This window comes from Parvibaculum sp., from assembly GCF_019635935.1.
GTDB lineage: Bacteria > Pseudomonadota > Alphaproteobacteria > Parvibaculales > Parvibaculaceae > Parvibaculum.
This window is the reverse complement of record NZ_JAHBYN010000001.1, coordinates 2560320-2671520: the sequence shown is the minus strand read 5'-3', so window position 1 is coordinate 2671520 and position 111201 is coordinate 2560320. Positions and strand designations below refer to the sequence as shown.

The following is a 111201-nucleotide window of genomic DNA, read 5'->3' as shown; positions in this document are numbered from 1 at the left end:
CCCCAAACCAGAAACTTAACAGTCGGGCAAACGTAGATGAGGGTCGATGCCAGTCAATTGCACCAAGCTGCATAACAGCTAGAACGAAGCGTTCATGTCCACTGGGACGTGCGAAAATCGAAACATACCATCCACGCCGCTCTCCATATCAAAACGCGATAGAAGATAGCCGCCTTATGGCGCTTGTTTGCTGACCGGCCGTACACTTAAAGATGACGTGGCGAACATGTCTTGAATCGCGCCTCCCGCCCTCCGGGACCCTCCCCTCGGATGCGGCACTTGCCCCGATGCCGCCCTCGGCATCGGGGCACTTTCCAAAGATGGAAGCAAGAAAGCAAGAGGTCAGCATGACGCCGAACATGACCGACTATGCCGAAACCTATCGGAATTTTCAGTGGAACATACCGCCCGCCTTCAATTTTGGCGGCGACGTGGTCGACTATTTTGCGCGGCATGCTGATGGCCTCGCTCTCATCTGGGCCAACGATCAGGGATGTGAGGAGCGTTATAGTTTCTCCGACATGGCACGGCTGTCGTCTCGCTTTGCGTCAGCCTTGCAACAACGGGGCGTGTGCAAGGGCGACCGCGTCATCGTCATGACGCCACGTATCCCGCAATGGCAAGTTGCCATCGTCGGTTGCCTGAAGCTTGGCGCTGTTCCCATTCCCTGCATCGAGATGCTGACGGCCAAGGACATCGCCTATCGTGTGCAGCATGCTGGCGCAACCGCCGTTTTCGCCCGCGCTGAGCACGCACCCAAGTTCGAGGATCTTGCAGACAGCTTGAAAGTCCGCATCGCACTGGGCGAGGCACCGGGCTGGGAGACTTACGACAAAGCGATGGCCGACGGGCGAGACGATTTCGCGCCCGTGCGGGTCGAAGCCGACGATGCCGCCCTCCTCTATTACACGAGCGGATCGACCGGCCAGCCCAAGGGTGTGCTTCACGCCTCACGCGCGATCCACGCCTGGCGTGAATCCGCCATCAACTGGCTCGATCTGCGGCGCGATGACACCATCTGGTGTACGGCGGATGTTGGCTGGAGCAAGGCAGGCACGAGTATTCTGTTCGGCCCGTGGAGTTGCGGCGCCTGCGTCTTCTTCTATGAAGGCGCGTTCGATCCCGCCGAGCGGTTGCGCCTTCTCGAGAAATATCGCGTCACAGTTTATTGCGCGCCGGGTACCGAACTGTTTCGCATCGTCAATGAAGACGCGAGCGCCTGCGACCTGAGCCATCTGCGCCACACAGTGTCGGCCGGCGAGGCGTTAAACAACGTTGTCGGTCAGCGCTGGCATGCCATGACTGGCGTTCCCGTCCTGGAAGCCTACGGGCAAACCGAAACGCTGATGACCTTGCTCAATTATCCCTGCATGCCGATGAAGGAGGGCTCTATGGGCTTGCCCGCGCCTGGCTCCGTCCTCGATATCATCGACGCCGACGGCGAGCGCGTACCGGCGGGCGAAGAAGGCGACATCGCGATCCTCATGCCCAATCCGCAGATGATGCTCGGCTATTGGCGTGACGAGGCGCGCACGCAGGAAAGTTACATCGACGGCGTCGAAGGACGCTGGTTCATAACGGGCGATCGCGGCATCAGGGACGCCGAGGGATACTTCTTCCATCGCGGCCGCCGCGACGACATCATCAACTCTGCCGGCTACAGGATCGGGCCCTCGGAAATCGAGAACGTTCTTCTCGAGCACCCAGCCGTTCAGGAATGCGCGGTGATCGGCGCGCCGCATGAGGAACGCGGCGAGATCGTCAAGGCGGTCATCGTCTTGCGCAACGGCGTCTCGCCATCTGATGAACTGGCGCGCGAGCTGCAGGAGCATGTGAAACGCCAGACGGCTCCCTACAAATATCCCAGAGCCGTCGAATTTCTGGATGCGCTTCCAAAAACACAGACCGGCAAAATACAGCGCGCGGCGCTTCGCCAACGCGAGAAGCTGCAATACAGGTGATCTACCTCAATGCACCGGTGAAAGTTCCGGCCAGACGTCTCGGATTGTTCGCTTTCGGCATCGGCAGGCCTGGACAGCCTGCCTTTCTCAACCCGGTAAGATGTTCGGGTAAGTCGAGATCAAAGGCCAGTTCCGTATTGCCGAATATCATCACATTGAACCCCTTGGCTTTCGCTGCCTTGTGGTGAGCGGTGAAGCTGCGCTTCCCGAATTTGAATTTGAACTCCGGGGCGGCGTGTCTGTTGAGATAGAGCGCGTTAGTCCCGTCGAGATCGCGGTCTGGGACAATCGCCACATCGGCCTTCAATTGAGTCAATGCCATGAGGAGTTCCGGCGTCGCCATCGGAAGATCGATGGGCAGTACCAGCAGGTCGAACTGCGACGCCCTGGCGCCTATATACTTGCGTCCTGCCTGCAATGCATCGTTCAATCCACTTCCAGGGTCGACGATCGTCATCACTCCAAAGCGTATCGCCTTGTAAACGACTTCGCTGTCGCCCGTAACGACATGACACCGGGAAGCGGGAACGAGCGAGGTGGCGAGCGCCAGCGTCTTTTCGAGAAGGAACGTGGACAGTGCATGCCGCTCTTCTTCGTCGAGCACCGGCGCCAACCGCGACTTGCCGCCGCTCAATGACTTGCAGGGAACGAGAATCTGTAAACTCATGACTGGCCTTTGCGCGGCAGGCTTTCCGCAAATTCTATGCATCTCCGCGCCAGCTTGCTTCGATCATTGCGGTCGCGCATCAATGTCGGGGCGACGCAAACGGCAATTCCCATATTCCGGATTTCTTCTGCCTGATCCCCGTCCGCCTCATCAATGACAAATCCGTCGATCATGCCCCGATAGATCGCGGCGACGGCGGCGGCCGCGGGCGTCTGTCCAAGTTCCGTCATCATCTTGGCCGCCGGCCCCTTGACTGTCGCACCGGCGATGATCGGTGACACCGCGACGACGGGAGCGGACGAGGCGCGAAGCAAATCCTTCATGCCGGGAATATCGACAATCGGACCAATGCTGACATAGGGATTTGACGGACAGAAGATGACCGCGCCAAGAGACGGATCGCCGAGCGCTAGCGACACTTCCGGCGTCGGCCGCGCTATCTGCAGCCCCTCCAGCACGACACCGGATATTGCGACGTTGCAGTGCCGACCGACGAAGTATTCCTGAAAGGGCATCAACCCTTCCTCGGTCTTCACAAAGGAACGAACGGGTTGATTGCTCATCGGAAGGATATGCGCGGCGATGCCAAGCGCGCGGGTGAAGTCCTGCGTGACCCGCGTCAAACTTCTCCCGAGCCGCAACTCTTCAGATCGCAGTATATGCGTCGCGAGATCCTTGTCTCCGAGCCGGAACCAGACAGGTCCACCCAGTCTCTCAAGCTGGGCGAGGAAGTTCCACGTCTCGTTCGCCACGCCCCAGCCCGTTTCGGGATTGGCAATGCCGGCCAGCGTATAGGTCACCGTGTCGATATCGGGAGATATGCTGAGACCGATATGCTCGAAATCGTCGGCCGTGTTGACGATGACGGTGAGATTGCCGGACAGCAAGTCGGCAAGTCCGTCGGCGAGCTTTGCACCGCCGACACCTCCGGCCAATGCGACTACCTTTGTATCACGAAGATCGCTCATCGGAACATGTCCAGTTCCTTTGGCCTCAAGAGCTCGGCGGCGGTACCTTCGCGCGATGCGTATGGAAAACCGCGCGCATGAATGATGGGGCGGCTTTCGCTCGCCTGCCCCATGAGCAGGGACGCCGCCGCCGCCAATTCATCGGCGACGCCGATCTCGGTGACCTGCAGTACTCTGCCCGCGCGGTCCTTTTGCCCACGCATATCCACAAGGCCCGGCAGGCCCGCAACGCCGATCGCCGTGCCGGTCGTTCCGAGCCGCCAGGCGCGGCCGAAGCTGTCATTGATGACGACGCCAACCTCCGCGCCCGTTTCACGCAACAATTGGCGCCTGATCCGCTCGGCACTGGCATCGGGATTTTCCGGGAGCAACAGCACCGTTTCGTCCGACTTCTCCGCTTCCACATTGGAGGCGTCGATGCCGGCGTTGGCGAGAATGAATCCGAGCCGATGTTCGACCACCAGAACGCCGGACCGGCAGCGCACGACGCCTGTGGATTCCTTCAGGATCAGTTCAACGATGCGCGGATCCTTGTCGGCCCGAATGGCCAGATCGCACGCTTCCCTCGAAGGCCTGACGTCCGCGAGCCGGACAAGCCGCCCCTCGGCCTTGGAGACAATTTTTTGAGCAAGAATCAGGACATCGCCGGCTTGCAGGAAGATGCCTTGAGCCACAGCGCGGTTCAGGGCGATCTTTGCAAGATCATCGCCCGCGACAATCGTCGGAACCTCGTCGAGTGCCGTGAGCGTGAGCGAAGCCGGCATTCCGGTTATCCGGACAAGCCGGTAATGCGGATGCCGGCCTTCTTGAGCTTGTAAAAGCGATTGATGAAGATCAGAACCGATGTCAGCGCCTCGGCGGCAACCGAATTGGCCAGCGAGCCGCCATGCACACCGCGCATTCCCAAGGCATCGACCAGGTCGATCACCGCCGATCTCGCCTCCTGATCGTCTCCGCAAACCAGGACATCGCAATCTATTTCATCGCTGTCGTCTTCCAGAAGATGCGAAGAGACATTCTGAAACGCCGAAACAACCTTGACCGTTTCGCCGAGCAATGCCTGCGCGCCCATCACGGCGGAGTGTTCCGACGGCAGTTGCACGCGCGAGACTTTGGGCGGAACCAGCGGGACCGTCACGTCGACCAGAATCTTGCCCTGAAGCCCCGAACACACGCTTTCAAGCACTTTCAGCTGCGCCGCGTGCGGAACCGTCAACACCGCAATCGTGCAGTCGGCGGCGGTGCGACCGTTATCGGCGCCGAAGACGCTCGCTTGCGGCAGAGCCGCTGAAATGTCCCTCGCGACTTCTTTTGCCCGTTCGATGTCGCGCGAACCGATGATGACGGGATACCCGGCCCGTGCCCATCGGAATGCCAGCTTGCTGCCTTCGTGCCCCGTGCCGCCAAGCACTCCGATCGTCGGCTTCATTTGTCGTTACCTCTACTCATACTCAGACGTTCAGTTGCGCGCGCCATGCTGGCGAGAGATCGTGGACCGCCTGGCGGCGTCTGGACGACGGCGGCGAGAGGCGCCGCATCGACCGACGCTTGTCGCCGCTCGGATGAGACGGGACGATAAAGCGTGTCGCGCTGCGCCGGCATTCTACCGAGTGCCATGATGGCTTTTCTCATGTCCACCGGCGGCAATTCCTGCCCGTGCTCCGTGCCGGCGGCGCGCGAAATGCTTTCATTCATCAGCGTTCCGCCGGCGTCGTTCGCACCTGCGTCGAGGCAGAGCTTGAGGCCCTCGACACCCATCTTGACCCACGAGGCTTGAATATTCGGGATGAGAGGATTGAGAACGAGGCGTGCAACAGCATGCATCAACAATGCTTCGCGAAGCGTCGGCCCCTTGCGCGCCTTTCCGTGAAGATAAAGTGGCGCTTCCATCGGCACGAAAGGCAGGGGCACGAATTCGGTGAAACCACCCGTCTCGTCCTGAAGATCCCGGATTGCCAGCAAATGAAGCGCCCATGATAGAGGCCCGTCGACATGACCGAACATGATGGTCGAGGTGGTGTGCAACCCGACGTGATGCGCCGTCTCGACGATGTCCAGCCATTCCTGTGTCTTCAACTTGTCGGGACAGATGATGGCGCGAACGTTGTCGTCAAGAATTTCGGCGGCGGTCCCTGGCAGAGAGTCGAGACCGGCCTGCTTCAACTCGGTTAGGAATTCCTCCACACTTATCTTGAGCGTCGCCGCTCCTTGCTGGATTTCAAGAGGCGAGAAGGCGTGAATATGCATCTCGGGAACGGCGCGCTTGACCGCGCGACAAATATCCAAATAGGTCGCGCCCGTGTAAGCGGGATGAATCCCACCTTGCATGCAGACTTCGGTCGCGCCCCTATCCCAGGCCTCGCGGACGCGCCGCTCGATCTCTCCAAGGTCGAGATCATAGGCCGCGCCACGGAGCGCTTCATGCGTCTTGCCTTTTGAAAAGGCACAGAAACGGCAGCGGTAGGAGCATATGTTCGTATAATTGATGTTGCGGTTGACAACGTAGCGAACCACATCGCCAGCCTTTTCCCGGCGCAAGTCGTCCGCTGCTTCGAATAGATAATTCGCTTCCGGCCCCCGTGCTGCAAACAAGCGGGCGATCTCGCCGGCATCCAGTCTGGTGCCCGCATTCGCGCGCGAGACCATCGCCTTCAGATCGGCGCCAACGGGGGCTTCCGCCAGGTGATTGGGCACTTGTCGCGAAACGGCGAGGCCCGGCGACCACTTGCCGGTGCGCGCCAACCCCACCCCGTCGCTGGCGCGCAAAACGGCCTGATGCAAACCGGCGTCGATCCAATCGTTTCGCTGCTCGACATAGGCCGGATAGACTGTCAGGCGTTCCGTCAGCACCTTGCCTGCCAGCGCCGTTGCACGCCGCAGGTCGTCGAGCGACGGCCAAGGCGCTTCGGGATTGACATGGTCGACGGTGACGGGCGAGACGCCGCCCCAGTCGTTCAATCCGGCTCGGACGAGTTGAGCGTAGGTTCCGGGCGATAGGTTCGGTGGCGCCTGAATGCTCATGCCGGACCCGAGCACCATCCGCGTCACGGCGACGGTCCAGAGCATCTCCTCTAGATCGGGCTCTTCCGCATCGGCGGAGCGCGTGTCCGCCTTCGCCCGGAAATTCTGGATGATGACTTCTTGAATGTGACCATATTGGCGATGCAGGTTCCGAATCGCCACAAGCGACTGGATGCGTTCCAGCCGCGTCTCGCCGATGCCGATCAGGATGCCCGTTGTGAAAGGAACCTTGTGAACCCCGGCAAGCCGGATTGTTTCAAGGCGACGCACCGGATCCTTGTCGGGAGACCCATGATGAACTTGACCCGGCTCACAAAGCCGGGGCGACACCGTTTCCAGCATCAATCCCATCGACGCCGATACCGGCCGAAGCCGTTCGAAATCGGCACTCGTCAGCACACCGGCATTCACATGCGGCAGAAGGCCCGTCTCCGTGATGACGGCTCCGCACATGTCGGCGAGATAGGAGATCGTGCTCGCATGACCCAAAGCCCGCAGGGCGTCGATCGCTGCGCTGTAGCGCGCTTCCGGTTTGTCGCCAAGTGTGAACAGGGCTTCATGGCAGCCCGCCACGACGCCTTGGCGCGCAATGCCGATGATTTCCTCGCGTGAAAGATATGCGGCGGTACCCCGGCGCGGCGTCTCGGCAAACGTGCAGTAGTGGCAAACATTCCGGCAGAGCTTGGTCAGCGGAATGAAAACCTTCGGCGAATAGGTGACCAGAGAGCCGTGGGCGGAATCGCGCGCTTCCGCCGCCTCCGCGCAGAGTTCTCCGAGCGAAGAGCGCATTGCGCGCTGAATAATGCTCTCAGGCAGCTCCTCGGTCCAGCGGATTTCCATTCAACGCTCCTGTCTGCCCGCCACGCCGCTAGTCTTCCTTGAAATGAGGCATGACGAGTTCGGCGAAATCGCGGAGCACATCGCTCTGGTAATCGGCGGGAGGCAACAGAGATATTTCCGTGAGACCGGCACGCTCGAGGCCGCGCACCTGCTCGACGATCTCGTCGGGCTCACCGACAAGGCACGAGGCTTTAATGGCTTCCGGCGTCACGAACCGGCGCTCTCCTTCTTGCAGGAATGTCGCATGTCCGTCGTGAATCTGGCGGAAACGGGATTCCGGCGGCAGGCTGTAATTGGCGACGCGTTTGACGTAATCGTCCCAGATATTGGCGAAATGCGGCAGGATCAGTTCATCCTTGCGTCCCGAAAGCTCCCACACCTCGTAATTCAGATGCAGATTCGTCGTGACCATCGATCCCGTCTGGTTGACGACGCGGTCGTCGGTCAGCTTTTCTCCCCGACGCAGAACGCAGGCGCTGCTTGAACAGGCGGCCAGGAAATCGGCGGGAAGCGTCCGGCCGATTTTCGCCGCCGCGCTTCTGATCTGCGCGATGCCCTCCGTGGTCTCCTTCTCGGTGCGTCCGGCCAGCATCCAGCCGTCGCCGAGTTCGCCTGTCGCTGCAAGCGCCTTCGGACCGTTTGCGGCAATATAGATCGGGATCCGGTTATCGAGATTCACGTAGTAGCGATCGCGATGCATGAACTGGATTTCAGCCGTGCGTCCGCGATAGGTATAGTCCACCGCCTCGCCGTCCAGCAGCTTGCGGAGCACGCCCACATATTCACGAAGTTCGCTCGGTGAAATCGGCGGCTGACCGATCAGTCTCATTGAGGTGTGGCCGGTCGCGATGCCGAGAAACACACGGCCCGGTGCCAGCTGGTTGATGCTGCCGATGGAATGAGCGGTCACCGGCGCGATGCGCGTACCGGGTGTCGTCATGCCCGTACCGATCAGGATGCGCTTTGTGTTGACGGCTGCGAGGCCCATCGTCACATAGCAGTCGGCCCAGATCATCTGCGAGTCGGGAATCCATGCCCGGTGAAAGCCCAGCTCTTCCGCGTGCTGGATGAGCTTCCACTTATCAACATGGGTGTCGATCATTAACCCGAATTTCATCTGGCGCTCTCCCCGATTGGCTTCATACCGCTTTCCGCCGCCTCAGTTCGCGGCTGGATTGCGAATTTCGTCGGTTGCAAAACGTAAATGAGCGCCGAGGCCAGTCAATCTGACCCAACTGCATAACAGCTAGAACAAACGGGGACGGCGGGAGCCTGATGTTTCGACGTCTGCCGGGCGGTCCAGCCTGAAGATATCGCGGATGACGGCATATTCATCGTAGCCGAGACGGGCTATGGGCTCGACAAGCCCGATATCGACGCGGCCGTCGCGAATGACCTCATCGGCAATATGGACGCCGATGACGCGGCCGATCACCATGATGTTCGGCTCGCGCTCGGACCGGGGCGGCAGTTCCAGCAGCCGATCCAGCACGCATTCGAAGTGTATAGGTGATTCCTTGACGCGCGGCGGCCGCACCAGGTTTGAAGGCGCCGGCGTCAATCCCGCGAGCTTCATTTCGTCGATGTCACGCGCGACGGCCGCGGAGGTTATATTGACTTTCTCACGCAAGTCCCACGTCGCGATATTCGCGACGAATTCGCCCGTTTCCTCAACGTTCTTTATCGAGTCTTTTCGGCCGCCTTCGATATGCGAACCCGTCTGGCAATACATGACCATCGGCGGAAGGTCGGTGAGCATGTTGAAGAAGCTGAAGGGCGCAAGATTGACGGCACCTCGCCGGTCGACGCTGGTGATCCAGCCGATCGGCCTCGGCACGACACAGCCCTTGAGTGGATCATGCGGAAGTCCGTGATCTCTCTTCGCGGTTTCGTAAAACATCGACCCGTGGGTTCCCCAAAAGCTGGCAACGCGGCGGAGAGTATGACAATTCAGATGGCGCCCGAGCCTACGAAACCGTGATAACAGCTAGAGCGAATATCCAGATGGAAAAGTCAGTATGGGGTGTCTTCCACTGGCTCTCTCAGAGCGGGCTGAGCCACTTTCCTTGCGTGACCAGGTCACCCACTTCTTCATGGATGCAGCGGATCACTTCGCGCATGGCAGCGTTCGGCACGCGATGGGGCGATTCCGCCAATATCAATTCGCGGATCACGGCGGGATCGACGATGCGCGCCGCCGACAGAACCTTGTCCTCAACCTGACGATAGACGCCGCCGAAGGGCAATATCGTATAGGCGTCGCCATCGGCCACGAGATCCTTGATCAGCGCCAGAGCGTCGAGTTCCAGATGAAGGTTCAGTTCGAGCCCGTGGTGAGCCGCTACCGACTCGATCAGCAACCGAAGACCGTGCGGCCTTCCCGGCAGGATCAGCGGCAGCTTTACGGCATCCGCCATACGTATAGAGGGGTTATCGAGAATTCGCGTGCCCGCGCGCCCCACTAGGCACATGTCTTCGTTCAAAAGATGATGTCCAATCGCCCGCGCACTTCGGCCGGATTTGTACAGCACCGCCATATCGAGCCGGCCTTCGGTCAGCCAGTCATTCACGTCGCCGCTGAAGCCTTCGCTGATGCGAAGGTGGATTCCCGGAAACTCCCGGCTTACGCGGCGTACAAGCGATGGAACAAGCGCCAGGCTGACGGATGGCGGCATGCCGAGCGTGACAGAACCGACCGGCGCGCCCTTCGTCGCTTGCAGTTCCGATAAAAACTTGTCGGCTTCGTGCAGCAAAGCCTTGGCGCGGGGTAGAAAAAGCGCTCCCATTTCGGTCAGTTCCACGCCGCGTCCATTTCGCCGGAATAGCGCGCCGAGTTCGTCTTCAAGCTCGCGCACATGCCTGCTGAGCGCCGGCTGCGCGACGGCAAGCCTGCGTGCAGCCTGACTGAAACTGCCCGTCTCAGCGATCTGCACGAAATACTTCATCTTCTTCAAGTCCAGCATCACGCCACCGTCGCTATATCAAAACGCGATAGAAGATAGCCCAGTTATGGAGGTTGCGCGGCCGCTTGTCACCAACGACAAATTACGGGCAGAGCATGTGGGGCCAAAGTGATAACCGAAAAAATCGACGTGCGCGACGCCGATGATGTGCTGGAGAGCATTGGACAATCAGTTCAAGCGTTGTGTCTGAACTTTCCGGGAAGCTATTGGCGCGAGAAGGATCGTGAACGAAGCTATCCCACCGAATTCGTGGAGGCGCTTACGCAGGGTGGCTTTCTCGGCTGTCTTATTCCCACTCAGTATGGCGGGAGTGGGCTCGGGTTGAGAGCCGCCGCCCGCATCCTTCGGGAGATTCACCAAAGCGGCTGTAATGGCGCCGCCTGCCATGCGCAGATGTACGTCATGGGCACGCTGCTCCGGCACGGAAGCGATTCGCAGAAATCCACCTTCCTGCCGCAGATCGCCAAGGGCAAATTACGGCTGCAAGCCTTCGGCGTCACCGAACCGGACGCGGGAACAGATACGACCGCCATTCGCACGTCGGCAGTCCGGCAAGGCGACCGATACATTGTCAACGGACAAAAAATCTGGACCTCGCGTGCGGAGCATTCGGACCTGATGATCCTGCTCGTGCGAACCACGCCGCGCACGGACGCTTCAAAGAGAGCGGACGGAATTTCTGTCCTTCTCGTCGATCTGCGCGAGGCACGCGGACGTGGCCTTACCATTCGTCCGATCCGCACGATGCTCAATCATGCGACAACGGAGCTTTATTTCGACAATGTCGAAGTCCCCGCCGAGAATCTTATCGGACGCGAGGGAGATGGCTTCCGCTACATTCTCGACGGAATGAATGCGGAGCGCATTCTCATTGCTGCGGAATGTATCGGCGATGCGCACTGGTTTATATCCAGAGCGAGCGGCTATGCCCGGGAGCGTATTGTGTTCGGCCGGCCCATCGGAATGAATCAAGGCATCCAGTTTCCGATCGCGCGTGCATATGCCGCCACCGAAGCTGCCGCATTGATGGTCGAGAAAGCAATCTCTCTTTACGAATCCGGCGCTCCCTGCGGCGCCGAAGCCAATATGGCAAAACTTCTTGCCTCTGAAGCTTCGTGGGCGGCGGCCGAAGCCTGCTTGCAAACGCATGGCGGGTTTGGTTTTGCCGAAGAATTCGACGTCGAGCGCAAATTTCGCGAAGCGCGCCTTTATCAGGTCGCTCCCATCTCGACGAACCTGATCCTTGCCTATCTCGCCCAGCATGTCCTCGGGCTTCCAAGGTCTTACTGAGCATGAAAGCCCTTGATGGACTAGTCGTGGTGGCGCTGGAACAGGCCGTGGCCGCGCCTCTTTGTTCCTGCCGTCTGGCGGATGCTGGCGCGAGGGTCATTAAGATTGAACGTGCGGAGGGAGATTTCGCACGCGGGTATGACACGGCAGCGCAAGGGCAGAGCTCCTATTTTGTCTGGCTTAATCACGGCAAGGAGTCGATCGTTCTCGACTTCAAGCAACCGGACGACGCCCTCTTTCTTCACAGGCTCATCGACCGCGCCGACATCTTCATCGAGAATCTCGCACCCGGCGCAGCGGCGCGCGCTGGTTTCGGCGCCGCCGACCTTCGCCTGCGGAACCCGTCACTCATTACCTGTTCGATCAGCGGATTTGGCCAAAACGGACCAAGCCGTATGCGCAAGGCTTATGATCTCCTCATTCAGGCCGAGGCAGGGCTTGCCTCCGTCACCGGTCCTGCAGAAGCTGCCAGTCGCGTCGGCGTTTCCATCTCGGACATCACAGCGGGGTTGAACGCCTACTCCGCCATCCTTCTCGCCTTGCTGAAGAAAGACCGGACGGGCGAAGGATCGGAGATCGCCATTTCCCTTTTTGACTCTACCGCCGAGTTGATGACTGTTCCGCTCATTCACTTTGACTATGGTCCTGGCGCGCCCACCCGCGAGGGCATGCGTCATCCGTCCATCGCGCCTTATGGATTGTTCAAGGCGGCGGATGGAGGCGAAGTGCTGATCGCCATTCAGAACGAACGGGAATGGCAACGATTTTGTGTCGCCGTTCTTGAGGATGCTGGGCTCGCTACGGATGAACGATTTTCCCGAAACGACGACCGCGTCAGAAATCGTGAAATTCTGGAGCGCATAATCAGCGATGTGTTCGCTCGTCTCGACAAAGCGCATCTGGTCGAGACGTTGATGTCGGAGCAAATTGCCTTCGGCCTGCTCAATTCGCTGTCCGATCTCAGCGCGCATCCGCATCTGCGCCGCATATCCATATCGACGGAAACCGGTCAATTGGAAATTCCGGCGCCTCCGGCGATTTTTGCGGAGGAGTATTTTTCTCTCCGGCGCGTACCCGATATCGGCGAGCATACCGAGGCCATAAGGCGGGAATTCACTGATGACTGGCACAACGCCCAATCTTCAAGCCTGGATCGGCCGGTGCCGTGATGAGGTCGCGACGGCGGCTGTAGAGCCGTTGCGCGCGCTGAATGCGCTGCTCGATACCAATCGCGATCTCTCTCCGGGTGCGCCCCTGCCGCCCGCATGGCATTGGATGTATTTCGTGCCGTCGGTGCGGCAGAGTCGCCTCAACACAGACGGTCATCCGCTGGACGAAGAGTTCATGCCGCGGCTTGCGGGCACTCGCCGCATGTGGGCCGGAAGCCGCCTGCATTTTCGCGGGCATATCTCTATCGGCGAAAAGCTCAAGCGCCATTCCGAGATTGTTTCCATCGCGTCCAAGACGGGCCGGAGCGGCGCGTTCACGCTTGTTGCGCTCCGGCACCTGGTGACCGGCGACACAGGTGAAATCGATGAAAGACAGGACCTCGTCTTCAGATCACCGACGCATTCCGTCGCCAGCGAACCCGACGCCGCCGGTCTCACGGACGAAGAGAGAATTTGGGACGAGCGCCGCCTTCAGCCGGATCCGGCACTGCTGTTTCGCTTTTCGGCCGTGACCTTCAATGCTCACCGCATTCATTACGATTTGCCTTACGCGCGAAGCGAAGGATACCCTTCCCTTGTCGTTCAAGGCCCACTGATGGCGCTTCTCATGCTGGACCAGTTGTATCGTACAGATGCAGCTGCACCCATTGGCGGCTTCAACTTTCGTGCCAGGCAGCCGGCCTTCGTATCCGATGAGCTTCTCATTCAGAAATCACCTGCCGGAAGCGGCTTTCTCCTGCGCGTAACGACACCGCGGGGGGTGGCGAGCGAGATGGAGGTGGTCGTCTAGACAATTTTCGCAGCGAGACGAGATGCACGAAGGACATATCAAGGCTAGTATCCATCACGTTCCGATAGAACTGGTGGTGCGTAGTGCTTGAGTTGAAGAAGTTGAGATACTTCGTGGAGATAGCGGAAACGGGCAGTTTCAGTCAGGCAGCCCGGCGGCTGTCCATTGCGCAGCCCGCGCTCAGCCGGCATGTCCGCGAATTGGAGGAACAGCTGGGCGCGCTATTCCGGCGGAACGGGCGTGGCGTGGAGCTGACAGAAATCGGCGCTCTCGCCCTTCCGAGAGCCCAGGCCCTGCTTCGGGAGGCCGACAAGATTCTTGTCGATCTGCATTCGGTTAAAGGCAAGCCCGTCGGCGCTGTCATGATCGGCATGCCGCCCTCCGTCACCATGACGCTGGTGCCGCCGCTCGTACGCCGCATCAGGCGGGATTTTCCTGGCATTCATTTACGCATTAGCGAAGGATTCAGCGGCGACGTCACCGAATGGTTGACGGAGGGTCGGCTCGACATCGCCGTGCTCTACAAGGCCGGCCGTAGCGCTCATGCGATCGGCCAGCATCTGATGAACGAAGATCTGTTTCTCGTCGGTCGCGCCGACGCACCCATTCTCGCAAACCAGTCCGTGAGACTTGCCGACGTTCTCAAGCTTCCTCTGGTTCTGCCCGGGAAACCTCATGGCATCCGTCTGTTGGTCGAATCGGTTGCTGTCCATTATGGGCTCGACGTCAATGTTCATCTCGAACTCGACGCCATGGCGCTCATCAAGGAGCTTGTGCTGGATGAGGACGTCTACACGATCTTGCCCTTCGGCGGCGTCTATCATCAGGTAGAAGCGAAAGTCCTTGCCGCCTCCAGAATTGTTGATCCGTCGGTCACGCGTGAATTGATCCTGGCGGAAACACCGCACCACGTTCCGACCACCGCAATGAAGGAAGTTCTGCGCTGCACTCATCTCGAAGTCGAGGAACTGGTCCGGCAAGGTAAGTGGCTCCGGTCCAGATAGAGGCTTCGACGACGGGAAAGAAACCGGCCGGCCTCGTGAAAGGCCGGCCATCGAGTTTCGCAATGCCCTTCGACGTTCAGCGTCCCTCCTGCAGCGTTACCTTAATCGGCTTGCCGTCGGCACCGGGCGCTTCCCACGTATCGCCTACCTGGCGCTCTTCATTCTTCACGCAGATCGGCATGTCGGTCTCCGCGGGCGCGGGATCGGTCTGCGTGTAGCAAACCTCATCGCCCTGAACGGCCCAGCTGCCCTTCACGACCTTGCCATCCGGAAACGTGGTCGTATAGGAGTGGTCCTCGTTGACAAACGCCTTGCTTACGCCGGCCGCCGATGTGATGACGACCGTGTTGCTGTAAAGATTTGCCTGCGGATCGGCGAGTGCGACGCCCGCGAACGAAACTGACGCAATGAGTACACCAAAAATGAAACGCATGCTGTTTCTCCTTTTTACCGGCGCATTTGAAAGTCCGGCGCCGCTCGGTGTTTCGATATTCGCACGGCGTCGAGGCATCGAGAAGACGCGCTCTCGACCGGATCGATCCGTGTACGGGGACGTAACGTCATTTGGCGAGCAGTACCGAATTGTCGACGGCAATCCGGCGCCGGGACGCTAGAATCACCGTATCCAACAACGTGCCGCGATTGTTGTCGGCGAATTCATTCCCGTTCTCGACAATTCACGGAACAGGCACGATCAACGCATTCCCATTCACCCGAGCGTCCGAATTGGACCGAGTCATGACCTCCGGGAATGACCCGATCACGAATGGAGGCTTTCGAGCCGCGAACGACCTTGCCGACCACCTCGTGGCGGTGAAGCCTTTGGAGGTCTGGGTGATGATGGAGGCTGAGGGATCGTCCACGCCGTTCAATGCCGGGATATCCTTCTGGCCGAGTCGGAATTTTTCACAAGGGGCGAAAGCGAAATCCCCGCCGGGAAAACGGGCCGGGATTTCCGGAACAGGCACGCGGGGGAACTTGCCCCGCCCGGAAATCCCGTGCGCAGGGTCCAATCCGGCATCCTCCGCATGGGCCGCCGTCAGGCCGGTTGGCATAACAGATCTCAGCCGTGTTGCCGATCACGTCGTCGCCGCAACCCGTCATCTTCTTTTGCAAAGCGAAGGCATGAGGAATGCTCACTGAAGGTTCATCGCGCGAGCATTTTCGATTTTCGGATATTCTGCACCACGACAATGAAACCGAGAAAACCGAAGATCATAAAGACGAAGCCAAGGCCAACGCCGCGCATCAGATAAGACAGATAGATCAGCATGACCGCGATCACCAGGCCGAAAGCGCTGTGCGGCGAGAGACCATAGCCTTTGAGAGAGACGAGAACCGGGACGGTGACGTTCCGTGCACGCGTCTTGTCCTCAAACCAAATGAGCAGAATCGGGCCGCAGGCAAGAGCCATCCCCATGAGGAGGATCATCCAATGGTCGCTTGTCATGAGGCCGCTCTCCTGAACGCTTTGGTGAACTCACCTCACCATATATCAATGACCCACCCCGCCGCGTCTAGATTCTGCCTATCCGCTTCCAGCGAGGTGGCGGGTTTTCTTTCAATCCCTTGTGCCATCGGGCGGTCTTGGCCACTTCGGCAGCGGTCGCCTCGATACGGGGAAAGAGTGTCCGCACCTGGTCCACGGCGAATTCCGCCGACACATGGCCATAGGTCTTGATGATCTGCGTGCAGTCCGCGTGTCCCAGCTGATCCGCCACGACAAAGGGCGAAACCCCCGACATGATCAGCCGGCTTGCATAGGTATGGCGCAGCTCATGGAAAATGACAGGCGGTTCGATGTTCGCTTCAATGGAGATTTTTCGCATCAAATGACAGTATCCACGGTGTCCCCAGGGCTCACCATTGCTCCTGTGGAAAATGGGATGCTTCTCTCCGAGCGTATGCGTCAACCGCTCGAAATAGGAGATCGCTTCGTAGGGGAGAACAATGTTGCGGCTGCGGCAGGTCTTTGTCGCATGGACAAAAAGTGTCCCGGTCTCGTAGTTGAAGTTAGATGGCCGAAGCGCCATCAACTCACCGGACCGGCATCCCGTGAAGAGACCGCCGAGGATCAGTTTGCGAAGATCCGGTGGGGCCGCCTTCAGCAAGGCCTCAATCTCGTTGCTACTCAGAATGCGCCTTCTCGCCTTCCGCACGCTTCGATAAGGCAGCAGCCTGCGCCATTGGGTGTCCGTTTCGATCCGACCATCGCGCCATGCAAGGTTGAGAGCCGCCTTCAATGTAATAAGCACGCAGTTCGCTCTCACCTTCGCCTTCCGGTCCGCCTCACCATCGTTATAGACAATGGGTTGATTGTTCGAACGGCGAACGAAGTTCGACGCCTCCAACGGTCTTGTCCCGAGCGACCGGAACCACTCCTTGAGAAACTTGATGTCGAGGTCTGCACAGGGGATGGAGGAGAGATCCCCGACGATATAGGCGTTCGCGTCGGCGACGGCGGTCCTGTATCCTTGCGGACTGCCGTTGTTTCGCTTTTCTTCTAGGTAATCGCGCAATGCATGACCAACGGTGTAGACTTCTCCGATGGGACAGACACGAAGCGTGTGAGGAAGAAACTCCATCCGGCGCGGTGCGAAGAAACTCCTTTTGTCTCCCGACAGAATGCTTCGGCCCTTTTCCAGGGCCTGTGCATAGGAAAGCACGCTCTCACCATCTGCAGGTTCGAGATCGTCGGCTCTTGCAATGAGGCGCGCCAGATAGCGCCCGTCGACGCGCGCCTTGATGAACCAGACACCGCCTCTGAGGCGAGGCCGGTAAGCCAGAGCGTCACCTTCAATGAACTTGACCAGATGGAAATAAGTCGTGGGTCGCAGCTTGGCTCTCTCGGCACGCTGTGAGAGCAAGTCGGAAATTGCGACAGATTCGGCGGCGATCTGAAGCGCCTTATCAATCTTCTTTGTACGGGGCACAGTATCCTCCTCCACATCCGATGTTGGCTATGCTGCATCTCGACGCATCGGCACTCGACGGAGGCGTTCCGGTCTGGAAACTTATCCGTCCCTTTCGACTTGGCATTCCGTATCACTGAAAATATCCAGCGCCGGGTGGCCGCTGCGTTCCCACAATTCCCCGCGGACCCGTCTTGCCCTGTCTTGCCTGCCTGCCGGCAGACTCAAATCTGCGACTGCCTTGAACAGGAACATCGCGCCACGGCCGGCTTCGTTCGAGAGAGTGGACATCATATTGTCTTTCCGGGTCTCCGACGACGTGACCGTCAAGATGAGAAGGTTCGGAATCCCCAGCCTGGATTTGTGTACATCCCTCTCCGCTATATCGCGGTAGGCGCGGAGTTTCGCGCTGAAGGAAGACTGAAGGGCGTTCGAACGATGAATGGGCATGGTGCCGCGGTCAATTTCGAGCGCGAAGAATCGGTAGCTCCTCTCGCCCGTCATACGATATTCGAGTCCGAAAAGACCGTCCGGAACGACATACTCTCTGCTTAGGACAATGGTCTTGTCCAGGCGGGCGGACACGGGCAGCCGCATCGGATGGGCGTCGTTGCGCGTCGCCTTGGGCGCCTTGGCCAGGATTTCGGGCCAGGCAATAAAGCGCAAATTGGGATCGGACACTGTTGCAAGTTCGATCGCGGCGAGCACCTCGCATATCATCAGCGAATGCACGAATTGCCGTCCCGCGCCCGCCCCGTATGGCATATGCGGACAGGGTTCGGCGAGTTTCCCATGCGCGGCCAGCACTTCCCGGGCTCGATTGCTGTTCTCATAGATGGCCGGCAGGTAGCGGGAATGCGCCGTCTCCCACTGCTGCTCGGGCCGGTTCAGATATCCTCCCTCGTGATAGAGATCGCCGAGGCGCTCCTTGAAGCGCGTTTCCGACGCGCCGCCGACAAAGGCATGGATGAAAGTCGAACGCAGATAGCGATACCGCTCCAGCAGCTCGAAGATCGCGAGGTCGCGCGCTGTCAGCGCGAGGCGCTTATCCGTCTTCTGACGCTTCATGCGGGATCGACGCTTCCGGTGTTCCATGCCTGAAGCGATAGCATCGTGCCGGAGCGCAGAAAACGTGCGCCACATTCCGCGATATGCCGCAATGCTCGCCGCCGGAAGGCGCCGTTCAGCCCGCAAATTTTCAGGTGCCTTACCCTTTTTTGGCGACCTGGGGTCTCTTCGGCTGTCAGGGTCCAATTGATCGGGCGCCTTGAAATTCGTCATGACAATGTCCGACAGAAATGCTATATGAAGGACCTCTCTGTCAGGAGACCCCGTCATGGCCGCGACAACAGCTACCCGCTCCGAAAAGCTCGATCTCAGGCTCAGCCGCGAGGCGAAACGGACCCTCCATGCGGCCGCCGCCGCCCAGAACCGTTCGGTGAGCGAGTTCGTCCTTGAAAGCGCACTCGCCAAGGCAGCCGAGACGCTGCCCGATCGTCAGCGCTTCGTGCTCGATGCTGAGGACTGGAAGGCCTTTCAGGCGGCGCTTGATGCCCCGCCCCGTCCCCTGCCCCGATTGAAGCGCCTGCTCGCCACACCGGGAGCGGCGCCCTCCCGCCGCAAATGACCGACGCCTTCAACGTCGAAAAACTCCGCCGCGACCATGCGGTGGACGGCTTCGACTGCGGCAAGGAACCGCTCAACCGCTTCCTCATCCGCAACGCACTGCAGAACCAGCAGGCCAATGCGTCGCAGACCTATGTTCTTGTCATGCAAGACCGTGTCGCCGGCTACCACACGCTGGTCGTCGGCGAGGTCGCCTATGAGGATGCGCCGGAGCGCCTGAAGAAAGGCCTTGCCCGCCATCCTGTGCCGGTGATGCTGCTCGCGCGTCTCGCGGTCGCAAGCGATTGCCAGGGCCGGGGCATTGGCCCTGCGCTGCTCAGGGACGCTCTCCTTCGAACGCTACAGGCCGCCGACATTGCCGGCATCCGCGCCTTCATGGTGCATGCGAAGGATGACGAAGCACGCTCTTTCTATGAGCATTTCGATTTTGTCGCCTCGCCCTCCGACCCCATGCATCTCTACGTCCTCCTGAAAGACGTCAAGGCGCTTCTCGGCTAACGCCGGGATAGATGGCGCGTCACCAGTCGTCCGACGGCGCGGTGTCGATCGGAGCGGGTCGGATTGCGGGCATCACCGGTTCAGCACTCGTCTTAGAGGTTTCCTTCTCTTCCCTCTCCCGCTCGACCTCCTGCCAATGAACGGCATAGCGCGCCCGCATCTCGCCGCGGACGGCATCCGCCTCTTCCGCAGTCATGCGGGGCAGGGTTTCAAGATGGCCGAAGGGAAAGCCGAGCGAGATCGCGCCCTGGGTCATGTTGCGGATCGAGACCGCGAACTGCCCCTTGCCCTGCGCGCCGATGAACTCCGGTGTTGTCCGGAGCATGTGAGCGAGCGCACGGGCGTCCTTCTCCGAGACGCCGCCCGCGAATTTGATGCTGGTATTCGCGGCAAAGCTCTCCTGCAGTTTCGGCGACAACTGCCCGATATACTGGTGCGCCAAAACCATCCCGACATTGAACTTCCGTGCCTGTTCGAGGATCACCGAGACATTCTGGTCGAGATAGTCAGCGCATTCGTCGACATAGACGAAGGTGGGCAGCCGGCCGCCCCGGGCGAGCGTCGCGCGCTCCTGCGCGGCTTGCGCAATGAGCGCGATGAAGAAGCGGCCGAAGATTTCGGTGCCGTTCTGTTTCAGGAGATCCTTCGCCGTGTTGATCAGGATCACCTTGCCTTCATTCATCTCGCTGAAGAGATCGAGCTTGTTCCTTGGATGCGAGAACATGCGCTCGAAGGTGCGGTTCTCGAGAATGCCCCAGAGCCGGCGGACCACCTGCCGTTTCGTCTCCTCGAACTGCTTGCTGTTGAATTCCGTCTCGAAAAAGGCACGCGCCGTGCCGTCGAGCTTTTCGATATGGCCCTGATACTTTTCGTAGCCGTTGGGTTCCATGAGTTCCCGGAAGGTGTGGATGGTCGCGTCCGGGATATGGAGCATCAGCCGCGTGATGTAGCGGAAGATGACGCTCTGCTTCTGGGTGAGTTCCGCCGAGAGTAGCGACCCCAGCACGAAATCATAGAGCTCCAGGATGCCGTTGATGAGGCGCTCCCGCTCAAGGGGCGGATAGGACCCGATCCGCTCCATGCCGGAATCGAAGAGGTTCAAGGCAAGCGGATATTCGATATCGGTCGGATCGATCAGGCAGAGCTTGCCGGCAAGCGGCCCGCCCGGTGCGAATATCTTCAAACCCGCAATGTTGCGGATGAGATCGCCTTGGGAATCGATCACGACGACACTCCCCTCCCCTCGCGCGACGCGGTCGAGATCGTGCGCGATCAGGTACTGGAGCGTCTGGCTCTTGCCGTGGCCCGACCCCGCCACGATCCAGTGATGCTCGAAACGGGCGCTGTCCGGAATCTCCAAGGGGATGCCGGCCGAGAAGAGCCCCTCGAAAGGTGTCTCCTTCAGATAGGCATGGACGATCTCGTGAGGGCTGCCCTCATGGTCCGAGGGGTTCACGAGCTTCGGGGAATCGTAGAACCGGGGCTCATAGGGAAGGCCGGAGGCGCCATGCTGGTTGCGCGACAGCCGCTCCCGGAGCCCGGCAAAGAGCCCGGCGTCGATTGCATCCCGCCGATAGAACGGAAACGCCAGCGCCTCGACCGCCTCGCCCGTTTTCGGCAGAGCCTCCATCAGCCGGATCGCGAAGGGACCGGTCATGCGGCCATCTTCGGCCGCTTCCAGAAGCTCGTCATGGCTCTGGAGCGCGTTCGGCGGCAACTGCCGGCAAAAATCCCAGAGCGCAAGCAGCAACGTCTCATAGGCCCGCTCGATCACCTCCGGCCGCCCGAACTTCGCGGTCAGCGCCCCGATCCGGTCGCGGTAGCGCGCAAGTTCGATCTCCCCCACCTCTTGGGGTGGCTTCGGAATCTCGCCGGTGAAGCCCTCCGCCCGATAGAGCGCCTCGATGAGCGTCACCATTTCCGCCGCGATACCAAGCGAGGGATAGCGCTCGTCGAGAAGCGCGTAGAGCTGGCCCCAGACGCGGGAGCGAAACGCCTCCGCCTCCGGGAAACCCTTCGCCTTCTGGAGCGCGAGCGCGGCCTCGTAAAGCCGCTCGGCGTCCGCGCGGCCCCGCGCCATGCGGGCTGCCGGCCGGTTATAGATCGCGGTTACGAGCCAGTAGCCAAGGCCTGCCACCGCAATCAGGATCGCGAAAGGCGCCAGAAAGATCAGCGCGAAAAGCCAGAATGCCGCGACGACGGCGCCGAGAACGACATTCTCCGGCTTCGTGAAATCGAGGCCGCTCACCCCTCAGATCTCGAAGACTTGCGGCTCGGCAAGGCTCGCGCAATTCGCGAGATAGGATTTGAGGGTCTTGAGACCCTCCACCAGCTGTTCCTGGTAGACCTTGGCGTCATGCGGGGTGTCGAAGAGGTAGCGGTCAGGCCCTTGGGTCAGTTGCCCGATCCGCAGATGCTCGTAAGGCGCCTGGGCGCTGTACTGATCGCCCTTGTACTTGGCGGCCCGCTGGCCATCCATCTGCCGCTCGACGACGGTCACGTCGCCGAGATTCCAGCTGTCGATGATCGCCCGCTCCTCTTCCGAGAACTGGACCACCGTCGTCACCTCGACCTGAAGCACTTTCTTGATGAGACCCGATACCGCTTCCTTATGCTCGATCGCCACGCGCATGGGCGCTCCCCACTGTTTGTCTGAAGAGATCACTCGACGTCGCACTGTCACGGATACGGAAGAGATCGAAGCGGAAGGAGCGGTGGGGAGTCAAGGAGATTGGGTGGCAGGGGTGGGTTATTAGGCTGGATACGGAGTAATAAGTCGGACTGCGGATAAAGGGCAGCAGCAGGCACAACGGATTGATTCTGTTTGGATATTTGGAAGAATTCCGTGGGCGGAAGGGCGATACGGTATCGCCCTCTGTATCCCCCAGCCTATCGCCCAGGGTGGCGGGGCTTCGGGCGCCCTAAAAAGATGGGGACCGGGAGCGACCCGGTCCCCAAGGACCCTTCAGAAGGAAGTGTCAGCGGTAGGTTCACGCGTCTCGCAAGGCGATCCGCGCGTCCAGCCATGCCTCGACTTCCGACAGCAACCACACAACACGATTCTGGCCGAGTCTGATCCGTTTGGGGAACGCCCCGGCCGCTTCGAGCCGCGCAATATGCTGGCCGGAATACGGGATGCCACAGACAGTCTTCAGCTCCTTTTTGGATACGACCTGCTTTTGGTACTGAGCCATCGAACAACTCCCTTTGGAAAGGGAGCGTCGACGCCCCAGGTTGGCGAAGCCGCACCAGTGGGCAGGAGGAGATTAGGGAGGGAGGGGTTGGGAGTCGAGGTAGTGAATGAGGTTCGACATCGGGCGTTCGTTCCGAAGTCGGAACAAATGTCCTCAATTCGGGAGAAGTGCTGGATTACTTGACGGCTTAACGATACACTTGAACAAATCATGAACGTCTCTCAACGTCCAATGGAGCGCAAAGTGGAATTCAATCCGGGTGATGTCGTCCGACTGAAGTCTGGCGGCCCAAATATGACGGTCGAAAGTGTGGGAGAACGCGCCATGATGGGCGGTGAGGCTGTTTTCTGCATTTGGTTTGAGAAGGTAGGCAACAAGCAGGTCGTGAAGCGTGACGCATTTCCGCCAGTGACGCTTCAGGTCGCGCCGAAGCCTGGCACCAGCACAGCGTACCTGTCGCGAGCCTAAACCATGATCCGAGCCGCATTCATTGGCATCGACCGCTATGCCGATCCCGCTGTAGGCGATCTCAATGGAGCGGTCCGTGACGCGAAGTCTCTCTGGGCCGTAATGTCGGACTCGATTGAGGGTCTGACCGCATCACTACTCGTTGATGCTGACGCCAACCTTGATGCAGTGACACGGGTTCTCGACGAGACACTCGGTGCCGCGGAAGCGGATGACGTCGTTGTATTGAGCTTTGCGGGCCACGGGACGCCTGACCATCATCTTGTTGTGGCCGATACGCGCGCGGAAGATATTCCCGCAACGACCATCAGCATGGCCGATCTTGCTGAGCGTTTTCGGCAAAGTCGGGCACGGGCAATTCTGCTGCTCCTCGATTGCTGTTTCAGCGGTGGAGCTCCAGCGCGTGTTTTGAATCTTGGAGTCGCGCCACGCGCAGTCGGCATGCCTCTTGCTGACGTTGTCGCCGGCCAAGGTCGCATTCTCTTTGCTGCATCAGCACCCGACGAGCCAGCTCTTGAAGACCCACAAACGCGGCATGGCCTCTTTACCAAGGCCGTTCTGGATTGCTTGCTGAATAGCGATGGGCCGGTAAGTGTTGTCGGGATGGTCGATGAAGTGGTGCGGATCGTCCGTGCAAATGCCGGGCGCTTTGGCTACGTGCAAACCCCGGTGATGTTTGGACATGTCGAAGGCGAGCTGTCTTTGCCGGCCGGTCAGCGTGGCGCGAATTATTTTGCGGCCTTCCCGGAACTTGTACCGATCCGAACCACGGGAGATTTCACAGAGCTGGAGGGCTATGGAATTCCGACCTCAGTTCTTCAAGCATGGCGTGAACGTTATCCCGACGGGCTCAACGCACTCCAGATCGCAGCGATAAACGATCACAACGTACTTGGCGGCAATTCGCTTTTGACCGTTGCGCCAACAAGCGCCGGCAAAACCTTCATCGGAGAAATGGCCGCCATCAAGGCAATCGTCGAAGGGCGAAAGGCGGTCTTTCTGTTGCCGTACAAGGCCCTGGTAAACGAGAAGTTTGAAGACTTCTCAGCAATCTATGGCAGGCAACTGAGTCTACGTGTCGCTCGGTGCAGTGGCGACTACCAGGATCAAGTCAGCGAGGTCTTGCGCGGCAAATATGACATTGCTTTCTTCACCTACGAGAAATTTCTCGGCATGGCGCTCGCTGCGCCTCACATTCTGAATCAAATTGGGCTTGTTGTTCTCGATGAAGCGCAGTTCATCACCGAGCCTGGGCGAGGAATGACGGTCGAGTTGTTGCTTACCAATCTTATCGCCGCACGTGGACGAGGAATTGCACCGCAATTGATTGCCCTGAGCGCCGTGATTGGTAACGTGAACGGCTTCGAGCGCTGGCTAGGCTGTCGACTCCTTCTCACGACAGAACGACCCGTCCCGCTCGTTGAGGGTGTGCTTGATCGCACCGGGGGCTGGCAATTCAAAAACCCTGATGCCACGATCCAAGAAGCGCAACTAATTGATCGCCGCACCGTTCAACAAAGAGGCGCGAAGCCCTCATCGCAAGATATGATCGTTCCGCTCGTTCGCCACCTTGTTGACCAAGGCGACAAGGTGATCATCTTTCGTAATATGCGAGGCTCAACGGCTGGGTGTGCAAACTACTTGGCCAACGAACTCGGCTTACCGGCTGCTGACCGCATCATCGCAGCGCTACCTGATGGCGACCAGTCCGTCATGTCGGAACGTTTGCGCGGGGCGCTCGCCGGCGGCGTTGCCTTTCATCATGGAGATTTGAACCGGGACGAACGTGTTGCGATTGAACAAGGTTTCCGCGATGCAGACGGCGGGATTCATGTCTTGGTCGCAACAAGTACGGTCGCCGCTGGCGTAAATACGCCAGCGTCGACAGTTATTATCGTAGAAACAGAATTCTTCGGACGCGACGGAGCGACGCCCTACACGGTTGCTCAGTTTAAGAATATGGCAGGTCGTGCCGGACGGCTTGGGTTCGAGAATGAGGGTAAAGCAATTTTGCTGGCGGACACGCCTATGGAACGCGCCCGCTTGTTTCGCGCTTATGTCGAAGGCTTCCCCGAAGCCATTACCTCTTCCTTCGATGCAAGAAATCCCGGAACATGGGTCATCCGGCTGCTCGCCCAAGCGAAGGAGATCGAGCGAGTGGCTGTGGTAGATCTCGTAGCTAACACCTATGGCGGCTATCTCGCCATGTTGCGTGACCCGCGTTGGCGTGAACGTATGAGCGCAGATCTTGAGCTGCTGCTTGATCGGATGGTAGGCGACGGACTAATAGAACAGGAAGGCGAACGGCTGCATCTGACAATGCTCGGCCAGGCGTGTGGGCAATCACCGCTTAGTTTGGAATCCGCTCTCCGTCTTGTCGAAATGGTTCGGCAGCTTACACCTGCGGACGCTACACCCGAGACACTTTTGGTTCTGTTGGAAGCCCTGCCCGAGCGCGACGACGATTTTACTCCTCAGAACCGAAGCGGTGAATCTCGTTGGCAGCAGAATGCCGGACACCGTTTCGGTTCAGATCTGATACGCCTCTTGAGGCGCGCCGCGACCAGCGATCGCGCCTATTACGCGCGGTGCAAGCGGGCGCTCATCGTTGCCGACTGGATCGATGGCATACCGGTGCGAGACATCGAAGACGAATACTCACTCAATCCCTTTAACCGCGTCGGTTTTGGCGACATTCGTGGTTTTGCCGACGGCAGCAGGTTCCTCTTAGAGTCCGCGATCCGTATCGCAAGCATCATCTTCGAGCAACCGATGGATGAGGAGCGTACGGAGGCCCTATTCCGGCGCCTTGATCTAGGCGTACCCGCTGAAATGCTTTCGATCGTTGATTTGAAGGCTGGCCTCGAACGCGGCGAACTATTGACCCTGTGGCGAGCGGGGGTTGATACACCGACGAAGATTGCGGCGATGTCGATTGAAGCCTTGGAACATCTTATTGGGCGTCGGGCGGCCCAGCTTCGTACCCTGGCAGTGAAATCCACTGAGATCATGGCAGCAAGTTAGGGGCAATTCCGTCTATCGAGAGCCACATCCACCTGATCCCCAGTGTCGATTCAAATCCGAACGCCTAATGACTTACCAAGCTAACGAGCAATCGTCGGAGTACCCCTATTGGATTCGATGCTCATTTTTTCTCTGCCCTAAGTATATGGGCGACCGTCGTCAAATACTGAAGTATCTCTCCCTTTGTATTATTGAGCAGATATCGTAGCGTGACGAAAGGGTGAGATTTCGCGGGGAGGGCCTGGGCAACTTAGATCGCCCTTAATATGAGTGATATGCTTACGTCGGCCGAAGGCGCACAAGGGGGTGCAATTTTTGCATCACAAATTGGGATATCGACAAGCCGTCGTCATCGAATCCGCGTTGTTGACATAAGCGAATATCCGCTAGTTGGACCGCCATTCTCCGAACCTCGTCAATGAAGAAGCGAATCTCCCACACCGAAATTCACTCTGACTAGGAGCATGCCTTGGCATTCAAACGTATAGCAAAGAATGACGCTCGAGGCACAACCCTCGCATGACCAAAACTTCAACTTCCAAGCGTCAAAACTTGACCGCCGCTGAAACTATCCGCGATGCCAAGGCGTTTCGAAGAGCTCTACACTCCAAAGGCAACTTGCTGAAGGGTCTCGGAGACGCAAGATTGCTGCTATCTCCTGCCGCTGTCCCCGAAATAGTAAACGTGATTGCACAAACCAGCCTGTATAGAAAAGTTATTGCCCGAGAACCTTTCCCTGCAGCATTCGAAAATTTGAAGCTGAAGCGACCTTTACCACCAGCGTCTGACAAGGTCGAGGCATTGTGGAACGCTGCAATACTTAATCTGTATACTGACCAACTTGCACAATACGTATCTGAGAGAAACGATTTTTTCCGAGCAATATGCGCGGGAGATTACGATTTAGCTACCCACAAACTCGACTCTATCGAGAATGCTTTCGGCATGTCACTTTGGCTCTTGTCCAACCGAATCACACTGTTACAGATCGCTCAAGGGACTTCCGCGCAAAAAGCATTCCTCCAATCAATCATTAATCGCAAGGGCATACATCCTCTCATCGCGTACCTCGCGTACCTTTTTAGCTACACAGCGGAGGAGAATGTCTCGCTTGCAGAGTTGTCGCGAGAGTGGAATAGACAGGAAACTGCGAAGCTGTCGGATGGATCCATTCAATTCATCCGGTACCACATAAATCCTTTTGATCTGTCCGGCATAACGGAACCCTGGCGATGCGTAGCACATGAAGAGAATTCTTCCGCCATAGATCGGTTTGAAACTTTTGTGGAGATGGCTCAACTTGCGCTGATTAGAGCGGATGATCTATCTGATCTAGGTTATCTGGGTACGGCCATTGAGGGACTGAGCGGTATCGGCGACATCAGAATAAGCAATTTGCTAACGCTGCTCCGCAGATCTGACAGCGCCTTTCAGGCGCCGGCGGCCTACCTCTCGTGCAGCGACATCCTTGTTACCCCAAATGACGCAGCTCTTGCGGCAGATCTTCAATCTAATTTGGATATGCACCCCGAAAAGGCGCCGCTGTATGAAATTGCAGCGCGAGCAAGCCTAAAGGCCGGTCACATATTTCGAATTTCAGGAGACGGCGCAGCGGCAAACGGAATTATTGAGAACTTGCAGGAAGTCTTCGGGCTAACTGAGAAGTATCATCAGAGTCGGTTCTCTTTGCAGAAGTCTGCCCTACTTCTGAGAAAGCAGCCAATCTCTAGGTTTATCCTGTCTTTCCTCGAAAAGTCCGATGACCGAGACATTTCCGAGAGAGCGCACGAAAGCGAAGCGGTTTGGGCCCTGTCTCACGAAATTCGGGATCCCGCTGAATTCCCAATTCTAAAGAGAATAGCCGGTGATGCAATTCTTCCGGCTGCTGACAGCATGGCCACTTGCTCCGCCTACGCTACTTTGACAAAAGCCGTCGCGTTTCCCAGCAACAATTCTGCACACGCCATTGAAACCTCAGCAGCTAGCGTTGAGTACAAGGAGCTCTATCTCGGCCATCTAGCTTACAACAATGAGAACTATCACGTCGCGTTAGCACACTACAAAGCTTTCCAGAGTCGATCTGGTGGCGCAGAAGCCGCCAGGACTGCGAGGGCTATTTATAAGGCCGCTCGTGCACTTGAGGAATTAGACCAGTTCTTGAACATATTTACAGAAGCCTATTTGCAGAACGAAGCCGTGCATCTCGCATTCCCTCTAGATGACATTGTGAGTTGGGCAACCGAGAATGCGGCAGCCGATTGTACGGCGTTGAATCGTTCTATTTTGCTGACTGCTTATTCTCTGCACATATCGACAAAATTTGATGGAGAACTCTCGGACGCGTTTGAGGACGTTCTAGATTTCTTTGGGGTGTTGCGGCCGGCGGAATTGCTCGAGTTACTTGGCAATGGTGGTGCTTTAGAGAGTCGAATCATCTTTTTTCTCCAGCATGTTTGCACGATCCGACGAATGGAGGATTGTACCCGATTTAATGCTTACGAGGAGATCGAGGCCGAACGGCTTAGCATTCTTACAAACCTCTGCGAGAAGTTTCCTGAACTCTCGTCGGCGTTGTCAGCGGAGATTGTCGAGGTTACCAAAGAGCGGGAAGTTGCTCAGCTAACGGAGCAATTTGACCGAAGCCGAATATACGTGAATGAAACCGGTGTGAAGCGATTCATTGACGTGGAACTTGCAGACGCGGTTGCGCGGTATCGGAGATTGCTAGATCTGCCTGATCTTGAATTTCAGGTCATAGGTTTGGAGGAATTGATCAGAAAGATTCTGAAGGCGGCGGGTGGAGACTATGGCGATATTTCTCCCCCGGCGACCGAAAGAAATGGACTACTTCTGGGCATCCACGATCTGGTCATGGACGCGTTTGTCTTGAATCCCGACCACGGGCTAGAGACGTATTTGCGTACCCGCATTCTTCACGGATCAATTGAAGGCGAACTGAGATCCAGCTTCACCAAACATCGAATATTATTTTCAACTGATGGGGACGACTTTGACGGAGCATGGCGTCAGAAACTAGCAATAAACGCGCACGATCTTGCTACCATCAAGGCCTTGCTCGCAAGGTTTTCGAAGAGAGTAAGCGACTCTATAACTGAGTTGAAAGACCAGAGGGTTCGAGTGAAGAGTTCACGAACACCCAAGGGCCTTCTCGATTTCGAGCCAACGCCGGAGGAATTGTGGAATCTCCAAGCGGAGGTTAACCAGCTCACGACATCAGACGAAGTGGCTGACGCCGTCATCAGACATCTCTGGCGCAAGGTAGAGCAATCTCTTGGAGCTATCCGTAAAGAAGTCGACCTGACCTTTCGCAAAAGAGTCACCAGCGCGATGGAATCCCTGAAGACTGGGTTAGTCCCGCTTAGCGCTAGAGGTGATTTGAATCTGTTGGGAGATGCCATAACACAGGCGTCAACCGAGTTTCAGCAGTCGCTGGAGAAGGTGGCATCCTGGTTTCAAAGAACCGGCTCAGCAGCAATTAAACCATTCTCGGTGGCAACGGCTGTTCAGGTTGCCGTCAAAATTACAAATAGCAGGTTTCCAACCAAACCGATTGCTCCTGAAGTGATGTCCGAACATTCAGGCAGTATCCGGGGTTCGGCATTTATGCCCTTGGTTGATATCCTAACAAACTGCTTTCAGAACGCGATCGAGCACGCAAGGTTCGATGGACGGGCACCAGCAACTAAGGTGACCTGTGGCAGCACGGACGGGTTCATAACCATCACGGTCGAGAACGAGTTGCGGGATGACTGCGACATTGCCAGCTTGAGAACGGCAGTGGAGAGGCATCTTGATCGCGGACATGCCGCCGCCAGTAAAATTACGGAGGGGCGCGGGACGGGACTCAAGGAAATCATTCGAATCTTATCTCGGGAAGCCAAAGGCGCGGGCATGTCGGCGGCTGTTTTAGAAGAAAGAAAATTTGTGGTGAAATTTTCTCTTCCCGAGGAGCAGCGGTAATGAAAATTCTGGTGATAGAGGATGATCGGGTCAAGAGCGGACGGTTGCGGTCGTTTTTGAAACAAATCTATCCAGAAATAATCCCGACGATCGAACGTTCCTATCAGACCGGTTTGGCTAGGGTGGAAACGGAGCCTTTCGACCTCGTTTTACTCGACATGACCTTGCCAACGTTCAATGCAACGCCGGCGCGAAGGATCGGTCGTCCGCGACCGTTGGGCGGTTACGAAATCCTCCGGAAAATGCGGAGAAAAAATATCGTCTCCAAAGTTATTGTCGTGAGCGCTTTGGGAGGATTCGGCACAGGTGACTCGAGCTTCACCTTTGAAGAATTGGCACAGAAATGCGAAGCGGAGTTTCCGGAAATCTTCGTTGGTGCAGTTTTCTTCAGCCAAACGAATTCCAAATGGGAGCGTCAATTGCACAGCCTTGTTCGGTCAGTTCTGGAGCCCAAGAATGATTAGCATTCTCCTTGTTGAAGATGACGCTCACAAGCGGACGGTATTGGCGGATGCAATTTATGGCGCAGGTGAAATCTCGGAGGAGTGCGTTGATATCGCGGTCGATGTAGCAGACGCAAAGCGAAAGCTGGAGTGCAAAGGCTATGATCTTCTGTTGTTGGATATTCACTTACCCAGGCGGGCCGACAAGGAACCTGATCCAGGCGGCGGACTTGAGGTTTTACGATGGCTGAAGACACGTGGGAAAATGCATAGACCCCCATACATCATTGGCACGACCGTCCATGGAGCGTCATTTGAACTCGCTCAGTCCGAGTTCGATAATCTGATTTGGACGGTAATAGCGTTTAGTTTTTCCGACAACGCGTGGAAGGTAAAGCTCCGCTCAACGCTAATGACGATCTGTGACCAGATAACTCCCCCGTATTCGAGCGATGGAGTCACACACAAGACCGACCTTGTGATAGTCACGGCGTTGGAGAGTCCTGAGTTGAGAGCCGTGCTCGCATTCCCGCTAGACTGGAAACCGGTCAAGGTAAGATTCGATGACGCCCGCTACTTTGGAGCTACGTTTTCCTCGGAACAGAAGAAGTATAGTATCGTGGCCGTTGCGGCCTCTGACAAAGGTCTCTCAGGCGCTGCCATCATAACGACCAAAGCTGTGCAGGCATTCAGACCAAAGTACGTTGCAATGGTTGGCATATGCGCGGGCGTTAAGGAACGCATCGAGATGGGAGACGTGATAGTCGCTGACCCTTCCTGGGATTGGGGGAGCGGTAAGACTAAGCTAGGAACAGACGGATCGGAGTTCTTCCACCCGGCTCAGTATCAGATGCGTTTGGATGAGACACTGCGCTCGAAGGCATCAGCGCTACGTGCAGATCCGTCGTCGCTCCATGCGGCCGTTAAAGATTTTGAAGGCGCAATGCCGCCCAACTTACCCCAGGTCCACATAGGTGCTGTGGCATCAGGCGCCGCGGTGCTTCAGAGCACGGAAGCGGTGAGGCGAATACTTGAACATCATAAAGACTTGGCCGCCGTGGATATGGAGATTTACTCCGTAATGTACGCTTGCCATGTTGCTGGCCTTCCAAGGCCGGACTGCATTGCCATCAAGGCGGTTAGTGATTTTGGTGACAGTGAAAAGGGGGATAGTTATCAATCTTATGCATCGTTTGTTGCTGTAGAAGCGCTGTTCGCACTGCTACCGTCAATGCTCGATTGAGCAACCCATCCGCGTTTGCGGATGCCTGCAGTCTGTCAGCCCGCGCCTATGTCTGAGCCGCTGTATTTAGCCAATGCCAGATCACGCATTGATAACACCTATTAAGAGACGCTCCTTTGTGAGGTCCGAACTTTATAGTGTTATTGTAATATAGATTGAACAGAATGAGCAATTCTGTTCACTTAATAGTAATCAGGTCAACCCCTTTCTTACGCTTTGTTGCGTACAGAAGATGACCCACAAAATATGATTTACGACAATAGGGGACGAAGGAAGTACCTCACAATTAAAGAACGTGAGGCATTCATTGGTGCTGTGTGTCGATTGCGGCCGGAAGCGGAGACGTTTTGCCTGGCACTCGCCTATACAGGTGCCCGCATATCAGAAATTCTCGCGCTGACGTCGGAACATGTCGATACGGAGGCTGGAGTTATAGTTATTGAAAGCTTGAAAAAGCGTCGGCGCGGCGTCTTTCGGGCGGTACCCGTGCCAACGCATTTCCTTGCGCGGCTTGAAGCGGTCCACAATCTTCGTGACGCTCAATTAGATCCCGGACAACGGGCCGCGCGCATATGGACTTGGGGACGAACAACTGCATGGACGCAGGTTAAGCTGGTCATGCAAGTGATTGGAGCTGGTCCAAGCCAGTCGATGCCCAAGGCACTCCGACACGCCTTCGGAGTGGGCGCCACTCAAAAAAATGTACCGCTTAACATCGTCCAAAAGTGGATGGGGCACTCCCGCATTGCCACTACTGCGATTTACGCCGACGCGGTTGGAGATGAAGAACGCACCTTAGCTTCGAAGATGTGGCTTTAGAAGTTTGGAAAAAGTACAAGCAAATCTGTATCAAGTGCCGATGCCAAGGCGGAGAAGGCAGCCATCACATAGATTTGGACCGGAATCTCCCTCTAAAGCATATGTGGAGCGAAGCTACAATGTGCTATGCATGGCTAAGATACTCCGTATACGACATTGATTCTTCAAATCACTTGACTGAAAAGTAGAAGTCCTGCTGAAGTTCTCAAAGGGTTCTCAACTAACACCAAAATCTGAGCCTTGCGGCCCAATCGACGGCATTCCGGACGCAAGGTTAGTGGTCACTTCTGTAAGCGTGTTTTCATGCCACCTATTCAACGAGCTAACCATCTAGAGCCGGAGAAATCCTTTGGCAAATATGATAGTAGCGTTGGTTGGAATGCCGGCTGCCGGCAAGAGTACGGTCGCGAGCCATTTGCAATCTAAGTTTGGATACAAGTGGGTGCGAACCCGTGACATTGTTCGGGATTTGGGTGCTAGTGGGAATATAGACAGCTTGCAATCGATGGGGGCGTATTTGTCCACGGGAGCAGGTGCCGCTGTCTTTTGCCAAGCGTTGTTCGATCAGATCGATCCGAATTGTGTCAATGTAATCGATGCAATTCGTCCAGTTGACCATTGGCAGAAACTTCAAAAGAAATACGGCGCGCGCGCAGTTTTGGTTGCGGTGACAGCCTCTCACGCTCTGCGTAACAAGCGGATGATTGATAGTGGTCGCGGGGAGTCACTGCAAATGCGAGACACACATCAGGTGGAAGCTGATATTCCAGCCCTGATTGACGAGTGCTCTTTCACCATAGTGAACTGCAATCATTTAGAATTTCGGGCTCGCCAACTTGTCAGCTTCTTAGATTACTTGGAAGCCAATTGAGTAATTCTCATAGAGAAACTTGAAACATTGATGGCTTTGCCGAGGAAATTAGAATGCCAATTACGGTTATTGTCGGCGGTCAATATGGAAGTGAAGGAAAAGGCAAGATAGCCGCGCATCTTGCACCGAAATTTCAACATTCAGTGCGAACCGGGGGCCCGAATGCCGGACACACGGTAAAAAGTGAAGATAAGATTATTGTACTTCGGCACCTGCCCTGCGCCGTAGTAGTGCCCGGCGTGAAATTGTATCTCGGCGCCGGCGCAATTATTGACCTAGGAATCCTTCTTGAGGAGATTGCTTCAAACGAAGTCTCAGCGGAACGACTGTTCATTGATCCGCAAGCGGTTGTGATATTGGACAAATATTTTGGTTCGGAGAAGAGCTTGGTGTCGCGGATAGGCTCTACCGGCAAAGGTGTAGGTGCGGCGGTTGCTTCAAAAGTTCTCCGCGAAGAGGATGTGCTGTTGGCGCGTGATGTTAAATCCCTAAACCCCTACATCGCCGATGTATCGACGTTGCTGCATTCCGCATTGGGGAAACGGGAAGAGATTTTGCTTGAAGGGACACAGGGCGTTGGGTTGAGCTTGCATCATGGGCAGTATCCTTATGTAACCAGCCGCGATGTCACCGCAGGCAGTTTATGTGGTGAAGCTGGGCTAGGGCCAATCCATGTTTCTAGCGTTGTAATGGTTGTTCGCAGCTATCCGATACGTGTGGCCGGTACATCTGGCCCATTGCGAGATGAGATTACTTGGCAAGCTGTTACCAAAGAGTCGGGCTACCCAGTTCCACTCGTTGAACTTACAACTGTCACCCAGAAAGTGAGGCGAGTAGGTCGGTTTGATTCCAATTCGGTTCGTAGGGCAGCCCAATTGACATCGGCCACTGAGTTGGCACTTACCTTCGTCGATTACATCGACGCCAGTGCCATTGATTGCAAAGACTTTGATGGGTTACCGCAGAAAGTTAAAGACTTCGTCGACTATGTGGAACAGGAGGTTCAAGTGCCGGTAAGACTGATTGGAACCGGTGCTAGCACTTCAAGTGTTATCGAGCGTTACGAAAACCCCTGAGATCGTCAACGTTCAAGAATTTACTGGAGTGGGGTGAAGTTGCTATGTCTCGGGTTGCTTTCGGAATCACCGCATTCCAAATAAGTCTGACGCCCACGTCCGTCACTTCGTGGCAAACAATGCAGGGGTTCTTTCGTGAATCCAAAAGGTAGGGCAACAACAGATCAAAATTTGGCACCAATTTAAGTGAGGAACCGTCAAGGAGTAAGTCTAAGTGAATCCATGCTGTGACACCCTCATCTAGCATCGCGAACTGGCGCGTTTCAGCATCTGTTGTCCTACACCTGTAGAGAAACAGATACATCCCCAGATAGTGAAATTGCATTCCTGCGATTGGCCATAGAGCAATGCCTCGAAACTGCACCCTTCTGCGAAGGGTTGTGGTTTGACCCGCCTCCTCATTTAGCTCCCGAATTGCGGCGGAGGAGGGAGATTCACCTGCTTCGATTTTCCCTCCGATAAAGTTCCAACATCCTGCGAACGGAGCTTTTGTCCGCTGAACCATCAGAAGTTCATCGTACTGATTGACGCATGCAATCAATGTGTACGGTATATTCGCGAGTTCCGGCGCAGAAGTCGGATTCTGCATAGCACGCTCATTGAATATTTTTCGCTGAATTCCGCCACTCATACGTCGATTACCCGAATTCGTTGCTCTTCTATCATCCTGTATCCAAGGGAGCGCTTCCAGCGCGGCTCGCCGACAAGTTGTGCGTTTCCGTTTGTAGCTTCTACAAACACTTGGTAGCCAGAGCGAACACACTTGTCGGCATAACCTCGTCCAATGCATGCATGCCGACCGTGACCAAAGGTCATCGGTAGACCGCTCGGAGAGTTAGTCGCCTGAATTTGGTTTGCCGCACCTATGCACGCCACTACACGTTGCCCTGCCTCAATCCGAACATCTTTCCAACTCGTCTGACAATTCGCTACCCGAGCTGCGAATTGAAAAGGCGCTTGTTGATGAAACGCTAGTTCGTTTGGAAGGATGTCGGCTTTAAAACCCGACAGCATCCTAATATAAATCTCCGATCCCAAGGCGGCGATTGTTGGGTGTATGCCATCTCCAATCACGTTTATCACGAGATTGAACAGCACCACCTCATCAGATACCTCGCCAATTTCTCGCTTTAAATTGGACAAAAGGAAACAGGGGGTTGATCTCAAATAGTTTTGTATTTCTAAAAGACTCGTCTCTGCAGCGTTCGCTTCCGCGGGTCCGGCGTTTTCCATACCAGGCAACGCAACGAGTATGGCAATGCGCGGTTGCCAAAATTCACTTTCTTCTCGACTGAGCCCCAAGATTCTCGGCAATACACGCCAAACGTACGGCTCACAAAAATCTTTGATCAACTCGAATTGTGACGTGGTCGCAAATTCTACTTTTTCAACTTCTGTTTCGGCATCGTCTCTTTTGAGTGCACGGACGACGGCGTTTCTAAAGTGGCGATGCTCGTCTCCGTCGGTATACATAAGCCACTGACGGAAAAACCGTCCAAGGGACGGAAAGCCCATCTGTTCAACGCGATCAGCTAAGCCTGTGCGACGCGAAGACAAAGCTTCAGACTCAAGCAATCCCCTGCAATCTGATGGTTCAAAGAACCATATCTCGTCTCTATCATCCCGCTTGGACCACGGTCTTTGTTGACTGTAAACGGCGAACCGATCTTCCAGTATCCTCTCCTCCGTGAACTCGTTCATAACGACAGCTCTTGCTGGGGAGAGATGAGTGCATTGGGTCGGGCAGACGCCGACTTGATTGTTCCATCTACCTGCACAGCACCTACATGAGGTGCCCAGTGCTCTACGATATTATCGATCGCCGGTTCAACGATATGAGAATGCTCGCTCTGAATGCATGCAAGAAAGGCGACGTGACTAGTTAAGAGTGCTGCTTCCCGCATATGCGGTAAAGCTGTTTTCAGTCGATTCAGTTGTTCCAGGACATAAGGAATTCGCTGCACACGCGGGTAGTGCTGATAAATGAGCAACGAATGGCCTGATGCCCAAAACATGGATAACTCGTCGAAGAAAACATACTTTGACGCGTTTCGGCTTTCTTTCCGCGCGGAACTAACTTCAAGACCATTGTCTGGGTCGAGAAACACAAGTGATCCCGTCGGCAGACGGTCTAGGAGGCTTTCAATGCTACGCATCCTCGCACTTGCGTTGCTCTCCCATTTGTCGAAGCAATGAATTGCATTTGGAATGAATTGCAGTTCATCGACCAGATGAAGTTTTCGTTCTCCGGCGTCGAGTCGCTCGACGAGAATGTCAAAGATCTCCGGATCATATTCGCGCCACTCTTTTGCTGATTTCAAATAGCGTGTTCGCGAACCGTCAGACGAACCGTCGTCGTCAGTTAACGTCCAGTGTATACCTAGCTTCGCTCCAAACTTGGAGAATGACCGGAGAATACCGTACTTGATGTAGTCGGTCTGATCTCCGAAATATTGATTCTTCATAGATTCTATTATCTCTGAGTTCTGATTCGACCTTATTGCTTTTTCGTCGGCTCTAGGCGATCCAGCCGTCTTGCCACGACACTTGCAACCGGGAAACTCGAAAACTCTCTATACTCACAGTAACGAGTAAGAACGGTGCCTCCGTCCACGAGTTTAACGCTCAACGCCTTTGGGAATCACAAAAATAGCTTATCACAATTCATATTATTTGCCCGTCACCGCGGTGTGACCAACCTCGCTGGTCCGGTCTGGCCAATATCGTGTATCGGGATCTCTAGCTGGGATTTCCCAACCAACCCAGTAGATGCCGACTGCAGTTGCGTCTTGCGTTTATGGGTGCTTGGACCTAGCGAGTCGGCATTCGGCGCTGAACAGAATTGCTCATTCTGTTCAGCGGGGGAATTTCGATGCGTGGATGGGTGGGCACCTGTGAGGATTCCGACACAGTTCGGGCCGATGGGACTGAAGAGTACCGGACAAGGGGAAGGCCGCTTCCCTCTCTTCTGATTGTGGTGGCGGCCTGCTTCCTTCTCAGCGGATGCGCCGCGGCTTTGATCCCGATGACAGTCGGCATGGCTGCCGTTAGCGGCTTCCAGGGATACAAAACCTTCCAGACAACCACCGGCGGCACAGCCCAAGTGGCGTTCGACACGGGCGGCTCCACAACGCCTCTCACGCCGGAGGTTCGACGGATCGCCGTCTGGCAGAATGGCGTTCGCGAGGTACGGCTGACCGAACGGCTACTCGGGACCGGGCGCTTCGATGTGCTCTCGCCGAACGCCACCGCTGAGGCTCTCAGCAAGACCGGACGGCAGCCGGTTGCCGGCCTCATGACCGCCCAGGAACAGGCAGCCTTCTACGGTTCGATCTGCAAGGCGACCAAAGCCGATCTCGTCCTCTTCGCCGCAGATCAGGGGATCAACTTCAACAAGAACATGTGGTCGCTGGAGCGCGCCAACAACACACGCGTCGTCGACCTCTCGGCCTTCTCCTGCAAGACGAACAGCATCACCTGGACGGATCGCATGAACGTCAAGGTAGAGGTCGCCGGCAGCGCGCCGCCCGAAGGCGAGATCGCGCGCATCGCGGGCGATGCCTGGGCGGACCGGCTACTCGGGAGCGTGCCTGCCGCAAGCAAGGCGTAGCGGAGCACCTGCTGGAAAAAGCCGCCGCCTTCTCTCTGAGACACCAACGGAGCGACTTGAACTGCCATGCCAGAACAACGACGATCGATCGCCAAAGCCCTTCGGATCGCCTTGCTGGTGGCGCTCAGCGGTATCGCGAGCGCTTGCGACAACCCGGTCGCCTCGGCAGCGGAGAACTGCCCGAAACGACCGGCCGATGAGAATGTCGCCCGTGCGCTCACCGAGATTGTGAGGAGAACCGTGACGGCGGACACCATATGGGGAGCTCACCGCGAGAGCTGCACTAAGTACATCGTCTATTTCAGCGACGATAAGCAGTACGATCTGCCGGCGCAGCTTTTTCTGGCTGATAACGGCCGCTGGATGGTCTATGCCTCACCCGGGGTGATGAGCGGTTTCTCCTCCAGATATGTCGAGACCTCGAATGCTTTGCCCGTCGCGCCCACCGGGAAAGACACGGTCTACGCACCCCGCAAGGAATCCAACTAGCAACAAAAGAACACCCCGCCGGTTGGCGGGGTGTTGGTTTCTCGCGGAGAATCAATATTCCTCGGCAAGCATGATCGTGAGGACACGGGTCGTGACGTCGGGGTCGCTCGGGTCGGGAGAGCCTGCCTCCATCGTCCGGTCGTAATAGTCGATCTTCCAGAAGACGAGCGTGCCGTCGACCTTCACCGATCCGAAATCGTGCTCGCCATGAGGGTCGTTGTCCGGCGTGAATGTATCGAACGCCTCGACCGCCGTGAGCACCTTCCGGATAAGGTCCTGGGGCAAGGAGAGGACCCCTTGCGTGATCAGGACTCGGCCGTCCCGGCACTTCTGTCTCAACTCGTCATTCAGCCGGCGAATGACCAGCACATCTTCCCGTGATGTCATGGGATGTTCCTTCTCTGTCGGCTGGGTCCCAGGATTGAGGCCCAGCCGCCAAAGGCGGAGTGCCGCCTAGTGGCTGCGGTTCTCATGGTGGCTCCTCCGCGCCGGCGAGCGTGTAATAGGTGATCGCGAGCGCTGCGGCCTGGAAGAGCCCCATGCGGGGATGCTCGGGGTCCCAGAGCCTGCGCCGTGCCGGCAACATGTGCCGGAGCGCATCGATATGGAGCGCGACCGCCTGCGCGATCTCATGGCGCGTCTTCGCGCCAACGGACCGGAAACAGGCGTTGACGGCCGCGCGCGGGTAGACGCGAACCTCTATCCCGCGATGTTCGGCGAGACGGAGCATGGCGCGACAGAGCCGCTTGATCCGGGCGCCTCGCCGCGCGGGCTTGTGCTCGAAGTCTTCGAGGATAAGGACGGAGGGGCTGTAGCGTTCGAGGAGCTTTCCGACACGCGCCAGCGCCCGCCGGTTCTTGTCTTCCTTGTAGTTCGAGACGTCGACGACGCCCCAGGTGGCGATAGCGCCGGGCGCTTCGAAGAGCACCCAGCCGAATCCTCGTGAGGTAGGATGAATAGCGATGACGAGTCCGCGAAGCGGACTGATGGCGGTTCTCATACATAATCGGTGTCGCCCTTTGCCCGCTCGATGATGAGCGAGAGCAGGACGAGTTTTTCACGTGACTTGGCGTCGGTCTTTCCCTCAAGCGCCTCGTAGAGCGCTTTCGCCTGCCGCATGACCGCGTCCTCGGCTTCTCGATAGAGGGCCGGAAAGAGGTCTTGCGGCGTCACGCCGAAGATCAGTTCGAGCTGAAGCGCGGTTGAAAGGTTCGGGGCGCGTTGCAGCGCTTCCCAGCGCGATACCGCGCTTGGCGAAGCCTGATCGAGCAGCGAGGCAAGCTCCGGCTGGGACAGTCCCCAGCGCCGGCGATGCGTTGCGAGGTAGCAATGAAGAAAAGGCGACATGGATAAAGATGCATCTCAGCGGCCAGAACAGTCGCTTTGCATCTTCACCCGGAGGGTCGGTCGTCAGTAGACGTGAAAATTTGTCATTCGGTCACAACTTGCAGCGCCGATGCTTTCGCATTGTAACGGAAATATGAAGAAATTCGGCTGTGTACTACGGCGTTGTCCCCAGCCTATCCACACCGAAGCGTTTCGCGAGCACATCGATCTTCGGCAGTTCGGATGCGGGGACGACATAGACGCCCCGGCTCTTCTGCGTCTGGAGCCGCAGCCGCTTCCTGAGTACCGTGCCGATAGCCTTGTTCGAGAGGAAGCGGTTGTAGTCGCTCGCATGACGCGCATTGAAGCCGTCAGCGATCTCGCGTAGCGGGATCGATACACCATCGCTCTTCTCAAGGGCCTCGATCGTCACCTGCAGCACCTGGGCGGCCAAGGTCTGGCTCCGTTCATTGATGAGGTCGGCTTGTTGCCGGATAAGGGCCTCGGTCATTTCCGCCCGGAGGGCCGGACTATCGACCAGGCTCAGAAGCGAGAGCGCCATCTGGTTGAGGCGCGGCTCGATTTCGGGTGTGACGACACTCGGATCGGTCGCGACCGCAAACCGGTTCACCAGCCGGAAATGCAGCAGCTTGTTGCGGAGCTCCAGCGCTTCCCTTTTGAGGCTATCCGGAAGATGGATCGGAATGCCGGCGCGGAGCGGCCGCTGACCGGTCTCCTCGGTCAGGAACCGGCTCTCAAGCGCCCGGTCCTCAAAGGATTCCCGCATGCCGATGATCTTCGGCCCATAGACATGGAAGGCATGCGGGTTGAACTCCTTGGCGCGGGTCACGACCGTGCGCAACACGGGCAGACCCCGGACATTGCCGTTGTTGAGGATCTTCACGATATCGGCCTTCGCATCCGAAAACCGCAAATCCGCCTCGTCGAAGACGAGCGTGCCGCCGAAGGTGTCGAGTGTGTGGAAGATCGGGGAGACCGTGGAGGCGCCGCTCGCGAAGAAGGGCTTGTAGCAGATCGAACCGATGGTCATGAGACCCCGGGTCTTGCCGGTTCCATAGTCGCCGCGGAAGCGGAGATAGGGCAGTTCGTTAAAGGCGTCATGGACCCAGGTGAGGAGCACATAGTAGGTCGCGAACTTCTCGAACTGAGGCGAGAGGTCCGCATAGCGATGGATGAAGGCGGCGATCTCCTCCAGAAGCCGTTCCTTGCTGCCGTGGTCGGTGACGGTCGAGGGCAGCAGAACGCATTCGTTCGCGATCAGGTTGTTCGACGGCGAGTATGGCACCAGCCGTTCGCCGGTCTCGGTACGAACTTCCTGCTCGACATTCCAGAGCCCGTTGTGGCGGGAGACAGCGAGGGCGGTCTTGCGCTCACCGGCGTCATAGACAAGTTCGATGATCGTCCCATCCTTGCAGGTACGGGAAATCGTCGGCACGCCACTTTTTGATCGTTGCTCAGACTTGGTAGCAGATGTTCGACGCTCGTTCATCGAACGATTGTATGCGCCGATGAGCGGTTTGAAACGGCGTGAGTTCGTGCTTCCCCGGCAAGACCGCATACCTTCGGCAAGAGCGTCGGAGGTATCAGAATGACGGCGTGACTATCGAGAAATCCACATCGCCGATTCGCGCGTTTCGCCCTCATGAGGTAGATTCGAGTCGACCGGACGACGTCATCCACTTTGAGCGCTACGCCTCAAGGAGATGTCGATACCTGCTTCGTCTCCAGCTACACCGCGGACATGGGGGACTTGGGGGACGTATCGGCGAGACGCACAAGGGCGCCACACTTTCCCGCATATGAAATATTTCGTCTATTGCCGCAAATCCTCTGAGGCCGAGGATCGCCAGGTGCTGTCCATCGACTCCCAGCGCGATGAATTGCTCGGGAAATTTCAGAGGCACGAAGGTGTCGAGATTGTCGATGTCCTTCTGGAGGCATTCAGTGCAAAGGCGCCCGGCCGGCCGGTGTTCGACGACATGCTCCGACGCATCGAGCGCGGCGAGGCGGAGGGCATCATCACCTGGCATCCGGATCGGCTCGCGCGCAACTCGATCGATGGCGGCCGCATCATCTATTTGCTCGACCGGCAAGCGCTCAAGGACCTCAAATTCGCAACCTTCACCTTCGAGAACAACTCGCAAGGGAAGTTCATGCTGTCGATCATCTTTGGATACTCGAAATACTATGTCGACAATCTGAGCGAGAACGTGAAGCGCGGAAATCGCGCCAAGGTCCAACGGGGTGGGCGGCCAAGCATGGCGCCGATCGGCTATCTGAATGACCGGACAACAAAGACGACGACCCCGGATCCTGACCGTTTCCCGTTGGTGCGACGCCTTTTTGAGTTGGCGCTCACGGGAAACTACTCGTTGCGGGCGCTAAGCGGCGAAACTCAGAAATGGGGTCTGCGAACGGTACAAAAGAAGCGTATCGGTGGCCGATACCTGACAGTCAGCGCCGTTCATCACATACTGCGAAACCCCTTTTACGCAGGCCTCATTGTCTGGGAGAGGCAAACCTATCCGGGCGCTCACACGCCGCTCGTAACCGTAGACGAGTTCCAACGGGTGCAGGATATCCTGAGCGGCAGAGCAAAACCCGTGATCCAAAAGCGCAGCTTCCCTTTTACCGGCCTCATTCGGTGTGGTGAGTGCGGCTTCATGGTCACCGCCGAGGAGCGAACCAACAGATATGGAAGCGCGTATTCCTACTATCACTGCACCAAGCGTCGACCGGACTACCGGTGCCGGCAACCCTTCGTGCCTGCGGACCATATCCAGACGATGATCGAAAATGAGATCGGTCGCTTGGCGCTGCCGGAGAAGTATGAGCGATGGGCAGATGCAGAACGCCAATCTGCCGTGGCTCGACGCGACCAGGAGAGGTCACTGCAGATAAAGGCAACGGAGGGAGAACTGGAAGAGGTCGAAAGGATGCTCTCAACGCTGCTCATGTTGCGCACGCGCGAGACAATCGATGACGCGGAGTTCATTACGGAGCGTCAACGGCTTCAGGTGCGAAAGTTGATCCTCAAGGAACGCTTGCATCATGCCGGTAGCGAAGGGGATCTGTTTGAACCCGACCGCTTGCTCATTTCGTTCAGCAACAGAGCTATTTTCTGGCTTCGAGAAGGTGACGACGAAATAAAACGGCGGATCGTCCGAGCGGTCGGTTTGAACCTTGTGCTAACAGACAGAAAACTGAGCTTTCGAGCCAGAAAACCGTTCTTCATCCTGTCGAATATCGTCTGTCGTTCAAGCCTGTGCGCGCGCTTGTACGAGGTTCGAACTTTATACGATGCACGAGACCCGGAAATGATTGAGACGATAGAGATCGTCAAAGAAGTTATTGAGATGGTGGAGCGGAAGAATCGGGAGAAGAAGGCGGCGTAGTCGTTCCCTCTCGTGCAGCACGTTCGCTCGGTAGTGGTTGTGCGAGAAGTGTAAAGAGTTCGACGAGGCGTGCGCCCATTTCGCTTGCTTCGTCTACCGTCAGCTCTTCGTCGTGTTCCTCTTTATGAATCTGAATCAGCTCTTGAATTCTCTCTGGTGAAAATTGCATGCCGGGCATCATAGCGCCGTTCTCAAAAGAAAGCTCGGAGGGGAACCTTTCCGTTCTGGCATAAGGAACGCAGAGATAGTCTCGGAGCGTGATATGTCGGCATGACTCTAAACAAAGTCCACTAAGTCCCCCACGTCCACCGATCACTAGAACGAGCGCGAATTTTCTTGAAAAAACTGTTGGAAATGATCAGACGCGATGAGTGAGGTGCTTTGAAACAAAGTCCACCAAGTCCCTCAAGTCCATCAATCTGCTCGAACGTTCATTTCTATGAGAATCCAAGTTCAGACGCCATCCCAAGCGTCATGCCAGTTCTCCTCGGGTACACCTACGAAGCCGGTACCAACCTGGTCGCCTCAACCACGTTGTTGATTGACTGAAGCAGACGCTCAATCCACTCCACGTCATCCACTACATCTTTATGTTTTATCTTATTGTATTTCGATTTGCGCGGCCGATGTGCGCGCACGAAGTCACCTTCATGAACCACTTGATTGCGTCGATGAACCAAGCGATTCAGACGTTCTCTGATTTCAGTCGCAGTGCTTCCCATTTCGGTAGCAGTTCGAGAAAGCCCTCTTTCAATTCCTGCAAGCGATAATGCATTCCCGATCTGTTCGTAGTTCTGGAAAGTTTCCTTAAGCAACTCTCTCTGAATCGCATTCTTAACTTGAACCCAAGGACGAATATTCCGGTCCGAGTGCCTTGCCGCAATAAGAGCGTCGGCAAGAGACGCAAGAGAGGAGAACGGTACATTGAGTTTGCTAAGGGACTTTGGAAGGTCACCCTCATAACGAACTTCGGACAACCTACGAAAAACTAGCCAGTGCATGTATGCGTCCACCGCCGTTACTGACATGACCAAGGCGGTGCGTCGAAGATCGTTTTTGATTTTCGTATCATCGAGCGCAGCATTCGCAAGAGAAAGGAAACGACGACTTCTTCTTATACAAGAGTTTGCTGCATCCATCGGCCCAAATGCCATGATTATACATCCTCGTCTTCTTGCTTCGGATTGAGCGGCGACATTATCTCATGCAACTTCTGTCAGGCAGATATTTCGTCAGCTAGTCATTCTCGCAAGAAAAGGACCGGGATTCCTCCCGGTCCTGAGTAGTTTTATTCCGCCGCCACATCAGCGACGGGCTCTGGTTTGATTTCCTCAAGCTCGCTCCGGAGCGGCACGGGCAGCCAGTGCTTGTCCTTCAGAAGCTCTTCCGCACGCGCCGCCATGTCAGCCTTCTTGAGCTCCGTGAGGTACTTCGCCGTTGAAGCCGAAGTCGCCTCACTAACCGCCTCGACAATCTGACCTTTTGTCAGGTGATCGAAGAAGTGGACACGTGTCGGTTGCCACCAATCGGTCATGTCGAGGGCAAGTGAGGTTGCGAGGTCTTTTGCCTCAATCATGCGCCAGCCCGGGTTCTCGTTCTTCCGATGCACGGCGTCGAGCGTGAGCGCGACGCTATAGGCGAGGAGATCGAGCAACATGTCCTGCTCGGCTTCGAGAAGCCAGGGCCAGAACTGGTCTGCCTCCGGAAGCCTCTCGCACCATTGCGTATGGCGCGCGAGCAGAGCGGCTGCCGCCGGACTCTCCCCCACCGTTTTCGAGAAGCTCCCGAGATCGATGAAGGCGGGCTGGAGATGGAGACAAGGCGAGGCATAGCGTTCGAAGAAGAGAGGTTTCGCCAGCCGGTAGACGAGGGCGGCCAGGGCCACCTTCGTGTTCCCTGCCAGCATCTCCCGAAGCGCCGCAGTGCGGTGCGCCGAGAGGTCTGTCAGCAGCGTGTCGGAATAGCGTTCGGGGCGTCCATTGCCCTTCTCCTTTCGCTCGGCGGAACGCGACGGCTCTTCGTCTTCTTCGTCCATCTCCTCGCGTTTCCGGTCTTCCGGCCGGATGAGACCCGCATTCACCTCGAGCTCGCCGTCAGGGGTGAGGCTCAGGATGACGCCGGCACCCTTCCGGTCCTCATCGGACCATTGGAGATGCTGCTCTTCGAGCGCGTCCATCTCCTCGACGATCCTGTCGAGTTCGGCGGACATGGCCTCGTCTTCCTGGTCTTCGAGCGCCGCGACGAGTTCGTCATAGCGCTCGGAGAGGGCGCGGAGCCGGGCCTCATCCTCGTCCGACAGGGCGACCTCGCCGGCCTTGACGCGGCCGAACTTTGCAAGCGCGCCATAATCGGTCTCGGGCATGACCTCGACCCAGGACCAGCCTTCGGCCCGGACCTTTCCGGCCTCGGCGTCGAGCTTCTCGGCCACAAGACGGTCGAGAAGCTGGCTATCCGCGAAGTAGCCCTCGGATTCCGGCTGGAAGAGATCCCGGATCACGGTGCCGCCGGCCGCTTCATAGGCATTGGCCCCGATGAAGAGCGCCCGACGGTCCCCACCCTCGACAAGGGCGATGGTGAGGTGACGCCGGATCGCCTGGGGCGAGCGGTGGCCATGGGGCGTGTCGAACCAGAAAGCTTCCTGGGCTGCATGGTCGTCGGTGATCGCGAAGGCCATGAGTTGGTCGAGCGTCAGCTCTTCCGCCCGGTAGGCCGCCATGAGGCGCGGCGAGACGGCACCGAGTTTCAGCCGCTGGGTAACGACTTTCGCCGGCAGTCCGAAGCGCGCCGCAATCTCCTCGGCCGTCAGGCCCTCCTTCTGCAGTTTCGCGAAGGCGTCGAACTGATCGGCCGGGTGCAGGGGCGACCGAACGATGTTCTCGGCAAGCGAGACTTCGACATAGGTCGCCACCTCTGTCTCGCCGAGTACCCGGCACGGGACCGGATAGTCCATCGCGATCTTGTGCTGCCTGGCGAGGAGCTTCAGCGCATCGTAGCGCCTGCCGCCCGCCACAACCTCATAGAGAGGTTCTGCTTCCTCGCTCCCGACCCGGACCAGCCGGACGACGAGATTTTCGAGGAGGCCGTGCGCTTCGATGCTCGCGGCCAGTTGCGCGATATCGGCCTTGCGGCCGGTCTTGCGCACATTGAGGGCTGCCCGCTTCAACTGACAAAGCGGGATCGTCATGAGGTTGTCGCTCATTGATATTCTCCGATGATGATGGAAATGAAGCGCGACGACGGCTCTCAGCCGCGCTATTCGCGCGAACCCGTCGAAAGAACAGGTCTCGCTCCATCGTCTCGAAGAGGGCGACGCTCACCTAGGCTTGCAAACTTGCCGATCCGGCAACGGCATGGGGATAACGCGGTCCATGCCAGAGTATGCTGTCACGTCATGCGGCACGTGCAAGATTGCACTCCTACTGGTGCCGCCGCCGATACCGGACAATGCGCTCATGAAGCGGTCGCCGGACATCTCGTATTTCGCGCAAACGAACTTCCGGAACGACCGGCGGGTTTTCGGCATCAAACAGGGCGACCGGCTTTCGCATGTCTATGCGATCGGCAAGACCGGGACCGGCAAGACGACCTTCCTGGAAACGCTGGCGCGCGGCGACATCGATGCCGGCCGCGGGTTCGCCCTGATCGATCCGCATGGAGACCTAGCCGAACGGGTTGCCGCCTATGCGGGCGAAGTCCGGCCCGGCGATCTCGTCTATCTCAATGTGCCCGATCCAGCGCAACCTTTCGGCTACAATCCACTGAAGCGTGTGCCGCTCGACCGGGTGCCGCTTGCGGTTTCAGGTCTCATGGAGGCGCTCAAGAAGCACTGGTCGGATGCCTGGGGCGTCCGCATGGAGCATGTGCTCCGCAATGTCCTCTTCGCGCTTCTGGAGCATGGGCACGCGAAGCTCGACGATGTCCTGCGCATGCTGAACGACAAAGACTACCGGCAGAGGATCGCAGACGCACTCGCCAATGAGCCGGTGCGTAATTTCTGGAAGAAGGAGTTCGAGCAGTATTCCTGGCGCTACCGGGCAGACGCCACCGCTCCGATCCAGAACAAGATCGGTGCGTTCCTGGCTGACCCGACGCTACGGCGTATCCTGACCGAGCCGAAAGAGATGCTCCGCTTCCGACGGCTTATGGATGAGGGCAAGATCGTCGTCGTCAATTTGGCGCGCGGCAAGATCGGCGACGACAGCGCCGCACTGCTCGGCAGCCTGCTCGTCACCACGATCGGGCTTGCTGCCTTCAGCCGCGCGGATATGCCGGAGGCGAAGCGGCTTCCCTTCTTCCTCTATATGGACGAGTTCCAGACTTTCACGACCCTGAGCATCGCCGGCATGATTTCGGAACTCAGGAAGTATCGGGTTGGGCTCGTGCTTGCGAACCAGCATCTCCACCAGCTCGATCCGGATGTCGCCCATGCGGTTCTCGGCAATGCCGGGACGCTGGTCTCGTTTCGGATCGGGCCGCACGACGCGGCTCTCCTCGCCCGCGAGTTCGCGCCGCGATTCGACATGCTCGACCTGATGAACCTCCCCAACCACCGCATCTATCTGAAGCTGATGATCGACGGCATGCCGTCGCAGCCGTTCAGCGCGACGACACTCTCACCGGGCGGCACGAAGGCAATCCGGAAACAAAGTTGGAATATCTAAGGAATGGGATGCGCTATAATTATTTGATGAGGCGCATGGCAACCAAATCCGGCAAACGTCCTACCAAGAGCTTCACCCTTGGGTGGCAGAATTTTGCGAAAATCAGCGAGGTCGAGGGCCAAAAAATGTCCCGGGCGATGGAGGCAGAGTTCCGGGAGTTCGACCGGAAAGACCTCACGCCTGAAGAGCGGCGCAAGGCCATCGCCGAAAAATTTGGCCGTTCCAACTGACTGCGTAACGACACATCACGTTGCAGGGAACAGACGGGGAAAGACTGTCTCAAGCGCGTCCGCAGGAAAGCAAAGAGAGACCGCACCTTTTTCGGTTTCGGATGCGAGCAACCCAGCTTTAACCACCTCACCGAGAACACGGCGCGCGGAACGTTCAGGAAGCCCGGTGATACGCGGCACATCGCCACGTTCAAAGCTTCCGCGGATCAATGCCTCTTCCAGAAGCCTGGTTGCCTCGGGTTTAAAATCTTTTTGTTCCGCGTATTTCTTCAGCCGCAACATCAATCCGTCGATCTCGATTAACCCTGACATAAACGTCACTTGATCAACACAGACCTTCAAGAACCACCGAATGAAATCGGTGAGTGCCCGAAGCGACAGATTCCCTCTTCCATCCAAATCGCCTTGGCGCGGCATATCCGCATGATCCATAAAACGCTTGTAGTCACCCCGACTCTCGAGTCCCCGTGCGAGACCGCGCGAGATCGACCACAGCCCATGCGCTCCGACTCCGGCCCGATGCGCCATCGCGTGGCTCATGAGGCGGCTGACGCGACCATTACCGTCCGGGAACGGATGAATATAGTTGAAACGGTGATGCGCGGCGGCAATGGCCATGATGCGACTTGAGGATCCCATCTGCTCAAACCGGTATCGCTTTTCGAAATAGGCCATGTAGTCCGCCACCCGCTCGCTTGATGGCGGCTCATGCCGGCCAACAGCGACATCATGCTCCGGCAGTCTTCTCCATTCCCCCGGTGCCATCAGAAACTCGCGCTCACGGCCCTTGATGCGAAGCATCTCATCAGGTGCGTCCTTATAGAACTCCCGATGAAGCCAGCGGACAAATTCCATCGAAGCAGGTTCAGGCGTCGTACCCGCCAAAATCATTTGATCAACTTTTCGCTGCACCCGAACATGGGCGGCGGCTTCAACTTGTAGATTCCTGCGCCCCTGATCCTTGTCAAATTTTCCCGCAAGCGCGCGCTCGATGTCGCGCGGGCGTGTGTCGTGACCTTCGATCAGATTGCTGTAGTAGGTGTTCATGATCCGCACGAGATCCGCGAGATTGGCCGCTGTGCGGGGATGAAGCGCACCGCCGAGCGCAGCCGAGGCTGACGACAAATTCGCGATCTCATCCGCTATGGCAGCAGGTATCTCCTCAAGATGTGCCGGTTCGATGCGCAGCACGCTCTCAAGAGGCAGGTCAGATTTGGCCGATTCTTTTTCTGTCATAAGCCATTATATAAACAAGAAAATTTCTTTCTTGGTATAAAAATTTGGCCGATCTTTTGGCCGATCTTTGGATCCCCACGCATTAGCACTTTGGCCGCAAAGGATGTCACTTAATCTATTGTTTTCAAACAGAAAATATCTCTTTCGCCAGAATTTTGGCCGATCTTTTGGCCGATCGGTTCTCGTTTCCCGGGCAACTACCGTCGGCGCTCCCTCAAGCGATCAAGCTCTTCGGCCCACCAAGCCATCATGCGAACGCGCTCGTCCCAGTGCTCGCCGCGCGCGTAGGCACGGCGGACATCGTTTCCTTCGACATGTCCCAATTGCCGCTCAATCGCATCGGGATTCCACTTCCCGCTCTCGTTGAGCAGTGTCGAAGCAGAGGCCCGGAAGCCATGTGCCGTCGCTTCGTCTTTCGAATATCCCATTCGGCGAAGAGCGGCATTGAGTGTGTTGTCCGAGATCGGACGCTCCGCCGACCGGACGCTCGGAAACAGCAACACTCCGCCACCCGTCATTTCCTTGAGCGCATTGAGATGAGAGAGCGCTTGCGATGAGAGCGGAACGCGATGGGCACGACGCATCTTTGTCTTCTCGGCCGGTATCGTCCAATGCGCTTCCTCGAAATCGAATTCTCGCCACCCGGCCGTACGAAGCTCGCCAGGGCGCGGGAAAAGCAGCGCCATGAGTTGCAGGGCGATCCGCGTCATCGGTTGTCCATCGAAGCCATCGATCGCGCGTAACAGGCCGCCGAACGCCTTGGCATCGGTGACCGCCGCACGCGGCGTCACCGTCGGTGTTGTCAGCGCGCCTTGCAAGCCGGCGGTGGGATCGGTCTCGGCGCGTGCCGTCGCGATTGCGTACCGGCAGACCGCTCCAATCGTCGATCGAAGCCGCCGAGCGGTCTCGTATCGCCCGCGCCGCTCGACGGCGCGCAGTACGGCGAGAACTTCAACCGGACGAATATCCCCTACCCGTTTTGGACCGAGAATGGGCTTGGCGAAATCGAGCAGCCATTCGGTTTTTTCCAGAGTGGCCTGAGCGCGCTTCTCGCGGCGCAGCTTCTCCAGGTATTCGTTCGCAACCGTCTCGAAACTGTCGTCTGGAAACTGGCTTTCCAGCTTCTCTACTTGTCTGACGTGCGAGGGATCCTCGCCGGCGGCGAGCAAGTCTTTCGCCCGTTCGCGCTCCGCCCTCGCCTGCACCAGAGTGACGTTCGGGTACTTGCCGATCGACAAACCTTTTTGCTTGCCACGATAGCGATAGGCAAAGCGCCAGAGACGCGACCCGTTTGGATAGACCCACAGTTGCAGGCCTCCCATGTCCGAGAGCTTGTAAAGCTTCTCGCGGGGCTTGGCCTTCCTGCATGCGAGGTCTGTCAGCGGCATTTTCAAAGAATAATGCCAAACGAATTCGATACCAACAGACCGAAGAATCTATACCAACAATTTGCCAACATTTTCGCTGCGTTGCGATGTTCAGCAATGTTTGGCTATGTTCATAAAATCAATTTATAATCAATGCCTTAGCACTGATTTTGTCGGTTCTGAGATTCGCTTGAAAAGGGGTAGTGGTGCCCAGGGGCGGAATCGAACCACCGACACTGCGATTTTCAGTCGCATGCTCTACCAACTGAGCTACCTGGGCGGAAGCTCCGAGGCAGGGCTGAAAGCGCCCGGCCGCGGCGAGGTTTGCGGGTTATAAGAGATCGAATCCGGACTGTCCAGCGGGACTGGAAAACAAATGGGGCCAATGGCTTAGCGGTCTTCGCCGTCGTCGCGCGCGGCCGCTTCGTCCCAGTCGTCCGGCGGCTCGACGGCCGGAATCGCATAGGCGCCTTTCAGCCAGCGGTTGAGATCGACGTCGGCGCAGTGCTTGGAGCAAAAGGGATGGAAGGCGGGCGCCGATTTTTTGGCGCAGACGGGGCATGGCCGCGGGCTGCGCAGCTTCACGACGTTGGACTTGTCCCCGGCCTCTGTCATCGATCTGTCAAAAATCTGTCACTGCACTGTCGCAACGTCGATCCGCTCGCGCGGAAAAGATCCCTCGCCGACCAGGCTGACCTCGACCGCAACCTTCCGGCGGAGCCGATCGATGAGGTAGGGATTGCCGCGCTCGAGCCAGTCGACGACTTCGGCGGCGGCGCGCGCGACAAGAGGACGGCCGGGCGTCACCTGCGCGACATGCGCGATGCGGCGGAGAAGATCGTTGGCGACCGTCGCGCAGGTCTTGCGGCGCGGGCGGCCGCAGGCATAGGCCGGCTCGGTCAATAATTTGTCGAGCGGTTCGCGGACGCGCTTGCGCGTCATTTCGACAAGGCCGAATTCCGACATGCCGGAAATCTGCGTCGGCACGCGATCCTTCGCGAAGCCCTCATTGAGCGCGTCGAGAACCTTCTGGATGTTTGCCGGGTCGTTCAGATGGATGAAGTCGATGACGACGATGCCGCCGGTGCCGCGCAGGCGGAGCTGGTAGACGATTTCATCGACCGCTTCGAGGTTGATCTTGACGCTGGTTTCCTCAAGGCCGGTCGCCGCCGTGTAGCGGCCCGAATTGACGTCAATGGCGGTGAGCGCCTCGGTCGTCTCAACGGTGATCCAGCCGCCCGACGGCAGCTCGGCGCGCGGCTCGAGCGCGGCCTCGATTTCTCCGTCCACGTCATATAACGAGAACAGAGAGCCCGGCCCATTGAACAGTTGCACGCGGTCGATCATTTCGGGCATGGCGCGGCGGCAATAGCGCTGCGCCTCGCCGAAGGCATCGGCATCGTCGATCAGCACGCGCGATGTGTCGGCGCTGACGCAATCGCGCAACGTCTTCGAGACGGGGTCGAGATCGTGGAAGACGACGCAGGGCGCCGTGGAACGCTTTTCGGTTTCGCGCACTTTGCGCCACTCCTCGGCGAGCTGGCGCGCATCGGCCGCGATGTCTTCCGTCGTCGCGCCGATGGCGGCGGTGCGGACGATGAAGCCCGCCGGTTCGCCGGTGACGCCCATCGGGTTGAAGCGCTCGACCATTTCCTCGACCAGCGCCGTCAGCCGCTCGCGTTCGGCCTCGTCCTCGATGCGGCGCGACAGCGCGACGCCGGACTGGTTGGGGACCAGCACCAGCAGGCGGCCCGGAATGGTGACGTTGGCCGAAAGCCGCGCGCCCTTGTCGCTGATCGGATCCTTGACGGCCTGAACGAGGATCGCCTGGCCTTCCTGCACGCAGGCGCTGATCGGCGGCAGCACGCCCTCGTCGAGCCCGGTCAGCTCGCAGAGGCAACGCGCCTCGCGGGCGCCGAGGAAGCCGGCGCGTTCGAGGCCGACATCGACGAAAGCCGCCTGCATGCCGGGCAGCACGCGCTGGACGCGGCCGAGAAAGATGTTGCCGATTAGCGAATGGCCGGCGCGGCCGGTCTTCGCCTTCAGGTCGTCTTCCATCGTGCGCTCCAGAAAGAGCTCGACGGGCCGACCGTCTTCGATGACCGCGACGCGCGTTTCGCCGGGGCCGACATTGATCAAGACTTCTTCGGACATCAAATTCCCGATTTGCACCGGCCGCACCCCCGCACGGCCGACGCCCCCAATTTCACCCTCGTTTCTGTGGAACCGATCCTAGCATTGTTGCGCGCAATGAGGCCAGACGGGGAAAGTGCCTGATTTTGTTGAAGTGTGGCCGATGTGGAGCTTCACTCCGCGCCCGCCCACAATAACGAGCGGCCGTCGCTCACGCCGCCTTCGCGTCGGCGCGCTGCGATTTCACCAGGGCGATTGCGTCGGGGGCGAGCCAGCGGGGGAGCGCGCGGCGGGCCCAGGCGGGGCCGTGGGCTTCGAGGCGCTTTTCGGCCAGCGCGCGGGCGAGCGGCAGATCGCCGCGATAGATGTAGATCATGTCGCGCAATGTCGAGGTCAGATAGAGATCGACATCGAAGCCCGGCTCCTCGAAGCACATTTCGGCGCGGCCGTCCTCGTTGACGAACCACCAGTCGCGGCGCGCACGCGGCATGTCGGTGAAGGTCAGTTGCACGACGCAGCGCCGGGCGCCGAAGGCGCTGGCCGTCACATGGGTTTCGAGGCCCCAGAGCAGCAGCGTCACGTCGGCTTCGTGTTTCGCCAGTTCGCGGCGCGTCCATTTCTGACCCCAGACGCCGAGCGCCTCGACGATGGGGGCGAATTCCTCGCCGGCCGGGGTCAGGTGATAGGTCCAGCTTCGTCCGGTTTCGGAACGGCGGCGCTCGACGATCCCTTCGGCTTCGAGCTGCTTCAGGCGGCGCGACAGAAGCGTGGGCGAGGCCAGCGGCACGCCGCGCCGCAACTGGGAAAAGCGCGTCGCGCCAAAGGTCAGATCGCGGATGATGAGCGCCGTCCAGCGCTCGCAAAAGAGCTCCGCCGCCTTGGCGACAGGACAGAACTGACCGTAGCTGCGCATGGTGCGTCCTCCTGAAATTTCCGGGAGCTTAGGAAATGCGGGCGCGCGCGAATAGTACATTCAATGGACTATTTCCGGCGGCCGGAACGCGCGAAAGATGCGCCCGCCGCGGCCAAGACTGGCGGCGCGACGGGCGGAAATGCGCCCAAAACCCTCACCGAAAGAGACCCTCCCATGAGCCTCAATACTCTCCTCAAGCGCCCGGACGCCGAAAAGCCCGACCTTGCGGCGCTGAAAGCGCGCCAGCAGGGCGCCTGGTCGTCCGGCGATTATTCCGTGGTCGGCACGACGCTGCAGATCGTCGGCGAAGACCTCTGCGAAGCGCTCGACATCCGCCCCGGCCAGAAGGTTCTCGACGTCGCTGCCGGCAACGGCAATGTGTCGCTCGCCGCGGCACGGCGCTGGTGCGATGTCGTTTCGACCGATTATGTGCCGGCGCTACTGGAACGCGGTCGCGAGCGCGCGGCGGCCGAGCGGCTGCCGATGAATTTTCAGGAGGCGGATGCGGAAGCGCTGCCCTTCGGCGATGCGAGCTTCGATTCGGTCGTTTCGACATTCGGCGTGATGTTCGCGCCCGATCACGACAAGTCAGCGGCCGAAATGATCCGCGTCTGCCGCTCAGGCGGCAAGATCGGCCTTGCCAACTGGACGCCGGAAGGCTTTATCGGCCAGCTTTTCAAGACCATCGGCAAGCACCTGCCGCCGCCCGCCGGCGCGAAATCGCCGGCGCTGTGGGGCACGCGGGCGCAGATCGAGGCGATGTTCGCATCGCAGGCTTCCGCCATCGACATCGAGGCGCGCCATTTCATCTTCCGTTATCGCTCGGCCGCGCATTGGCTCGACGTCTTCAAATCGTGGTACGGGCCGGTGCTGAAAGCCTTTGCGGCGCTCGAACCGGCGGCGCAGGCCGCACTTGCCGACGATCTGACGGCGCTTGCCGAAAAGTTCAACCGCTCCGGCGACGCGACGATGATCGTGCCGAGCGAATATCTCGAAATCGTCGTGACGCGGCGATAGGACAAGACAGTGCCCCGGCGATCAGCGCCGGGGCGACACTTCTTGTGCTGCGAGGTGTGCCGCCCGTCAGCGCTTCCAGAGCGGGTAGCCGGCGCCGGCGAGGAGGTTTGCGGTTTCGTGGAGCGGCAGACCGACGACGGCGGAGTGGGAACCGGTCAGGGTGCGGACGAAGATGGCGGCGCGGCCCTGGATCGCGTAGCCGCCGGCCTTGCCCTGCCATTCGCCGCAAGCGATGTAGCCGTCGATTTCAACTTGCGAGAGACGCTTGAAGGCGACGCGGGTTTCGACGGCGCGGGCGCTTTCGCCGTGCGGCCCCTTCAGATGGATTGCCGTCCAGACGCGGTGGGCGCGGCCCGAAAGCAGCGCCAGACAGGCGCGGGCTTCCGCTTCGGTTTCGGCTTTCGGGAGAATGCGGCGGCCGCAGGCGACCACCGTGTCGGCGGCGAGCACCAGGGCGCCCGGATGCAGGCGCGCAACGGCTTCGGCTTTTTCGCGCGCGAGGCGCTCGCCATGGGCGCGCGGCAACTCGCCCTTCAAGGGCGCTTCGTCGATTTCGGCGGGGACGATGAGGTCGGGTTCGATGCCGATGCGCGCCAGAAGATCGCGGCGGCGGGGCGAGGCGCTGGCCAGAACGAGGCGGGGCGCGGTCACTTGAACCGGTAGGTGATCCGGCCCTTGGTCAGATCGTAGGGCGTCATCTCGACGAGCACCTTGTCGCCCGCCAGCACGCGGATGCGGTTCTTGCGCATCTTGCCGGCCGTGTGGGCGATGATCTCGTGTTCGTTCTCGAGCTTGACCCGAAACGTCGCGTTGGGCAGCAGTTCCGTGACGGTGCCCGGAAACTCGAGCAGTTCTTCCTTCGACATTCAGCATCCTTTGGAGATTTGGCGGGAGAATGGTCAGAAAGCGCGCGGAAATCAAGTGGCGACGGCGCGGAATCGCGCCGCCGGGAGCCGCAAAGCGTTGATTCTTCGATATAATTTTTAAGAAATGAGCCAGCGACTGGATTTGGTCGTCAAAGGCCAAGCTGATCCGCCAATTCATAGGCGGCTTCGCGAGTTCGACGCTTGCGCAATTCCGTAGCCCTCCCTTGCGGGGTCAATACCCAGATGCCGCGGTGGGAATTGTCGATGTCACCTGAATCAACCAGTCGCCTTCGCGCAAATTGGACACGATTGTTCCACGCTGGTTCATCTCGATCCCGCCGACGCGCGGCACGTTGCACGGCGCTTAACCCAAATTGGTCCGCCAGCAATCCGTAGATCTCAGACGGTCTCATGGGCCGATCTGACATTCCCAAAGTATGCAAAAGGCGATCTTGAACCTCAGATTGACTGGGTAAGTCGACTGAGGCGAGCAACTTATTATTTCTCATCGTCCCTCCATCGCAACTTAAGGGCGGGAGCTCCAGTCGTATTGCGTCGATCAGTCGACCAGCAGGAAGTCGATGGTCGAGACGACGCGGACGGTCTTCATCACCTGCTCGGCTTCCTGGGCGCCGGGGGTGGCGTCGCGGGGCTGGATGTCGAACTGGCCCTGCCAGGCGCGGCGGATGCCGCCGAGGCGGGAGCCCGAATCGGCGGCGAAGGTTTCGGCCGCCTCGCGGGCGCGCTTCGTCGCCTCTTCCAGCATTTCAGGTTTCAGCGCGGCGATGCCGGTGAAGAGATAGGAGGGGCGGACGGGGCCGTATTCGTTGGAGAGGACGACGCCCGCATCGACCAGTACGCTGCTCTCGCTGTTGGCCGTCACCACGCGGTCGACATCGGTCGAGCGCAGCACGATCTGCTGGGCGATGATGAAGCGGCTTTCGATCTGGCCGCTGCCCCAGCTCTGCGCCAGCCGGTCCGTCACTTGCGGCGCCTGACGCTCGATGTCGCCTTCGTCGAAGCCGTGCGACTTCAGGAAGCGGGTCACGCTGTCGGCGTTGCGCCTGATCTCGGCCTGCGTTTCGCGGAGGTCGTTGCCGGTTGCGACGAAGCGCAGGCCCCACAGCGCGAGGTCCGCCTTCACTTCGCGTTCGGAAAGGCCCTTGACCGAAACCGAACGGTCGCCGAGGCGCGACTGGACGAGGCCCTGCCCGCCGAACCAGCCGCCCAGCGCAAGGCCAAGCGCAAGGATGACGGCGGAAACGATGGCGGCGACGGGATTCATGGGCGGCTCCCCCGGAAGGTGTTGTTGACCGGACTATAGCACAGGGATTGCGACGGAAAGAGGGCGACTTGTCCCCGGCGCGCGGCGGCGCGTACAGCTATCCCGCCGCTTTTTCGGCGCGGGGGAAGCGGGTTTCGATCAGGCGGCGAAGCTTGTTTCGCAACTCGCGATAGGCGGCGAGGCGGCGGTCGCGGTTGCCGCCGGTGGGGGATGCCAGCGGGTCGTCGATCGCCCAGAATTCGACATCGGTGGCGGAGGTGCGCGTCAGATCCTCGGCCTTGTCGCGGGCCTCGGGCGTCAAAGCGACGATGAGGTCGAAGCTCGTTTCCTCCAGATCGTCGAAACCTTTGGGGGCGCCGGCGGGCGGAACCATGCCGTCCTCGCGCAGCACTTCGGCGGTGAAGGGATCCGGCTCTTCGGCGGGGCGGACGCCGGCCGAATCCACGAAGATGCGGTTGCCGTGGAGCTTCTTCAGGATCGCCTCGGCCATGGTCGAGCGGATCGAATTCAGGTTGCAGGCGAAGAGCACCGAGGCGGGTAGCGATTTACGGTCGGCGGACAAGGCGCGCGTCATCCCTTGATGTGAAGAACACAGATCAATGTGAAGAGACGGCGCGCGGTGTCGAAATCCATGTCGATCTTGCCGGCGAGACGCTCTTTCAGAAGTTCCGAGCCTTCGTTGTGAAGACCGCGGCGGCCCATGTCGATCGCCTCGATCTGGGCGGGGGCGGCCGTCTTGATCGCGTCGTAGTAGCTTTCGCAGATCATGAAGTAGTCCTTCACGATGCGGCGGAACGGCGTCAGCGAGAGCAGGACCTTGCCATGCGGATCGGGCTCGCCGCCGCTCAGGACCGGCGCGAGTCGGATGTCGAAGACGAGGCGATTATCCTCGATGGCGAGGTGGAGGATGTAGGGGCCGCCGTCGCTGCCGACGGGCGCGAAGCTGTTCTCCTCCAGCAGATCGAAGATCGCGACCTTGCGCTCATGCTCGACATCGGGGCTGCGGCGCACGACCGTGTGTTCGTCGAGGACGAGGTCGACAATGCGGAACGCCGCGCCCGATGGCGCGGCACCCGCTTCCCTTCCCCCGCTTTCACTCTGATCGGCCATGCGGCGTACTTTACGCCGATTTGGCGCGGGGAAGCGAGCGGCGAGCGCGGGGCGCGTCAGAGATTAAGGCGGATCGAGACCGAGCGGGCATGGGCGTCGAGGCCTTCGGCCTCGGCAAGTGCGACGGCGGCGGGGCCGATGGCGCGCAGCGCATCGGCGTCGCAGCGGACGATCGAGGTGCGCTTCATGAAGTCGAGCACATTGAGACCGGAGGAGAAGCGGGCCGAGCGCGCGGTGGGCAGCACGTGGTTCGACCCCGCCACATAGTCGCCGATGGCTTCCGGCGTGTGGCGGCCCAAAAAGATCGCGCCGGCATTGGAGACGGCGGCGGCGAGCGGCTCGGGATCGTCGACCGCGATTTCGAGATGTTCGGGTGCGAGACGGTCGATGAGCGGCGCGGCGTCGGCGAGGCGCGCGACCGTGATGACGGCGCCGAAATCGGCCCAGCTTTTCGTGGCGGTGGTTTCGCGCGGCAGCGCCTGCAACTGGCGGGCGACGGCTTCCTCGACGCTTGTGGCGAAGGCCGCATCGTCGGTGATCAGGATTGACTGGGCGCTTTCGTCGTGTTCGGCCTGCGACAGGAGATCGGCGGCGATCCATTCCGGGTCGTTCTGCCCATCGGCCAGCACGAGAATTTCCGAGGGGCCGGCGATCATGTCGATGCCGACGGTGCCGAAGACCTGGCGTTTGGCTTCGGCGACCCAGGCATTGCCGGGGCCGACGATCTTGTCGACGGGGGCGATGGTGGCGGTGCCGAAGGCGAGCGCGGCAACGGCCTGTGCGCCGCCGACACGGTAGACCTCATCGACGCCGGCGATCTTTGCCGCCGCCAGCACCAGCGGATTGACGATGCCGTCCGGCGTCGGCACGACCATGACGAGGCGCGCGACGCCCGCGACCTTCGCCGGGATCGCGTTCATCAGCACGGAGCTTGGATAGTTGGCGGTGCCGCCCGGCACGTAAAGGCCGACGGCGGCAACCGGCGTCCAGCGGTGGCCGAGCTCGACGCCTTGCGCATCGGTGAAGCGCTCGCCGGACGGCATCTGGCGCGCGTGATAGGCGCGGATGCGGGCGGCGGCGAGTTTCAAGGCGTTCAGCGTTTTTGCGTCGCAGATGTCGTGAGCGCGGTCGATTTCGGATTGCGGGATCGCCAGCGTCGCGGGCGTGAGATCGCTCAAGCGGTCGAAACGCTGCGTGTATTCGACAAGCGCCGCGTCGCCGCGCGTGCGGACATCGGCGAGAATTTTCGTCACCACATCGGCGACGTCGACCGACGCTTCGCGCTTGCCGGCGAGGAGCGCGGCGAAGGCGGTTTCGAAGTTTGCGTCGGCGGTGTCGAGGCGGATCGGCATGCGCTCAGTCCAGCTTGTGTTCGGGCACGTTGGGGGTTTCCCAGATCAGGCCGAGATCGGAGAGATGGACCTCCAGCGCGTCGACCTCAAGGCGCAATTCGGCGCCGCCGGAAAAAACCAGCGTCACGATGCCCGATGGCGGGTTCAGTTCCTCGAAGCGCACGGCCAGCAGGTTCAGCACGCCGCCCGGACGGTCCTGCGCGATGTTGCGGGCCTGCGCGGAGCGCACATGCTCGAAATGCAGGCCGGCGCGGGCGCGGGCGCCGCCTTCGCGGCGGTTCTTCGCGTCTTCCCAGCGGAAGCGGTTGACCACCATCGCGAAGCGGCGCGTGGAGGGAAGAAAGGCGAGGTCGGCGACCTTGGTCACCGCGTCCTGCAAGGCGGCGGAGACGACCGCGAGGTCGTCGGCATCCTCGGCCTGGAGACGCAGGTCGCTCATCGCCTCAAGCCTTCTCGCGCCAGATTTCGGCGCCGCAGGCGCCGAGCTTCGCCTCGATGCGCTCGAAGCCGCGATCGAGGTGATAGACGCGGTTGATAACGGTTTCGCCTTCGGCGGCGAGACCGGCAATGATCAGCGCGGCCGAGGCGCGCAGGTCCGACGCCATGACGGGGGCGCCTTTCAGCTTCGGCACGCCGCGCACCAGCGCCTTGTCGCCATGCAGCGAAATGTCGGCGCCGAAGCGGGCCAGCTCCTGCACATGCATGAAGCGGTTTTCGAAAATCGTTTCGGTGATTTCGGATTCGCCGTCGGCCGTCGTCATCAGCGCCATGAACTGCGCCTGCAGGTCGGTCGGGAAGCCGGGGAAGACCTGGGTCACGACATCGGTTGCCTGTAACCGCTCGCCATTGCGGAAGATGCGGACCGCGCCCTGCTCGGTGTCGACGCCGGCGCCGGCGGCGCGCAAAACGGAGAGCGCGGCATCGAAGGTTTCAGGGTCGACGCCTTCGAGCGTTACCTCGCCGCCGGTCATGGCGGCGGCGATCGCATAGGTGCCGGCCTCGATGCGGTCGGCGATGACGCTGTGGGTGGCGCCGTGCAGTTTCTCGACGCCTTCGATGCGCAAGGTCGAGGTGCCGATGCCGGAAATCTTCGCGCCCATCGCGACGAGGCAGCGCGCGACATCGCCGATCTCGGGTTCGCGGGCGGCGTTTTCGAGCACGGTCTCGCCTTCGGCAAGCGTCGCGGCCATCAGCAGCGTGTGCGTGGCGCCGACCGAGACGACCGGCGAGCGGACGATGGCACCCTTGAGACCGCCGGGCGCGGACGCGACGACGTAGCCTTCGACCAAATCGATCTCGGCGCCCATCTTTTGCAGGCCCTTGATGTAGAGATCGACGGGGCGCGCGCCGATGGCGCAGCCGCCGGGTAGCGAGACGCGCGCCTGATGGCAGCGGGCAAGCAGCGGCCCGAGCACCCAGAAGCTGGCGCGGATCTGCGAGACGATTTCGTAGGGCGCGGTGGTCGATTTGATGTCGGCGGCGCGGATGGTCGTCGTGTCGGCATGCTCGCCGGGCTCGACGGAAAGTTCCGCGCCGAGATGGGCGAGCAATTTGCCGAGTGTCTTCACATCGGTCAGGCGCGGCATGTTGGACAGGCGGAGCGGTTCGTCGGTCAGAAGCGCGGCCGTCATCAGCGGCAGGGCGGCGTTCTTGGCGCCGCTGACCGGGATCGCGCCCTTGAGGCGGCGGCCGCCGCGAATGTGAATAGTGTCCATGGGATAAGCGTCCGATCCGGGTTTGGCGCGTTATAGAGGAAAGGGGCCCCGAGTGTCACGCAAGGGGCGCCTCTGCCGCTTATGATGCGCCTTCGCGGCGCTTTTCGGACGATTTCACGGCTTATTTCGACTTTTTGGCCTTTGATTTGGCCTTGGGCGCGGGCTTGCCCTTGGGCTCTGGCTTGCTCTTTGCCGCGGGCTTGGCCTTGGCGGCGGATTTGGCGGCCGGTTTCGCCGCACTCTTGCCTTTGGCCGCGGGTTTTGACGCCGCCTTGGGCACGGGCTTTTTCGGCTCAGCTTTTTTCGGCTCGGGCTTTTTCGGTTCGGGCTTCTTCGGCTCCGCTTTGGCTACGGGCTTCGGCGCGGGTTTGGGCTCCGGTTTTGCGGCCGGCGCGGCGGCGGGGCTCGGGGCGGCGGGTTTCGGCGCTTCGGCCACCGCCGGCGCCTCGGCGGCGCCCGGCTTGCGGGCCTTGCTCTGCGCCTTGCGCTTCTTCAGGTTCTCCCGCAAGGCCTCGGCGAGACGGGCCTGACGGGCGCGGGCCTCAAGCGCCTGGGCGGCGCGGTCGGTGCCCTTGCCACCGGGCTGATGCGGATTGAAATGGCTGGTCGGGGGCTTTTTCATGGCGGACGCTCTCGCTTGGCTTGGGACGGGGCCGGGGCGGACAGGAAACCGCAACAGGGATTTAGGGGGCTTGAAGCGGCGCCGTCAACACGGGTTCGGTCCGCCACGCGCGCGGCTTGCATGAGGGGGGACCCTGTGGCACTTTCCGCGCGTTTTCGGGCGGCCCCTCATCCCTCTTTTACCATTCGGGGCGAGACTTCAGGCCGGTTCCCGCGCCCGCCCAGGCGCGGCGCGATCCGAACCCCGGACGCTGTGGTAGCTCAGTGGTAGAGCACTCCCTTGGTAAGGGAGAGGTCGAGAGTTCAATCCTCTCTCACAGCACCATTTTCCAATTCATCGAATTGAATCTATTCGCTTAAGCCCCGATTCAGGCCGGGCCGATAGCGTCGTCGAAGGTCAAGCCAGCGGGACCAACGACGATGTTGTCAGACAGATGGGCGGGCAGTGCGCGGGGGCCGGTGTGGCCTTTGCTATCCGCCTTTCGCAAGGTCCGCCGTCAATTGCTTTTCACGGTGCTGGCTTGCGGCGTCGCCTTCACGGCGGTTTCCATTCTTCAGACGCCTGCCGAAGTTCGCGCTCCGGCGGAAGTCAGCACGCCGGCCGATTTCAATGCGCCCGCCAGAGCTCCCCGCCCCGCTGCCCTGCCCATCAGTGTCCATGACGGCGATACAATCCGCATCGGCGACGAGCGCATTCGCCTTCTCGGCTTCGACACGCCGGAACTCGGACGCCATTCCCGATGCGCACGCGAAGCACGCGAGGCCGAACGGGCGCGCGATTTTCTGCGGCGGTCCATCGACCGGGCGCGGGACATTCGCATCGAACGCGACGGCACCGACCGCTATGGCCGGACACTGGCACGGCTTTATATCGACGGAACCGATGCAGCTTCGCTGATGATCGGATCGGGATATGCCCGCGCCTATTGGGGCGGTCAGCGCGACGGCTGGTGCTGAGCGGCGCTCGCCCCTACCCCACACTCTCATAGATCGCCGCGAGCAGCGCCTTGTTGCGCGGGTTTTGCCAGCGGGGGCCCATGTCGTTGGTGACATAGGCGAAGGCGACGCGGGCGGCGGGGTCGCAGAAGCCCAATGAGCCGCCGGCGCCGAAATGGCCGAAGGCGGCATCGTTGGGACCGAGACGGCGTTCGGCCTGGGGCAGCTGGAAGCCGAGGGCGAAGCGCGACTCGCGGTCGAGGATGCGGTCGGGGCCGAAGGATTGTTCGGTCGTCGCTTCGGCGAGCATGGCGGATGAGAGGATTTCGATGCCGTCGATCGCGCCGCCATTGGCGAGCGCCGCATAGATGCGGGCGACGCCGCGCGCCGTGCCGTGGCCATTGGTGGAGGGGATTTCGGCCATGCGCCATTCGGGACTGTTGACCCAGCCGGCGCCCGAAATGCCGGGCGGGTTCCAGTAGGTGTTCCATTTCATCAGCGCGTCGTCGGGCAGTTCGCCCGGCGGGCGCTCGGGCAGGATGGAGGGCCAGAGAAACTCGGCGCAGCGGGAATGCTCCGTCTGCGGAAGACCGATGTAAACATCGGCGCCGAGCGGGCCCGCCACTTCGTCGCGCAGGATATGGCCGAGCGTGCGGCCACTCGCGCGGCGCACCAGCTCGCCCGCGAGATAGCCGAAAGTGTTGACGTGATAGCCATGTGCGGCGCCGGGCTCCCACCAGGGCTTTTGGGCGGCGAGCGCCGCCGTCATGCGCGGCCAATCGAACATCGCGCCGTCGGGGAGGTCCTCGCGGATCGCCGGGAGGCCGGCCTGATGGGAAAGGATGTGGCGGAGCGTCACGCGCTCCTTGCCGGCCGCGGCGAATTCCGGCCAGCGTGTTGCGGCCGGGGCATCGAGATCGAGAAGTCCGCGCTCGACGAGGCGCAATGCGACAAGCGCCGTGAAGGCCTTGCCGACCGAAAAGAAATTGACCAGCGTTTCGCGCGCCCAGGGGCTTTCCCGCGCGGCATCGCGGAAGCCGCCCCAGAGGTCGCAAACGAGGCGGCCATCGACCATCAAGGCGACGGCGCCGCCCGGCTCGCCGCGTTCGCGGAAATTGCCGATGAAGGCCTCGCGGACGGGTGCGAAGCGCGGGTCGCAAATGCCGCCGATGGGGATTTCGTCCGTCAACGGATTACCGGAGCAGCGCCATGAGGCTCAGCGCCATCAAGGCCTGTCCGCCATAATATGTCGTCCAGACAATCGGCCCGCGAAAGGGAATGGGGCGGCCGAACTTGTCGGCGGCGATGACGCCGTCGGAAATCACGAAGAGCACCGCGCCGAGACCGAGCCAGGGCTGGGCGGCCGGAATGGCGAGCGCGGCCAGCGCCATGAACAGGATCGTGACCAGATAGACGCCGACGGGAAGCTGGTTCTTTCCGAGGTTCGGCCGCAACCAGAAATAGAGCGCCAGCGCACCGGCGCCAGTGACGAGCGAGGCGGCGTTGGCGACGAGACCTTCGGGCCGGCTTGCCAGCGGCACCATGATCGCCAGATAGAAAAGATGGGCGGCGAGGAAGGCGAGAAGGCCGCGGGTGAAATTGCGCGCGTCGCCCTTCAACGCCAGAAAGAAATCGCCGGCGCTCGAAAGGAAGAAGGCGAAAGCCAGAAGCGCCAGCGGCAGCGCCGCAGCATCGGGCAGCGCCAGAAGCGGCAACGGCACCCAAAGACCGATGGCGGCCGTCTTGAGGCCGGTGCGGAGAGACGATGGTGGGCGGCTTTCGACGGCGAGATAGCCGATAGAGGCCGCGAGCGACAACGCCACCAGAAGAACCCGCAGGCCGTCGAGCCCGTCGCCCCGCATCAATGCCGCTTCGAACATTTTTTGTCCCCCGCTTTTTATCCGCCTATGATCGGCGTTTCCCTCGTTCGCCCATGATCGGCGATGCTCGCGCTTCTTCACAAGGACCAAATATGACCGGCGGCGGCTCGCGCCTCATCGAAAGCCCGCAGAATGCGCGCGCCAAGCTGTGGATGGCGCTTGGCGAGACGCGCGGCATCAAGAAGCATGGCGCTTTTCTGCTGGCCGGTCGCAAGACGGTTCCCGAAGCGCTGAAGCGGCACGCCGCACCGTTCAGCGCCGTGCTGGCGCTGCACGACAAGGACATCGCGGCGCTGAAACCGCCGACGGCACTCGAGCGCTTCGTGCTGTCGCGGGCGCTGTTCGAGACGCTGGACGTCAACGGCACCGGATTTCCGCTGCTGGTGGGGCGGGTGCCGGCGATGGCGGCGGCCGATTTTTCAAAGCCGCCGAAGGGGCTCGAACTCGTCTGCGCGCTCGGGGACCCCGCCAATCTCGGCGCCGTGCTGCGCAGCGCCGCCGCCTTCGGCGCCAAACGGGTGGTGCTGATGGAGGCGGCCGCGCATCCGTTTCATCCGAAGGCATTGCGCGCCGCCGCCAATGCACAATTCGAGCTGCAGTTCCTCAAAGGCCCGGGCTGGAACGCGCTCAACGACGCAAAGGGGGCGCTGGCGGCGCTGGACGGCGGGGGCGAGGCCATCGAGGACTATAAATGGCCCCGCGACATCAGACTGGTGCTGGGCGAGGAAGGGCTTGGCCTGCCGGCGGGGCTGGAGGCGCGGCGGCTGTCGATCCCGACCACGGGGGCGGTCGAATCGCTCAATGCGACGGTGGCGGCGAGCCTGGCGATGCAGGCGCATTTCGCGGCGATGCGCAAAGCGTGATCCCAAGGGTGATCCGGGCAGGACCGAGGGCCGTAGCAAAGGGGTGAGAGCCGGAACGGAACCGGCGTGACACCCTCGAAAGGCCCCTCGGTTGTGACATTGCCTGTCCTGAAAGTTGCGGCTCTCACATTGTTGTTGCTTGCCCCCGGGCTCGGCGCGGGCGCGGCGTTGCCGGCATCTTCCCCCGATCCGGCACAGGCCCCCGCGCTGGCGTTCCGCGTCGAGCGCGGGGGATCGCCCATCGGCACGCACAGCCTTTCCTTTACGCAGGCGGACGATGCGCTGATCGTCGACATCGAGATCAAACTCGCCGTGACCTTCGGTCCGCTGACGCTGTTCCGCTACGAACACCGCAACCGCGAAGTGTGGCGGGACGGAAAGCTCGTGTCGCTCGATACGGAAACAAACGATGACGGGCGCAAATACACGGTGAGCGCGCGGGCGAGCGACGACGGGCTCGCCGTCACAAGTTCGGCCCATGGCAGCTTCACCGCGCCGGCCGGCATCATCCCCACCAGCTACTGGAACCCCGAGACATTGACGCAGACACAGCTTCTCGACACGCAACGCGGCCGGATCGTCGATGTGACGGTGACGCCGGTGGCGACGCGCGAGGTTGCGCTTGGCGGCACGGCGGTGACGGCGCGGGAATACGAGATGACGGGCGATTTGAAACTTCGCCTGCTCTATTCGCTTGAGAACGAATGGCTGAACGTCGCTTTCATGGCGCGGGGCGAGGAGGTCGACTACACGGTCGAGCGGCTCGACCGGGCGCTGGTGCAGAAGGTCGCGGCGCGATGAACGGAACGATCAAGGACGTGGTGTGGATCACCGGTGCGAGCTCCGGCATCGGCCGGGCGCTGGCGCTGAGAATGGCGAAGGCGGGCTATCGCGTGGCGGCGACGGCGCGGCGGGCCGGCGAACTCGAAGCGCTGGCGCGCGAGGCGGACGGTCTGGTCGTGCCGGTTGCCGCCGACACGACCGACGCGGCAAGCCTGAAAGCGGCGGTGACGCGGATCGAGGAAACGCTGGGTCCGATCGGCATCGCGGTGTTCTGCGCCGGGACCTACCAAGCGCTGATGGGCGCCGAGCTGACAGCGGCGAAGGCGCGGCCGCTTTTCGAACTCAACTTCATGGGCACGGTCAATTCGCTCGAAGCGGTGCTGCCCGGCATGATGCGGCGCGGGACAGGGCGGATTGCGATGGTCGCCTCGCTTGCCGGCTATTTCGGGCTGCCCACATCGGCGGTCTATGGCGCGAGCAAGGCGGCGCTGATCAACATGGCCGAAGCGCTGCGGCCCGACCTCGCGCGGCACGGCATCGCGGTGCAGATCGTCAATCCGGGTTTCGTCCGAACGCCGCTGACCGACAAGAACGAATTTCCGATGCCGTTTCTGATGGAAACGGCGGACGCGGCGGAGGCTTTTTATCGCGGGCTGCATTCCAGCCGCTTCGAGATTACATTTCCGCGGCGCTTCTCGCTGCTGCTGCGGCTGTTGCAGATGCTGCCCTACCGGCTGTCGCTGGCGCTGACGCGGCTGACCGTGCCGAAGGAAAAATCAAGGCAGGCGATCAACCGGACTGCCTGATTTCCGCGTAGGCGGCAAGCGCGCGGGCACGGGCCTTCGCGTGATCGACCATTGGATGCGGATAGTTGCTGCCAAGCGCAATACCTGCCTTCGCCAATGCTTCGGACGGCGCAGCCCAAGGCTTGTGGATGTAGCGCGCGTCGAGCGCCGCAAGTTCCGGCAGATGCGCGCGAACATAGGCGCCTTCGGGATCGAATTTCTCACCCTGCAGCACCGGATTGAAGATGCGGAAATAAGGCGCGGCATCGGCGCCCGATCCCGCGACCCATTGCCAGCTCGTGCGATTGACCGCGAGGTCGGCATCGACCAGCGTGTCCTCGAACCACGCCGCACCGCGCCGCCAGTCGACCAGCAGATGCTTGACGAGAAAGGAAGCGGCGATCATGCGGACGCGATTGTGCATGAAGCCGGTCGTCCAGAGCTCGCGCATGCCGGCATCGACGATCGGGTAGCCGGTTTCGCCGCGCGTCCAGCGGCGGAAGGCGGCTTCGTCACCGGCCCAGGGGAAGGCGTCGAATTCGCTCTTCCAGTTCTCGGTGGTGATCTCCGGCCAATGGAAAGTCAGATGATGGGCGAAGTCGCGCCAGCCGAGCTCGCGCAGGAAGGCGGCAACGCCGGACGCGGCCTCGGGATGTGCGATGGCGGCGGCTTCGGCGGATGACCCGATCTGGCGCGGCGAGATTTCGCCCCAATGGAGATGCGGCGAGAGGCGCGAGGTGGCGTCGATGGCGGGGATGTTGCGCGCCGCGCCGTAAGCGCGAACCGTACCGTCGAGAAATGCGGCCAGCCGCTTGGCCGCCGATTTTTCGCCGGGGGTCCATGCGGCGCGCAGGCCGCCTGCCCAATCGGGCCGCGCAGGGCGCAGGTTCCATGTGTCGAGATTTTCGGAGGCGATACCGGCGAGGCCCGTCAGCCGCTTCGGCGCGGGCAGCGGCGCAGGCAAGGGCGCGCGGGCCGACAATGCGCGCCAGAACGGCGTGAAGACCTTGAAGGGCGTACCGCCGCCGGTGCGGACTTCCCAGGGCTCAGCGAGCAGCGATGCGGCGAAGCTTTCGACCTCGAAATCATCGGCGGCGAGCGAGGCCTTCAACGCCTTGTCGCGGGCGATGATGGCGGGGTCGTAGAGGCGGTTCCAGAAGACGGCGCGGGCGCCCGCCTCGCGCGCGATGGCGGGGATCAGGCGCGCCGGGTCGCCGCGGCGCAGGACCAGCGGCGCACCGAGACGGGCGAGATCGGCCGCAAGCGCCGCCAGACTGCCGTGGAGCCACCAGGCCGAAGCGCCGCCCGGCATGTCCGCCGGGTCGAGGATGAAGACCGGCACGACCGCCCCGCTCCGCGCGGCAGCGGCCAGCGCCGGATTGTCGGCCAGCCGCAGATCGCGACGGAACCAGACGATGGCGGGCTTGGGGCCGGATTTCGGAGTGACCATGGACAAAAGCCAAAACAGAAGGGATTACATATAGATACGGCGGGCAGGCGGCGGCGGATCAGCGTCAGCCATGGTCCATCTGGATCATTCCCCTTTCGCGCCTATTTACGGTATTGTCTGTAACGAACCGGTCTTTCGGGAGGAAGCCGGCGGCACCTTGAGGAGGCCCGCGCCATGACGACACGCGTTTCGACCGACATCACCAAGGACAGCGCCTATAACGCCGTCGCGCCCGACGACTTTCCGGCGATGATGGAAGTCGAGCGCTACGGCCAGCGCTCCACCGCCTTCGACAAGATCATTTCGGCGACCCACGACCATTTCTGGGATCCGCTCGACACGAAATATATCGACTTCTCGGCACCCTTCGACATGAAGACGCAGACGGTCGTGCCGATGGAGTTCGTGCTCGAACTACAGACGCCGATCGCCGACCGGCTTTCAGACGAACAGAAGATCGCGCTGTCGAACGAAAGCGCGCGCTGGATGCTGTCGTCGATCCTGCATGGCGAGGCGGGCGCGCTGGCGCTGTCGGCGAGCCTCTGCCACATCCTGAAGGATCCCGGCGCGCAGGAATATGCCGCCAACCAGACGCGCGAAGAGGCGCGGCATGTGACCGGCTTTTCGAAATACATCCAGGCGCGCTGGGGCTCGCCGCTGCCGGTGGGACCGACGCTCGGCAATCTCCTGACCGAGATGGTCAACGCGCCGGAGGTCTACAAGAAGATCGTCGGCATGCAGATGCTGGTCGAGGGCCTCGCGATGGGCGCCTTCGCCTCGCTCTATTCCTATTCCAACGATCCGGTGCTCAGGCATCTTTGCCAGCTTGTGATGACGGACGAGGCTTTCCACCACAAGTTCGGCAAGATCTGGGCCGACCGCACCGTGCCGCACCTGACGGAAGCCGAGCGCAACACGATCGAGGACTGGGCGGCGGAATGTTTCCAGACGCTCCTGTTCAACCTCGCCAACCCGGAACAGAAGAAAGTGATCTATGCGCAGTTCAACCTCGACTGGGAGGAGGTGCTGCATGAGGTCGTGAAAAGCCGCACCGACGACAAGCGGCGCAAGGCGATGTCGAACCAGACGAACATTTTCCGGGTGCTGATCAAGACGCTTCTGAAAGCCGGCATCATCACCGACCGCACCAAGGCCTTTTATGCGACCTATGTCGACATGGACGAGCTTCGCCGCGAGGGCGACGAAATGGTGGGCGATGCGATTGCCGAGGACGGCATCGAATATCTGAAGCGGATCAATTTTTCCGGCGCCGGGCGCGCGGCGAGCGCGGCGGAGTGATCACTCGGTACGGGCGAGCGGCATCACGAAACGCTCACCCTCGCCGCCGATGATGGCACGGATGCGGTAAACCGCTTTGAGATTTTCGGGCGTCAGGACATCCTCCGGGCGCCCGTCGGCTTTCACCACACCTTCATCGAGCAGCACCAGCCGGTCGCAATAGCGCGCGGCGAGCGAGAGGTCGTGCAGCACGGCGATCACCGTGCGGCCGGCGCTCGCGTAAGTGCGCAGCACTTCCATGATGCCGAGCTGGTGATAGGGATCGAGCGAGGCGACAGGTTCGTCGACCAGCAGGAGCGGCGCCTCGACGGCCAGCGCGCGGGCGAGCAGCACGCGGGCGCGCTCGCCGCCCGACAGCGTCAGCACGTCGCGGCCGCGAAAATTCCCGACATCGGCGAGATCCATGGCGCGTGCGATGGCCGCTTCGTCTTCCGGCGCGGGTGCACGGAAGGGCGCCAGATGCGGCAGGCGGCCGAGCGCGACGAGGCGCGAGACTTCGAGCGGCCAGTGGCTGCCCGCTCCTTGCGCCAGATAGGCGATGGCGCGGGCGCGGGCGCGCGGCTCCATTGCGGCGACAACCTGCCCGTCGAGTTCGATCGTTCCCTCATGCGGGATCAGCGCCGCAATGGCGCGCACCAGCGTCGTCTTGCCGGCGCCGTTGGGACCGATGAGGCCGATGAAGGCGCTGTCGCGCGCCTCCAGCGAAACGTCGCGGATGACGCGCGTGCCGCCGAGCGAGGCATGAATGTGAGCAAGCGAAAGATGCATCACGGGTGCTCCCTTCGCGTTTTCAGGATCAGCCAGAGAAAGAACGGCGCGCCGATCAAGGCCGTGACGACGCCGAGCTTCGGCTCCGGGCCGCCGGTCGGCAGGCGCACCAGCAGGTCGGCGGCGAGAACCAGCGCCGCGCCGGCAAGCGCGCTCGGCAACAACAATGACGCCGGACGGGGACCGACCAGCGAACGCATCAGATGCGGCACGACGAGGCCAACGAAACCGATGACGCCGGTGACGGAGACGGCGGCGCCGACCGCAAGCCCGGTGCCGGCAATCGCGCGCAGCGTGACCGAGCGGCGCGCGAAGCCGAGCGTCGCGGCGGTATCTTCACCCAGCGACAGCGCGTCGAGCGCGCGGGCAGTGGAGAGGACGAGCAGCCAGCCGACGAGCATGAAGGGCAGCACGAACCAGACCTGCGCCATGCTGCGGTCTGTCAGCGAGCCCAGCATCCAGAAGACGATTTCGAGCGCCGCATAGGGGCTCGGCGACAGGTTGAGCGCCAGCGATGTCAGCGCGCCGCAAAAGGCGGAGATCGCGACGCCGGCGAGGATGATGGTGACGATGGAGGGGTTGCGGCCGGCCAGCAGATAAAGCGTCGCCAGCGCCGCCAGCGCCCCGGCGATGCCGCCGAGCGGCACCAGCATGGCGGAGCCCGCGGCGATGCCGAAATAGAAGACCAGCACCGCGCCGAGCGCCGCGCCGCTGGAGGCGCCGATCAATCCGGGTTCGGCCAGCGGATTGCGCAACAGGCCTTGCAGCCCGGCGCCCGTGAGGCCGAGCGTCGCGCCGACCAGCAGCCCAAGCAGCGCGCGCGGCAAGCGCACTTCGGTCAGCACAAGCCAGGCAAGTTCGCGGTCGATTGCCGCCATGGTGCGGAATTTTTCGGCCAGGAGTTCGCCGCCGCGGCCGGCATAGACGGAAGCCGCAAGCAGCGCGAGGGTGAGCGCGGCCAGCGAGATGTTGACGAGCCACGCGTTGAGGGAGCGGGTCATCGCACGGGTTCCCGCGTCAACATCCCGTCATAGGTCGCGGCGAGGCGGGCGGCGATGGCGGTGACGTAGCGGGTGCTGCAGTTCCAGTCGCGCGCCGGTAGATCGACCTCATGCGCGTAGCGGGTGCGGTAAAGACGGAGGGCGGGGTGCTGCAACAGCGCGCTTGCCTGCGAGGGCTGGCCGGGGCGGTAGATGCCGATGGCGACCAGTTCGGGCCGCATCGCGATCACATCCTCGATGCCCGGATAGACGAGGCCGAATGGATTTTCATTGCCGATCACATTGCGGAAACCGGTATGCGCGAGGATGCGGCCGAGAATGCTGCCGGGCGTCACTGCACCACCGAGATCCTGATAGAGAATGGCGGTGGGCGCGCGCGGGCCGTCGCGGCGCGCGGCGTCCATCTCGGCATCGAAGCGGGCGATCAGCGCCCTGCCCTCCGCCTCACGGCCAAGGGCGGAGGCCACCGTTTCGATGTTGTCGCGGATGTCGGCGAAGCTGCGGGCATCCTTCACCGTGACGACCGGTACGCCGATGCGGCGCAGCAGGTCGAGCGTGAAGGGCGAGGTGTAGCGATGCGCCAGCACCAGATCGGGCGCGAAATGCAGAATGTCCTCGATGCGGCCGTCGTTTGACGGCACATCCTGCAGCAGATGCGCGACGGCGGAATCATGCGGGTCGCGGCCGAGGCGGAAAACCGATTTCAGCGTGCCGGGCGCAGCGAGGTCTGCGGCGAGAATGTCGGAACAGAGATTGATCGAGACAACACGCTTGGGCGCCGGTCGCGGTTCCTCGGCGGCGCGCGCAACGGCGCCCGCCAGCAGACAGGACAGCACCAACGTCAGACCGAGAATTCTCCGCATCGCCGCGCTCCGTCACATCCCAAAGATGTCGCCGCGCGCGGAAACCCGCTCCCTCCCGGCACACCCCGGCCCGGAGACGGACGACAGCCGAGGCAGGTTTCCTGGCTTGCGGGTCCTTGCCCTCCCCTACCTTCCCGGACGGGTCCAGTGGCGCTTGAGAAGAGAGCTCGCCGCCTACAGTTGCGGGGGCAGCCGCCCTGACATTGCGAGAATGCGCGGACGTTCCCTTTTAACCCCGGCTTTGCGGCCGGGGCACCTTCGGCGGCGCGGAGTGTAGACGCTCAGGCGCCACGGGAAAAGAGCGGCGCGTGATCGATCCGCGGCAGCACATGACGCGCAAAGAGGTCACATTCCGCCGCATGGGGATAACCGGAAAAGATGAACGCATCGAGGCCGAGAGCGCGATAGGCCTCGATCTTCTTCAGGACCTGATCGGGATCGCCGACAATGGCCGCGCCGCAGCCCGAACGCGCACGGCCAATGCCCGTCCAGAGATTGTCTTCGACAAAGCCCTCATCGTCGGCCTCGTCGCGCATTTCGGCCTGCCGGCGAACGCCGAAAGATGTGGCGTCGAGCGACTTCTTCCGGATCGCCTCGCCTGCCGCATCGTCGAGCTTCGACATGAGGCGGCGGGCGGCGGCGCGGGCTTCGGCTTCCGTCTCCCGAACGATCACGTGAACGCGATAGCCGAAACGCAATGTCCGGCCATGAGCGGAGGCGCGCTGGCGCATGTCGTCGAGTACGGCGCGGATGTTCTCGATGCGATCCGGCCACATCAGGAAGACATCCGCCGCGCGGGCTGCGACGTCGCGCGCGTGATCCGAGAGGCCGCCGAAATAGAAGGGCGGCGGGCGATCATGCGGACCGGCGATGCGCGGCGGATCGAGCTCCAGATTGTAGAACTCTCCCTTGTGCGACAGATGACGACCGGAGAGAAGTGTGCGCAGGATTTCCATGACTTCGAGCGTGCGCGCGTAACGCGGCGCGCTGTCGAGCGCTTCGCCCGGGAGGTCCGAGGAGATGATATTGACGGTGAGGCGGCCATGCAGCATGTGGTCCAGCGTTGCGAGCTGACGCGCGAGCTGGGGTGGCCACATCTCGCCGCAGCGGACGGCGACCAGAAGCTGCATGCGCTTCAGGAGCGGCGCGACGGCGCCCGCAAAACCGATGCTGTCGATACCGAGCGCATAACCCGACGGCAAGAGGATGTTGTCGAAACCGCCCTCTTCCGCGCGCATGACAATGTCGCGGCAATGATCGAGCGAGCTTGCAAGCGCCGGGTCGTGCTCACCCATGAATTCATAATCGTCGTCGCAAAGCGCCGAGAACCATGAGACTTCCGCTGGGTGGCTCATGGCAGGCGCGCTCCCATCGAGGTCTGGAGGATGCCGTACCAGTCGGCGCGGGAGAGCTTCACCTTCAGCGCATCGGCGACGCGGGTAATGCGGGCGGGTTGCTGCGAGCCGATGATGGGCACGATTTTCGCCGGATGGGCGAGGACGAAGGCGACGGCGACGGCCTCGCGCGCGACCCCTTCGCGGGCGGCAATTTCATCGAGCTTCGCAATGAGGCCGGAAAGACGCGCACCGTCCGGCCCGCGCGATGCTTCCTCCGCCGGCATGCCGAGGCGGCCGCCCGCGAGCGGCGACCAGGCGAGGACGCCGAGACCCATCTCCATGCACTGGGCGAGCGTGCCGTCGAAGAGCGGCTGGACGGCCCAGCAGGAAAACTCCGGCTGTTGCGTCGCGATGGGAAAATCGAGATGGGCCTGAAGAGCGGCGACCTGGGCGGGCATGTGGTTTGAAACGCCGAGATGCGCGAATTTTCCCTCGGCGCGGAGCTTCGTCAGCGCGGCGGCGACATCCGCCGGATGGGCGAGCATGTCGGGGCGGTGTATCTGAAAGAGCTCGACACGCTCCACCTTCATGCGGGAAAGCGAGGCGTCGAGCGCCTTGCGCAGGTAGGCCCCGCTCGAATCGTAAGGCGTGCCCGGTTCGATGCCGCATTTTGTGGCGAGGACGAATTTGTCGCGAAGACCGGGCGCCTCCTTCAGGACATCGCCGAGCAGCGCCTCGGCCGCGCCGAAGGGGCGAGCATTGTCGAGGCCGTAGACATCCGCGGTGTCGAAGAGCGTGATTCCGGCTTCGAGGGCGGCGTCGATGCGGGCGCGCGCCGTCTTCAGATCGACGCCGGCAAAGCGCCACATGCCCCAGGCGACGGGAAAGACTTCGAGCCCGCTCTTGCCGAGAGGGCGCGGGTTGGGCGATATGGAGAGAGCGGTCATGGGAAAAGGCCGTTTCCTGTTGTTGCCGGGCAGTCTAGCGGCAAGGCGGGCGGCACACGAGGGCCGAAAGGCGATCCGGGAGGCAGAATTGAGCGACACGATCCGCTACGGGATCATCGGTTCCGGCATGATGGGCATCGAGCACATCATGAACATCAACATCATCCCCGGTGCGCGCGTCACGGCAATTGCCGACCCGCATCAAGGCTCGCGCGACTGGGGCCGCGCGACGGCCGAAGGCGAGATCGCGGTTCATGACGATTATCGCGACATGCTGGCGTCGGGCGCGGTCGATGCCGTGATCGTGGCGACACCGAACTACACGCATGCGGCGGTTCTGGACGACATATTCGAAACGTCGCTGCATGTGCTTTGCGAGAAGCCGCTTTGCACGACGATCGAGGACGCGCGGAAGGCCGCCGCGCGTGCGAAGACGCACAAGGGCGTCTTCTGGGTGGGCATGGAATATCGTTACATGCCGCCGGTGACGCGTTTTGTCGAGGAAGTGCATGGCGGGCGGACGGGCCGTCTCAAGATGTTCGCCATTCGCGAACACCGCTTTCCCTTCCTCAAGAAAATCGGCGACTGGAATCGATTCAGCCGCAACACGGGCGGCACGCTGGTCGAAAAGAGCTGTCACTATTTCGACATGATGCGCCATGTCGTGCAGTCGGAGCCGGTGCGCATCTATGCCAGCGGCGGCCAGGACGTCAATCATCTCGACGAACGCTATGACGGCGCCGTGCCCGACATCCTCGACAACGCCTTCGTGATTGTCGATTTCGCCAACGGGGTTCGCGCGATGCACGATCTGTGCATGTTTGCAGAGGGATCGCGCAACCAGGAGGAAATGTCGGCCGTCGGCGACAGCGGCAAGATCGAATGCCTGATACCGGAGAGCAATCTCGTGTTCGGGACGCGGCAGCCGAAAAAAGTGGAAGTGGAACATGTGGCCGTGCGGGACGATGTGCTGAAAGCGGGATATCATCACGGCGCATCCTACTATCAGCACCTGGCCTTCCAGCGGGCCATCCGCGAAAACGGCCCGGCGCAGGTGACTGCGGATGATGGATTGAGAGCCGTGGCGATGGGTCTTGCTGCGCACCGCTCCATTGATGAAGGGCGGCCCGTATCGATGAGCGAATTCGGGCTTTAGAAACCACAAGAAACGGGAACCGACATGCTGACGCTTTATCATTGCAACGGCGCACGCTCGATGCGCTCGCTCTGGCTGCTTTACGAAATGGGCATCGAATTCGAGCTGAAGGAGCTGCCTTTCAGCATGGAGGGCCTGAGGACGCCGGAATATCTGGCGATCTCGCCTTTGGGGCGCGTGCCCTGTCTTGTCGATGACGGCGTTTCGGTTTTCGAGTCGGGCGCCATCGCGCAATATCTCGGCGAGCATTACGACCCGCAAGGAAAGCTGCACCGCGCGCCTGGACATGCCGAACGCACCGAATGGCTGATCTGGCTGCATTATGCCGAGACGATGGCCGTGCATGGCGCGAGCCTTGTGCAGCAGAAGGTTTTCATCGCGAAGGAAGAGCGCTCGCCCGTCGTGCAGAAGCTCGAATCGCGGCGGCTCGAAAAGGCGCTTGAAGTGGTCGACAAGCACCTCGCCGACCGCGAGTACCTGCTCAAAAGCGGCTTCAGCGCGGTCGACACCAATGTCGGCTACAGCGTGCATCTGGCGAAGGGCTTCGTGCCGCTCGAACCGTTTGCGAATGTCGTGAAATATTACGAACGGATTTCGGCGCGGCCGGCCTTCATCAAGGCGGCGGCCAGCGTGCCGCTCAGCGAGCAGGCGCCGAAATCGGCATGAGTTCCTTCATCGCGCGCTTGGGCTTCCGGTCTTCGGTGAAGAGGCCCCAATGGGCTTCTTCCGGGTGGTGGCCCGGCACCGGATTGAAGTCGTAGATGCGCCACGGCGCATCGAATGCGGAGAAGAAGGCGAAGGCGCGTTCACGCGCGGGCGGCAGCGCCTTCGTCATTTCGGCGTAGAAGGCGGCCTGCTTCGCCTCGTCGAAATTCTTTTCGCGTGGTCCGGTCGGTACGCCGGTTTCCTTGACGAGGATGGGGCCGCAGAAGGCTTCGCCGCCGAGCCGCGCCACGACCCGCACGACAAAGTCGGCCCAGTTGGCCGGCGGCGCCTCGGCAAACCAGGGCTCGAAGACCGGGTGGATGTTGACGGCCAGAAAATCAAGTTCGGCGAGCAGCGGCGCGGCCTCGGGTTCGAGGAAGGTCGCGAAAGGTTCCGTCACCGTCAGCGGCAGCATCGGCGCGTGGGCGCGCAGCTTTTCGATCGCGCCTTTCAGCGCCGTCCAATCGCCGCGATTGCCGAAGACGATCTCGTTGCCGAGCGAGATGCCGACGACAATATCGGGATGGGCGCGGCGGGCGGCGAGCGCATTTTCGATCTCGACTTCGTCCTCGATGTCCCAGATGCCCATGACGACGGCGCGGTAGCCGAGCTCTTCGGCGATTTTCGGAACGAGCTCAGCGCCGCTATGGGCGCCATAGGTGATGAGGCCGTCGAACCAGGGGCGCAGCGTCTCGAGATCGGCGCGGATCGAAACCTCGCTCGCCTGCACGGGGTTGCCGTCCCAGATCTTCAGTTCGGTCGGCTGGTAGGCGACGAAGCGGCCCTCGGCCATCGCGTCCTGAAGGCGGGAGAGCGCCGGGGCGGGCTCGTCACGCGTCGCGCAGACGGGTGCGGCGGCGGCGGCCGTGGCGGCAAGGCAAAACGTGAGCGTGGCGAGGGCGAGGCGCATGAGAGAAGAGCTAGACCGGCAATGTGGCGATTTCCGGTTCACGGGGTGCGGGCAATCTGGGACACGCAAAAGCCCGGCTCCTCGCGGAGCCGGGCTTTCCGTGACTTTGGAAGTTTGCCGCAAGAAAGCCTTAGACGGCTTCCTTCAGGTCCTTCGCGACGCGGAAGGCGACCTTTTTCGACGCCTTGATCTTGATGGCTTCGCCGGTCGCCGGGTTGCGGCCCATGCGGGCGGCGCGCTTGCGGACCTGGAGAATGCCGAGGCCCGTGAGACGGACCTTGTTGCCCTTTTTCAGGTTCTTGACCGTCAGTTCAACGAAATCGCTGAACAGCTCAGTCGCGGCCTTCTTGGACATGCCGTGCTTTTCGGCCAGTTCGGCGATCAGCTTCGACATCGGGACGGTCGGCGCAGTCGGCGCCTTTTTGGCGGCGGCAGGAGCCTTCTTGGCAGCGGGTTTAGTGGCCATGATTTGAATTCCCTCGGATAAGTTCGGGACGATATTCACTGAGTCGCGCGATTCGTCCAAGCAATAAGTTCATATTTGACGGGCATCGGAGCGAAAAACTGTTGATAACAGTGGCTCGGATGCGCGGGCGCGCGAAAAAACCCTTATTCGAAGGCCTCATCCCATGTGCCGCGCGTCGAGGCCTTGGAATATTCGGTGGCGCGGTTCTCGAAGAAGTTGGTGTGTTCGATGCCGTTCAGCATCTCGTCCATCCAGGGCAACGGGTTCTTTTCGGTGCGGTAGATCGGCTGCAGGTTGAGCTGCACCAGGCGGCGGTCGGCGATGTAGCGGATGTAATCCTTCACTTCCTGCGCCGAGAGGCCCTCGACGCCGCCCATTTCGAAGGCGAGGTCGATGAAGGCGTCCTCGTGATGGATGATGGTTTCGCAGGCCTTGTAGATGTCGTTGCGGAGGTTCTCGGTCCAGATTTCCGGGTTCTCGTCGATGAAGGTGCGGAAAAGCTTCATGGCCGAGACGGTGTGGAGCGACTCGTCGCGGGCCGACCATGTCACGATCTGGCCCATGCCCTTCATCTTGTTGAAGCGCGGGAAGTTCATCAGGATCGCGAAGGAGGCGAATAGCTGCACGCCCTCGGTGAAGCCGCCGAAGACGGCCAGCGTCTTCGCGATGTCTTCCTTCGTCTCGACGCCCCATTCCTGCATGTAGTCGAACTTGGCCTTCATCTGGTCGTATTTCAGGAAGGCTTCGTATTCGGCTTCCGGCATGCCGATCGTGTCCAGCAGGTGGCTGTAGGCCGAGATATGAACCGTCTCGATGTTGGAGAAGGCGGCCAGCATCATCTGCACTTCGGTCGGTTTGAAGACGCGCGAATAATGCTTCATGTAGCAATTGTTCACTTCGACGTCGGCCTGCACGAAGAAGCGGAAAATCTGCGTCAGCAGGTTGCGTTCGGGCTCGGTCAGCTTTTTCGCCCAGTCCTTCACGTCGTCGGCCAGCGGCACTTCCTCCGGCAGCCAGTGGATGCGCTGCTGCGTCAGCCATGCGTCATAGGCCCAGGGGTAGCGGAAGGGCTTGTAGACGTGACGTTCTTCGAGGAGTGACATGGGCTGTTCTCGTTGCCGAATGGGTTAGAGACACGAATGGCCCGGTTTGACACCGGGCCATGCTGTTAACGTGTTACTGACAGGCGAGGCATTCTTCGTAGTCGTTGGACTGCGCTTCGGCCGCCACCTGATCGAGCGTCATCACGTTGAGCTTTTTCGCCGGCACCAGCGAAACCACTTCGGCCTTTTCGGCGCGCTGGATCGACAGCGAGCGGCAGTAATAGAGGCTCTTCACGCCCTGCTTCCAGGCCAGAATATGGAGCTTGTTGAGGTCGCGCTTGTGCACGTCGGCGGCGAGGAAGAGGTTGACCGACTGCGCCTGATCGATCAGCGGCGCGCGGTCGCCCGCATGTTCGACGACCCAGCGCTGGTCGAGTTCGAAGGCGGTCTTGAAGACGTCCTTCTCGTCGTCCGACAGGAAATCGAGATGCTGCACCGAGCCGCCGCTGGTGACGATGGAGGACCATGTTTCGTCGTCGTTGCGGCCCTTCTGTTCCAGCAGTTTCGTCAGGTGACGGTTGCGGACGTTGAAGGAGCCCGAGAGCGTTTTATGCGTGAAAGAGTTCGCCGCGATCGGCTCGATGCCCGGCGAGGTGCCGCCGGTGATGATCGAGATTGACGCGGTGGGCGCAATCGCCGTCTTGTTGGAGAAGCGCTCGTTGAAGCCGTAATCCGCCGCGTCGGGACAGGCGCCCCGCTCTTCCGCCAGCTTTTTCGAGGCGGCGTCGACGCCTTCCTTGATGCGGGTGAACATGCGCTTGTTCCAGACCTTGGCCATGACGCCCTCGAAGGGGATCATGTTGGCCTGCAGGTAGGAGTGGAAGCCCATGACGCCGAGGCCGACCGAACGCTCGCGCATGGCGGCGTATTTGGCGCGGGCCATTTCGCCGGGCGCGCGGTCGATGAAATCCTGCAGCACATTGTCGAGGAAGCGCATCACGTCCTCGATGATGGTCGGGTGGTCCTGCCACTCGTTGTAGGTTTCGAGATTGAGCGAGGAGAGGCAGCAGACGGCCGTGCGCTGCTCGCCATGCTGATCGATGCCGGTCGGGAGCGTGATCTCGGCGCACAGGTTGGACGTTTTCACTTCGAGGCCGGCGAGCTTGTGGTGCTCGGGGCGCGCGTTGTTCACAGTGTCCTTGTAGATGATGTAGGGCTCGCCGGTTTCGATGCGCGAGGTCAGCAGGCGGATCCAGAGCGAGCGGGCCGAGACGGTTTTCTGGACCGTCTTGTCCTTGGGGCTCAGCAGCGCCCATTCGGCATCCGCCTCGACGGCGCGCATGAAGGCATCCGACACCAGCACGCCGTGATGCAGGTTCAGCGCCTTGCGGTTCGGGTCGCCGCCGGTCGGGCGGCGCATTTCCATGAATTCCTCGATCTCGGGGTGGTCGATCGGCAGATAGACCGCCGCCGAGCCGCGGCGCAGCGAACCCTGGCTGATGGCGAGCGTCAGCGAATCCATCACGCGGATGAAGGGGATGATGCCGCTGGTCTTGCCGTTGCCGCCGACGGTTTCGCCGATCGAGCGCAGATTGCCCCAATAGGAGCCGATGCCGCCGCCCTTGGCGGCGAGCCAGACATTCTCGTTCCAGAGGCCGACAATGCCATCAAGGCTGTCACTGGCTTCGTTGAGGAAGCAGGAAATCGGCAGGCCGCGCTGGGTGCCGCCATTCGACAGCACCGGCGTCGCCGGCATGAACCAGAGGCGGGAAATATAGTCGTAGAGGCGCTGCGCATGGGCCGTATCGCCCTTGTCGGCGTAAAACGAGGCCACGCGGGCGAACATGTCCTGATAGGACTCGCCCGGCATCAGATAGCGGTCGCGCAGCGTCGCCTTGCCGAATTCGGTCAGCAGCGCGTCGCGCGCATGATCGACCTTCACCCGGGGGCGCCCATCCAACTGGACGGCCTGATACTGCTCGCCGAAAACCATTTCCGGTTCGGCCTGGACGCGCGAACCGGCGCGCACGCGGTTGACCCGCGCATCGCCCGTAATCATTGCCGACAGGCCGGCCTCGACCTCACTCATGTCCACCGCTTTCGACGTGTCGTTCAGCATTCTTGTCCCCCGATTTGCCCTTATCGGCCGCACCCGACAGGCACAAAGTCACCGCCCCGGCGGCTGGATAAACCATCGCCGTCTCCCTGCCCCATACAGCGGGCAGAACTCAAAAGGTTCATGATTGCGCCGCCGCCTCGGTTCGAACCCCCAATGGGCAGAGCGCGTCCAGATATAGTAGCTGGCCGTGCCCCGAGGTCAATCGGTAGTATGAGCTACGCAGCAAAAAAATGGTAAACGGCGCCGGGCCGGGGTGGCGGCCGGGGAAATTTCCGTTGCATATTCAATGAGTTGATTCCGCCCTTCGCCACCCGAGGACAAGACCCCATGCCCGACGCGACACCCGAAGCGATGAGCCGCCGGACGCTCTATCCCGAGATCGAGCCCTACCGGACGGGGACGCTGAAAGTGTCCGATTTGCACAGCATCTATTTCGAGGAGTGCGGCAATCCGAAGGGCAAACCCGTTGTCATCGTGCATGGGGGCCCCGGCGGCGGCACCAACCCGACAATGCGGCGCACGCATAATCCGGACGCCTATCGAATCATCCTGTTCGACCAGCGCGGCTGCGGGAAGTCGACGCCGCATGCCGAGCTTGCCGAGAACACGACATGGGATCTCGTCGCCGACATGGAACGGTTGCGCGAACATCTGGGTCTTGAGCGCTGGCAGCTTTGCGGCGGCTCCTGGGGCTCGACGCTGGCGCTCGCCTATGCCGAGACGCACCCTGCCCGCGTTGCTGAAATCATCCTGCGCGGCATTTTCACGCTCCGGCCGCGCGAATTGCACTGGTTTTACCAGGAAGGCACCGACGCGCTCTTCCCCGATGCCTGGGAGGAATTCGTTGCCCCGATCCCTGTGCCTGAACGCGGCGACCTGATGGCCGCCTATTACAAGCGGCTGACCGGCGACAACGAGGCCGAGAAGCTCGCCTGCGCGCGGGCCTGGAGCATCTGGGAGGGGACGACGCTGTCGCTCTATTCCGACCCCGAACGCGTCAAGCGCTTCGCCGACGGGCACTTCGCCCTCGCCTTCGCGCGGATCGAATGCCACTACTTCATGAACAAGGGCTTTTTCGAGCCGCAGGACCAGCTGATCCGCGATGCAGGGCGGCTTGCCGGCATTCCCGGCGTCATCGCGCAGGGGCGCTACGACGTCGTGACGCCGATGTTCACGGCCTGGGAACTTTCGAAGGCCTGGCCCGGCGTCGAGCTCAACATCGTGGCCGATGCGGGCCACACGGCGACCGAACCCGGCATTGTCGATGTGATGGTCCGGGCGAGCGACCGGTTCGCGAAGGCGTGAGGACTGAGCGGCGGGCCCATGCACATTCTCTATCTCGTCAACGCGCTCGATTCCGGGCCCGGCGTGCTGCTGGACGAAGCGGCCCGCGCCGGCGCGGCGGCAACGCTGATCCATACGACCGAGGCGACGGACCTTGCGACCGGCGCGAAACGCGACGTGCCGGAAACGGCCGAGGGGTTCGACGGGCTGGTGGTGATGGGCGGCGTGATGGGCGTCTACGAGGAGGCGCGCTATCCCTTCATCGAAAAGACGCGGGCGCTGATCCGCGATTTTCACGGCGCGGAAAAGCCGGTGATGGGCGTCTGCCTCGGTTCGCAGCTGGTGGCGAGCGCCTTCGGCGCGCCGGTCTACCGGATGCGCGACAAGCTCGATACGCATGAGGAATGGGGCTTCCTGCCGCAAACATGGCTCGACGGGGCGGCGGCCGACCCATTGCTGAAGGATGCGCCGCAGGGGCTTTCGATCATGCAATGGCACGGCGATACGTTCGATATGCCGGATGGCGCGGTGCCGCTTTCGACGCGCGCGACCTGCCCCAGCCAGGCCTTTCGCATCGGCGCCCGCACCTATGCGTTCCAGTTTCACCTCGAGATGACGCGCGAGGGGCTCGACGGCTGGAGTGTCTTCCGCGCAAAAGCCGAAAAGAAGCCCCTGCCGGAAATCGAGGCGCTGATCGAACCGCAGATCGCGGCGCATCTTGGGCCGCAGGACGCGTTTGCGCGGCGCGTCATGCGGCGCTGGATGGCGTTCGCCTGAGTTTCAGAAATTCACACGCCGGGAGATCGCGCCATCGACCACGAGGTTCGTTCCCGTGGTGAAAGAAGATGCAGGGCTGGCGAGAAAGACCGTCGCATTCGCTATGTCCTGCGGCGTCGCCATGCGGCCGGTCGGATTGCGTTCCATCGCCTGCTTGAACGTGTCGGGCATGTGTTGCTCGATCATGTCCCAGACGCCACCCTTGAAATAGACGGTACCGGGCGAGATTGTGTTGACCCGCACATGCGCACCCGCGTGCTGACGCGCGAGGCCCTTGGCGTGATGGATTTGCGCCGCCTTCAACGCGCCATAGGAATTGGCGCCATCGCTTTCGGCCGCCGAGATCGATGAGATGAAGGTGGCCGAAGCATCGCCCGACTTCTTCGCCGCCTCGGTGAGGAAGGGCAGCGCCGCCTCGAAGGCGTTGACGGCGCCGAGCACGTCGATTTCGAAGCAGGCGCGCCAGGACTTTTCGTCGTTGCCGTTTTGAAGCGCGCTTGCATTGGCAACCAGAATGTCGAGGCCGCCCAACGCTTTTGCCGTGTCCGCGATCCATTTTTTCAGGGCCGCGCCGTCGGCGATGTCGGCGGTGCCGCCCAGCGCCTTGACGCCTTTTTTGGAGAGCGCGGCCACGGCCTCGTTCACCTGATCGGCGTTGCGGGCGCAGATGGCGACATCCGCGCCTTCCGCCGCCAGCGTCTCGGCGATGGCGCGGCCGATGCCGCGTGTGCCGCCAGTGACGATCGCCTTCTTGCCCCTGAGACCGAGATCCATGATGCGTTCCTTGTTTTGCTGGTTCCGTTGGCGGCACCTTAGAGTCGATCATCGTTTCGTGGAAACGATGATCGACTCTAAGCCCTTGTTTTGTCGCGTTTCCGGACGGTGACCCGCCACCTTTATCCCAAAGGTGGCACTTCACCTGGAAACGCTCTGGCGGGCACAACGCATCGGACCAAGGGCTCAGGAACGGGCGTTGTCGGCCAGGAACTGCTCACGGAGGAAGCGCAACATTTCAACAAGGCGCGTGCGCAACGTCGTCAGGGTGGTTTCGCGCGGCGGCGGATCGAGGTCGAGGCCGACCTGATGCACCGAACCGTCGCTCACCTGCATCGCGATCAGTTCGACGCCGCCGACCCGGGTGCGGGCGCCTTCCTTGACATCCTTGCCGAGCCGGGAGCGCATGAATTCCTCCAGCGTCAGCGGCCGCTCCTCGGGCTCGAAGGCCAGACCGTAGATGTCGGCAATGGAGGCGGCGCCGGCGCTCGCGTCCAGCACGAAGTCGATCATGCCGGCATCCTTCGCCTTGGCGCGCGATTTGCGGACGCCGAACAGCCGATCGAGCGTCGCCACCGCGTCGGCCGTCGTCAGCATCATCACGACATCGCCGGGCATGACACCCTCGTTGAGCCCTTCGGTGCGGACGATGCCGTCGCGCATCACCGAAATGACGCTGGTGCCCGCCGGCAGGGGCAGCCGCGTCATATGGCGGAGCGCCAGAATGCTCATCGGATCGACGGTATAGGCAACGACGCTCTTGCCCTTGCCCGCCGGAAGATCAAGCTCGACGCGGCGGCGCGGCGCGGCGCGCGGCGGCAACTCGACCTCGGCAAGGCGCGCGGCCCAGGACACGGTCCAGCCCTGCAGGATCAGCGAGGCCAGCACGATCACATAGACCACGCTGAACATCGTGTGGGCGCCCTCGACACCGGAGAGAATCGGAATGGTGCCAAGGAAGATCGGCACGGCACCGCGCAGGCCGACCCAGGAAACAAAAGCCGTCTCGCGCGGCGCGAAGCGATAGGGCAGGAGGCACAGAACCACCGCGACCGGACGGGCAACGACAATCAGCACCAGCGCGACGCCAAGCGCCGGCAGGAGCACCGGCAAAAGCGCCGAGGGTGTGACCAGCAGGCCCATCATCAGGAACATGCCGATCTGGGCGAGCCAGGCCATGCCGTCGGAAAAGCGCGCGATCTCGCTGGTCGCCCGGTGCGGATTGTTGCCGAGCGTGAAGCCGACCAGGTAGACCGCCAGAAAGCCGCTTGCGCCCACGCTCTGCGTCAACGCGAAGACCAGAAGCGCCAAGGCGCCGGCAAGGATCGGGTAGAGGCCGGCCGAAAGTTCCAGCCGGTTGACCGCGCGCAGCACGAAGGCGCCGCCGAGCAGGCCAAATATGATGCCGCCCGCCATCTGCCAGAGAAAATCCCAGAAGAAGTCGAGCGCCGATTCCCAACTGGCGATGGCCTGACCGTGAATGATGATCGTGACCAGCGCCAGGGTGAGAAAAATCGCCATCGGGTCGTTGACGCCCGACTCGACCTCGAGCGTGGCGGCCACACGCGATTTCAGGCGCAAGCCCCGCAGATGCAGCAGGAAAAACACCGCCGCCGCGTCGGTCGAACCTACAATGGCGCCGAGCAGCATCGCTTCGGCCCAGCCGAGCCCGAACAGGAACTTCGCCGCAAGTCCGGTGATCGCCGCGGTGAGCACGACACCGACAGTCGCCAGCAACACGGCGGGGCCGAAAGCGCGGGTCAGCGCCTCGCGGCTCGTCCGCAATCCGCCGTCGAACAGGATCAGGGCCAGCGCAAAGGAGCCGACGAGATAGGCGACCGAGAAATCGTGAAAGACAATGCCCCCCGGTCCGTCCTCGCCGGCCAGCATGCCGAAGGCCAGAAAGACCAGCAGCAAGGGTGCGCCGATCCGCGAGGAAAGGACGCCCGCAAAGATCGAGAAGGTGATCAGGGCGGCGGAAACCAGAATGATCTGGTTGGCGAAATCCATCGGCGACTCACTCCGGCTCCGGCATTTTTGCCGCGGCGGGCCTGAGGCGCTTCGCTCAAGGTTCCCCTACGTCAGACAATGGCCCGGAAAAATGGCAAGACAGCTACATGCTCGGATATAGTGTAGGACAAATAACAACCGGACCGCCGACAAAAAAGGGCGCGGAACCGACAAAAACGGGAGGATGAGATGGATCTCGCCATGCGGGCCGAAGATGTCGCGTTTCGCGACGAGGTCAGGGCGTTTCTTGCCGAGAACCTGACGGATGATCTGAAGGCGCATGCGCGCCTTACGCCCGGCATTCTGGCCGATCAGGATTTGCGCGTCGAATGGCTGAAGCGGCTTCACAAGCGCGGCTGGGCCGCGCCTGCCTGGCCCAAACAATATGGCGGCGCGGGCTGGAACGTGATGCAGCGCTTCATCTGGTCGTCGGAATGCGCGGCGGCCGGCGCGCCCGTCAGTTCCAACATGGGCCTCTCGATGGTCGGGCCCACGCTGATGGGCCACGGCACGGACGAGCAGAAGGCTTACTACCTGCCGCGCATCCTCGCCGGCGAAGACTGGTGGTGCCAGGGCTATTCGGAGCCGGGCTCGGGATCGGACCTCGCCAGCCTGCAATGCCGCGCCACCTCCGACGGCGACGACTACATCATCAACGGCACCAAGCTCTGGACCACCGGCGCGCATCAGTCGAACAAGATGTTCTGCCTCGTCCGCACGGACCCCAACGCGGCGAAGAAGCAGGAAGGGATTTCCTTCATCCTGATCGACGATTTCCAGGCCAAGGGGATCAAGGTCGACCCGATCATCACGCTGGCGGGCGACCATGAAGTGAACCAGGTTTTCTTCGACGATGTGCGTGTGCCGAAGAAAAACCGCGTGGGCGCCGAGAACAATGGCTGGACGGTTGCCAAATACCTGCTCGAATTCGAACGCGGCGGCGCGGCGCATGGCGCCAATCTGCGCAATGCGCTCAACAAGCTTCGCGTGGTGGCGGGCACCGAACATGCGGGCGACGGCTCGAAGCTGATCGACGATCCGGCGTTTCGGCGCAAGCTCGATGAGACGGAAGTGGAAGTGACGGCGGTCGAATTCACCGAGCACCGCATCATGTCGCAGCTTTCCAACGGGCAGAATCCGGGCGCGGCGGCTTCCATCATCAAATTGCGCGGCGCCGACACCAACCAGAAGATCACCGAGCTCGGCGTCGAGGCGATCGCCTATTACGTCCAGCCGGACGTGATTGAGGCGCGTACATGGGGTTCGAACACCAAGCCCGTCGGGCCCGACCACACGCTGATGGTGATGCCGAAATATCTCAACACGCGGGCGCAGACGATTTTCGGCGGCTCGAACGAGGTTCAGCGCAACATCATGGCCAAGGCCGTGCTGGGGCTTTGATCTCCGGCACCCGCAGGTCGCAACGCAAAGAAGCAGAACGATGAATCTCGATCTCACGCCCGCCGATGCGGCCTTTCGCGACGAAGTGCGCGCTTTTCTCGACGAGAACCTGACGCCGGAACTCGCCGAGGCGGGGCGGCTGACGACATCGGTTTTCACCGACCGGGAATGGAACCTTGCCTGGCAGAAGGTGCTCTACAAGAAGGGCTGGGTGGCGCCGAGCTGGCCGGTCGAATATGGCGGCACCGGCTGGAGCGAGATGCAGAAATATATCTGGACCTCGGAATGCACGCGCGCCGGCACGCCCGGTCTCTCGCCGATGGGGCTTCGCATGTGCGGGCCGATGCTGATGAAGTTCGGCACGCCCGAGCAGAAGGCCTTTTACCTGCCGCGTATTCTTTCCGGCGAGGACTACTGGTGCCAGGGCTATTCGGAGCCGGGCTCGGGCTCCGACCTTGCCTCGCTGCAGCTGAAGGCGGTGAGCGACGGCGACGATTATGTGCTGAACGGCACCAAGATCTGGACCACGCATGCGCATTTCGCCAATCGCATGTTCTGCCTTGTGCGCACCGACGCAAGCGGCAAGCCGCAACAGGGCATCACTTTCCTGCTGCTCGACATGGACACGCCGGGCATCAAGGTCGAACCGATCATCACGCTGGCCGGCGAGCATGAGGTGAACCAGGTTTTCTTCGACGATGTGCGCGTGCCGAAGAAGAACATCGTCGGCGAGGAGAACCAGGGCTGGACGGTGGCGAAATATCTGCTCGAATTCGAACGCGGCGGCGCCTTCGCGGCGTCACTCGAAGTCGGCATCGAAAAAATCCGCGAAGTAGCGGCGAGCGAACGCGCCGGCGACGGTAAGCGGCTGATCGACGACGCAACATTCGCGCGCAAGATCGCCGAAGCGGAAATCGAGGTGAAGGCGATGGAGATGACCGAGCACCGCGTGATGGCGGAGCTCGCCGGCGGCAAAAACCCCGGCCCCGCCTCCTCGATGCTGAAAACGCGCGGCACCGAGATGCGCCAGCGCCTCGACGAAATCGCCGTCGAGACCATCGCCTATTATTCCGGCGTCGAGCAGCGCGACGCACGGGCGCCCGGATCGAATGTCGCGCCCGTGGGCCCGGCGGACGGCATGGTTTTCATGCCGACCTATCTCAACAATCGCGCGGCCTCCATCTATGGCGGCTCGAACGAGGTTCAGCGCGGCATCATGGCGAAGCTGGTGCTGGGACTTTAGCGGCGTTAGAGACCGCTGCGCCTAGGCGGCCTTGAACCTGGCCAGAACATGCGGCAATCGAAGCGCGATCCAGGCGGCAGTGATGACATTGCCGAGCAGGAGAATGGCGATGCCCCACAACACGCCGTTCCTCCGCTCCGGTTCAAGCAGGACGACAAGCCCTGCCACCAACACGAATCCTAGATACAGATCGGCCAGCGTCACCACGCCCCAGGGTTCCGCCAGCATCAGTGCCAGGACCGGCACCACGGAACCGCCCGCGACAAATCCCCAGATGATGGCCACCGCAAAAGCAAGGCCGAGAACCGCCGACAAGATGCGAAAGACGATCATCTAGTCGCCTCCCTTCAAGTCGCGCGCGATCAGCAGCGTTGTCGTCTGGGTGAAGATCGTCTCATCGTTCTGGTTCATCAGGATGTGGCAGTTCTTGACGACGCCGCGGTCGGGTTTTGACGATGAAGGCTTCGTCTCGATACATTCGATGACGAGACGGAGCGTGTCGCCCAGTTTCGCGGCTTTCAGGAACCGCACCTCGTCATAACCCAGCGCGCCAATGACGGCGGTTTCTTCGGGCAGGCGCGCGGCGAGGAAAAGCACCACGGCCTGGATATGCGTGCCGCAGGCGGTCAGCGTTCCGTAGATCGATTTCGCGGCGGCGGTCTCATCGACATGGAAGGGTTGCGGATCCCACTTCTTGGCGAAGGAGACGATCTCGTCCTTCGTCATTTCGTAAGTCGCCGGGATGTCGTGCCGCTCGCCCACAACAAAATCGTCGAAGTAACGCATCGCTCTCCTCCAAAGCAAAGGGCCCGCGCGTTTCCACGCGGGCCCGAAGCATAGACCGCGAAGTCGCTTATGCGAATTCGAAGAGACCGGCAGCACCCATGCCGCCACCGATGCACATGGTGACGACGCCGTATTTGACGTTCTGGCCGGCCTGCTTGCGGCGGCGGCCTTCGAGCAGGATGTGGCCGGTGCAGCGCGCGCCGGTCATGCCGAAGGGGTGGCCGATGGCGATGGAGCCGCCATTGACATTGTACTTCTCGGGGTCGATGCCGAGACGGTCGCGGCTGTAGAGGCACTGGCTCGCGAAGGCTTCGTTCAGTTCCCAGAGGTCGATGTCGTCGACCTTGAGGCCGTGGCGCTCGAGCAGGCGCGGCACGGCGAAGACCGGGCCGATGCCCATTTCGTCGGGCTCGCAACCGGCGACGGCGAAGCCGCGGAAGATGCCGAGAATGTCGGAGCCGTTCTTTTCGGCTTCCTTGCGCTCCATCAGCACGACGGCGGCAGCGCCGTCCGAAAGCTGCGAGGCATTGCCGGCGGTCACGTATTTGCCTTCCTTCACCTTCTGGCCGTTCTTGAAAACCGGCTTCAGCGAGGAGAGGCCTTCAAGCGTCGTCTCGGGACGGTTGCACTCGTCCTTGTCGACCGTGTAGTCGACCAGCGATTCCTCGCCCGTCTCCTTGTTGACGACCTTCATCTTGGTTTTCATCGGGACGATTTCGTCCTTGAAGATACCGCCCTGCTGCGCGGCGGCGATGCGCTGCTGGCTGCGGAACGAGTATTCGTCCTGATATTCGCGGCTGACATTGTAGCGCTCGGCAACGATTTCGGCGGTCTCGATCATCGCCATCCAGAGCTCGGGCTTTTCCTGCATCAGCTTTTCTTCGGTCAAGCGGTTGTAGTTCTGACCGCCCATCTGCACGAGCGAGATCGACTCGACGCCCGCGCCAACCATGACCGGCACGCCTTCGTTGACGATGCGGCCGGCGGCCATCGCGATGGTCTGCAGGCCCGAGGAGCAGAAACGGTTGACCGTGGTGCCCGACGTCGTGACCGGGCAGCCGGCCCAGATCGCCGCGAGGCGGCCGACATTCATTCCGGTCGCGCCTTCCGGGGCGCCGCAGCCCATGATGACGTCTTCGACCTTCGCCGGGTCGATCTTGGCGCGCTCGATGGCGTGCTTGATCGCGTGGCCGGCCATGGCCGCGCCATGGGTGTTGTTGAAACCGCCGCGGCCGGCCTTGGCAAGGCCGGTGCGGGCGGTGGACACGATGACTGCTTCTCTGGACATGGACGGTCTCCCGAGGGGGTTGATCAGGCTTTATTGGATGCCCGGTTGCGAATGGCGGCCGGCCCGGCGTTTTTGCCCGCCTTTTTGAGGGGGTCCGGCGCTTTGAGGCGCACCATAAACGCCTTGCCGACCCCTTCAAAGCGGAATCTCGGGCCGATTCCGTAGCGTTTGCGAGGCTTTCCTGTCGGATTTTGAACAGGCAGGCGGCACAGCGCCTGCCTCATTCCCGCCTTGAAAATTCCCCGTAAGCGCCGCTTGCGCTCCCGGCTCGGGCCACATTCGGGGGCCATGTTGGCCCCATCGAAACGGCCGCAGGATGCGGCGCATCGTGCAAAGGGGACAAGACCATGAAACGGCTGATGATCGTCACGGCTCTCGGTTTCACCACCGCCATCGGCGCGGCGCTGGCCGCGAAGACGGCGGTTGCTTCCGACCCCATGCCGCTGCCGCGCCCCGCAATCGAGAACACAGCGGCCGACGCCGCCACGGGGATCGAGACGCGCATGATCCTTGTCAGCGCCATTGACCCCGCCGCCTCGCGCGCATCCGGCTACGGCATCGACGATACAAAGCGCATCACCTTCCCCGTTTATTTCGCCGAAGGCCGCACCCAGCCGGGCGCGGATGCGCGGACGGTGCTGCGCGCTGTCGCCGAGGAAATCACCTATCGCGGCCTCACCGACATCACGGTCGCGCCCTCGCCCGCGATCATGCGCGCCGATTATGAAACGCAGGAAGCGGCCGAACGCCGCGCCGCCGCCGTCGCCGAAACGCTGATGGAAAACGGCGTGCCCGAGCGCTGGATCGCCATCCAGCCCGGCCTCGCATCCGACGTCTAAGAAGGTTCCTCCGCGGCGGTTTGTCCCTCACAAGCCGCCGCATTCCTCGAAAGGTCCGGCGTCGCCCCTCCCTCACCCCACCCCCACCGGGGGGCGGCGCCGGGCCCTTCACCCTTCCCCTAGAATATTTACGGCGGCATCCCGAACGGGCGAGCCGCCGTTCTTGTTTCCGCGCGCCTGAGCGTCTAGATAAAGCCCCATTGGTATCCCCTCACCTTCCGGTCGCTTACATGAGCCTGTCCCCCGTCGATACGAGCGGCTTCGGCGCCTATGCCGGGCCGGTGCTGCGCGCCGAAAGCGGCGGCGCTTTTGAATTCGAAATCGAAGATCGTCACCTCAACGGCGCCGACCGGCTGCATGGCGGGATGATGATGGCGCTTGCCTCCATCGTGCTCGGGCAGGTGGCGAAGGAAACCGCGGGCGCCAAGGCGCCGGACGCGCAGGCAAAGCCGCTGTCGCTCAATTGCGATTTCGTCAGCGCCGGCGAGCGCGGCGATAAGGTCGAGGGCCGTGCACACGTGACGCGGGCGACGCGGACGGTGCTCTTCATCTCGGGCGAGCTGCGCGTCGGGACGCGCATCCTGATGACGGCGACCGGCGTCTACGCGATCAGGGAACAGGACGCGGCGTGAGCGATCCTCTGCCCTCGCCCGCGAACGTGACGCCGCCCGAGGGCTGGCGCGTTTCGGCGCTGCACGATCCATTCGAGGCTTATGTCGGGCCGCTGTTCGAACGAACGGACAGCGACGGTGCGCGCCTGTTTTCCTTCATTGCCGATGCGCGGCATGTCGACGAAACGGGCGCCGTGCATGAAGGCATGTTGATGACCTTTGCCGATGCGTTTCTCGGCGGCGCGGCCAATCGCGCGGCGGGCGGCGACTGCGTGACGCTGAGCATGCAGGCGAGCTTTCTTGCCGAAGCGCGTGCGGGCGACCTTATCGAATGCCGGACGCAGGTCGACCGCGTCACGCGCGCCGTCGTGTTCGTTTCCGGGCGGTTCTCGGTCGGCGGCGCCGATGTCGCGACCGCGACGAGCCTGTGGAAAGTGCTCGGCGCGCGCTGACGGCCGGCGCCTTCTTTGCGGCTGGACAATGCCCGCGCGAGCGGCTTTGCTAGGGCCCAACAGACTTCAAAAAAGCCAAGGGAGGAGCCAGAAATGGCCATCAATTACGACGTGCTGATGGGGCTGAAAGCCTCGGGCCAGGAATTCAGCTATGGCGACCGCGAGACGATGCTCTATGCGCTCGGTGTCGGTTTCGGGCGCGACCCGATGGACGAAAAGGAATTGCCGTTCGTCTATGAGAAGAATCTGAAAACCGTGCCGACGCTGGCGACCGTGATTTCATGGGGCGCGGGCGCCATCGGCGACAGCGGTATCAATTATGCGATGGTCGTGCATGGCGAGCAGAAGCTGAAGCTCTACAAGCCTTTGCCGGTGGCCGCGCAGATCGTGACCGACAGCCGCGTCGTCGGCGCCTGGGACAAGGGCGAAGGCAAGGGCGCGATCATCGTTACCGAAACCAGCATCAACGAGAAGAAGAGCGGCGACAAACTCTGCACGCTGACATCGACGATCTTCGCGCGCGGCGACGGCGGCTTCGGCGGACCGCGCGAAGGCGCACCGCAACCGCATGCGTTGCCCGAACGCGAACCGGACATGAGCGTCGACGCCGAAACCCTTCCGGGACAGGCGCTTCTCTATCGACTTTCCGGCGACCGCAACCCGCTGCACTCCGATCCCGAATTCGCCAAGGCGGTCGGCTTCCCGAAGCCGATCCTGCACGGGCTTTGCACCTACGGCACCTGCTGCCGCGCGATCATTTCGAAGGCGCTCGACTACGATCCGACGCAGATCACCGGCTTCGATGTGCGCTTTTCGGCGCCGGTTTTTCCCGGCGACACGATCACCGTCGACCTCTGGAAGGACAAGGGCGTCATCTCGTTCCGGGCGCGGGTCAAGGCGCGCGACGCGGTCGTCATCAACAATGGCAAGTGTACGCTCAAGGGGTAAAACGGCGACTCTGTCATCGACCTGTCAAAAAACTGTCACGAATTCTCGCGCGCCACTTGCGAGGGGTGCGGGACGGGCGCATAAATCCGGACGCCGGGCGGGGATAACTCCGTCCGGCGTTTTCGTGGGCGCCTCGTAAAAATGATATCCCCGCTTCTGGATACCCCGGCCGACGGGGACAGTATTCCCGACGCCGCCCCGCCGCCCGCCGCGGAAGATATACCGTTGGCGGACGATCCTCTGGCGCGGATGGAAGCGCTGATGGCGGAAGGCGCGCGGGAGGCCGCGATCGCCCATGCCGAGGCCGAAGCGGCAAGCTGGACGGCGGGCCGCCGGACACCCGGTCTTGCCGCGGCGCTGGCGCGCTGCCTGATCGACATGGGCGAAGCTGAAAATGCCATCGAGCTGATCGCGCCGCTGGTCGAGGACGGCAGCGCCGGAACGGGCGCGCTGATCGCCATGGCCCGGGCGCTCGGGCTTTGCGGGCGGCATCAAGAGGCGCTGTCGCTGCTGACCGAGGCAAGCTTTCTCGACGGACGTTCGGCCGAGGTCTTGCTGGCGCTCGGCAATGCACGGCTTGCCGCCGACGACGTGCCGCGCGCGATCGGCGATTTCGAACGTGTGCTCCGGCTGGCGACCGGCGACACGGCAGCGGAGCGCGCGGCGCTGGCGGAGGCGCATTTCTGCCTCGGCGAGACCTGGAGCGCGATGGACGAGACGGCGCGGGCGGCGCGACATTTCCGCGCCTCGCTACAATGCGACCCCGCCGACCGGCGCGGCGCCACGATCCGCCTGGCCGAGATGGATGCGGCCGGACCTCCGAAACGCGCCAGCGCCGCCTATGTGCGGGCACTGTTCGACGGCTATGCACCGCGCTACGACGCGCATATGACGGGATCGCTTGCCTATATGGGGCCGGCGGCCTTGCGCGCCGCGGCCGAGGCGGCCGGACTGTCCGCCGACGGACGATATGCGGCGATCGATCTGGGTTGCGGCACGGGGTTGTCGGGCGCGGCGTTCCGGCCGTTCTGCCGGTCGCTTACGGGCGTCGATCTCAGCCCGCGCATGACGGCAGCGGCGCAGGCCGGCGGCCACTACGACGCGATCGTCACCGGCGACCTGCTGACGGCGCTGGCGGATGGCGCGGATGCGCGCTTCGACCTCGCCATTGCCTGCGATACGCTGATTTATCTTGGCGATCTCGCGCCGTTTTTTTCAAGCCTCGCCACCGCTCTCGCGCGCGGCGGCTGGTTCGTTTTCTCGACCGAGAAATCGGAAACCGCGGATGCCGGCTACGAGATCGGACCGGCGCGGCGCTTTCGTCACACCGAGGCTTACCTGCGCGAAATGGCTCAAGCGCATGGCTTCGAGGCCGTGTCGCTCAGTGTCGCGGCGCTTCGGACCGAAAAGCGGCAGCCGGTTGAAAGTTTCGTCGGCACGATGCGGCGGATGTGAAGCCCCGAAAAAGGGAGCCCTGCGGACTTCCGGCATGTGGAAAAGCTCGCTATTCTGCCGATATTCGCGGGGGAGATGCTTTTGATGACACGAATTTTCGCGCTCGCCGTCTGGGTGGCGTTCTGGGCCGCCGCCGGGGGAACGGCGCAGGCCGCCTGCGAGGCGGGTGGGCTGCTGGCAACATGCCCGGACGATTTCGCCTATGAGCGACCGGGCGGCACGGAAGAGGCGTATCAACGCCTTGACGGCGGCGGCTTCGGCGGACCGCCTGCCGGGGGCGCGCAACAATTCTCGATCGGCGATACGACGGTGACGCTCGGCCAATCGGAGACGAACGAGCAGCCCTGGAACGCCTTCAACCGGAAGACGGGCGATGCCACCGATTTCAAGCGCGAGGACGAGGCGCGCAGCGGCGACCTGAACCCGCTCAACAAGGTTTGCGGTGCGGATGGCTGCCGCTAGGCGGCTTGCCGCGCTGATGCTGGCGGCGGCGATGTGTGCCGCGGCGCCGGCGGCGGGTGTGCCGGTGTGGGAGCCGGGCGACCCGCTGCCCGACATGGCGCCCGACGCGACGGTTGAAGCGACCCTCGGGGCTCTACCGGCAATACCGATGGCGCGGCCGGACAGCGCCGGGCGCGCCGGGACGCGCCCCGCGCAAGCAGCGCAGGCTGAGCGCCGGCCGGAGACGACGCCGGATGTGGCGGATTTTCTGTGCGCCCGCGCGCCGGAGGGCACGACCGTCCCGGTGCCGCCGCCTTTCGACGGCTGGCTGGTGCGGGTTTGCGCGGAGCAAGGTCAGGCGCTTGTGCCGGTGAGCGGCGAGGCATGGGTGGCGCATGGTTCGGCCGACCCGATTTCGATTCTCGCGCTGGCGCCCGGCGCGACGCCGCCCGGCGACGCGGGGCTCGATCCGCGCTACGACATCCGCTTTACGGCGTTTGCCGGCGAGGAGGCAACGGAAGCACGGCGCGCGCGGGCCGATGCGCTGCTCGCCGCCGCAACCTCCAACGGCGCGCGGCTACCGGCCTACGACGCGGTCTGGCAGCTCGACGCGCAGAGCAATATCGCGCTGCCGGGCGAGACGGAGGGCGCGCGCTACAATCTGTTTTTCTATGTGGCGGGGACGCGGCCACGCCACATCATCGCCTGTCTCGACGCGTGCCGGCAGGCGCTCTATCTGGACGTGCTGAACGGCGTGGAGGCGGCGGAGGTGCTCAAGCGGTGAGGCGCGGGTAAATTGACATGAAATGTGCCGATAGTTAGAAGCGTCGGCAGATGCCGCTCCCCCTCACCCTTCCCACCTGCGCGGCTTCGCCGCTTCGGTGGCCCCCTTCCCTCTCCCCGGAGGGGAGAGGGATAAAGAGGAACATCGAATGACGCAGGGTTATGAACTTTACGGCGCCGAGGCGAGCTATTTCACCGGCAAGGTGCGCGCCTATCTGCGCTACAAGCGCATTCCGTTTTCGGAAGTGCTGGCGACGCGCGAGGTCTACAAGGACATCATATTGCCGCGTGTCGGCTGGCCGGTGATCCCGGTCGTCGCGACGCCGGACGGCGAGACTTGGCAGGATTCCTCCGAGATCATCGACAATTTCGAGGCGCGGTTTGCCGAAGCGCCGGTCTATCCGCAAGGACCGCGGCAGAAACTTGCCGCGCTTATCATCGAAGCCTGGGCCGACGAATGGCTGAAGCTGCCGGCGATGCATTATCGCTGGACCAAGAATCGCGACTGGATCGTGCTCGAATTCGGCAAGCTGTCGCGGCCCGACCTCGACGAAGCCGGGCAACGCGAGGCCGGAGAGCAGACGGCGCGGCCTTTCGCGGGCGCGCTGCCGGCGCTCGGCGTGACGCCCGAAACGGGGCCGGCGGTCGAGACATCCTATGAGGGCCTGCTTGCCGAACTCGATGCGCATTTCGCCGCGCATGATTTTCTGTTTGGGTCGCGGCCGTCGATCGGCGATTTCGGTCTTTACGGGCCGCTCTACGCGCATCAATACCGCGACCCCGTGTCGGGGGCGCTGATGAAGCGCATCGCGCCGAATGTCGCGCGCTGGGTGGAGCGAATGAGCAAACCGCCGCTGCCGAAGGGCGGCGAATTTCTGGCAAACGACGAAATTCCGGCGACGCTGATGCCGGTGCTCACGCGCATCATGCGCGAATATCTGCCGGTGCTGCTCGCCACCGCCGAAGCCTTCAACGCGCATGTGGCGGCGCTGCCCGAAGCCGACCGCGCCAAACCGCTGGCGCGGGGGATCGGCATGCACGACTTCACGCTGGAAGGCGTGACCGGCAAGCGCGTGATCTTTCCGTTCGACCTGTGGATGCTGCAACGGGCGCTCGATTTTCTGCGCGGGCTCGACGAGGGGGCGCGCGAAAAGGCGGTGCATATGCTAAAAGAGGCGGGCGGGGAGCGGCTTGCCGGTTTCCCGGCGTTCCCGCGCCTCGCCCGGCGCAATTTTCAACTGGTACTTGAATGAGCGATGGCGGATTCTTCTCGCGGATTTTCGGCCGGCAGCGCGCCAAAGCCACAACACCGGAAACCCCGCAGGACGCGCCGCCCGAATTTCCGAAGCCCAAAGGAGCCCCAATGTCCAGCGAAGGTCTGCACGAAGACAATCTGTCGGCGGAAGCCTTGAACCTGCACCGCGCCATCGTTTCGCTGATGGAGGAACTCGAGGCCGTCGACTGGTACAACCAGCGCGCCGAGGCCTGCACCGATGCCGACCTGACGAAAATCCTCGAGCATAATCGCGACGAGGAAATCGAGCACGCGATCATGGTGCTCGAATGGCTGCGCCGCAACAATCCGGTCTTCGACAAGGAAATGCGCAAGCGGCTCTTCAAGGACGACACGATCGGCAGGGATTGAGGGCGGCTACCTGACCTGACCGCCATCGACGACCAGCACTTCGCCGGTGACGAAGGACGCGCGGGGGCTGGCGAGATAAAGCGCGGCGTCGGCGATTTCCTCCACCGCACCGAAGCGGCGCAGCGCCACTTCGCGTTTGATCCAGCGGTCCCAGGCCTCGGGACGCGCCTTGGTGTTCCGGTCCCAGACACCGCCTTCAAAGAGAATGTTGCCGGGGGCGATGGCGTTGACGCGGATGCCTTCCTTGCCGACGAAGCGGGCGAGCTGGCGCGTCTGATGATTGATACCGGCTTTCGAGGCCGCATAGGTGAGCGCGGTTCCCATCGCGTCGACACCGGCGATGGACGATATGAAAATCAGGTTGGCGCCTTCGCGCTCGGCGGGGCCGCGCGTCAGGATGCGGCGCAGGGCCTCGCGGCCGAGATAGACCGAACCGAAAAGGTTCTGCTTCATGTCGGCTTCCCAGTCTTCGTCGGAAACATCGAAGCCGAGAGGTGCGCGCGACAGGCCGACATTGGCGATGGCGCAATGAAGGGGGCCGAGCTTTGCTTCCGCCGCGTCGAGCGCGACCGCGATGTCGGCCGAGGCCGTCATGTCGCCGGCGACGGTGAAGAGGCTGTCGGCCTTCGCGCCTTCGGCGATCAACGCATCGCGGGCGGCATCCAGCGCCTCGACGCCGCGCGCCGCCATGGCGACCTTCGCGCCTTCGGCCGCAAAGGCGCGGGCCATGCCGAGCCCGATGCCGCGGCTCGCGCCGGCGATGAAAACATGCTTGCCCTTGAGTTCGAGATCCATCGGTGTCCTCCCCTTTTCGGCGCAGCCTAGCGGCGCGCGGGTTCCGGGTCTATGCTCCGGGGCCGGATGATGACGTCCGGGTGCGCGGGGAGGCGCATAGCGGGGCATGGCGGGGGCGGCATTCCAGGGACGCGACGGACGGCTTGTGCCCGCCAGGCGGGTTGCGCCGGTCCATGACAGCGTGGTCATCAACAGCCGGGGCATCGGCGCCATCACGCTGGCGACAAGGCTTGCGCGGGAACCCGCCTTCGAGGGCCGCGTCATCGTGGCGGGCAAACCGGTTTCCGAAACCCGGCAACTGATCGACGGCTGCACGCTGCGGGCGCGCTCCATCGACTATTACGCGGCGGCTTCGGACACAAGCCGCGACGACATACTGACCGGCATCTATGGGCCCGAATGGCGGCAGGCCGAGACCGACCGGCAGATGGCGAGCGTCGCACGGATGGAGAACGGGCGGGCGCGGCTCGTGCGCGTCGAGGCGTGGATGACCAACAAGGGCGTCAAACGCGACCGCAGCGAAGGCGCGCCGCTGTCCTATGGCGTGCGCAATTCGCGGCTGATGGCGGCGCTGAACGAAAAGGCCGCGAGTTGCGGCGTGCGCTTCGACGACAGCGGCGCATCGACCTGGGACGAACTGCGCGCGCTGTCGAACGGGAAAAATCCACTGATCGTCAACGGCACGCCGAAGCCTGTCGCCGGTGCGGCGTGGCAGCACCAGCCGGCGGCGCCGAAACATTTCGTTGCCGCCGCGCAGATGGCCTTCACCGCGCCGCGGCTCGAAGCGGCGGGCGCGATCGCACGGCAGGACTCGTTCATTGGCATCATCAACCGCGACGGCGCCATCGACATGAGCGTCTTCTATCCGTTCAAGGATCCGCTTTCGCCGCGCGCCGCCTATTACGGCATCTTCTACCGGATCGTGCGCAATGGCAGCGAGGCTATGCGCGAGGGACATCAAAGCGCCTTGCGGGCGGAGGTCGAGGCGGTGGGCGCGGCGCTCGGCCTTGCGCCCGACGATGCGGACCAGACATCGGCCGTCGCCTGGGTGCCGGTGAGCCCGTGGCGCTTCACGCCGAGCCGGCAGACGGGCGTGCTCGACCTCAGCCGCATCAGCGGCGCAGGCGCGCCGATCATCACCGGCGACGGCATGACAAGGGCCGGGCTCGGCGCGCTGGCGGCCGCCGAAGCGCTGATCGAGGGGACGCCGCCCGAGCCCGCGATGAACCGCGCCCTGTCGCTTTATCGCCGCCTCAACATGGTGCAGGCGGGCGCCATGGCATGGATGCCGGGCGTCACCGAATGGATGCTTTCGCGCAAGCCGAAATTCGCGCTGATGGGCCCCGGCAAGTCGCGCGACTGGGACATGTGGGCCGGCGCATGGTGACACAGATCATTTCACGAAGGGGAAATCGATGACGAAGAACATGCAGATGACGCTGGTGGCGCATGGGGCGCTGGTGTTTCTTGCCGGGATGCTGGCGGGCTTTCCGTTTGCCTCGGTGCTTGTCGCATCGCTCGATCCGGCGGCGACGACGATGTGGCCGGGCGATGTGCGGGCCTGGAAGATGGCGCATATGGAAGGCGCGCTGAACGGCATGCTGATGATCGCGGTTGCCGCCGCGATGGCGCATGCGGCGATGAGCGCGCGGATGCAAGGCATCATCGTGTGGGGGCTGATCGTGACGGGCTGGGGCAACATCGTCGCCTCGGTCGTCTCGGCGATGACCGGCGGGCGCGGCCTCGGCTTCACCGGGCTCGACTGGAACTCGCTGACCTTCACGCTGTTCATGCTGGCGATCGTGGGCGTCGTCGCGGCGATGATCGCGGTGGCGGTGGCGGCGTTCAGGAACCGCGGCTGATCAGAAACGATCCGACCGCAACACCGCGACGTCGGACACGGTGACGATGCCGATGTGGCGCTTGACCAGGGCGAAAACCGGCTCAAGCACCGCGTCGAGATTTTCCTCCGCCGCGATCACCGTGACCGAAACCATCGCGCCGGCCGAAGAGGGCAGGCCCTCGCGGCTCCAGACGCCGTGATGGCCCTTGCCGCCCAGCACCGGCAGCACCGTGTAGCCGGTGACGTCGAGACGGTCGAGCAGGTCGGTCAGGCGCTTCAGCACCGGCGCCTCCAGCACGATGTCGATGCGTTTTTTCGGATGCATCTCCATGTCGGACCTCATCCGGCAATGCGCTGGGCAAGTGCCGCATAAAGCGGAATGCCGAGCGTCAGGTTGAAGGGGAAGGTAACGCCGAGCGAGAGCGTCAGATAGATGGCGGGGTTGGCCTCGGGCAGCGCCAGACGCATGGCGGCGGGCACCGCGATATAGGAGGCCGACGCCGCCAGCGTGATCAGCAGCGCCGTGCCGCCGACCGAAAGTCCGAGGCCGAGCGCCATGAGGCCCGTCAGCGCCGCCGAGAGCAGCGGGAAATAGATGCCGAAACCGATCAGCGCCGGCGACAGGCTGCGGCCGCCCTGGCGCAATCCGCGCCCGGCGACCAGTCCCATGTCGAGCAGGAAGAGGCAGAGGATGCCGCGGAAGGGATCGACGATGAAGGGGGCGATCATGGCCATGCCCTCTGCGCCCGTAGCCCAGCCGATCAGGAACGAGCCGACCAGCACCACGACCGAGCCGTTGGTTGCGACCTCGCGCAGCAGGGCGCTCGTGCTTTCGCCGCCCGCCTCCGCCGGGGCGCCGCGGCGGGCGAGCAACAGCGCGGCGATGATGGCCGGCGTTTCCATGACGGCGGCGACCGCGATCAGATAGCCTTCATAGGCAAGGCCAAGGCTTTTCAGCGCCTCGGTGGCGGCAACGAAAGTGACGATCGAGATCGAACCGTAGTGACCGGCGACGGCGGCGGCATCGACGGACGTCAGGCGCGTCGTCAGGCGCAGCAGCGCATAGCCGATGACCGGGATCGCGAAGGAGAGAAGGATGCCGGCGCCGATGGTCAGCGCCATGGCGGCATCGACACCGGATTTCGCCACCTCCGCGCCGCCCTTGAAACCGATGGCCAGCATCAGATAGAGCGCCAGCAGCTTGGCCGCGGCCTCCGGCACCGAGAGGTCGGAGCGGATCAGCGCCGCCGCGACGCCCAGCGCAAAGAACAGGACCATCGGCGAGACGATGTTCTGAAGCGCAAGATCGAGAATCGACAAGGGAAACTCCACCCGGATGACCGTGCTTCCTTTTACACGAAACAGGCAGAGCTGGCAGCGCCCGGCGGACGCAGCGTCAGGCTGGCCGGGCGGGCGCTCCCTTGTGGCCCCGCCGGGGGCTGCCTAGACTTTGACCAAGAAGAAACGCCGGGAGGACGGTCAGATGGACTACCAGCAAATCACGGTCGAGAAGCGCGGGGCGATCTGCCTGATCACGCTCAACCGGCCCGACAAGCTCAATGCCTGGACGCCGCGCATGGCGGAAGAACAGGCGCATGCGATCATGGCGGCGAATGACGATGCGGATATCGGCGCCATCGTGATGACGGGCGCGGGGCGCGGCTTCTGCGCCGGCGCCGACATGGACGCGACCTTCAAGACAAGGCTCGACGGCAAGGACCCCGGCAACGACACGGCCGGCGGTTCGGGCGGGATGCCGGCGGGAGTCGACTGGATCGAGCTGGTGCGTTCGTCGAAGCCGATGGTCGCGGCCGTGAACGGACCGGCGGTCGGGATCGGCGTCACGATGATCCTGCCCTTCGACACGATCGTCGCGGCGGAGGAAGCGAAATTCGGCATGGTCTTCGTCAAGGTCGGGATCGTGCCCGAACTCGCCTCGTCGCATTTCCTCGTGGCGCGGATGGGGTGGGGGCACGCCAATGAGATGATGCTGACGGCGCGGCTTTATCCGGCGGCGGAGGCACGCGAGAAAGGCTTGTGCGAATATGTGGTGCCGCAGGCGGCCCTTCTCGACAAGGCGATCGAGATTGCCGGCCAGATGGCCGAGAACCCGTCGCGGCAATTGCGCATGACGAAACAGCTCATCACGCAAAACGCCAGCGAGACCGACCTGAAGCTCGCCCAGAAGCGCGAAACGGATGCGCTCAAAATCTGCTGGACGACACCGGAGCATCACGAGGCGGTGGACGCCTTTCTCAACAAGCGCAAACCCGACTTCAAGAAAGCCGCGGCGAGGGCTGCCGAATGAGCGGCCCTCACGAAGTCGAACGCATCCCGTTTTTCCTGCACTGGCAGGAGAAGGCGGCGTTCAAGGAAACTTATGCCGGCGCGATGGACACCGTCGTCGTCGAGGGACAGCACCTGAAGCCGAAGGGCGTCTCGTCAAAAACGGTTCTGGTGTTCATGCATCCGACGGGAACGATGAACCTGCTGCCGATGCCGAATGCGCTGGCGGCCGCCGGCATTCCCTGTCTCACCTGCGGCAGCCGCTATCCGCACAACGACTCGGCACTGATCATGGAGAAGGTGCTGCTCGATCTCGGGCATTACATTCGCTATGCGAAAGAGAAGCTCGGCTACGAGAAGGTGATCCTGGCCGGGTGGTCGGGCGGCGGCTCGCTGTCGATGTTCTATCAAAGCCAGGCCGAGAAACCCTGGATCACCGCGACGCCGGCGGGCGACGCGGTGGACGTTGCGGGCGCGAAACTGATACCGGCCGATGCGGTGTTGCAGCTTGCCGCGCATGTCAGCCGCGCCATCACGCTGACCGAGTGGCTCGACCCGTCGATCCGCAACGAGCTGGACCCGGACGACCGCGAGGTCGAGCTCGATCTTTACGATCCGCAAAATCCCAACCAGCCGCCTTATACGGACGCGTTCATTGCGCGGTTTCGGGCCGCGCAGATCGCGCGTTCGGAGCGCATCGACAATTGGGTGAAGGACAAGCTTGCCGCCATGAAGCGGGCCGGACGCACCAACGAGGAATTCGGCTTCGTCGTACATGGCACGATGGCCGATCCGCGCTGGATGGATCTGTCGATCGACGCCAATGACCGCAAGGGGCCCAACTGGTGTTTCATGGGCGAACCGAAAATCGTCAACATGATGCCCGCGGGGCTGGCGCGTTATTGCTCGCTGCGCGCATGGCTCTCGCAATGGTCCTACCGCGAAAGCCGGGCCGACGGGCCGAAATGCGCCGGCGACATTTCGGTGCCGGTGCTGGTGGTCGAGAACAGCGCCGACGATGCCTGCACACCGAGCCATGCGGCGCGGATCTTCGCGGGCGTCGCGCATGACGACAAGGAGTTTCATGTGGTCAAGGGCGCGACGCATTATTATATAGGGCAGCCCGACAAGATGGCCGAAGCGGTGGCGCTGGTCGCGGGCTGGCTGCGCAAGAAGAAACTTCTGGATTGAGTTCAATGAATGTCGCCGTGAATGCAGCGCCCGCGCGCCGCGAACTTCCGCGCCCGGACGGCGCGATCTCCTTTCTCGAATGGGACGACGGCACCGGCAAACCACCGCTGCATTTCGCCCATGCCAACGGTTTCAGCGGCGGCACCTACCGGCGCCTGCTGGGGCCGCTCGCCAACGAATTCCATATCCGCGCCTGGGACGCGCGCGGGCACGGGGCGACGACGCTGACTGCCGACCCGGCGACGCATCGCAACTGGTATGTCTATCGCGACGACCTGATCGCGATGGCCGAGGATTTCCACGCGGCGACCGGCCAGAAAATCATTCTGATGGGACATTCGATGGGCGGTGCCGCCAGCGTTATGGCGGCGTCGGAGCGGCCGGACCTTGTGCGCGGGCTGGTACTGGTCGACCCGGTGATGACGCCGCCGATGTTCCGCTACATGATGACGCTCTATCGCTGGCTCGGCCGCAAGGGCGGGCCGATGTCGCTGGCCGACGGCGCGGAACGCCGCCGCGCGATTTTCGAAAGCCGCGAAGTCGCGGTCGAGCGCTATTTCGGCCGCGGCGCCTTCCGCACCTGGCCGCGCGAATTCCTGGAAGATTATATCGAGAGCGGTACGAGCCTGCGCGACAATGGCGAGGCCGAACTTCTCTGCGCGCCGGAATGGGAGGCCGCGAATTTCCGGGCCCATGGTCACAACATGAACCGCGCGGTGGCGAAACTCTATGTACCGCTGGCGCTTCTCTATGCCGAGCACGGCTCGACCTGCCGGGCGCCTTTTCCGACGCTCCTGCGCGCCCGCGACCGCAAGGCGCATATCGCGATGGTGCCGGGCGCGACGCATTTCCTGCCGATGGAATTTCCGCAAATCGTCATCGACGAAGTGCGCGCGTTCGCGGCGCGGCTTGAAGCGGAAGGGCGCTAGCCCGTCAGCCCATAGGTCTTGATGAGTCCCGCGCCGATGCGCTCGTTCATCATTTCGGTGCTGCCATCGGTATAGGCGGCGATCTTCGCGCAAGCGAGGTGGCGGCCGAGGCCGTGCTCCTCGCGCAGGCCTGCGGCGCCCATCGCCTGGATGCAGTCGGCGATGCGGGCGAGCGTGACGCGGCCGGCAAATTTCTTGGCATGCGCCGCCGCCATTACGGCATCCTCGCCCCGGTCGATCAGGCGGCCGGCGGCGAGCGTCAACCCGCGCAGCGCTTCGAGATCGTTGGCGACGTCGCCGAGCGACCAGTTGAGCCCCTGATGGTCGAGAAGCTTCCGGCCGAATGTCTCGCGCGCCGTGCCATAGCCAAGCGCCTTTTCCAGCGCGTCGGCCAGCAACCCGGCGCACATCGCGGCGACATAGACGCGGGCGCCGTTGACGCCTTTCATCGCCAGCTTGAAGGCTTCGCCGGGCGGGGCGATCAGGTCTTCCTCCGGCGCCAGATAGTTTTCGAGCGCGAAGCCGCCCGCGCCGATCGCGTGGCCGCCGATGAGATCGTAAGCAGGGCGGCGCGTGAAGCCTTCGCGGCGGGCATCGACCAGGATGCAGGCGATGCCGCGCCATCCGGCCGCCGGGTCGGTCTGCACATAGGTGATGAAGAGATCGGCGATCGCGCCGTTGGTGATCCAGGCTTTTTCGCCGTTGAGGCGCCAGCCGCCATCGACCTTTTCCGCGCGCGTGCGGATGGACGAGAAGTCGCTGCCCGCGCCGGGCTCGCTCAGGGCCGTGGCGCCGAAGATGTCGCCGGACATCAAGGCGGGAACATGGACGTCGCGATGCCGCGCCGTCGGCGAGAGGGCCAACCGCGCGGCGACGTTCTGCGTGTTCACCAGGGAGAACGTGAAGGCCATGTCGGCGCGGGACATTTCATCGCAAAGCGCCAGCTTGACGAGATAGCGGTGGCCGAGGCCGCCCTGCTCCTTCGGCGTTTCAAGGCGGAGGAGACCGAGAGCGGCCGCCTCGCGGAGCGCCTCGACCGGCTGGCGGCGGGCGCGTTCCCATTCATTCGCTTGCGGTGCGACGGTCTTCGCCGTGAAGGCGGCGGCGCGGTCGAGAAATGCGGTTTCCTCTGCCTTCAGTTCATCGCGCAGAAATCCGGCCATGATTGCCCCCCCTCAGACGCCCATCTCTTCAGACACCAAGTCCCTCGATCACCAGTGTCTCCAGATTGGCGCGCATTTCGTCCGGAATGGCAATCGCCTTGCGCGTCGTCAGGTCGAGCGCGATGGCGACGGCCTCGGCGGTGGCGATGGCCTCGCCGGTTTCGAGATCGAACAGCCAGTGGCACCAGGTATAGATTTTCGGGCCGACATTCTTGAGGCCGCTGCGGAGCGTCAGCACGTCGCCCGCGCGCGGATGACGGCGATAGACAAAGCGGTATTCGAGCGCCGCGCCGCCGACGGACGGCGTCTTCGAGCGGTCTGCGCCGCTGGTCTGCGCCAGCAGGTTCGGAATACCGTCGGACACGATGCCCATGAAATGACGAATGGTCAGGAAGCCCTGACCGTCGCATTGCGCGGCGTCGATTTCGCCCTGCCAGGTGCGCACCATGCCCATGCCGTCGGCATCGGCAAGCTTCGGCGACGGGCGCGGCGCATAGATTTCGAGGCCGCGCGGGCTCCCATGCACCGGCAGTTCGACGACAAGCGCTTTTGCCGCTGTCTTCACCTTTGCCGGCAGCGGCTTCATCTCGCGGCTTTCCTCGTCGAGCAGTTCGACCTCGGCGATGAAGGATGCCGCCACCTCGCCCGACACCGTGTTGACCATCTCCTCGTAGACGCGCAGGCCGAAATCGTGCACATCGAGAATGCCGGCGCGGATGAAGAAGGGCGCGCCGGGTCGCTGCTCGCGCAGGAAACGCACATGATGGTCGCGCACGAAGAACCGCGCGCCCTCGGCGCGGGCAAAGCGCGGCCCGACGCCGAGGCGCAGCGCCAGCGCCGCAAGCCCCTGCCCCGCCTTGTCGACATAGAACTGCACATTCATGTGACCCATCTGGTCGCTTTCCCAGGTCTGGACGCTCGACCGGGCAACCTCGATCATCTCGCTCATGTTTCTTTCTCTTGCTTTCGATGGTGATGACGAATGGGTTCAGCCGCGCCGGCGCAGCGCGTCGGGCAGCGGCACGGCCTTGCGGGTCGACTTGTCGAACAGGAGGCCTGCGCCTTCGGCGATGCAGGCCGGCTCGCCGGTGTCGCCCGAAAAGAGCCAGTGACGATAGCGGATGGTCTTGCCGTCGGTGGCGTCGATGCCGGTGCGCACGAACAGCGTTTCGCCGGCGCGCAACTCGCGCAGATAGGCAAGCCTTATCTCGACGGTGGCGGTGGCGAGGCCGCGGGCCGCCTGCTCGTGACGGCCGAGGCCTGCATGCGCCCACATGTGGCCTTGGGCGTCGGAGAAGCGCGCCATGAAGAAGCGCGCATTCATGTGATTGTTGGTGTCGCATTCCCAGGTGTTGACGACCGAGCGGTTGGTCTCGACCATGCCGTCGGCATCGGCGCGGGCCAACGACACGTCGCGCTCCAGCGCCTCCTTCGGCAGCGAACGCGGCAGCGCTTCGGGCGGCAATTCGGCCGCCATCGCGGCGGCGCGGGCCCGCGTCTCTTCGGGCCAGGCGGTCAGCCGCCGCGTCGCGAGATCGAGGCAGCCGGTGTCGATCACATAGGTGGCGGCCAGGCGGTCGTCCAGCACCTCGCGCATCTCCTGATAGATGCGCATCGTCTTCTCGCGCATCTCGACGATGCCGGAGCGAATGACGACGAGATCGCTGGCGCGAAGCTCGCGGTGGAAGCGGATGTGATGTTCGAGCGCGACATAGCCGAGGCCGGTCTGCGCCTGATCGAGCGCGCCGAGGTCCAGCGCCACGCGCAGATTGTAGGAACTGTCCGAGCTTTTCGAAATGTAATGCTGGATGTTCATGTGGCCCATCTCGTCGCATTCCTGCAGCGAGACATAGCCGCGATAGGTGTCGATCATGCCGGTCATATTCAGGGGACACAGTTCGTCGATGGCGGGTGCCGCAGCATAGGGGCGGGCCCGCCTGTTGTCATGCACCCGGGAGCGCGGAGAGGCGGTGCGCCAGCAAGGTTTCCGCAGCGAAACCCAATGCTTCCAGACGGCCCGAGCCTTCGAGCACGCGCAGGCCGATCAGGAAGGCGGCGAGGCAGAGGATTTCGCGGTGGGCGGCCGCACCTTCAAGGCCGGTCGCGGCGCGCAAGGGCCCGCCCAGCGTTTCGAGCACCGCGATGACGCGGCCGGTGACGGCGCGGTTGAGATCGGGATCGAGCGCGCCGGCCGACATCAACCGCCCGGCGAGGCGCACATGCGGCGCGTTGCCGGCGGTGGCGGCCAGCGCCTCGCGCGCCGCGGCGGCGAGCGCATCGGCGGGCGACTTCGCCTTTTCGGCCGCCTCGCGCATGCGCCTTGCGAGATGCCCGAGTTCCTCGGCGGTGAGCGCGATGGCAAGCTCGTCGATACCGGCGAAATAGGAATAGACCGCGCCCGGCACATAGCCCGCTTCGGCGGCGACGGCGCGGATGGTCAGCGCCTCCGGCCCGCCCGCATCGCAGACGCGGCGCGCGGCGGCGAGGATCGCCTTGCGCTTGTGATCGCGCAGGGCCGTGCGGCGCTTGCCGGATGCGGTAGCCGCCTGCATCAGAATTTCCAGGTCGGGCGCGAAACGCCGTCGGCGATGGGCGCGTCGCCGTCGCGTTCCTTCACCGCCTGCTGGAAGCCGACCTGTTCGGCGCGCTGCTTGAACCAGACGCCCTCGGGCGAATGGCGGGTGATGCCGTCGAACAGCGTCGCGAACATCTGCGTCGTCTGCAGCCCCATGTTTTCATAGGCCTGATTGACCAGCAGCTTCTGCATCATCAACTGGTTGCGCGGCACACCGGCCATGCGGGCCGCGAGCGCCTCCACCCGCGCATCGAGATCGTCGTCCGGCACCGCTTCGAGGACGAGGCCCATTTCGGCGGCCTCGGCGCCCGTCACGAGATCGCCGGTGAAGAGCATGCGCTTGGCGCGTTCGGGCCCGAGGCGGTAGACCCACATGGCGGTGGTGGGGCAGCCCCAGACGCGCGCCGGCGGATAGCCGATCTTCGCATCCTCCGCCATCACCACCATGTCGCAACAAAGCGCGATGTCGGAGCCGCCCGCCACCGCGAAGCCGCGCACCTTGGCAATCGTCGGCTTGTGGCAGCGCCAGAGCGACATGAAGTCCCGCGTGTTGGCATGCATCATGTTGAAGTCGACCATCGGGTCCCAGGGACGCGGATCGCCCGCCGGTGTGCCCGCGCCCTGATTGCGCGCCGGGGTTTCCGCGAAGTCCTTGAGGTCGTAGCCGGCGCAGAAGGCGCGGCCGGCGCCGGTCAGCACGATCACGTGCACGTCGTCATCGTCGTTCGCCTGCTCGACGGCACGGGCGAGCTCGCGCGGCATGCCGGCGGCTATGGCGTTGAGGCGGTCGGGGCGGTTCAGCGTGATGGTGGCGATGCGGCCCTGCCGCTCATAGAGAATGTGCTCGAAGGGCATGGCTTCCTCCCGGGCTTTCATGATTTATTGAATTAATATCAAATTTATGAACATTGTTCAAATTATAGAGGCTGGACCGATAAGGCTAGCCAAAACTAAGGCATAGCGGTTCCAGGGTGCTAGCGCGGCCCCATGCAAACGCCGCAGTTCTTTGCGTCGTCGTATCCGGTGGATGCAAGAAACGCTTTGGCGTCCCGTTCACTCGCGAACGGCCTCCATTCGTCGTTGTACCTGCTACCAACCCTGTGCATTCCGGCACCATCGTTGCAATAGGTACAGGCGGCGCGATGCAGTCGCGCGCGTCGAACGACTGAGTTGCGGTAAACCCAGAATGGTGCGGAATTCTTCTGGTTGTCGATCACCCGAGCCGGCGCTCGACGCCCGAATTCTTGTGGGTTGGAGGCAGTACGTATGCTCCGGGCCGCTCCCTCCGTCGCCTGCACATAAAGATTGATCGTGCGGAGCGTGTCGTCAGTGAAATAGCTCCTCGCGTCTCGAATTTCGGACGCGATGTCGCGAATTATTTCTCTGAAATCCCAAAGTTCAATTCCTGCGATTTTGGCAGCCGTCTTGGCATCTTCTGTCCAGCCCCACGTCACGATGATCTTGTGGTTGTCGCTCTCACTAAAACCATACTTCGCGAGCTTATCCTTGACTGCCTTTGTGCCAAACTTGTGATCGACGAAAAAGCCTAAGGTACGGCGCATCGACGCTTGGTGAACGCGCTGCTTCCTCAGCTCAGGATCGAACGTCTTCGCCGTGAGCTTAGAAAAGCCCTGCGACACAGAAACGCTAGTTTCGATGTGATAGTGCTTTCCGGAAGTTGGATCGACAGCGATGAGGTCAATCTCTTGCTGCCCGTCGCACCGGACATTCGGAATGGTTGCCCAGTGCCGTACATAGCGTACATAGGCTTCAACGATTTTCTCCGTTGTCTCCATCGCTCACTCCTCTCGACCTAGCTGAGTACGGGACACCGAATCGACAGCAAATCAACTACCCCACCACGCGCTTCAGGAAGGCGTCGGCCTGAGCGTTGGCGGCGCGGGCCAGTTCGCCGGGGAAGGCGACGAAGCCGTGGGCGCCGCCCGGATAGATGCCGAGTTCGGCTTCGTTGCCGGCGGCGATCCAGCGCGTGTACATGAACAGGCTGTCGTCCAGCAGGGCGTCGCGCGTGCCGACGGTGAAGAGCGCCGGACAGAGGCCCTTGAGGTCGGCATAAAGGGGGGAGACATCGGGGTCGCGCCGGTCGACATGGGGCGGCATGAAGGCGTCGCCGAATTTCTGGATGTCGAGCGTGCGGAGGATCAGGCGTTCGTTGCCGAAGGCGCGCTGGCTCGG

At 61.7% G+C, this 111201-nt stretch carries 114 protein-coding genes, 2 tRNA genes and 1 riboswitch (1 of these 117 cut by a window edge); of the genes, 47 read left to right on the top strand and 69 right to left on the bottom strand.

The window, feature by feature from the left end; all coding sequences use genetic code 11:
- Positions 1-347 precede the first annotated feature (347 nt).
- Positions 348-1961: an AMP-binding protein gene (locus KF719_RS13190; protein WP_293509165.1), complete on the top strand. Its 1614-nt coding sequence runs from the start codon at positions 348-350 to the stop codon at positions 1959-1961.
- 1 nt (position 1962) lies between these two features.
- Here the strand turns inward: KF719_RS13190 and cofC are convergent, their stop codons facing one another.
- The 8 genes from cofC to KF719_RS13150 form a co-directional block, all read right to left on the bottom strand.
- Positions 1963-2628, bottom strand: a complete 666-nt coding sequence (cofC, locus tag KF719_RS13185) for a 2-phospho-L-lactate guanylyltransferase (protein ID WP_293509164.1) — start codon at positions 2626-2628, stop codon at positions 1963-1965.
- The gene (gene cofD, locus KF719_RS13180) at positions 2625-3596 is read right to left on the bottom strand and encodes a 2-phospho-L-lactate transferase (RefSeq protein WP_293509163.1); all 972 of its coding nucleotides are present in this window, start codon (positions 3594-3596) and stop codon (positions 2625-2627) included. Before cofD ends, cofC begins: the two co-directional genes overlap by 4 nt.
- Entirely contained in the window at positions 3593-4360 is a 768-nt protein-coding gene (gene cofE, locus KF719_RS13175; protein WP_293509162.1) for a coenzyme F420-0:L-glutamate ligase, read from the bottom strand. The genes cofD and cofE overlap by 4 nt, the downstream gene beginning before the upstream one ends.
- A 5-nt stretch (positions 4361-4365) precedes the next feature.
- On the bottom strand, positions 4366-5025 hold the full coding sequence (gene npdG / locus KF719_RS13170; protein ID WP_293509161.1) for an NADPH-dependent F420 reductase: 660 nt from the start codon (positions 5023-5025) through the stop codon (positions 4366-4368).
- Complete coding sequence (cofH, locus tag KF719_RS13165; RefSeq protein ID WP_293509160.1) at positions 5022-7457, bottom strand: 5-amino-6-(D-ribitylamino)uracil--L-tyrosine 4-hydroxyphenyl transferase CofH; 2436 nt, start codon at positions 7455-7457, stop codon at positions 5022-5024. Before cofH ends, npdG begins: the two co-directional genes overlap by 4 nt.
- Before the next feature lie 28 nt (positions 7458-7485).
- The gene (locus tag KF719_RS13160) at positions 7486-8574 is read right to left on the bottom strand and encodes an LLM class flavin-dependent oxidoreductase (protein ID WP_293509159.1); all 1089 of its coding nucleotides are present in this window, start codon (positions 8572-8574) and stop codon (positions 7486-7488) included.
- Positions 8575-8703: 129 nt separating this feature from the next.
- The gene (locus tag KF719_RS13155; protein ID WP_293509158.1) at positions 8704-9357 is read right to left on the bottom strand and encodes a flavin reductase family protein; all 654 of its coding nucleotides are present in this window, start codon (positions 9355-9357) and stop codon (positions 8704-8706) included.
- A gap of 142 nt (positions 9358-9499) precedes the next feature.
- Positions 9500-10420: a LysR substrate-binding domain-containing protein gene (locus KF719_RS13150; protein ID WP_293509157.1), complete on the bottom strand. Its 921-nt coding sequence runs from the start codon at positions 10418-10420 to the stop codon at positions 9500-9502.
- 150 nt (positions 10421-10570) lie between these two features.
- Between KF719_RS13150 and KF719_RS13145 the strand changes: the two genes are divergently transcribed.
- The 4 genes from KF719_RS13145 (at position 10571) to KF719_RS13130 (ending at position 14673) form a co-directional block, all read left to right on the top strand.
- Positions 10571-11710, top strand: a complete 1140-nt coding sequence (locus tag KF719_RS13145) for an acyl-CoA dehydrogenase family protein (RefSeq protein WP_293510661.1) — start codon at positions 10571-10573, stop codon at positions 11708-11710.
- Between the two features lie 2 nt (positions 11711-11712).
- Complete coding sequence (locus KF719_RS13140) at positions 11713-12879, top strand: CaiB/BaiF CoA-transferase family protein (protein ID WP_293509156.1); 1167 nt, start codon at positions 11713-11715, stop codon at positions 12877-12879.
- Positions 12830-13669, top strand: coding sequence for a MaoC family dehydratase N-terminal domain-containing protein (locus KF719_RS13135; RefSeq protein WP_293509155.1), 840 nt, complete (start codon positions 12830-12832; stop codon positions 13667-13669). The genes KF719_RS13140 and KF719_RS13135 overlap by 50 nt, the downstream gene beginning before the upstream one ends.
- 83 nt (positions 13670-13752) lie before the next feature.
- Complete coding sequence (locus tag KF719_RS13130; RefSeq protein WP_293509154.1) at positions 13753-14673, top strand: LysR family transcriptional regulator; 921 nt, start codon at positions 13753-13755, stop codon at positions 14671-14673.
- Between the two features lie 76 nt (positions 14674-14749).
- Here KF719_RS13130 and KF719_RS13125 read toward each other — a convergent pair whose 3' ends face one another.
- The 5 genes from KF719_RS13125 to KF719_RS13105 all read right to left on the bottom strand — a co-directional run bounded on the left by KF719_RS13125 (position 14750) and on the right by KF719_RS13105 (position 18866).
- Positions 14750-15106, bottom strand: coding sequence for a hypothetical protein (locus tag KF719_RS13125; protein ID WP_293509153.1), 357 nt, complete (start codon positions 15104-15106; stop codon positions 14750-14752).
- A 244-nt stretch (positions 15107-15350) separates the two neighbouring features.
- Positions 15351-15728: a hypothetical protein gene (locus KF719_RS13120; RefSeq protein ID WP_293509152.1), complete on the bottom strand. Its 378-nt coding sequence runs from the start codon at positions 15726-15728 to the stop codon at positions 15351-15353.
- 92 nt (positions 15729-15820) lie between these two features.
- Positions 15821-16123, bottom strand: a complete 303-nt coding sequence (locus KF719_RS13115; RefSeq protein WP_293509151.1) for a hypothetical protein — start codon at positions 16121-16123, stop codon at positions 15821-15823.
- A 67-nt stretch (positions 16124-16190) separates the two neighbouring features.
- Positions 16191-17606, bottom strand: a complete 1416-nt coding sequence (locus KF719_RS13110; protein ID WP_293509150.1) for a site-specific integrase — start codon at positions 17604-17606, stop codon at positions 16191-16193.
- 81 nt (positions 17607-17687) lie between these two features.
- Positions 17688-18866, bottom strand: a complete 1179-nt coding sequence (locus KF719_RS13105) for a replication-relaxation family protein (RefSeq protein ID WP_293509149.1) — start codon at positions 18864-18866, stop codon at positions 17688-17690.
- A 55-nt stretch (positions 18867-18921) separates the two neighbouring features.
- On the opposite strand from KF719_RS13105, the gene KF719_RS13100 reads away from it, so the two are divergent.
- Together KF719_RS13100 and KF719_RS13095 are read left to right on the top strand one after the other, a co-directional pair.
- Positions 18922-19212: a DUF1778 domain-containing protein gene (locus KF719_RS13100; protein ID WP_293509148.1), complete on the top strand. Its 291-nt coding sequence runs from the start codon at positions 18922-18924 to the stop codon at positions 19210-19212.
- Entirely contained in the window at positions 19209-19709 is a 501-nt protein-coding gene (locus KF719_RS13095; protein WP_293509147.1) for a GNAT family N-acetyltransferase, read from the top strand. Before KF719_RS13100 ends, KF719_RS13095 begins: the two co-directional genes overlap by 4 nt.
- Before the next feature lie 19 nt (positions 19710-19728).
- Here the strand turns inward: KF719_RS13095 and KF719_RS13090 are convergent, their stop codons facing one another.
- From KF719_RS13090 to KF719_RS13080, 3 genes are all read right to left on the bottom strand, one after another.
- The gene (locus KF719_RS13090) at positions 19729-21957 is read right to left on the bottom strand and encodes an ATP-binding protein (protein WP_293509146.1); all 2229 of its coding nucleotides are present in this window, start codon (positions 21955-21957) and stop codon (positions 19729-19731) included.
- 3 nt (positions 21958-21960) lie between these two features.
- Positions 21961-22335, bottom strand: coding sequence for a hypothetical protein (locus KF719_RS13085; protein ID WP_293509145.1), 375 nt, complete (start codon positions 22333-22335; stop codon positions 21961-21963).
- Positions 22336-22699: 364 nt separating this feature from the next.
- A complete protein-coding gene (locus KF719_RS13080) occupies positions 22700-22903 on the bottom strand; it encodes an AlpA family phage regulatory protein (RefSeq protein WP_293509144.1) in 204 nt (67 codons plus the stop codon).
- 210 nt (positions 22904-23113) lie between these two features.
- Here KF719_RS13080 and KF719_RS13075 point away from each other — a divergent pair, with 210 nt between their 5' ends.
- The 8 genes from KF719_RS13075 (at position 23114) to KF719_RS13040 (ending at position 34828) form a co-directional block, all read left to right on the top strand.
- On the top strand, positions 23114-23371 hold the full coding sequence (locus tag KF719_RS13075; RefSeq protein WP_293509143.1) for a DUF2158 domain-containing protein: 258 nt from the start codon (positions 23114-23116) through the stop codon (positions 23369-23371).
- Positions 23372-23374: 3 nt separating this feature from the next.
- Entirely contained in the window at positions 23375-26395 is a 3021-nt protein-coding gene (locus KF719_RS13070; RefSeq protein ID WP_293509142.1) for a DEAD/DEAH box helicase, read from the top strand.
- A gap of 519 nt (positions 26396-26914) precedes the next feature.
- Positions 26915-30376 carry a hypothetical protein gene (locus tag KF719_RS13065; protein ID WP_293509141.1) on the top strand — a complete coding sequence of 1154 codons (3462 nt, stop codon included), beginning with the start codon at positions 26915-26917 and terminating at the stop codon, positions 30374-30376.
- Positions 30376-30840 (top strand): hypothetical protein, encoded by a 465-nt coding sequence (locus KF719_RS13060; RefSeq protein WP_293509140.1) that lies wholly within the window; start codon positions 30376-30378, stop codon positions 30838-30840. Before KF719_RS13065 ends, KF719_RS13060 begins: the two co-directional genes overlap by 1 nt.
- On the top strand, positions 30833-32062 hold the full coding sequence (locus tag KF719_RS13055; RefSeq protein ID WP_293509139.1) for a hypothetical protein: 1230 nt from the start codon (positions 30833-30835) through the stop codon (positions 32060-32062). The genes KF719_RS13060 and KF719_RS13055 overlap by 8 nt, the downstream gene beginning before the upstream one ends.
- A gap of 246 nt (positions 32063-32308) precedes the next feature.
- Positions 32309-32881, top strand: coding sequence for a site-specific integrase (locus KF719_RS13050; protein ID WP_293509138.1), 573 nt, complete (start codon positions 32309-32311; stop codon positions 32879-32881).
- 358 nt (positions 32882-33239) lie between these two features.
- Positions 33240-33752 (top strand): AAA family ATPase, encoded by a 513-nt coding sequence (locus tag KF719_RS13045; protein WP_293510660.1) that lies wholly within the window; start codon positions 33240-33242, stop codon positions 33750-33752.
- Between the two features lie 53 nt (positions 33753-33805).
- Entirely contained in the window at positions 33806-34828 is a 1023-nt protein-coding gene (locus KF719_RS13040) for an adenylosuccinate synthetase (protein WP_293509137.1), read from the top strand.
- Here the strand turns inward: KF719_RS13040 and KF719_RS18150 are convergent.
- Genes KF719_RS18150 through KF719_RS13030 form a run of 3 tightly spaced genes read right to left on the bottom strand, consistent with a single transcriptional unit; the run spans position 34803 to position 37293 of the window.
- Positions 34803-35417 carry an NUDIX domain-containing protein gene (locus KF719_RS18150; protein WP_363318028.1) on the bottom strand — a complete coding sequence of 205 codons (615 nt, stop codon included), beginning with the start codon at positions 35415-35417 and terminating at the stop codon, positions 34803-34805. The genes KF719_RS13040 and KF719_RS18150 overlap by 26 nt on opposite strands.
- A 38-nt stretch (positions 35418-35455) precedes the next feature.
- Entirely contained in the window at positions 35456-36529 is a 1074-nt protein-coding gene (locus KF719_RS13035) for a hypothetical protein (protein ID WP_293509136.1), read from the bottom strand.
- Positions 36526-37293 carry a hypothetical protein gene (locus KF719_RS13030; protein WP_293509135.1) on the bottom strand — a complete coding sequence of 256 codons (768 nt, stop codon included), beginning with the start codon at positions 37291-37293 and terminating at the stop codon, positions 36526-36528. Before KF719_RS13030 ends, KF719_RS13035 begins: the two co-directional genes overlap by 4 nt.
- Positions 37294-37865: 572 nt before the next feature.
- On the opposite strand from KF719_RS13030, the gene KF719_RS13025 reads away from it, so the two are divergent.
- Positions 37866-38438 (top strand): hypothetical protein, encoded by a 573-nt coding sequence (locus KF719_RS13025; protein ID WP_293509134.1) that lies wholly within the window; start codon positions 37866-37868, stop codon positions 38436-38438.
- Between the two features lie 66 nt (positions 38439-38504).
- On the top strand, positions 38505-38927 hold the full coding sequence (locus tag KF719_RS13020; RefSeq protein WP_293509133.1) for a hypothetical protein: 423 nt from the start codon (positions 38505-38507) through the stop codon (positions 38925-38927).
- A 51-nt stretch (positions 38928-38978) separates the two neighbouring features.
- On the opposite strand, the gene KF719_RS13015 is transcribed toward KF719_RS13020, so the two are convergent.
- The 4 genes from KF719_RS13015 to KF719_RS13000 all read right to left on the bottom strand — a co-directional run bounded on the left by KF719_RS13015 (position 38979) and on the right by KF719_RS13000 (position 41709).
- On the bottom strand, positions 38979-39314 hold the full coding sequence (locus KF719_RS13015) for a DUF3768 domain-containing protein (RefSeq protein ID WP_293509132.1): 336 nt from the start codon (positions 39312-39314) through the stop codon (positions 38979-38981).
- 82 nt (positions 39315-39396) lie between these two features.
- Entirely contained in the window at positions 39397-39855 is a 459-nt protein-coding gene (locus KF719_RS13010) for a hypothetical protein (RefSeq protein WP_293509131.1), read from the bottom strand.
- A 68-nt stretch (positions 39856-39923) separates the two neighbouring features.
- A complete protein-coding gene (locus KF719_RS13005; RefSeq protein ID WP_293509130.1) occupies positions 39924-40274 on the bottom strand; it encodes a helix-turn-helix transcriptional regulator in 351 nt (116 codons plus the stop codon).
- Positions 40275-40428: 154 nt separating this feature from the next.
- Positions 40429-41709: a hypothetical protein gene (locus KF719_RS13000; RefSeq protein ID WP_293509129.1), complete on the bottom strand. Its 1281-nt coding sequence runs from the start codon at positions 41707-41709 to the stop codon at positions 40429-40431.
- Positions 41710-42073: 364 nt separating this feature from the next.
- On the opposite strand from KF719_RS13000, the gene KF719_RS12995 reads away from it, so the two are divergent.
- Positions 42074-43669, top strand: coding sequence for a recombinase family protein (locus KF719_RS12995; protein ID WP_293509128.1), 1596 nt, complete (start codon positions 42074-42076; stop codon positions 43667-43669).
- A 497-nt stretch (positions 43670-44166) separates the two neighbouring features.
- On the opposite strand, the gene KF719_RS12990 is transcribed toward KF719_RS12995, so the two are convergent.
- Together KF719_RS12990 and KF719_RS12985 are read right to left on the bottom strand one after the other, a co-directional pair.
- Entirely contained in the window at positions 44167-44823 is a 657-nt protein-coding gene (locus KF719_RS12990) for a HEPN domain-containing protein (protein ID WP_293509127.1), read from the bottom strand.
- A 134-nt stretch (positions 44824-44957) separates the two neighbouring features.
- The gene (locus tag KF719_RS12985; protein ID WP_293509126.1) at positions 44958-46868 is read right to left on the bottom strand and encodes a ParB/RepB/Spo0J family partition protein; all 1911 of its coding nucleotides are present in this window, start codon (positions 46866-46868) and stop codon (positions 44958-44960) included.
- A gap of 253 nt (positions 46869-47121) precedes the next feature.
- Here KF719_RS12985 and KF719_RS12980 point away from each other — a divergent pair, with 253 nt between their 5' ends.
- Both KF719_RS12980 and KF719_RS12975 read left to right on the top strand, forming a co-directional pair.
- Positions 47122-48330 carry a type IV secretion system DNA-binding domain-containing protein gene (locus tag KF719_RS12980; RefSeq protein ID WP_293509125.1) on the top strand — a complete coding sequence of 403 codons (1209 nt, stop codon included), beginning with the start codon at positions 47122-47124 and terminating at the stop codon, positions 48328-48330.
- 35 nt (positions 48331-48365) lie between these two features.
- Positions 48366-48560, top strand: a complete 195-nt coding sequence (locus tag KF719_RS12975) for a hypothetical protein (RefSeq protein ID WP_293509124.1) — start codon at positions 48366-48368, stop codon at positions 48558-48560.
- 15 nt (positions 48561-48575) lie between these two features.
- Here the strand turns inward: KF719_RS12975 and KF719_RS12970 are convergent, their stop codons facing one another.
- From KF719_RS12970 to KF719_RS12945, 6 genes are all read right to left on the bottom strand, one after another.
- A complete protein-coding gene (locus KF719_RS12970; RefSeq protein ID WP_293509123.1) occupies positions 48576-49796 on the bottom strand; it encodes a Fic family protein in 1221 nt (406 codons plus the stop codon).
- A 197-nt stretch (positions 49797-49993) separates the two neighbouring features.
- On the bottom strand, positions 49994-51184 hold the full coding sequence (locus KF719_RS12965) for an integrase arm-type DNA-binding domain-containing protein (RefSeq protein ID WP_293510659.1): 1191 nt from the start codon (positions 51182-51184) through the stop codon (positions 49994-49996).
- Between the two features lie 183 nt (positions 51185-51367).
- Positions 51368-51443: transfer RNA gene (locus tag KF719_RS12960), tRNA-Phe, on the bottom strand.
- A gap of 110 nt (positions 51444-51553) precedes the next feature.
- Positions 51554-51778 (bottom strand): DNA gyrase inhibitor YacG, encoded by a 225-nt coding sequence (gene yacG / locus KF719_RS12955; protein ID WP_293509122.1) that lies wholly within the window; start codon positions 51776-51778, stop codon positions 51554-51556.
- An 18-nt stretch (positions 51779-51796) separates the two neighbouring features.
- Positions 51797-53317, bottom strand: coding sequence for an Rne/Rng family ribonuclease (locus KF719_RS12950; RefSeq protein WP_293509121.1), 1521 nt, complete (start codon positions 53315-53317; stop codon positions 51797-51799).
- 190 nt (positions 53318-53507) lie between these two features.
- The gene (locus KF719_RS12945) at positions 53508-54209 is read right to left on the bottom strand and encodes a helix-turn-helix domain-containing protein (protein ID WP_293509120.1); all 702 of its coding nucleotides are present in this window, start codon (positions 54207-54209) and stop codon (positions 53508-53510) included.
- Between the two features lie 174 nt (positions 54210-54383).
- Here KF719_RS12945 and KF719_RS12940 point away from each other — a divergent pair, with 174 nt between their 5' ends.
- Positions 54384-55226 (top strand): class I SAM-dependent methyltransferase, encoded by an 843-nt coding sequence (locus tag KF719_RS12940; RefSeq protein WP_293509119.1) that lies wholly within the window; start codon positions 54384-54386, stop codon positions 55224-55226.
- 66 nt (positions 55227-55292) lie between these two features.
- Here the strand turns inward: KF719_RS12940 and KF719_RS12935 are convergent, their stop codons facing one another.
- The 10 genes from KF719_RS12935 to KF719_RS12895 form a co-directional block, all read right to left on the bottom strand.
- On the bottom strand, positions 55293-55877 hold the full coding sequence (locus KF719_RS12935; RefSeq protein WP_293509118.1) for a Maf family nucleotide pyrophosphatase: 585 nt from the start codon (positions 55875-55877) through the stop codon (positions 55293-55295).
- The gene (infA, locus tag KF719_RS12930) at positions 55874-56092 is read right to left on the bottom strand and encodes a translation initiation factor IF-1 (RefSeq protein ID WP_293509117.1); all 219 of its coding nucleotides are present in this window, start codon (positions 56090-56092) and stop codon (positions 55874-55876) included. Before infA ends, KF719_RS12935 begins: the two co-directional genes overlap by 4 nt.
- A gap of 149 nt (positions 56093-56241) precedes the next feature.
- Positions 56242-56601 (bottom strand): winged helix-turn-helix domain-containing protein, encoded by a 360-nt coding sequence (locus KF719_RS18145; protein ID WP_363318018.1) that lies wholly within the window; start codon positions 56599-56601, stop codon positions 56242-56244.
- A 50-nt stretch (positions 56602-56651) separates the two neighbouring features.
- Positions 56652-57377 (bottom strand): SIMPL domain-containing protein, encoded by a 726-nt coding sequence (locus KF719_RS12925; protein ID WP_293509116.1) that lies wholly within the window; start codon positions 57375-57377, stop codon positions 56652-56654.
- Positions 57378-57474: 97 nt separating this feature from the next.
- A complete protein-coding gene (locus tag KF719_RS12920; RefSeq protein ID WP_293509115.1) occupies positions 57475-57939 on the bottom strand; it encodes a low molecular weight phosphatase family protein in 465 nt (154 codons plus the stop codon).
- An 8-nt stretch (positions 57940-57947) separates the two neighbouring features.
- Positions 57948-58487 (bottom strand): UPF0262 family protein, encoded by a 540-nt coding sequence (locus KF719_RS12915; RefSeq protein WP_293509114.1) that lies wholly within the window; start codon positions 58485-58487, stop codon positions 57948-57950.
- 56 nt (positions 58488-58543) lie between these two features.
- Positions 58544-59839 (bottom strand): histidinol dehydrogenase, encoded by a 1296-nt coding sequence (gene hisD / locus KF719_RS12910; protein ID WP_293509113.1) that lies wholly within the window; start codon positions 59837-59839, stop codon positions 58544-58546.
- A gap of 4 nt (positions 59840-59843) precedes the next feature.
- A complete protein-coding gene (locus KF719_RS12905; RefSeq protein WP_293509112.1) occupies positions 59844-60278 on the bottom strand; it encodes a DUF2948 family protein in 435 nt (144 codons plus the stop codon).
- Positions 60279-60282: 4 nt separating this feature from the next.
- On the bottom strand, positions 60283-61554 hold the full coding sequence (murA, locus tag KF719_RS12900; protein ID WP_293509111.1) for a UDP-N-acetylglucosamine 1-carboxyvinyltransferase: 1272 nt from the start codon (positions 61552-61554) through the stop codon (positions 60283-60285).
- A gap of 121 nt (positions 61555-61675) precedes the next feature.
- The gene (locus KF719_RS12895) at positions 61676-62176 is read right to left on the bottom strand and encodes a hypothetical protein (protein ID WP_293509110.1); all 501 of its coding nucleotides are present in this window, start codon (positions 62174-62176) and stop codon (positions 61676-61678) included.
- Between the two features lie 249 nt (positions 62177-62425).
- On the opposite strand from KF719_RS12895, the gene KF719_RS12890 reads away from it, so the two are divergent.
- Both KF719_RS12890 and KF719_RS12885 read left to right on the top strand, forming a co-directional pair.
- Positions 62426-62500 (top strand) — tRNA-Thr (locus KF719_RS12890).
- 143 nt (positions 62501-62643) lie between these two features.
- Positions 62644-63132: a thermonuclease family protein gene (locus KF719_RS12885; RefSeq protein ID WP_293509109.1), complete on the top strand. Its 489-nt coding sequence runs from the start codon at positions 62644-62646 to the stop codon at positions 63130-63132.
- A gap of 13 nt (positions 63133-63145) precedes the next feature.
- Here KF719_RS12885 and KF719_RS12880 read toward each other — a convergent pair whose 3' ends face one another.
- Positions 63146-64300 (bottom strand): serine hydrolase domain-containing protein, encoded by a 1155-nt coding sequence (locus tag KF719_RS12880; RefSeq protein ID WP_293509108.1) that lies wholly within the window; start codon positions 64298-64300, stop codon positions 63146-63148.
- A 4-nt stretch (positions 64301-64304) separates the two neighbouring features.
- Positions 64305-64991, bottom strand: a complete 687-nt coding sequence (locus tag KF719_RS12875) for a lysoplasmalogenase (protein ID WP_293509107.1) — start codon at positions 64989-64991, stop codon at positions 64305-64307.
- A 92-nt stretch (positions 64992-65083) separates the two neighbouring features.
- Here KF719_RS12875 and KF719_RS12870 point away from each other — a divergent pair, with 92 nt between their 5' ends.
- From KF719_RS12870 to KF719_RS12860, 3 genes are all read left to right on the top strand, one after another.
- Positions 65084-65854 (top strand): RNA methyltransferase, encoded by a 771-nt coding sequence (locus tag KF719_RS12870; RefSeq protein ID WP_293509106.1) that lies wholly within the window; start codon positions 65084-65086, stop codon positions 65852-65854.
- 66 nt (positions 65855-65920) lie between these two features.
- On the top strand, positions 65921-66655 hold the full coding sequence (locus tag KF719_RS12865) for a DUF6134 family protein (RefSeq protein WP_293509105.1): 735 nt from the start codon (positions 65921-65923) through the stop codon (positions 66653-66655).
- Positions 66652-67443 carry an SDR family NAD(P)-dependent oxidoreductase gene (locus KF719_RS12860; protein ID WP_293509104.1) on the top strand — a complete coding sequence of 264 codons (792 nt, stop codon included), beginning with the start codon at positions 66652-66654 and terminating at the stop codon, positions 67441-67443. Before KF719_RS12865 ends, KF719_RS12860 begins: the two co-directional genes overlap by 4 nt.
- On the opposite strand, the gene KF719_RS12855 is transcribed toward KF719_RS12860, so the two are convergent.
- Positions 67427-68872, bottom strand: a complete 1446-nt coding sequence (locus tag KF719_RS12855; protein ID WP_293509103.1) for a deoxyribodipyrimidine photo-lyase — start codon at positions 68870-68872, stop codon at positions 67427-67429. The two genes, KF719_RS12860 and KF719_RS12855, sit on opposite strands and share 17 nt — an antisense overlap.
- 174 nt (positions 68873-69046) lie before the next feature.
- Between KF719_RS12855 and KF719_RS12850 the strand changes: the two genes are divergently transcribed.
- The gene (locus KF719_RS12850) at positions 69047-70171 is read left to right on the top strand and encodes a diiron oxygenase (protein WP_293509102.1); all 1125 of its coding nucleotides are present in this window, start codon (positions 69047-69049) and stop codon (positions 70169-70171) included.
- Here the strand turns inward: KF719_RS12850 and KF719_RS12845 are convergent, their stop codons facing one another.
- The 5 genes from KF719_RS12845 to KF719_RS12825 form a co-directional block, all read right to left on the bottom strand.
- The gene (locus tag KF719_RS12845; protein WP_293509101.1) at positions 70172-70939 is read right to left on the bottom strand and encodes an ABC transporter ATP-binding protein; all 768 of its coding nucleotides are present in this window, start codon (positions 70937-70939) and stop codon (positions 70172-70174) included.
- Positions 70939-71940, bottom strand: coding sequence for an iron ABC transporter permease (locus KF719_RS12840; protein WP_293509100.1), 1002 nt, complete (start codon positions 71938-71940; stop codon positions 70939-70941). Before KF719_RS12840 ends, KF719_RS12845 begins: the two co-directional genes overlap by 1 nt.
- Positions 71937-72803: an ABC transporter substrate-binding protein gene (locus KF719_RS12835; RefSeq protein WP_293509099.1), complete on the bottom strand. Its 867-nt coding sequence runs from the start codon at positions 72801-72803 to the stop codon at positions 71937-71939. The genes KF719_RS12840 and KF719_RS12835 overlap by 4 nt, the downstream gene beginning before the upstream one ends.
- Before the next feature lie 73 nt (positions 72804-72876).
- A riboswitch (cobalamin riboswitch) is annotated at positions 72877-73078 on the bottom strand.
- A gap of 6 nt (positions 73079-73084) precedes the next feature.
- Positions 73085-74158, bottom strand: a complete 1074-nt coding sequence (locus tag KF719_RS12830; RefSeq protein ID WP_293509098.1) for an LLM class flavin-dependent oxidoreductase — start codon at positions 74156-74158, stop codon at positions 73085-73087.
- The gene (locus KF719_RS12825) at positions 74155-75087 is read right to left on the bottom strand and encodes an aldo/keto reductase (protein WP_293509097.1); all 933 of its coding nucleotides are present in this window, start codon (positions 75085-75087) and stop codon (positions 74155-74157) included. The genes KF719_RS12830 and KF719_RS12825 overlap by 4 nt, the downstream gene beginning before the upstream one ends.
- Before the next feature lie 88 nt (positions 75088-75175).
- Here KF719_RS12825 and KF719_RS12820 point away from each other — a divergent pair, with 88 nt between their 5' ends.
- Entirely contained in the window at positions 75176-76243 is a 1068-nt protein-coding gene (locus KF719_RS12820) for a Gfo/Idh/MocA family oxidoreductase (RefSeq protein ID WP_293509096.1), read from the top strand.
- A 24-nt stretch (positions 76244-76267) separates the two neighbouring features.
- The gene (locus KF719_RS12815) at positions 76268-76909 is read left to right on the top strand and encodes a glutathione S-transferase family protein (protein WP_293509095.1); all 642 of its coding nucleotides are present in this window, start codon (positions 76268-76270) and stop codon (positions 76907-76909) included.
- Here the strand turns inward: KF719_RS12815 and KF719_RS12810 are convergent.
- The 4 genes from KF719_RS12810 to KF719_RS12795 form a co-directional block, all read right to left on the bottom strand.
- Positions 76881-77858: a hypothetical protein gene (locus tag KF719_RS12810; protein ID WP_293509094.1), complete on the bottom strand. Its 978-nt coding sequence runs from the start codon at positions 77856-77858 to the stop codon at positions 76881-76883. The two genes, KF719_RS12815 and KF719_RS12810, sit on opposite strands and share 29 nt — an antisense overlap.
- A gap of 130 nt (positions 77859-77988) precedes the next feature.
- Positions 77989-78324, bottom strand: coding sequence for an HU family DNA-binding protein (locus KF719_RS12805; RefSeq protein WP_293510658.1), 336 nt, complete (start codon positions 78322-78324; stop codon positions 77989-77991).
- Positions 78325-78467: 143 nt separating this feature from the next.
- Positions 78468-79427, bottom strand: coding sequence for a ribonucleotide-diphosphate reductase subunit beta (locus tag KF719_RS12800; protein ID WP_293509093.1), 960 nt, complete (start codon positions 79425-79427; stop codon positions 78468-78470).
- 73 nt (positions 79428-79500) lie between these two features.
- On the bottom strand, positions 79501-81486 hold the full coding sequence (locus KF719_RS12795) for a ribonucleoside-diphosphate reductase subunit alpha (protein WP_293509092.1): 1986 nt from the start codon (positions 81484-81486) through the stop codon (positions 79501-79503).
- Between the two features lie 351 nt (positions 81487-81837).
- Between KF719_RS12795 and pip the strand changes: the two genes are divergently transcribed.
- Complete coding sequence (gene pip / locus KF719_RS12790) at positions 81838-82791, top strand: prolyl aminopeptidase (RefSeq protein WP_293510657.1); 954 nt, start codon at positions 81838-81840, stop codon at positions 82789-82791.
- Between the two features lie 18 nt (positions 82792-82809).
- On the top strand, positions 82810-83547 hold the full coding sequence (locus KF719_RS12785) for a type 1 glutamine amidotransferase (protein ID WP_293509091.1): 738 nt from the start codon (positions 82810-82812) through the stop codon (positions 83545-83547).
- Positions 83548-83550: 3 nt separating this feature from the next.
- Here KF719_RS12785 and KF719_RS12780 read toward each other — a convergent pair whose 3' ends face one another.
- The gene (locus tag KF719_RS12780; RefSeq protein ID WP_293509090.1) at positions 83551-84321 is read right to left on the bottom strand and encodes an SDR family oxidoreductase; all 771 of its coding nucleotides are present in this window, start codon (positions 84319-84321) and stop codon (positions 83551-83553) included.
- A 186-nt stretch (positions 84322-84507) separates the two neighbouring features.
- On the bottom strand, positions 84508-86331 hold the full coding sequence (locus KF719_RS12775; RefSeq protein ID WP_293509089.1) for a potassium/proton antiporter: 1824 nt from the start codon (positions 86329-86331) through the stop codon (positions 84508-84510).
- Between the two features lie 189 nt (positions 86332-86520).
- Between KF719_RS12775 and KF719_RS12770 the strand changes: the two genes are divergently transcribed.
- Together KF719_RS12770 and KF719_RS12765 are read left to right on the top strand one after the other, a co-directional pair.
- Positions 86521-87732: an acyl-CoA dehydrogenase family protein gene (locus KF719_RS12770; protein ID WP_293509088.1), complete on the top strand. Its 1212-nt coding sequence runs from the start codon at positions 86521-86523 to the stop codon at positions 87730-87732.
- A 40-nt stretch (positions 87733-87772) separates the two neighbouring features.
- Complete coding sequence (locus KF719_RS12765) at positions 87773-88975, top strand: acyl-CoA dehydrogenase family protein (protein ID WP_293509087.1); 1203 nt, start codon at positions 87773-87775, stop codon at positions 88973-88975.
- A gap of 21 nt (positions 88976-88996) precedes the next feature.
- Here the strand turns inward: KF719_RS12765 and KF719_RS12760 are convergent, their stop codons facing one another.
- The 4 genes from KF719_RS12760 to KF719_RS12745 form a co-directional block, all read right to left on the bottom strand.
- Positions 88997-89308, bottom strand: coding sequence for a hypothetical protein (locus tag KF719_RS12760; RefSeq protein WP_293509086.1), 312 nt, complete (start codon positions 89306-89308; stop codon positions 88997-88999).
- Entirely contained in the window at positions 89309-89761 is a 453-nt protein-coding gene (locus KF719_RS12755; protein WP_293509085.1) for a MaoC/PaaZ C-terminal domain-containing protein, read from the bottom strand.
- Positions 89762-89828: 67 nt separating this feature from the next.
- Positions 89829-91049, bottom strand: coding sequence for an acetyl-CoA C-acyltransferase (locus KF719_RS12750; protein WP_293509084.1), 1221 nt, complete (start codon positions 91047-91049; stop codon positions 89829-89831).
- Between the two features lie 23 nt (positions 91050-91072).
- Positions 91073-91273 (bottom strand): hypothetical protein, encoded by a 201-nt coding sequence (locus KF719_RS12745; protein WP_293509083.1) that lies wholly within the window; start codon positions 91271-91273, stop codon positions 91073-91075.
- A 123-nt stretch (positions 91274-91396) separates the two neighbouring features.
- Here KF719_RS12745 and KF719_RS12740 point away from each other — a divergent pair, with 123 nt between their 5' ends.
- The 9 genes from KF719_RS12740 to KF719_RS12700 all read left to right on the top strand — a co-directional run bounded on the left by KF719_RS12740 (position 91397) and on the right by KF719_RS12700 (position 98223).
- Positions 91397-91888 (top strand): hypothetical protein, encoded by a 492-nt coding sequence (locus tag KF719_RS12740; protein WP_293509082.1) that lies wholly within the window; start codon positions 91397-91399, stop codon positions 91886-91888.
- A gap of 230 nt (positions 91889-92118) precedes the next feature.
- Complete coding sequence (locus KF719_RS12735; RefSeq protein ID WP_293509081.1) at positions 92119-92520, top strand: PaaI family thioesterase; 402 nt, start codon at positions 92119-92121, stop codon at positions 92518-92520.
- Positions 92517-92951 carry a PaaI family thioesterase gene (locus tag KF719_RS12730; RefSeq protein WP_293509080.1) on the top strand — a complete coding sequence of 145 codons (435 nt, stop codon included), beginning with the start codon at positions 92517-92519 and terminating at the stop codon, positions 92949-92951. The genes KF719_RS12735 and KF719_RS12730 overlap by 4 nt, the downstream gene beginning before the upstream one ends.
- A gap of 93 nt (positions 92952-93044) precedes the next feature.
- Entirely contained in the window at positions 93045-93899 is an 855-nt protein-coding gene (locus KF719_RS12725; protein WP_293509079.1) for a MaoC/PaaZ C-terminal domain-containing protein, read from the top strand.
- 225 nt (positions 93900-94124) lie between these two features.
- Positions 94125-95354: a methyltransferase domain-containing protein gene (locus tag KF719_RS12720; RefSeq protein ID WP_293509078.1), complete on the top strand. Its 1230-nt coding sequence runs from the start codon at positions 94125-94127 to the stop codon at positions 95352-95354.
- A gap of 84 nt (positions 95355-95438) precedes the next feature.
- Positions 95439-95816, top strand: a complete 378-nt coding sequence (locus KF719_RS12715) for a hypothetical protein (RefSeq protein WP_293509077.1) — start codon at positions 95439-95441, stop codon at positions 95814-95816.
- Positions 95803-96579 carry a hypothetical protein gene (locus KF719_RS12710; RefSeq protein ID WP_293509076.1) on the top strand — a complete coding sequence of 259 codons (777 nt, stop codon included), beginning with the start codon at positions 95803-95805 and terminating at the stop codon, positions 96577-96579. The genes KF719_RS12715 and KF719_RS12710 overlap by 14 nt, the downstream gene beginning before the upstream one ends.
- 148 nt (positions 96580-96727) lie before the next feature.
- Positions 96728-97831, top strand: a complete 1104-nt coding sequence (locus KF719_RS12705; RefSeq protein WP_293509075.1) for a glutathione S-transferase family protein — start codon at positions 96728-96730, stop codon at positions 97829-97831.
- A gap of 110 nt (positions 97832-97941) precedes the next feature.
- Entirely contained in the window at positions 97942-98223 is a 282-nt protein-coding gene (locus KF719_RS12700; RefSeq protein ID WP_293509074.1) for a ferritin, read from the top strand.
- Between the two features lie 6 nt (positions 98224-98229).
- Here the strand turns inward: KF719_RS12700 and KF719_RS12695 are convergent, their stop codons facing one another.
- Positions 98230-99018: an SDR family oxidoreductase gene (locus KF719_RS12695; RefSeq protein ID WP_293509073.1), complete on the bottom strand. Its 789-nt coding sequence runs from the start codon at positions 99016-99018 to the stop codon at positions 98230-98232.
- Between the two features lie 106 nt (positions 99019-99124).
- Between KF719_RS12695 and KF719_RS12690 the strand changes: the two genes are divergently transcribed.
- Together KF719_RS12690 and KF719_RS12685 are read left to right on the top strand one after the other, a co-directional pair.
- A complete protein-coding gene (locus tag KF719_RS12690) occupies positions 99125-100405 on the top strand; it encodes a hypothetical protein (protein WP_293509072.1) in 1281 nt (426 codons plus the stop codon).
- Between the two features lie 28 nt (positions 100406-100433).
- Positions 100434-100880, top strand: a complete 447-nt coding sequence (locus KF719_RS12685) for a hypothetical protein (protein ID WP_293509071.1) — start codon at positions 100434-100436, stop codon at positions 100878-100880.
- On the opposite strand, the gene KF719_RS12680 is transcribed toward KF719_RS12685, so the two are convergent.
- Complete coding sequence (locus KF719_RS12680; RefSeq protein ID WP_293509070.1) at positions 100881-101204, bottom strand: DUF190 domain-containing protein; 324 nt, start codon at positions 101202-101204, stop codon at positions 100881-100883.
- On the bottom strand, positions 101201-102181 hold the full coding sequence (locus KF719_RS12675) for a sodium-dependent bicarbonate transport family permease (RefSeq protein ID WP_363318017.1): 981 nt from the start codon (positions 102179-102181) through the stop codon (positions 101201-101203). The genes KF719_RS12680 and KF719_RS12675 overlap by 4 nt, the downstream gene beginning before the upstream one ends.
- 163 nt (positions 102182-102344) lie before the next feature.
- Here KF719_RS12675 and KF719_RS12670 point away from each other — a divergent pair, with 163 nt between their 5' ends.
- Genes KF719_RS12670 through KF719_RS12660 form a run of 3 tightly spaced genes read left to right on the top strand, consistent with a single transcriptional unit; the run spans position 102345 to position 105267 of the window.
- Positions 102345-103169 (top strand): enoyl-CoA hydratase-related protein, encoded by an 825-nt coding sequence (locus tag KF719_RS12670; RefSeq protein ID WP_293509069.1) that lies wholly within the window; start codon positions 102345-102347, stop codon positions 103167-103169.
- On the top strand, positions 103166-104338 hold the full coding sequence (locus KF719_RS12665) for an alpha/beta fold hydrolase (RefSeq protein WP_293509068.1): 1173 nt from the start codon (positions 103166-103168) through the stop codon (positions 104336-104338). Before KF719_RS12670 ends, KF719_RS12665 begins: the two co-directional genes overlap by 4 nt.
- A 5-nt stretch (positions 104339-104343) precedes the next feature.
- The gene (locus KF719_RS12660) at positions 104344-105267 is read left to right on the top strand and encodes an alpha/beta hydrolase (RefSeq protein ID WP_293509067.1); all 924 of its coding nucleotides are present in this window, start codon (positions 104344-104346) and stop codon (positions 105265-105267) included.
- Here KF719_RS12660 and KF719_RS12655 read toward each other — a convergent pair.
- The 7 genes from KF719_RS12655 to KF719_RS12625 form a co-directional block, all read right to left on the bottom strand.
- Positions 105264-106430, bottom strand: a complete 1167-nt coding sequence (locus tag KF719_RS12655; RefSeq protein ID WP_293509066.1) for an acyl-CoA dehydrogenase family protein — start codon at positions 106428-106430, stop codon at positions 105264-105266. The genes KF719_RS12660 and KF719_RS12655 overlap by 4 nt on opposite strands.
- A gap of 28 nt (positions 106431-106458) precedes the next feature.
- Positions 106459-107379 carry a thioesterase family protein gene (locus tag KF719_RS12650; RefSeq protein ID WP_293509065.1) on the bottom strand — a complete coding sequence of 307 codons (921 nt, stop codon included), beginning with the start codon at positions 107377-107379 and terminating at the stop codon, positions 106459-106461.
- A 39-nt stretch (positions 107380-107418) separates the two neighbouring features.
- On the bottom strand, positions 107419-108303 hold the full coding sequence (locus KF719_RS12645) for a thioesterase family protein (RefSeq protein ID WP_293509064.1): 885 nt from the start codon (positions 108301-108303) through the stop codon (positions 107419-107421).
- Between the two features lie 70 nt (positions 108304-108373).
- Entirely contained in the window at positions 108374-108982 is a 609-nt protein-coding gene (locus tag KF719_RS12640) for a TetR/AcrR family transcriptional regulator (protein WP_293509063.1), read from the bottom strand.
- Positions 108982-109860 (bottom strand): crotonase/enoyl-CoA hydratase family protein, encoded by an 879-nt coding sequence (locus KF719_RS12635; protein ID WP_293509062.1) that lies wholly within the window; start codon positions 109858-109860, stop codon positions 108982-108984. Before KF719_RS12635 ends, KF719_RS12640 begins: the two co-directional genes overlap by 1 nt.
- Before the next feature lie 119 nt (positions 109861-109979).
- A complete protein-coding gene (locus KF719_RS12630; protein ID WP_293509061.1) occupies positions 109980-110801 on the bottom strand; it encodes a hypothetical protein in 822 nt (273 codons plus the stop codon).
- Between the two features lie 55 nt (positions 110802-110856).
- Positions 110857-111201, bottom strand: partial view of an alpha/beta hydrolase gene (locus tag KF719_RS12625; RefSeq protein WP_293509060.1) — the final stretch only. It continues 618 nt past the right edge of the window; 345 of the gene's 963 nt are visible here — the last part of the coding sequence; its start codon lies beyond the right edge, outside the window — the gene reads right to left on this strand; it ends in the stop codon at positions 110857-110859.

What these genes read in the sequence shown, in the direction of transcription:
- KF719_RS13015 (WP_293509132.1), bottom strand. Translation starts at nt 39,314, where the DNA reads ATGACATCACGGGAAGATGTGCTGGTCATTCGCCGGCTGAATGACGAG.
- KF719_RS12750 (WP_293509084.1), bottom strand. Translation starts at nt 91,049, where the DNA reads ATGTCCAGAGAAGCAGTCATCGTGTCCACCGCCCGCACCGGCCTTGCC.
- KF719_RS12825 (WP_293509097.1), bottom strand. Translation starts at nt 75,087, where the DNA reads ATGACCGCTCTCTCCATATCGCCCAACCCGCGCCCTCTCGGCAAGAGC.
- KF719_RS13070 (WP_293509142.1), top strand. Translation starts at nt 23,375, where the DNA reads ATGATCCGAGCCGCATTCATTGGCATCGACCGCTATGCCGATCCCGCT.
- KF719_RS12850 (WP_293509102.1), top strand. Translation starts at nt 69,047, where the DNA reads ATGACGACACGCGTTTCGACCGACATCACCAAGGACAGCGCCTATAAC.
- KF719_RS12635 (WP_293509062.1), bottom strand. Translation starts at nt 109,860, where the DNA reads ATGCCCTTCGAGCACATTCTCTATGAGCGGCAGGGCCGCATCGCCACC.
- KF719_RS12810 (WP_293509094.1), bottom strand. Translation starts at nt 77,858, where the DNA reads ATGCGCCTCGCCCTCGCCACGCTCACGTTTTGCCTTGCCGCCACGGCC.
- KF719_RS12950 (WP_293509121.1), bottom strand. Translation starts at nt 53,317, where the DNA reads ATGTCCGAAGAAGTCTTGATCAATGTCGGCCCCGGCGAAACGCGCGTC.
- KF719_RS12800 (WP_293509093.1), bottom strand. Translation starts at nt 79,427, where the DNA reads ATGTCACTCCTCGAAGAACGTCACGTCTACAAGCCCTTCCGCTACCCC.
- KF719_RS12805 (WP_293510658.1), bottom strand. Translation starts at nt 78,324, where the DNA reads ATGGCCACTAAACCCGCTGCCAAGAAGGCTCCTGCCGCCGCCAAAAAG.
- KF719_RS12915 (WP_293509114.1), bottom strand. Translation starts at nt 58,487, where the DNA reads ATGGCCGATCAGAGTGAAAGCGGGGGAAGGGAAGCGGGTGCCGCGCCA.
- KF719_RS13040 (WP_293509137.1), top strand. Translation starts at nt 33,806, where the DNA reads ATGCCAATTACGGTTATTGTCGGCGGTCAATATGGAAGTGAAGGAAAA.
- KF719_RS12655 (WP_293509066.1), bottom strand. Translation starts at nt 106,430, where the DNA reads ATGGCCGGATTTCTGCGCGATGAACTGAAGGCAGAGGAAACCGCATTT.
- KF719_RS13075 (WP_293509143.1), top strand. Translation starts at nt 23,114, where the DNA reads ATGAACGTCTCTCAACGTCCAATGGAGCGCAAAGTGGAATTCAATCCG.
- KF719_RS12795 (WP_293509092.1), bottom strand. Translation starts at nt 81,486, where the DNA reads ATGCTGAACGACACGTCGAAAGCGGTGGACATGAGTGAGGTCGAGGCC.
- KF719_RS12990 (WP_293509127.1), bottom strand. Translation starts at nt 44,823, where the DNA reads ATGGCATTTGGGCCGATGGATGCAGCAAACTCTTGTATAAGAAGAAGT.
- KF719_RS12815 (WP_293509095.1), top strand. Translation starts at nt 76,268, where the DNA reads ATGCTGACGCTTTATCATTGCAACGGCGCACGCTCGATGCGCTCGCTC.
- cofH (WP_293509160.1), bottom strand. Translation starts at nt 7,457, where the DNA reads ATGGAAATCCGCTGGACCGAGGAGCTGCCTGAGAGCATTATTCAGCGC.
- KF719_RS12725 (WP_293509079.1), top strand. Translation starts at nt 93,045, where the DNA reads ATGGCCATCAATTACGACGTGCTGATGGGGCTGAAAGCCTCGGGCCAG.
- KF719_RS12680 (WP_293509070.1), bottom strand. Translation starts at nt 101,204, where the DNA reads ATGAGGTCCGACATGGAGATGCATCCGAAAAAACGCATCGACATCGTG.
- KF719_RS12735 (WP_293509081.1), top strand. Translation starts at nt 92,119, where the DNA reads ATGAGCCTGTCCCCCGTCGATACGAGCGGCTTCGGCGCCTATGCCGGG.
- KF719_RS12940 (WP_293509119.1), top strand. Translation starts at nt 54,384, where the DNA reads ATGAGCCTCAATACTCTCCTCAAGCGCCCGGACGCCGAAAAGCCCGAC.
- KF719_RS13105 (WP_293509149.1), bottom strand. Translation starts at nt 18,866, where the DNA reads ATGACGAATTTCAAGGCGCCCGATCAATTGGACCCTGACAGCCGAAGA.
- murA (WP_293509111.1), bottom strand. Translation starts at nt 61,554, where the DNA reads ATGGACACTATTCACATTCGCGGCGGCCGCCGCCTCAAGGGCGCGATC.
- KF719_RS13035 (WP_293509136.1), bottom strand. Translation starts at nt 36,529, where the DNA reads ATGAACGAGTTCACGGAGGAGAGGATACTGGAAGATCGGTTCGCCGTT.
- KF719_RS13190 (WP_293509165.1), top strand. Translation starts at nt 348, where the DNA reads ATGACGCCGAACATGACCGACTATGCCGAAACCTATCGGAATTTTCAG.
- cofE (WP_293509162.1), bottom strand. Translation starts at nt 4,360, where the DNA reads ATGCCGGCTTCGCTCACGCTCACGGCACTCGACGAGGTTCCGACGATT.
- KF719_RS18150 (WP_363318028.1), bottom strand. Translation starts at nt 35,417, where the DNA reads ATGCAGAATCCGACTTCTGCGCCGGAACTCGCGAATATACCGTACACA.
- KF719_RS12700 (WP_293509074.1), top strand. Translation starts at nt 97,942, where the DNA reads ATGTCCAGCGAAGGTCTGCACGAAGACAATCTGTCGGCGGAAGCCTTG.
- KF719_RS12965 (WP_293510659.1), bottom strand. Translation starts at nt 51,184, where the DNA reads ATGCCGCTGACAGACCTCGCATGCAGGAAGGCCAAGCCCCGCGAGAAG.
- KF719_RS13065 (WP_293509141.1), top strand. Translation starts at nt 26,915, where the DNA reads ATGACCAAAACTTCAACTTCCAAGCGTCAAAACTTGACCGCCGCTGAA.
- KF719_RS12630 (WP_293509061.1), bottom strand. Translation starts at nt 110,801, where the DNA reads ATGGAGACAACGGAGAAAATCGTTGAAGCCTATGTACGCTATGTACGG.
- KF719_RS12875 (WP_293509107.1), bottom strand. Translation starts at nt 64,991, where the DNA reads ATGTTCGAAGCGGCATTGATGCGGGGCGACGGGCTCGACGGCCTGCGG.
- KF719_RS12665 (WP_293509068.1), top strand. Translation starts at nt 103,166, where the DNA reads ATGAGCGGCCCTCACGAAGTCGAACGCATCCCGTTTTTCCTGCACTGG.
- KF719_RS13060 (WP_293509140.1), top strand. Translation starts at nt 30,376, where the DNA reads ATGAAAATTCTGGTGATAGAGGATGATCGGGTCAAGAGCGGACGGTTG.
- KF719_RS12645 (WP_293509064.1), bottom strand. Translation starts at nt 108,303, where the DNA reads ATGATCGACACCTATCGCGGCTATGTCTCGCTGCAGGAATGCGACGAG.
- KF719_RS12770 (WP_293509088.1), top strand. Translation starts at nt 86,521, where the DNA reads ATGGATCTCGCCATGCGGGCCGAAGATGTCGCGTTTCGCGACGAGGTC.
- KF719_RS13140 (WP_293509156.1), top strand. Translation starts at nt 11,713, where the DNA reads ATGAAAGCCCTTGATGGACTAGTCGTGGTGGCGCTGGAACAGGCCGTG.
- KF719_RS12985 (WP_293509126.1), bottom strand. Translation starts at nt 46,868, where the DNA reads ATGAGCGACAACCTCATGACGATCCCGCTTTGTCAGTTGAAGCGGGCA.
- KF719_RS13120 (WP_293509152.1), bottom strand. Translation starts at nt 15,728, where the DNA reads ATGCCAACCGGCCTGACGGCGGCCCATGCGGAGGATGCCGGATTGGAC.
- KF719_RS12945 (WP_293509120.1), bottom strand. Translation starts at nt 54,209, where the DNA reads ATGCGCAGCTACGGTCAGTTCTGTCCTGTCGCCAAGGCGGCGGAGCTC.
- KF719_RS13050 (WP_293509138.1), top strand. Translation starts at nt 32,309, where the DNA reads ATGATTTACGACAATAGGGGACGAAGGAAGTACCTCACAATTAAAGAA.
- KF719_RS12970 (WP_293509123.1), bottom strand. Translation starts at nt 49,796, where the DNA reads ATGACAGAAAAAGAATCGGCCAAATCTGACCTGCCTCTTGAGAGCGTG.
- KF719_RS12895 (WP_293509110.1), bottom strand. Translation starts at nt 62,176, where the DNA reads ATGAAAAAGCCCCCGACCAGCCATTTCAATCCGCATCAGCCCGGTGGC.
- KF719_RS18145 (WP_363318018.1), bottom strand. Translation starts at nt 56,601, where the DNA reads ATGAGAAATAATAAGTTGCTCGCCTCAGTCGACTTACCCAGTCAATCT.
- KF719_RS12980 (WP_293509125.1), top strand. Translation starts at nt 47,122, where the DNA reads ATGAAGCGGTCGCCGGACATCTCGTATTTCGCGCAAACGAACTTCCGG.
- KF719_RS13155 (WP_293509158.1), bottom strand. Translation starts at nt 9,357, where the DNA reads ATGTTTTACGAAACCGCGAAGAGAGATCACGGACTTCCGCATGATCCA.
- KF719_RS13020 (WP_293509133.1), top strand. Translation starts at nt 38,505, where the DNA reads ATGCCAGAACAACGACGATCGATCGCCAAAGCCCTTCGGATCGCCTTG.
- KF719_RS12685 (WP_293509071.1), top strand. Translation starts at nt 100,434, where the DNA reads ATGACGAAGAACATGCAGATGACGCTGGTGGCGCATGGGGCGCTGGTG.
- KF719_RS12715 (WP_293509077.1), top strand. Translation starts at nt 95,439, where the DNA reads ATGACACGAATTTTCGCGCTCGCCGTCTGGGTGGCGTTCTGGGCCGCC.
- KF719_RS13125 (WP_293509153.1), bottom strand. Translation starts at nt 15,106, where the DNA reads ATGCGTTTCATTTTTGGTGTACTCATTGCGTCAGTTTCGTTCGCGGGC.
- KF719_RS13150 (WP_293509157.1), bottom strand. Translation starts at nt 10,420, where the DNA reads ATGCTGGACTTGAAGAAGATGAAGTATTTCGTGCAGATCGCTGAGACG.
- KF719_RS13055 (WP_293509139.1), top strand. Translation starts at nt 30,833, where the DNA reads ATGATTAGCATTCTCCTTGTTGAAGATGACGCTCACAAGCGGACGGTA.
- KF719_RS12860 (WP_293509104.1), top strand. Translation starts at nt 66,652, where the DNA reads ATGAACGGAACGATCAAGGACGTGGTGTGGATCACCGGTGCGAGCTCC.
- KF719_RS12650 (WP_293509065.1), bottom strand. Translation starts at nt 107,379, where the DNA reads ATGAGCGAGATGATCGAGGTTGCCCGGTCGAGCGTCCAGACCTGGGAA.
- KF719_RS12835 (WP_293509099.1), bottom strand. Translation starts at nt 72,803, where the DNA reads ATGCGGAGAATTCTCGGTCTGACGTTGGTGCTGTCCTGTCTGCTGGCG.
- KF719_RS12905 (WP_293509112.1), bottom strand. Translation starts at nt 60,278, where the DNA reads ATGAGCGACCTGCGTCTCCAGGCCGAGGATGCCGACGACCTCGCGGTC.
- KF719_RS13080 (WP_293509144.1), bottom strand. Translation starts at nt 22,903, where the DNA reads ATGGCTCAGTACCAAAAGCAGGTCGTATCCAAAAAGGAGCTGAAGACT.
- KF719_RS12995 (WP_293509128.1), top strand. Translation starts at nt 42,074, where the DNA reads ATGAAATATTTCGTCTATTGCCGCAAATCCTCTGAGGCCGAGGATCGC.
- KF719_RS12785 (WP_293509091.1), top strand. Translation starts at nt 82,810, where the DNA reads ATGCACATTCTCTATCTCGTCAACGCGCTCGATTCCGGGCCCGGCGTG.
- hisD (WP_293509113.1), bottom strand. Translation starts at nt 59,839, where the DNA reads ATGCCGATCCGCCTCGACACCGCCGACGCAAACTTCGAAACCGCCTTC.
- KF719_RS13030 (WP_293509135.1), bottom strand. Translation starts at nt 37,293, where the DNA reads ATGAAGAATCAATATTTCGGAGATCAGACCGACTACATCAAGTACGGT.
- infA (WP_293509117.1), bottom strand. Translation starts at nt 56,092, where the DNA reads ATGTCGAAGGAAGAACTGCTCGAGTTTCCGGGCACCGTCACGGAACTG.
- KF719_RS12660 (WP_293509067.1), top strand. Translation starts at nt 104,344, where the DNA reads ATGAATGTCGCCGTGAATGCAGCGCCCGCGCGCCGCGAACTTCCGCGC.
- cofD (WP_293509163.1), bottom strand. Translation starts at nt 3,596, where the DNA reads ATGAGCGATCTTCGTGATACAAAGGTAGTCGCATTGGCCGGAGGTGTC.
- KF719_RS12830 (WP_293509098.1), bottom strand. Translation starts at nt 74,158, where the DNA reads ATGAGCCACCCAGCGGAAGTCTCATGGTTCTCGGCGCTTTGCGACGAC.
- KF719_RS12690 (WP_293509072.1), top strand. Translation starts at nt 99,125, where the DNA reads ATGGCGGGGGCGGCATTCCAGGGACGCGACGGACGGCTTGTGCCCGCC.
- KF719_RS12855 (WP_293509103.1), bottom strand. Translation starts at nt 68,872, where the DNA reads ATGGTCACTCCGAAATCCGGCCCCAAGCCCGCCATCGTCTGGTTCCGT.
- KF719_RS12925 (WP_293509116.1), bottom strand. Translation starts at nt 57,377, where the DNA reads ATGAATCCCGTCGCCGCCATCGTTTCCGCCGTCATCCTTGCGCTTGGC.
- KF719_RS12640 (WP_293509063.1), bottom strand. Translation starts at nt 108,982, where the DNA reads ATGCAGGCGGCTACCGCATCCGGCAAGCGCCGCACGGCCCTGCGCGAT.
- KF719_RS12780 (WP_293509090.1), bottom strand. Translation starts at nt 84,321, where the DNA reads ATGGATCTCGGTCTCAGGGGCAAGAAGGCGATCGTCACTGGCGGCACA.
- KF719_RS12975 (WP_293509124.1), top strand. Translation starts at nt 48,366, where the DNA reads ATGGCAACCAAATCCGGCAAACGTCCTACCAAGAGCTTCACCCTTGGG.
- KF719_RS12840 (WP_293509100.1), bottom strand. Translation starts at nt 71,940, where the DNA reads ATGACCCGCTCCCTCAACGCGTGGCTCGTCAACATCTCGCTGGCCGCG.
- KF719_RS12670 (WP_293509069.1), top strand. Translation starts at nt 102,345, where the DNA reads ATGGACTACCAGCAAATCACGGTCGAGAAGCGCGGGGCGATCTGCCTG.
- KF719_RS13045 (WP_293510660.1), top strand. Translation starts at nt 33,240, where the DNA reads ATGATAGTAGCGTTGGTTGGAATGCCGGCTGCCGGCAAGAGTACGGTC.
- KF719_RS12695 (WP_293509073.1), bottom strand. Translation starts at nt 99,018, where the DNA reads ATGGATCTCGAACTCAAGGGCAAGCATGTTTTCATCGCCGGCGCGAGC.
- cofC (WP_293509164.1), bottom strand. Translation starts at nt 2,628, where the DNA reads ATGAGTTTACAGATTCTCGTTCCCTGCAAGTCATTGAGCGGCGGCAAG.
- KF719_RS13135 (WP_293509155.1), top strand. Translation starts at nt 12,830, where the DNA reads ATGACTGGCACAACGCCCAATCTTCAAGCCTGGATCGGCCGGTGCCGT.
- KF719_RS12775 (WP_293509089.1), bottom strand. Translation starts at nt 86,331, where the DNA reads ATGGATTTCGCCAACCAGATCATTCTGGTTTCCGCCGCCCTGATCACC.
- KF719_RS12740 (WP_293509082.1), top strand. Translation starts at nt 91,397, where the DNA reads ATGAAACGGCTGATGATCGTCACGGCTCTCGGTTTCACCACCGCCATC.
- KF719_RS12710 (WP_293509076.1), top strand. Translation starts at nt 95,803, where the DNA reads ATGGCTGCCGCTAGGCGGCTTGCCGCGCTGATGCTGGCGGCGGCGATG.
- npdG (WP_293509161.1), bottom strand. Translation starts at nt 5,025, where the DNA reads ATGAAGCCGACGATCGGAGTGCTTGGCGGCACGGGGCACGAAGGCAGC.
- KF719_RS13095 (WP_293509147.1), top strand. Translation starts at nt 19,209, where the DNA reads ATGACCGACGCCTTCAACGTCGAAAAACTCCGCCGCGACCATGCGGTG.
- KF719_RS13115 (WP_293509151.1), bottom strand. Translation starts at nt 16,123, where the DNA reads ATGACAAGCGACCATTGGATGATCCTCCTCATGGGGATGGCTCTTGCC.
- KF719_RS12765 (WP_293509087.1), top strand. Translation starts at nt 87,773, where the DNA reads ATGAATCTCGATCTCACGCCCGCCGATGCGGCCTTTCGCGACGAAGTG.
- KF719_RS12845 (WP_293509101.1), bottom strand. Translation starts at nt 70,939, where the DNA reads ATGCATCTTTCGCTTGCTCACATTCATGCCTCGCTCGGCGGCACGCGC.
- pip (WP_293510657.1), top strand. Translation starts at nt 81,838, where the DNA reads ATGAGCCGCCGGACGCTCTATCCCGAGATCGAGCCCTACCGGACGGGG.
- KF719_RS12745 (WP_293509083.1), bottom strand. Translation starts at nt 91,273, where the DNA reads ATGAGGCAGGCGCTGTGCCGCCTGCCTGTTCAAAATCCGACAGGAAAG.
- KF719_RS12705 (WP_293509075.1), top strand. Translation starts at nt 96,728, where the DNA reads ATGACGCAGGGTTATGAACTTTACGGCGCCGAGGCGAGCTATTTCACC.
- yacG (WP_293509122.1), bottom strand. Translation starts at nt 51,778, where the DNA reads ATGACAGAGGCCGGGGACAAGTCCAACGTCGTGAAGCTGCGCAGCCCG.
- KF719_RS13160 (WP_293509159.1), bottom strand. Translation starts at nt 8,574, where the DNA reads ATGAAATTCGGGTTAATGATCGACACCCATGTTGATAAGTGGAAGCTC.
- KF719_RS12870 (WP_293509106.1), top strand. Translation starts at nt 65,084, where the DNA reads ATGACCGGCGGCGGCTCGCGCCTCATCGAAAGCCCGCAGAATGCGCGC.
- KF719_RS12755 (WP_293509085.1), bottom strand. Translation starts at nt 89,761, where the DNA reads ATGCGTTACTTCGACGATTTTGTTGTGGGCGAGCGGCACGACATCCCG.
- KF719_RS13025 (WP_293509134.1), top strand. Translation starts at nt 37,866, where the DNA reads ATGGCTGCCGTTAGCGGCTTCCAGGGATACAAAACCTTCCAGACAACC.
- KF719_RS13005 (WP_293509130.1), bottom strand. Translation starts at nt 40,274, where the DNA reads ATGTCGCCTTTTCTTCATTGCTACCTCGCAACGCATCGCCGGCGCTGG.
- KF719_RS12760 (WP_293509086.1), bottom strand. Translation starts at nt 89,308, where the DNA reads ATGATCGTCTTTCGCATCTTGTCGGCGGTTCTCGGCCTTGCTTTTGCG.
- KF719_RS13100 (WP_293509148.1), top strand. Translation starts at nt 18,922, where the DNA reads ATGGCCGCGACAACAGCTACCCGCTCCGAAAAGCTCGATCTCAGGCTC.